We start from the raw sequence: 114719 nt of genomic DNA, 5'->3' as shown, positions 1-114719 counted from the left end.
CCCACAGCCAGCTCGCCTCCGGCGTCGACCTCGTCCTCCACCTGGCTCGCCGTGACGGCCGGCGCCGCCTCGCCGAGATCGGCGTTCCCCGCCGGGAGGCGTCCGGCCTGGTCAGCATCGTCCCGGCCGTGCGCGTCGGTCGTGATGGGCGGGTGGTCCACGGTGAGGCCGTCGCCGAGCTCGAGTCGCTGCTCGAGCGGTCGTCATGAGTCTGCTCGCGGCGGTGCTCGCCGGGCTCGGTCTCTGCCTGGTGCTCCCGCCCGTCCAGGGTCGGTCCGCCGGCGTCGTACGCCTGAGGTGGGTGGGCGCGCCCGCCGCACTGCTCGTACCGTTCGTCCTCTCGGGGGCGGCGCTGGTCGTCGCCGTGGTCGGTGGTCTCGCGGCGTACGGCGGCCTGCTGCTGTGGCGGCGTCGTCGGGAGCGACTCGCGGCGGTCGCGGGCTCGTCGCGCGTGGTCGAGACGTGCGAGCAGCTGGCGGCCGAGCTCGCGGCCGGTCGGCCGCCGGGGCCCGCGCTGGTCAGGCTGGCCGAGGAGTGGGAGGTCGTGCGCCCGGTCGCTGACGCGTTCCGGATGGGTGCTGACGTCCCGGCGGCATGGCGCCGCGCGGCCCGGGCGCCGGGCGCGTCCTCGCTCCGGCTGGTGGCCGCCGCCTGGCAGGTCGCGCACCGCACGGGCCAGGGGCTCGCCGAGGCGATCGACCGCGTCGCCGTCGATCTGCGGGCCGAGGCCGCCACTCGACGAGTGGTCGACGGTGAGCTGGCGTCGGCCCGGTCGACCGCCCGGCTGGTCGCCGCGCTTCCGGTCGCCGCGCTGGCGATGGGCACGGGCGTCGGTGGCAGTCCGTGGGCCTTCCTGCTGCGTACGCCCGTCGGGTTGGCGTGCCTGTCCCTCGGGCTCCTCCTCGGCTGGGTGGGACTGTGGTGGATCGAGGCGATCGCGCGCGGGGTGGAGCGGTCGTGAGCGAGGTCTGGCCCGCGGCGTTGGCGGTCGGGCTGGCGGTGGCGCTGCTGATGCCTCAGCAGACCCGGTCGCTGCCCGGTCCCGGGGCGGCAGCGGACACGAAGGACCACCGGGCGGGTGCCGGTTGGATGCTGCGCTGGCGGCCGCTGTGGTGCCTGCTCGCGGCCGGTGGCGCTCTTACCTTCCTCGGGGGCCCGATCGGCATGATGGCCGCGCCGGCGGCGGCGCTCGGGTGCTGGATCGCCATCGGCCGGGCCGAGCCGGCGTCCGTCCGCCGTGACCGGGAGCAGGCGCGCCGTGAGCTGCCGCATCTCGTGCGGCTGCTCAGCGCCGCGCTGGCGTCCGGGACGGCTCCGGGGGAGGCGCTCACCCTCGTGGCCGAGGCGCTCCCCGGGCCGGCCGCCGACCGGATCGCGCCGGTTGCGGCGCGGCTGGGTCTGGGCGCCGATCCGGCCGCGGCGTGGCGCGGGCTGGCCGAGGAGCCGGCCCTCGCGCCACTCGGCAGAGCGCTCGCCCGCGCTCATGCCACCGGCACGCCGGTCGCGTCGTCGGTGGCGCGTCTGGCCGACGAGCTGGCGCGCGCGGCCCGCGGCGAGGTCGAGGACCGTGCGCGGGCGGTCGGGGTCAAGGCGGCGGTGCCGCTGGGGCTCTGTCTTCTGCCGGCGTTCCTGCTCATCGGCGTCGTCCCGATCGTCGGCGGCCTCCTCTCGCAGCTGCGGCTCTGAGCGGCGCCTGCGCCCGTGCGAGGCACGCTGCGGCCCTCGTGACGGCGCGTGGCGAGAGGGGGGACGGTGAGACGTGACGGGGGCTCCCGCGCCCGTCCGCCCGTGGCGCGAGGTGTGTGTCGCGTTCCGGCCCGTTGTGCGTGGTCCACGGACTGCCTCGCCGATGGGTGCGTCGTCACCGCATCGCGACCTGCCGTGGCGTGCCCGTCGTGACGCCACCTCGCGTCCACCCACCTCGCGTGCACCCACCTCGTGTCCAGCCACCTCGTGTCCACCGAGCCCGCTCCACCTCCGCCGACCAGGCCCGTTTCCGTCCACAGTCGCCGTTCGTGCGGGCGTCGTCCCCAGCGCGGAACGAGTGGTGAGCGGAGTGCCCGTCGGAGCAGGGATGGTCGTTCTCGAGCGGCCGCAGCGCGCGGCCCCTGGAGAAGGAGATCGCATGTCCCACACCCTCATCTCGACCCGTCGACGCCTCTGCCGCAGCGAGCGGGGGATCACCACCGCGGAGTACGCCGTGGGCACGGCCGCCGGGGCCGGCCTGGCGGGGTTGCTCTACAAGCTCCTCACCGGTGGCTTCGGCAACAACCTGCTGCACACGCTCTTCAACCACGTCCTGAGCCTGCTGGGGATCTGACCGTGGGCGCGCGTCGCCGCCCGGGCCGGTCCCGGTGGGTCCGTCGTGAGCGTGGGGCCGCGACGGCGGAGCTTGCCATGGTGCTTCCGCTGCTGCTCGCGGTGACGGTCGGCCTGGTCTGGCTGCTCTCCCTCGGCGCCGCCCAGATCCGGACCGTCGACGCGGCGCGGGAGGCGGCCCGTGCGGCGGCGCGCGGTGACGACACCGGTGTCGCCGTCGGCCATGGGGAGGCGGTCGGCCCCGCCGGCACCCGCGTGACCGTGGCGGTCGACGGCGACACCGTCGTCGCCACGGCGACCGCGAGGGTGCGCGGCCCCGGCGGGCTCTTCCGCTGGCTGCCGGGTGTCGACCTCGAGGCCCGGGCCGTCGCGCTCACCGAGGAGCAGCCGTGATCGCCAGCGGTCGCCGACGCGCGGAGCGTGGATCGGCGACCCTCTTCGCCGTCGCGGCCCTCGGCGTGGTGCTGTTCGTCGGTGCGGCCCTCGGCGTCGTCGCGGCGCTCGTCGGTGCTCATCGCGCGGCTCAGGCGGCAGCCGACCTGGCCGCGCTCGGTGCGGCCTCGACGCTGCAGGAGCGTGGTGATGCGTGCGCCGCGGCCGCCCACGTCGCCGAGGTCAACAAAGCGCTGCTGGCCAGCTGCTCCGTGCAGGGAGAGGAGGTGGTGGTCGTCGTCACGGTGACCGGCCCGCGGTGGCTCGGCCAGACGGCCGACCTCGACGCACGAGCGCGGGCCGGACCGGCCGGGTGAGACCCGCGCGGCGCGGGGCCGGTCGGAGCGGCGGCCTGCCCGATGTCGGCGGTCAGCGCTCCCGCTCGTCGTGCTCGTCGTGTGTGTCGGTCCGCTCGGCCTCAGCGCGGTCCAGCTGCTGCGCGAGGCCCTGGAGCCGGCGGCGCTCGCGAGCCTGACGGAACTGACGCTTCCCGCCCCACTTCGTCAGCGAGAAGCCGAAGAGGAGGGCGAGCCCGGCGCAGAAGCCGACCAGGAACACGGCCGTCGCGCCGACGTGGATCCCGAGCAGGCTCGCGTCGCCGTGGTCGCCGGCGGCGAAGACGCCGGCGCAGAACGCCACGACGGCGAACGCCATCAGAACGAGGCCGAGGACGAGCATGCCCCGAGCCTAAGCCGTCCCGAGCAGGACGCCGAGCAACACGGCGGCGCCGTGCTTGTCGAGCGGGTTGTTCTGGTTGCCGCACTTCGGGGACTGGATGCACGACGGGCAGCCGCTCTCGCACTCGCAGGCGAGGATCGTCTCGCGGGTCGCGCCGAGCCAGGCGCGGGCCGCTCGGTAGCCGCGCTCGGCGAAGCCTGCGCCGCCGGGATGACCGTCGTAGACGAACACGGTGAGCACCCCGGTGTCGGGATGCACCGCCGTGCTCACGCCGCCGATGTCCCACCGGTCGCAGGTCGCCACGAGCGGGAGCAGGCCGATCGAGCAGTGCTCGGCCGCGTGGGCCGCCCCCGGCAGGTCGAGCGCGGCGAGGCCCGCGTCCGCGAGCGCGTGCGGAGGGACGGTCCACCACACGGCGGAGGTGCGCAGCGTCCGCTCGGGCAGGTCGAGCGGCTCCTCCCCGAGCACTTCGCCGCCCGGCTGCCGACGGCGCAGGAACGAGACGACCTGGTGGGTGACGTCGACGTCGCCGTACGAGAGGCGGCAGTCGCCCCACCGCTCGTGCTCGCGCTCCTCGACGATCGAGATGTCCGTGATCTCCCGGGCCGTGGTCGTGAAGCCGGGATCGGCGCGGCCGATGACGGCGACGTGCTCCTCGAGGTCGAGTTCGTGGACGACGTAGGTCTCGCCGCGATGGACGTAGACGGCGCCGGCGTGTGCGGTGCTGTGCGCGCTGCCCGCGTCGACGGTGCCGACGACACGCCCGGTCGCGGCTTCCACCAGCTGGACTGGCGAGCCGCCCGCGGAGCGGATGTCGGTGAGATCGGCGGCGCGCCGCCGGTCGGTCCAATACCACCCGCGCGGCCGCTTCCGGAGGAGACCGGACGCCCCCAGGGACTCCAGGACCGTTGGCGTCGTCGGCCCGAACAAGTCGACGTCCGCATCCGTGAGCGGGATCTCCTGGGCCGCCGCGCACAGGTGTGGTCCGAGGACGTAGGGATTGGCCGGGTCGAACACGGTGGCCTCGACCGGCTGGCCGAGGAGAGCGTCCGGATGCGTGACGAGGTAGGTATCGAGCGGGTCGTCGCGCGCCACCAGGATCGCGAGCGCGTCGCCGGCGCCGCGCCCGGCGCGCCCGACCTGCTGCCAGAACGCGGCGCGCCGGCCCGGATAGCCGGCCAGCAGGACCGCGTCGAGGCCGCTGACGTCGATCCCGAGCTCGAGGGCGTTCGTGGCGGCGAGCCCGAGGAGCTCGCCCGAGCGCAGCCGCTGCTCGATCGCGCGCCGCTCCTCGGGCAGATAGCCGCCGCGGTAGGCCGCGACGCGACCCGGCAGCGACGGATCGACCTCGGCAAGGAGGCCTGCCGCCGTCATCGCGACCTGCTCGGCGCCGTTCCTCGAGCGCACGAAGGCGAGGGTGCGGACGTCGGAGGCGACGAGGTCGGCGAGGAGGTCGGCGGTCTCCGAGGAGGCCGCCCGTCGCACCGGGGCGCCGTTCTCGCCGGCGTACGACGTCAGCGGAGGCTCCCAGAGGCCGATCGAGACGCGCCCTCGCGGAGAGGTGTCGGCGGTGACCGGCAGGACCCGAAGCCCGGTCAGGCGCTCACCCGCCTGCTCCGGGTCGGCGACGGTCGCGGACGCGAGCACGAAGGTCGGCGTTGCGCCGTACGACGCGCAGATCCGCCGCAACCGCCGCAGGACGTGCGACACGTGGGCGCCGAAGACACCGCGGTAGTGGTGGCACTCGTCGACCACGACATAGCGCAGCGAGCCGAGGAAGCGCGCCCAGCGGGCATGACCCGGCAGCAGGGACCGGTGGAGCATGTCGGGGTTGGTGAGGACGTACTCGGCGTGGTCCCGCGCCCAGTCGCGCTGCTCGCGGGTGCTGTCCCCGTCGTGCGTCGTCACGCGTACGTCGAGCCGCAGGTCGCGCAGCCGGGCCAGCTGGTCCTGAGCGAGGGCCTTCGTCGGTGCGAGGTAGAGCGCGGTGGCGCCGCGCTCGCCCCGATGGCCCCGCGACGACCGGATCGTGGTGAGCGCCGCCAGCTGGTAGGCGAGCGACTTCCCCGACGCCGTGCCGGTCGCGAGGACGACGTGGGTGCCGTCATGGGCCGCCTCCGCGGCGACGGCCTGGTGACGCCAGGGCCGCTCGATGCCCTGGGAACCGAACGCGGCGACGACGTCGTCGGCCGCCCAGACCGGCCAATCGACCGTCTCAGCCGTGCGCGGGGGGAGCGTCTCGACATGGGTGAGGCGGTCGTCGCGGCCCGGCACGCCGGCGAGCTGGTCGACGAGCGCGGTGAGGTCCCGGCCCCGGGGTCGAGGTGTGGGAGCCGTCGTCGTCATTCCTCGATTCTGACAAAGCACACCGACACCGACGGTGTCCATCCCTCCCGCTCTTTGACGAGTTCCTTGCGCGGACGGCCGTCAGCCGTGGTTTCATTACCCTCGTCTCCGAGTATTTGCCCATGGGGTGCGGCAGTACGGGAGTGGGGGATCCGATCCTGCTAGGAGTGCTCACGTGGATCTGACGCTTGCGACACGCGAGGTCGACGGCGCCACGGTCGTTGCCGTCGGCGGCGAGATCGACGTGTACACAGCGCCGAAGCTGCGCGACAAGATCACCGAGCTCGTCGGCGACGGTGCCTACCAGCTGGTCATCGACCTGCAGGGGGTCGAGTTCCTCGACTCGACCGGGCTCGGCGTCCTCGTCGGCGGACTGAAGAAGGTGCGCGCCCACGACGGCTGCCTGCGCCTGGTCTGCACCCAGGACCGGCTGCTCAAGATCTTCCGGATCACCGGGCTGGCCAAGGTCTTCGACATCCACGACTCGGCCGAGGCCGCTCTCACCGCCTGACGGGCCCGCGGCGGCCGCCCGGCGCGGCGCCAGGTGACACTAGGCTCGCCTCCGTGACCGACCTGCCGCACCGTCTCCGCGAGGCGCTTGAGCGCGCCGACTTCACCTACGACGCCGTCGCCGAGCTGCTGGGCCCGCTCGCGCACGCCGCTCTGGCGCGCAACGAGACGCTGCCCGGGCGCCTCCGCACACGTGGCGGGTCGCCCCTCGAGACGCTGGTCCGGCTCTTCCTCCTGCAGACCACCGTGCCGCTCGAGCAGGCGGAGGCGGCCCTCCCGGGCCTGGTCGAGCGGCTCTCCGTGGAGGGCCTCCTCGAGCACTCCGTCGGCGAGGTGGCCGCACGGCTCGACGTACGCCCCTACGCCGCTGACGACACGCACCTGTGGGTCGTCTCGGATCTCACCCCGGGGCTCGACGGGGCCCCGCAGCGGGTCGGGCCCGACCATGTCCTCGGCATCAGCCCCGCCTCGACGAGCCTCGCGCAGCTCACCATCCGGGACCGGGTCGGTGCGGCGCTCGACCTCGGCACGGGCTGTGGCGTCCAGGCGCTCCACCTCGCGACCCACACCGATCGCGTCGTCGCCACGGACGTGAACCCGCGGGCGCTGTGGATCACCCGCTTCAACGCCGCCCTCAACGGCGTTGACGACAAGGTCGACGTCCGCGAGGGTTCGTTCTTCGAGCCGGTCCGCGACGAGCGCTTCGACCTCATCGCCACCAACCCGCCGTTCGTCATCTCCCCGGCGACCGGCGAGCGGCTCGTCTACCGCGACTCCGGCCTCCCGGGCGACCGGGTCGTCGAGGACATCGTGCGCGCCGCGCCGGCCCTCCTCACCGAGGGTGGGTGGTGCCAGATCCTCGCCAACTGGATCATCAGCGCCGACCAGCCCTGGGACGACCGGCTCGAGAGCTGGCTCGCCGACGATGGCCTCGGCACCGATGCGTTCGTCGTCCAGCGCGAGGTCCTCGACCCGGCGGCCTACGTCGAGCTCTGGCTCAAGGACTCCGGCCACCACGGAGCGCCCGACTACCTCCTGCGCTACGACACCTGGCTGTCGTGGTTCGAGCACCACCGCATCGAGGCCGTCGGCTTCGGCTGGATCAACCTGCATCGCACCGGCGCCGCCGACCCCCGCCGCGAGTTCCTCGAGTGGCCGTACGACGTCGAGCAGCCGATCGCTCCCGCTCTGCGGTCGTGGGGCGAGGCGGCACACCTCGAGATCGGACCCGACACCCGGCTCGTGCTCGCATCTGACGTCTGGCAGGAGACGGTCGGCGTGCCGGGCGCCGAGGACCCCGAGACCGTGCTGCTGCGCCAGCAGCGCGGCCTGCGGCGGGCACGACGCACGGACACCGTCGAGGCGGCGCTCGCGGGGGCCTGCGACGGGGAGCTGACCGTCGGGCAGATCCTGGACGCGGTCGCCCAGCTGCTCGACCGAGACCCGGCGCAGACCCGGGAGGCCTACCTCCCGTTGGTGGGCGAGCTGGTCCGTGAGGGGTTCCTCCTCCCGGCCGGCTGACCCCCCGGCTGACCCCCGGCAGGCCGACGCTCTCAGCCGCGCGTGACGGCCGCGGGAGGGACTGCCGCCGGCCAGCGACCGTCCAGGACGGTCGGGCGCGATTAGCCGTCGCGCCGATGGGTAGCCTGCCGGGCATGTCGAGCCCCGGGTGGTACCCCGACCCCGCCGGAGACCCTGATCTGCTGCGCTACTGGGACGGGACGGGATGGAGCGGCCAGACGCGTCCCGCGGACAAGCGTCCGGAGGAGCCGTCCGCCTGGCCCGAGCTGGAGCAGCCGCCCACGCAGGCGTGGGCTCCGGTCGGCGAGCGGCGCGGGCGGCGTACGGGCCTCGTCGCCGCGCTCGCCGTCGCGGCCGTGCTCGTCGCCGGCGGTGGCGTGGGTGCGGCCGTGGCGCTCAGCCGGCACGACACGGCCGATCCGTCCCCGGCGGTCACCTCGCTCGCCCCGACGTCCCCCGCGACGGGTGGCTCGACGACCGTCCTGCCGATCGTCAACGATTGCCCGGACGGCGACACGTTCGAGAAGCAGAAGCATCCCAAGGACGGCCGCGTCCACGGTGGCGGGCTCTCCTTCCCCCGCCAGCCCGGCGCCGAGGCCCACGACGAAGGCTTCCCGTGGGCCGACGACACTCACGGTGAGACGATCGCCCTCAAGGGCACGTGGGTCCGTTTCTACGTCGTGGGCCGGCTGCCCGCCTGGAGCGGCTACTCGTCACTGCAGCGCACGGCCGAGAGCATGCTCTCGTGCATCGCCCGCGACAAGGACATGTATCCCCGCGCCACCCGCTTCACGCCGGCGTTCTCCCGGGCCACCACGGTCGACGGGCACGACGCCTGGGAGGCGCGCGGCAGCGTGTACGTCGACGGCGCGCCCTATCCCGGCGGGACGGTCCACGTCGTCGCGGTCGACACCGGCAAGCAGGGCTACTCGATCTTCATGGGGGACGCCCCCATCGGGGTGAAGTCCGACCTCGCCGCGCTCGATGCGGTGGTCAAGGAGCTGAAGGTGGACTAGACCCGGCGCGCTCTCTCGACAGGGCCGCCCGTCCCCACCCTTCAGGCGGTACACCGGGTCCACCGCTGGAAGGCACGCGCTACCGTGTCTCGCCGGAGCCCGTCCATCGCGGGCTCCATCCTGCGAGACGAAGGACCTCAGTGGCACACAAGTTGGTGATCGTCGAGTCCCCGGCGAAGGCCCGCACCATCGGCGGGTACCTCGGTAAGGGCTATGTCGTCGAGTCCTCCATCGGCCACATCCGCGACCTGCCCCAGAGCGCCGCCGACACCCCGGCGAAGATCAAGGACAAGCCGTGGGGCCGTCTGGGCGTCGACGTCGACAACGGCTTCGAGCCGTACTACGTCGTCCCGCGGGACAAGAAGAGCCACATCGCCAAGCTGAAGACGCTGCTCAAGGACGCCGACGAGCTCTACCTCGCCACCGATGAGGACCGCGAGGGCGAGGCCATCGCGTGGCACCTCCTCGACGAGCTGAAGCCCAAGAAGGGCATCCCGGTCAAGCGGATGGTCTTCCACGAGATCACCAAGCCGGCGATCCAGGCGGCCGCCGAGAACCCGCGTGAGCTCAACATGGAGCTCGTCGAGGCGCAGGAGGCGCGCCGCATCCTCGACCGGCTCTACGGCTACGAGGTCTCTCCGGTGCTGTGGAAGAAGGTCATGTCGGGCCTCTCCGCGGGCCGGGTGCAGTCGGTGGCGACGCGTCTGGTCGTCGACCGCGAGCGGGAGCGGATGGCGTTCCGCCAGGCGTCGTACTGGGACCTCGAGGGCACGCTCGACGCCGGCACCGATCACGACCCCCGGATGTTCCCCGCGCGGCTCCACTCCGTCGACGGCGCCCGGGTCGCCCGCGGCTCCGACTTCGGGCCGGACGGCCGGCTCAAGGCCAAGGGCGTCGTCCACCTGGACCGCCAGCGGGCCGAGTCGCTCGTCGGCGCGCTCGCCGACACGACGTACGACGTCCGCTCGGTGGAGTCGAAGCCCTACCGCCGCTCGCCGTATCCGCCGTTCCGCACCACCACCCTCCAGCAGGAGGCCAGCCGCAAGCTCGGGATGAGTGCGAGCGTGACCATGTCGGTCGCGCAGCGTCTCTACGAGAACGGCTTCATCACCTACATGCGTACGGACTCGACCACCCTCTCCAGCTCGGCGGTCAACGCGGCCCGGAGCCAGGTGGCGGAGCTGTACGGCGGCGAGTACCTCCCCGACGCGCCCCGGACCTACACCAGCAAGGTCAAGAACGCCCAGGAGGCGCACGAGGCGATCCGCCCGGCGGGCGACCAGTTCCGCACGCCGGCCCAGACGGGGCTGAGCGGCGACCAGTTCCGGCTCTATGAGCTGATCTGGATGCGCACCGTCGCCTCCCAGATGAAGGACGCCGTCGGCCAGACCGTCTCGATCCGGATGGGCGGTGCTGCACGGTATTCAGACGGCCGGGCCGGCGAGGACGTCGTCTTCGCCGCCAGCGGCCGCGTGATCACCTTCCATGGCTTCCTCAAGGCGTACGTCGAGGGCACCGACTCGGCCGAGCAGCGCAGCGACGACGACCAGGCCCGGCTGCCGCGGCTCGCCGAGGGCGACACCGTCACCGCCGCGAGCCTGTCCGCGGACGGCCACGAGACCAAGCCGCCGGCGCGCTACACCGAGGCGACGCTGATCAAGGAGCTGGAGGACCGCGAGATCGGTCGCCCGTCGACGTACGCGTCGATCATCGGGACGATCCTGAACCGCGGCTATGTCTACAAGAAGGGCACCGCGCTCGTGCCCGCCTGGATCGCGTTCAGCGTGATCCGCCTGCTCCAGGAGCACTTCGCCCGACTGGTCGACTACGACTTCACGGCCACGATGGAGGACGTCCTCGACGAGATCGCCGCGGGGCGCGCCGACCTCAAGACCGAGCTGGAGGAGTTCTACTTCGGCTCCGACAAGATCGAGGGGCTCAAGAAGCTCGTCGAGGGGCTCGGCGACATCGACGCGCGCGAGCTCGCCACCTTCCCCATCGGCGGCCCCGACAGCGGCGTGCACTTGCGGGTGGGGCGCTACGGGCCCTACATCGAGGGCCCGGGTGACGACGGGACGGCGTACGCCAAGCGGGCCAACGTCCCCGACGACCTGCCGCCCGACGAGCTCACCCTGGAGAAGGCGAAGGAGCTCTTCGCCAACCCGGCCGGGGAGGAGCTCCACCTCGGGAAGCATCCCGACACCGGGCTCGAGATCGTGGCGAAGAACGGCCGCTTCGGCCCCTACGTGACCGAGGTCCTCCCCGAGGAGGAGGCGGCGCCGAAGGGCCGGGGCAAGAAGGGCGCCAAGCCGCGGACGGCGTCGCTGTTCAAGTCGATGTCGCTCGACACGATCACGCTCGACGACGCGGTCAGGCTGCTGACGCTGCCGCGCGTGGTGGGGACGGCCGAGGACGGCCAGGAGATCACCGCGCAGAACGGCCGCTACGGCCCCTACCTCAAGAAGGGCACCGACTCCCGCTCGCTCACCTCCGAGGACCAGCTCTTCACGGTCACCCTCGAGGAGGCCGAGAAGATCTACGCCCAGCCGAAGACCCGAGGTCGCGCCGCGGCCCAGGCGCCCCTCAAGGAGCTCGGCGCCGACCCGGTGTCCGGCAACCCGGTGGTCATCAAGTCGGGACGCTTCGGGGAGTACGTCACCGACGGTGAATACAACGCCACCCTCCGCAAGGACGACTCGGTCGAGTCCATGACGCTCGAGCGGGCCGCCGAGCTGCTCGCCGAGAAGCGGGCCAAGGGACCGGCCAAGAAGACCGCGAAGCGGACGACGAAGAAGACGACCGCGAAGAAGACGACCGCGAAGAAGACCACGGCGACGAAGTCCGCGTCGCGGGCGACGAAGAAGTCCTGAGTACGCCGCCGGCCGGGTCGCCCCAGCCGGCCGTCCGCGTGGGCCGGCAGGGTCGGCGGCGCGGGTCGGCGACTGCGCTCGGTCGGCGCGAGCGGGGGGCGGCGCGGGCGGCGGCGGTCGGCGCGGGCGGACAGATCGGCGGAGGCTACGCTGGCGCCAAAGTGTCACCGTGACCCCTGTGGGCGTGGGTGACATTTCCGAAATGTCACCCACGGCGCAGGCTGTCACCGTGACAGCTTGCGAACTGTCACCGTGACACTCTTGCGCCGGCTTGGCGCGCCTCAGCCGACCGCGAGCGCCTCGCGCAGCGCCTGGGCGAGCCGGTCGCGCTCGGCCTCGGACACCCGCTCGCCCTCGGCGGCGCCGAGGTAGCCGAACACGGCGGGCCCCTTCAGCTCGTCGGGCTGGTCCGGCATGCGCGGGACGAGGTGGACGTGCAGGTGGGCGAAGCCGTCAGCCTCGGAGAACTGCATGACGTAGGTCTTCACGCACCCGACGACCTCGCGCAGCGCGGCCGACATCCGGCCCAGCAGCGTGCCCAGCTCCGCGTGCGCCTCCGGGGGTAGCTCGTCGAGCGCGGTCACGTGCGTGAGGGGTACGACGACCAGCCACCCCGGGAGCGAGCTGTCGAAGGCGTGGGCGACCCGCCAGTGCGTCGTACGCGTGATGTCCTCCCGCGCCGGCAGGGCGTCCAGGTCGGCGTTGCCGCGGCAGTTGAAGCAGTCCATGCGCGGATCCTGCCGCACCCGACGGCCGGCCGTTGTCGGTGCGCCGATCTAGCGTGTCGGCCATGACCTTCGCGAACGTCGCCACCCTCGGTGTCCTGCCCGGTCGGCGCGATGAGCTCGTCGCCCACCTCACCCGACCCAGCGAGGAGCTGGCCGCGGCCGGGTGCCTGCTCTACGAGGTGGGGGTGAGCGACGACGATCCCGACACCGTCTTCGTGGTCGAGCTCTGGACCTCCGCCGCCGCCCACCAGGCGTCGCTGCAGCTGCCCGCCGTGCGGGCAGCGATCGCCGAGGCGCGGCCGCTGCTCTCCGGCGTCGTCGGCGGCCACCGCTTCGACGTCGTCGGCTCGCCCCTGCGAGCGACGACGTAGGTTGTCTCCGTGAGGTTCCCAGGTGTCTACGCCGAGCGTGGTGTGTTCGTCTGCTTCGAGGGCGGCGAGGGGTCCGGCAAGTCGACCCAGTCGCGGCTGCTCCGCGACGCGCTGACGGCGGCGGGCTGCACGGTGCGGCTCACGTTCGAGCCCGGCGACACCGCGGTCGGCCGGGAGTTGCGCCGGATCGTGCTCAGCCCCGAGACCGGCGTGCTCGACGACCGCTGCGAGGCGCTGCTCTACGCCGCCGACAAGGCGGAGCATGTCGCGACTCTGGTGCGCCCCGCGCTGGAGCGGGGCGAGGTGGTGGTGACGGACCGCTACGTCGACTCCACCCTCGCCTACCAGGGCGCGGGCCGCAGCCTGGACCCCGCCGAGCTCGAGGAGGTCGCGCGCTGGGCGACCGGTGATCTGCGCCCTCACCTCACGGTCGTCCTCGACCTGGAGCCGGCGGCCGGCTTCACCCGCTTCGAGGAGCGGGACCGCATCGAGGGGGAGTCGCTCGAGTTCCACGAGCGGGTGCGGGAGGCGTTCCTCGCGATGGCGAAGCACGACCCCGACCACTATCTCGTGCTCGACGCGCGTCTGCCGGTCGAGGAGATCCACGACGCCGTGCGCGCCCGGCTCGAGCCGCTGCTCGCCCAGGCGGTGCGCGCATGACGGTCACCACCGAGACCGGTTCCGTCTGGGACACCCTCGTCGGACAGCGCCACGTCATCGACACCCTGCGTGCGGCGGCCGCCGGCCACGGGATGACCCAGTCCTGGCTGTTCACCGGCCCGCCTGGCTCGGGCCGCTCCAATGCCGCGATCGCCTTCGCCGGGGCGCTGCAGTGCCCACGCGGCGGCTGCGGGGTCTGCCACGAGTGCCACACCGTCCTGACCGGCAGTCACGCCGATGTCAACGTCGTCCGGACCCAGCTGCTCACCCTCGGCGTCAAGGAGATCCGCGACCTGGTCCGCCAGGCGGCCCTCGCGCCGTCCGGCGCCCGGTGGCAGATCGTCATCGTCGAGGACGCCGACCGGCTCACCGAGCAGGCCAACAACGCGCTCCTCAAGGCTGTCGAAGAGCCCAGCTCCCGCACGGTCTGGATGCTCTGCGCCCCGACGGTCGAGGACGTCCTGCCGACCATCCGCAGCCGCTGCCGGCTGGTGACGCTCTCGACGCCCACGACGGACGACGTCGCCGGCTTCCTGGAGCGGACGCTCGGCGTGGACCGGTCGCTGGCGTCGTACGCCGCCCGTGCGAGCCAGGGGCATATCGGGCGGGCCAAGGCGCTCGCCGCCGACGAGGACACCCGCAAGCGCCGCAGCGCGGTGGTCTCCTACCCCGCGCGGCTGACCACACTGGCCGCCTGCCTGCGCGCCGCGGAGGAGCTGGCGAAGGTCGCGAAGGAGGAGGCCGACGTGCAGACCGCGGCGCTCGACGCCAAGGAGAAGGCCGACCTCGACGCGGCGTACGGCGTGGTCGAGCGCGGGCGACGGCCGCGGGAGTATGCCCCCGCCCTGCGTGAGCTGGAGAAGCAGCAGAAGACCCGTGCCACCCGCCGCTACCGCGACGTCATCGACCGGGGGCTGACCGACCTGGTCTCGGTCTACCGCGACGCGATCGCGCTCGCCTCGGGGGCGCCCGGGCGGCTGGTCAACGAGGAGATCCGCCACGACGTGGAGCAGGTCGCCGCGACGTCCACGCCGGAGCTCAACCTGCAGCGCATCGGCTGGATCTTCGAGGCGCGCGAGCAGCTGATGGAGTTCAACGTGCCGCCGCAGCTGGCGCTGGAGTCGATGATGGTCGCGCTCAAGGCGCCGGGACGTGACCGGTGAGGCCGGCCCAGAAGGCGCTGCTCATCGCGCTCTGCATCGTGCTCGTCCTCGCGGCGGGCGTGACCGGCACGGTCCTTGGGCTGCGCCAGGGCGACTCGGGCCACGACACCGCCGGCTCCGGCTCGTCGAGCAGCCCGTCGGCGTCCGCCTCGGCCAGCGGGGCCACCACCCCGTCGGCGAGCCCCGACCCCGGCGCGACCGTCCCGCCAAACCCGGCGCTCGCGCGGTTCTACGCCCAGAAGCTGACCTGGACGTCGTGTCGTGACTCCTTCCAGTGCGCGACGCTGAAGGTGCCGCTCGACTACGGCAGCCCGAGCGGGCGCTCGATCGACATCGCCCTGCTGCGCGACCCCGCCGACGAGCCCGACGAGCGGGTCGGCTCCCTCGTGGTCAACCCCGGTGGTCCCGGCGCGCCGGGGACGGACTATGCCGCGTCCGGCGGTCTCGCGTTCGGCCAGGCTCTGCGCGAGCACTTCGACATCGTGGGCTTCGACCCGCGCGGCACGGGCGACAGCGCGCCGGTCGACTGCCTGAGCGACCACCAGCTCGACCGGTTCGTCGCGGCCGACCCGACGCCGGACACCCGCGCCGAGGTGACGGCGTACGTCGGGTGGGCGAAGCGGCTCGCCCGCGGCTGCGCCGAGAGGTCCGGTGCGCTCGCGGCCCACGTGACGACGGTCGAGACCGCCCGCGACATGGACATCCTGCGGGCGGCGCTGGGCGAGAGCACGCTCGACTACCTCGGGGCGTCCTACGGCACCAAGCTCGGGACGACCTACGCCGATCTCTTCCCGGCGAAGGTCGGGCGGTTCGTGCTCGACGGTGCGATGGATCCGAAGGTCGGGACCGTGGAGCTCAACCTGCAGCAGGCGGCCGGGTTCGAGACCGCGCTGCGCTCCTACGCCCAGCACTGCGTGGCCGAGGGGGACTGCTTCCTCGGCGCGACCGTCGACGCGGCGGTGGCGAAGGTGCAGGACATCATCGCCGACGTGGACCGCCATCCCCTGCCCGCGGGCGACCGGACGGTCACCCAGGGCAACGCGCTGCTCGGCATCATCACGCCGCTCTACAACCGGTCCTACTGGTCGCTGCTCGACTCGGCGCTCAAGGGCGCGCTGAAGGGCGACGGCTCGGCGCTCATGTTGCTCTCCGACGCCTACTCCTCCCGCGGCCCGAGCGGCTACACCGACAACACGATGGAGGCCAACGCCGCGATCAACTGTCTCGACGACCCGACGGCGCTCACCCCGGCGCAGATCCGGGCGAGGCTGCCCGAGTTCGAGAAGGCGTCGCCGACGTTCGGCGCGGCCCTCGCCTGGATGCTCGTCGGCTGCACCGGCCAGCAGGAGCGGGCCGACGAGCCGTCCCAGAAGACGCCACCGGTGGGCGCCCCGGGCGCCCAGCCGATCGTGGTCGTCGGGACGACGCGCGACCCCGCCACGCCGTACGCCTGGGCGAAGGCGCTCGCCCGCGACCTCGACTCCGGCGTGCTGGTGAGCCGGGACGGCGACGGCCACACCGGCTACCACTCCGGCAACACCTGCGTCGACGACGCGGTCGAGGGCTATCTCGTCGACGGCAAGGTCCCGCGGGACGGCCTCAGCTGCTGAGGCGCGTCACCGTCGGTTGACCGGTTCGGCGACCGCCTGGATCCGGGCGCTGGCGAGCTCGATCATCAGCCGTGCGGCCGGCGAGAGAGTCGCGTCCGCGCGGTGGACGATCGCGTAGGTGTCGTAGGTCCGTGGGCGCAGCGAGACCCAGCCGGCCTTCGGGGCGAGTCTCGGGAGGAGCTGCTCGGCCGCGCCCTTGGGGACCACCGAGTCGGCGTACCCCATCCCGACGAGCTCGACCGCCGTCTCGATGTCCTCGACCTCGATGCGGGTCGGCGGATTGCGCCCGGTCTCGTGGAGGAGCGCGCGGAGAGTGACGCGGGTCGAGTCGTCGGCGCGCCAGGTGGTGTCGGGCATGACGAGCGAGGCCAGGGAGAGCCGGTGGGCGGTCACCGGCGTCGCCAGGTGGGCCGGGTCGGCGCTGATGTAGACCAGCTCGTCGCGGGCGACCGGCGTGATCGTCATCCCCTCGCCGCTCAGCTTGGCGACCGAGAGGATCGCGGCCTCGAGCCGACCCCTGCGTAGGTCGTCCTGGACCTCGCTGGAGTTCTGCCCGATGAGCTCCACCCGGACGCCGGGGTAGCGGTCGAGCACGTCGGCGACCAACCCCGCCCCGCCGTACAGTCGGGCGATCCCGAACATGCCGAACCGGATCGTGCCCGTCTCGAGCTGCTTCACGCTCTGGACCGCTTTGCGCGCTGCCTCGGCATCGGCGAGCGTGCGCTCGGCGTGGGGACGCAGCTCGTCGGCCACGGTCGTGGGTACGACGCCGCGCCCGACGCGCCGGAAGAGCTGCACGCCGAGCGACTTCTCGAGCCCGCGGACCTGTTCGGAGATCGACGGCTGGGCGTAGCCGAGCGCCTCGGCGGCAGCGGTCAGCGAGTGATGCTCGTAGACCGCGAGGAAGACCCGAAGCTGATGGAGCGACAGCATAGGGACAACCTATGCCAGATCCAGGAAAGATCGCCTACCTCTATGGATGATGTGAGGGCATCCTGGGGAACGTGGCACGACGCGTGCCGCTCCCAGAACCAGGAAAGTCGAGGAAGGTCAGCGTGTTCCAGCACCACTGCACCGCCTGCGACCGCACTGAGCTGATCTTCCCCAGCCAGGTCCACTCGCTGGCTAACACCGAGCGCGGCATCGAGGTCCGCTTCGAGTGCTGGTGCGGGGCCGAGCAGGTCATGCTCACCGGCCGCCACGTCCCGAGCAGGCAGAGCGCCGCTGCCGACGCGGTCGCGGCGGCATGAGCGCGGGCATCCGCCGCCTCCGTCGCCTCTTGAGCCTGGAGAAGCCGACGCTCTCCACCGACGCGCAGACGGACCCTGACGCCCGGTTTCGCGCGGCGAGCGTTCCGTCTGTATGCTCTCCCGGGTTGTCCGGGACGGACGAAGCGACGAAGTCCTAGGCAGCGCGCCGCCTTAGCTCAGTCGGTAGAGCGGCTCACTCGTAATGAGCAGGTCGTCGGTTCGATTCCGACAGGCGGCTCCGTAGGAGCATCAACGAAGTGGCCTCTGGCCAGCGGAAACGCTGACCGGGGCCACTTTCGCATTCAGGAGGCTTTCCTGGCGTGATGCCCATGCGAGGGGGAACTCGTCGTTGACGTCTCACGCGCACGTCGGTCGGGCGCCCGCGGAACTCCCGATAGGGTCCGCGTCGTTCCCCTCTCACTGAAGGAGCTTCGGGTGCGCCTGCGCATGTTCGTCGCGACGGCCTTCGCCGTACCTCTGCTCGCTGCTTGTGGCGGCGGCAGCGATGCCGGCCACGCCCACTCGAGCCACGCGGCGACGCCCCTCGCCGCGTCGTCGGCTCCCGCGTCGAGCGCGCCGCCCACGTTCACCGGCCCGGTCATCAAGGGCGCCTCCTATGCGCTGGTCCTGCCCGCCTCGTCGAAGCCCTTCAACGGCATCACCGACTGGAGCAAGGGGTTCGAGCACGGCTGGAACCTGACCGGTTATCTCTCCGAGGCGCCGTGCGACTGCAAGGAGACCAACGACGCCCAGGGCCTGAACGACCTGGTCAAGGAGCGCACCCGTCACGACCAGCGCGACTACACCCGCATCCAGCGGGGCGAAGACGTCACCCTCGACGGCTATCGCTTCGCCCATGTCGCCGGCTCGGGTGGCCCCTCCGGCCAGGAGTACATCGACGACTACGTCACCTACTACGCCGGCCGGAGCCTCGACTTCCAGTTCGTGATCAGCGGCAACGCGGCGCGCTACGCCAAGATCGAGGCCCAGGTCGCCCAGATCCTGGCGACGCTTCAGCTGAAAGGTTGAGCCGTGAGCAAGGGCGTGCGACCGAAGCGCCGCGACCGGGCGGAACAGTACGGGCCCGCCGTCGTGCTCGTCTTCTGCCTCGTCATCGCCGGTGGGCTTGGCGTCTATCCGATCTGGCATTACGTCGAGAACCGGTGGCCCGGTGTTCGGGTCCAGCAGGCCCAGGTGAGGCCGTGCCCCGATCGTCCCACCGTGCGACTGGTCTGCGCGACGATCCAGGACGGCTCCGTGGTCGAGATCGAGTGGTCCGGCCACATCCTCAATCCGCGCACGGGCAGCCCCCTCGAGGTCTATGAGAAGGACGGGCACTGGCACGCACGCCGCGGGGTCGGTCTCCCGTGGTGGGCGCCGATCCCCCTCCTCATCTTCGGCGCCGGAGCGATCGCCTGCGCGGTCACGCTCCTACGCCGCCTGATCGCCGTATTCCGCCGAACACGACACCCCCGACTCCACGGCTGAGAGACAGCCGACCGAATCGGCCTGAGACCGCGTCACTTCCAGCCCGGTTCCCGGATCCGGGTCGAACGGGGCGGGTTGCCCGCGGACTCGTCTGCCGCTAACTTAACGAGCGTTCGACAAGTTCGCGGGCGAGCGCAGCACGTCATCTGCTGACGGGGCAACCCATCCCGTCTCGATCGCGCCGGCGCGTCCGTTCCTCATCTGAAGGCGGTGCGATGACCTCCACCCTCGGTCCCGACGCGGTGGCGACGTACGGCGGGATCGTCGCGCTCGAGCGCACCGGGGACACCTTCTCCGGGGTGTGTCACGGCGGCCGCGACGAGTCGCGGGGGTACGGCGGCTCCGTGCTCGCGCACGGCCTGGCCGCCGCGCACGCCACCGTCCCGGATGACCGCGCCGTGCACTCGCTCCACGCCTACTTCCTGCGTGCCGTGGACTCGACGGCGCCGATGGACTTCGGCGTCACCACGATCCGCGACGGGCGGAGCTACTCGGTGCGCCGGGTCGACGCCCAACAGCCGGACACCCAACAGCCGGACGCCCAGCAGCCGGACACCCAACAGCCGGATGCGCGGCCGCCTGCCGGCCAGCAGCGCGGCCGCCCGACCTTCACCATGACGACGTCGTTCAAGCGGCCGCAGCCAGGTGCTCACGAGCGGTCGGCCGTCCTCGACCTCGGGGCGGTTCCCGGTCCCGACGGCCTGCCCGACGGCTTCGGTGACCGGTCCCCGCACAGTCCGGTGAGGGAGCTTCTGGAGTGCCGCGAGGCGCCGGCCGTGGGCGGCGTCCCGCCCTCGGGCGAGCTGGTGCGCGACGCCTGGTTCCGCCTCCGGCATCCACTCGGCGACGAGGACGTCGCTCACGTCTGCGGCCTGGCCTACCTCAGCGACGTGACGCTCACGCCGACCGCGTTCCTGCGGCTGCCCGGCGGCGTCCGCTCCGAGCGCTCCCTGATCGCCTCGCTCGACCACGCCATGTGGTTCCACCGTCCGGCCCGGGCCGACCGGTGGCTGCTCTACCGGCAGCGCAGCCGGATCGAGGCGGACGGCCGCACCTTCGCCCGCGGCGAGCTCTGGCAGGACGGCGAGCTCGTGGCCTCGGTCGCCCAGGAGGCGCTCCTGCACATCCCCGACGACTCGGCCGACGCCTGACCCACCCGCCCTATCGAGGAGAGAGAGCCGTGAAGCGCACCGTCTACACCGAGGACCATGAAGCCTTCCGCGCCATGGTGCGTGCCTTCATCGACAAGGAGGTCGTGCCGGTCCACCACGAGTGGGAGGAGGCGGGCCACCCGCCGCGGGAGTTCTACCGACGCCTCGGCGAGGTCGGGCTGCTCGGCATGCAGGTGCCGGAGGAGTACGGCGGCGGGGGCGAGACGAGCTTCAAGTTCAACGCGGTCATCATCGAGGAGTGCGCTCGGGCCGGGGTCGGGTTCGGGAGCTCTTCGGTGCACGCCAACCTGATCCTGCCCTACCTCATGACCTACGGCTCGCAGGAGCAGAAGAAGCGCTGGCTGCCCGGCTTCGCGGCCGGCGAGATCATGACGGCCATCGCGATGACCGAGCCCGGGACCGGCTCCGACCTGGCCAACATCGCGACCAAGGCGGTGCTCTCCGACGACGGTGACCACTACATCCTCAACGGTGCCAAGACGTTCATCACCGGCGGTGCGCTGGCCGACCTCGTGCTCGTGGTCTGCCGGACGAGCCCCTACGACCCCGACGACCGGCGCGCCGGACTGTCGATCCTGTGCGTGGAGTCGGCCTCGGAGGGCTTCGAGGTGGGCAAGAAGCTGCCGAAGATCGGCTTGAAGTCGTCCGACACCGCCGAGCTCTCCTTCACCGACGTCAAGGTGCCGGTCGACAACCTTCTCGGGGAGGAGGGTCAGGGGTTCTCCTACCTCGGACACAACCTGCCGCAGGAGCGGCTCACCATCGCCCTCGGCGGTGCGGCCACCGCGGAGGCGGCGATCGCGCACGCGGTGCGCTACGTCCAGGAGCGCACCGTCTTCGGCCAGCCGGTGGCGTCCTTCCAGAACTCCAAGTTCGTGCTCGCCGAGTGCGCGACGGAGGCGGAGGCCGCCCGGCTGATGGCCGACCGGGCGCTCGACCTCCTCGACGCGGGCGAGCTCAGCGTCGCCGACGCGGCCAAGGCCAAGCTGTTCTGCACCGAGGTCGCCGGCCGGGTGATCGACAAGTGCCTGCAGCTCCACGGCGGCTACGGCTACATCACGGAGTACCCCATCGCTCGCTTGTACGCCGACACCCGGGTATCCCGGATCTACGGCGGCACCAGCGAGGTCATGAAGACCATCATCAGCAAGTCGCTCGGGCTCTGAGCGGCGGAAGGGAACATCACGATGCGTGACGCAGTCATCGTCGACGCCGTACGCACGCCGGTCGGGAAGGGGAAGCCCGGCGGTGCGCTCTCCGGCATCCACCCGGCCGACCTCTCGGCCCACGTCCTGAAGGCCCTCGCCGAGCGCAACGGCCTCGACCCTGCCACCGTCGACGACGTGGTCTGGGGCTGCGTGTCACAGGTGGGGGAGCAGACCGGCTCGATCGGTCGCTACTCCGTGCTCGCCGCCGGCTGGCCCGAGTCGGTCCCGGGTCTCACCATCGACCGGCAGTGCGGGTCCTCCCAGCAGGCGGTCCACCAGGTCGCCGCCGGTGTCATCGCCGGGCAGTACGACGTCGCGATCGCCGGCGGGGTGGAGTCGATGTCGCGGGTGCCGATGGGCTCGACCCGCGCCAACGGCGCCTTCGGCGAGCCGTACGGTCCGCTCGTCAAGGAGCGCTACGGCGTCAACGGGTTCAACCAGGGGCTCGGCGCCGAGATGATCGCCGAGGAGTTCGGGCTCACCCGCGAGCAGCTCGACCAGCACGCCCTGGACTCCCACGCCCGCGCCGCCGCCGCGATCGACGAGGGGCGGTTCAAGGACCAGATCGCGCCGGTCGAGGTGAGGGAGGCCGACGGCGGCACCCGCCTCTTCGACACCGACGAGGGCGTACGCCGCGGCGGCACCCTCGAGGCGATGGCCGGGCTGAGGACGGTGTTCAAGGAGGACGGCGTGATCCACGCCGGCAACTCCTCGCAGATCTCCGACGGCGCGGCCGCGCTGCTGGTCACCACCTCCGAGATCGCCGCCCGGAACGGCTGGACACCGATCGCCCGGTTCCACACCGGCACCGTCGTCGGCGTCGACCCGATCACGATGCTCAAGGGCCCGATCCCCGGCACGAGGAAGGTGCTTGAGCGCGCCGGGCTGACGCTCGACGACATCGGCGCCTTCGAGATCAACGAGGCGTTCGCGAGCGTCACGATGGCGTGGCTGAACGACACCGGGGCCGACGGTGCGAGGCTCAACCCGAACGGCGGCGCCATCGCGCTGGGGCACCCGCTCGGGGGCTCGGGCGCGCGGCTCATGACGACGCTCGTGCACCACATGAGGGACCAGGGGATCCGCTACGGTCTTCAGTCCATGTGCGAGGGCGGCGGCATGGCCAACGCCACGGTCCTCGAGCTGCTCTAGGCCGCGAGGAGGGCGAGTGCGACCCGGTCGCCAAGGCATCATCGACGCCGCTCGACGAGAGTTCGCCGAGCAGGGGTACGCCGGCGCGTCGGTGCGCGACATCGCGCACCGCGCCGGCGTCAGCATGTCGGCGCTCTACTACTGGTACCCGGGCAAGCAGGATCTCCTCGGCGCGATCCTCGAGGAGGATCTCGAGCACTACAACCAGGCCTGTCGCGACGCGGTCGCGGCGGCCGGTGACCGGGCCGCCGACCAGCTGCGGGCGCTGGTCGGGGCCACCGTCCGCTACCGGGTCGACCACCCGGTCCGCAGCTCGGTCGTCCTCTCCGAGGGCCGCAGCCTGCGGCCGGACCAGCAGGCGGCGTACGAGCGCCGGCTCGCGGAGGCCGGTGACCGCTTCCGCGACGTGATCCGGCGAGGGCTCGCCACCGGCGAGTTCACCACCGCCCAGCCCGACGACGCACGCCGCTTCATCCTCGCGGCCTGCAACGACATCGGGCAGTGGTACGACCCGGCCGGTGCCATCGGCGTGGGCGCGCTCGCCGACCGCTACGCCACCCTGGCGCTGACCCTGGTCGGTGCGGTCGCATAGGCCGCGCCTAACGGGCGGATCGCAGCAGGGTCTTTGTGTGCGCCGTCACTGCGGGACTTGAATGGAGAGGTGCCGGAGAACCCTGGTGCAGGCCCACTGCGAGGCCTGCGGATCATCGAGCTGTCCAGCTATGTCGCCACGCCGTTGAGCGGGCTCGTGCTCGGACAGCTGGGGGCCGAGGTGATCCGGGTCGAGCAGCTCGGCGGGGCCCCCGACCGCAGCCGCCTGCCGCGCGCGGCGGACGGCACCAGCCTCTATTGGAGCGGCCTCAACAAGGGGAAGAAGGCGATCGCGGTCGACCTGACCCGGCCCGAGGGCCGCGCCCTCGTCGCCGACCTCGTCGTCGGCGGAGGCGCCGAGCAGACGCCGGGCGGCGGGATCCTGGTGAGCAACACCGACCGCTACCCCGATCTCTCCTACGCCGGCCTGCGTGAGCGCCGGGCCGACGTGATCCACGTGCTGCTGACCGGGCGCCGTGACGGCGGCAACGCGGTCGACTACACCGTGCAGGCCGAGACCGGCTTCGGGTTCGTCACCGGTCCCGCGGACAGTGTGCGTCCGGTCAACTCCGTGGTGCCGGCCTGGGACCTGACCGCCGGCCTCTACCTCGCGACCGGGCTCCTCGCCGCGGAGCGGGAGCGTCGCCTGAGCGGTCGCGGGACCGGGGTCCGGCTCGCGCTGGAGGACGTCGCGCTGGCGGCCGTGGGGGCGCTGGGCTACCTCGCCGAGGCGCAGCTCCTCGGCGTCGACCGGGGCGCGTCCGGCAACGACGTGTACGGCACCTACGGCCGCGACTTCGTCTCCGCGGACGGCGTGCGGTTCATGCTCGTGGTGCTCACCGGGTCGCACTGGCGCCGGCTGCTGGAGGCGACCGGGCTGACCGACGCGATGCACGCCGTGGAGAAGGCGTTCGGCGCCGACTTCGACGACGAGGCCGAGCGCTACCGCTGCCGGGAGGTGATCAGCAGCCTCTTCGAGCGCGCCTTCGCGGACCTGTCGTGGCGCGAGCTCGAGCCGTTGCTGCAGGGCACGAGGGCGCTCTTCTCGGCGTACCGCACCTTCGACGAGCTCGCCGCCGGCCTCGAGCCGGGCGGTCTGCTCAACGAGCTCGACCAGCCGGGTCTTGGACGTCACCTCGCGCCCGGGTCCCCGCTGGTCATGGACGGCCGGCAGGCACCGGCGGTCCCGGCCCCGCGGGTCGGCGAGCACACCGACGAGGTGCTCGGACGCGCCCTCGGCCTCGGTGCCGAGCAGCTCGCCGCGCTGCACGCCGAAGGGCTCGTCGGATGAGCGCCGCGGAGTCGGCGCGGACGCTGCTGTTCGTGCCCGGCACGCGGCCGGAGCGGTTCGCGAAGGCGGTCGGCGCGGGGGCGGACCTGGTCGTGATCGACCTGGAGGACGCCGTGCCCGCCGGCGAGAAGGAGGCCGCCCGCGAGGCGGCCGCCGCCTGGCTCGCCCAGGGCAACCGGGCGGCCGTGCGGGTCAACGCGGCGGACACCGCGTGGCACGCCGCCGACGTCGCCGCGGTCGCCCAGCACGCGGCCGCGGTCGTCCTGCCGAAGGCGGAGGCGGGTGACGCCCTGGCGCTGCTCGGCCGCGCCGCGCCGACGATCGCGCTGCTGGAGACGTCGACCGGCATCCTGGACGCCCGTGCGGTCGCCGGGACGCCGGGCGTCGTACGCCTCGCCATCGGGACCTTCGACCTCGCCGCCGAGTTGGGCGTCGACCCGCTCGACCGGGAGGCGCTGCTCGCCAGCCGCTCCGCGCTCGTGCTGGCGTCGGCGTCCGCGGGACTGGCCGCACCGGTGGACGGCGTCCGCGCGGCCATCGACGACGAGGCCGGCCTCCGCGACGAGACGGCCGCGGCCCGACGGCTCGGGTTCGCCGGCAAGCTCTGCATCCATCCGCGCCAGGTGGCACCGGTCCGCGAGGTGCTCCGCCCGACCGAGGACGAGGTCGCCTGGGCCCGACGGATCCTCACCGTCGTCGACGCGGCCGATACCGGCGGGGTGGCCGACACCGGCGGGGTGGCCGCCATCGACGGCGCCATGGTCGACAAGCCGGTCGTCGACCGGGCCCGCCGGATCCTCGACACCCTCGAGCCGACTCCCGACACCGCCCCTGGGCCCACCCCCGAACAAAGCCCCGAACAGGAGACACGATGAGCCTCACCCCCGATGAGGAGGAGATGGTCGCCCTCGTCCGCGAGTTCGTGGACGAGCGGGTGAAGCCGCACGTCCGTGAGTTCGAGGAGACCGACACCTATCCCGAGGCGTTCATCGAGGAGATGAAGAAGCTCGGCTTCTTCGGCCTGCTGGCGCCGGCCGAGCACGGCGGTGTGGACGTGAGTACGGCGGCGTTCGCGCGGGTCACCGAGGAGCTGGCACGGGGCTGGATGAGCCTTGCGGGGGCGATCGGGGGCCACTCCGTGATCACCTACCTGGTCAAGACCTTCGGCACGCCGGAGCAGCAGGCGGCGTACCTTCCGCGGATGGCGACGGGAGAGGTCCGGGCGACGATGGCCCTGACCGAGCCCAGCGGCGGCTCGGACCTGCAGAGCATGCGGACCCAGGCCACCTACGACGCCGACACTGACGAGTGGGTGATCAACGGCTCGAAGACCTGGATCTCGAACGCCGCCCACTCGGGCCTGATCGGCCTGCTCTGCCGCACGGACCGGGAGGCGAGCCCGGCGCACGCGGGGATGTCGGTCATCCTGGTCGAGCCCGGTGCGGGGCTGGAGGTCAGCCCGAAGATCCCGAAGCTGGGCTACAAGGGTGTGGAGGCGTGCACGCTCAGCTTCGACGCCATGCGGGTGCCCGCCTCGGCCGTGCTCGGCGGGGTGCCGAACGTCGGCTGGGGGCAGATGATGCGCGGCCTCGAGGTCGGTCGCGTCCAGGTCGCGGCGCGTGCGCTCGGCGTGGGCCAGGCGGCGCTGGAAGCGGCGGTGGCCTATGCGCAGCAGCGCGAGAGCTTCGGCAAGCCGATCTGGAAGCACCAGAGCGTGGGGAACCTGATCGCCGACATGGCGACCAAGATGCGCGCCGCACGGCTGCTCACGATCGACGCGGCGCAGCGGCTCGACTCCGGCACGCGGGCCGACCTGGAGGCCGGGATGGCGAAGCTGTTCGCCTCCGAGACCGCGATGCAGGTCGCGCTGGACGCGATGCGGGTGCACGGCGGCTACGGGTTCTCGCGTGAGTTCGACGTGGAGCGCTACTTCCGTGACGCCCCGCTGATGATCCTCGGTGAGGGCACCAACGAGATCCAACGCAACGTGATTGCGGCGCAGGTCATCGCCCGCGACGCTGCTGGACACAACTTCTAGGCGAGAGGCACGCAGATGGTCGGACTGCTCGAGGGAAAGGTCGCGGTCGTCACCGGCGGCGCGCAGGGGATCGGCTTCGCGATCGCGAGACGCTACGTCGACGAGGGCGCCCGCGTGGTGATCGGCGACCTCGACGAGGAGGCGATGGCGAAGGCGGTCGCCGAGCTCGGCGGGGACACGGTTGCGGCGGCGGTGCGCTGCGACGTCACGTCGTACGACGACGTCGATGCGCTCCTGCGGGCCGCGGTCGACACGTTCGGCTCCCTGGACGTCCTCGTCAACAACGCGGGGATCACCCGCGACGCGACGATGCGGAACATGACCGAGGACCAGTTCGACCAGGTGATCTCGGTGCACCTCAAGGGCTGCTGGAACGGCACCAAGCTGGCCTCGCTGATCATGCGCGAACAGAAGAGCGGCGCGATCGTCAACATCTCCTCGATCTCGGGCAAGGTCGGCATGGTCGGCCAGACCAACTACTCCGCCGCCAAGGCCGGCATCGTGGGCCTGACGAAGGCCGCGGCCAAGGAGGTCGCCCACCACGGGGTCCGGATCAACGCGATCCAGCCGGGGCTGATCCGCTCGGCGATGACCGAGGCGATGCCGCAGAAGGCCTGGGACGCCAAGATGACCGAGATCCCGATGGGCCGCGCCGGTGAGCCCGAGGAGGTCGCGAAGGTCGCGCTGTTCTATGCCTGTGACCTCTCCTCCTACATGACCGGCACCGTCGCCGAGGTCACCGGCGGGCGGCTGATGTGAGCACGTCCCAACCGCTCCCAGAGGACTCCTGATGGACTGGGAGCCGCACACCGTCGTCGACGAGGCGCTCGTCGACCCGGCGCCCGTGGCGGCCCTCCAGGTGCTGCTCGACGACGGGCTGCCGCCGGTCGGCCCGGGCGACCCCCTGCCGCCGCTGTGGCACTGGGTCGCGCTGCCGCGCTGGTCGCCGTCGTCGCTCCTCGGCCTCGACGGCCACCCCGCCCGGGGCGGGTTCCTGCCGCCGGTCGAGCTGCCGAGACGGATGTTCGCCGGTGGCGAGGTGACGGTCCACGGCCCGGTGCGGGTCGGGGACGTCGTACGACGGGAGGCGGCTGTCACCTCCGTCGAGCACAAGCACGGCCGGTCGGGTGAGCTGGTCGTGGTCACGGTCGTGACGCGGCACTTCCGCGGTGACGTCCTGGCCGTCGAGGAGACCCAGGACCTGATCTACCGCGGCGCCGGAGGGCGCTCGGCGCCCGAGCCCGTCCGCGAGCTCGCACCGGCGCCGCCGTTGGCCCGGACGGGGGAGTGGACGTGGGCCCTCCGCACCGACCCGTCCCTGCTCATGCGGTTCAGCGCGGCGACGGCGAACGCCCACCGGATCCACTACGACCACCCCTATGCCACGCAGGTGGAGGGCTACCCGGGCCTCGTCGTCCACGGGCCGCTCATGACGATCCTGCTTGCCGAGGTCGCCCGGCTCGAAGGGGTCTCCGGCGTGACGAGGCTGACCCATCGCAACCTGGCGCCGCTGTTCTGCGGCGCACCGGCCACCCTCCGTCGTACCGCGGTCGACGGCGCGGCCACCACCTTCCAGCTCGTGTCCCCGGCTCAGGGCGAGGAGACGCCCCGGACCACCCTGACCCTGTGGGTCGACGAGACCCGCGTCGAGAAAGGAAACGACCGATGAGTGACCAGCGTGAGGTCGTCATCTGCGAGCCCGTGCGGACCGCGATCGGCGGGTACGGCGGCATGTTCAAGAACGTGACCGCGGTCGATCTCGGCGTCGCGGCGCTCACCGGGCTGCTCGAGCGCACCGGCGTCGCGCCGGACCAGATCGACGAGGTGATCGTCGGCCAGTGCAACGCCTCCTCGGAGGCGCCGGCGGCCGCCCGTGTGCTGGCGCTCGACGCCGGCCTGCCGATCACGACGACCGGCTACCACCTCGACCGGCGCTGCGGCTCGGGCCTGCAGGCGATCCTCAACGCGGTCATGACGGTCGCCTCCGGAGGTGCCGACGTGGTCGCCGCCGGCGGCATCGAGTCGATGAGCCAGGCGATCTTCTACTCCACCGACATGCGCTGGGGCGGTGCACGGACCGGCGTACGCGTCCACGACGCGCTGGCGCGGGCCCGTTCGACAGCGGGCGGGCGGGACTACCCGGTGCCGGGCGGGATGATCGAGACCGCGGAGAACCTTCGCAAGGAGTACGCCATCTCGCGCGAGGAGCAGGACCGGCTCGCCCTCCAGTCCCACCAGCGGGCCGTCGCCGCGCAGAAGAACGGCGTCCTGGCGGAGGAGATCGTCCCGGTGACGGTGCGGACGCGCGCCGGCGAGGAGGTCGTCGTGACCGACGAGCACCCCCGCGCGGACGCGAGCCTCGAGACGATGGCGAGGCTGAAGCCCATCATGCTCAAGGACGACCCGGACGCCACCGTGACCGCCGGCAACGCCAGCGGTCAGAACGACGCCGCCTCGCTCTGCCTGGTCACCACCCGCGCGAAGGCCGAGGAGCTCGGGCTGACGCCGATGGTGCGTCTGGTGTCGTGGGGCGTCGCCGGCGTCGAGCCCCGGATCATGGGGATCGGGCCGGTGCCGGCGACCGAGGCGGCGCTCGCCCGCGCCGGGCTCACCTTCGACCAGCTCGACGTGATCGAGCTCAACGAGGCGTTCGCCGCCCAGGCGCTCGCGGTCATGCGTGAGTGGAAGGTCGACCCGTTCACCGACGACCGGATCAACATCCACGGGTCCGGCATCTCACTCGGCCACCCGGTCGGCGCGACCGGCGGTCGGATGGTGGCCTCGCTGGCCCGCGAGCTGATGCGTCGCGAGGCGACGTACGGACTGACGACCATGTGCATCGGTGGCGGCCAGGGCCTGGCCGCCATCTGGGAGAGGACCGCGTCATGACCACGATTGGCAAGGACGGGGCCCCGGGCCTCGAGCAGGTCAGCGCCGAGGACTTCGCCGAGATCCTCACGGCGACCCGGGAGTTCGTGCGTGAGCGGGTCGTGCCGCGCGAGAACGAGATCATGGAGAAGGACGAGATCCCGGCCGACCTGCGTGACGCGGCCGCGGAGCTGGGACTCTTCGGCTACGCCATCCCGCAGGAGTGGGGCGGCCTCGGGCTCAACCTCACCCAGGACGTCGAGCTCGCGATGGAGCTCGGCTACACCTCGCTCGCGTTGCGCTCGATGTTCGGCACCAACAACGGCATCGCGGGCCAGGTGCTGGTCAACTACGGCACCGACGAGCAGCGCAAGGAGTGGCTGGAGCGGATCGCCTCCGGCGAGGTGGTCGCCTCCTTCGCGCTCACCGAGCCCGGCGCCGGCTCCAACCCGGCGGGGCTGAGGACCAAGGCCGTCCTCGACGGCGACGAGTGGGTCATCGACGGCTCCAAGCGGTTCATCACCAACGCGCCGATCGCGGGGCTGTTCGTGGTCTTCGCCCGCACGCGTGAGGCGGCCGGGAAGGACCCGGGCATCGCGGTGTTCCTCGTCCCGGCGGACACACCCGGCGTCGAGGTCGGTCCGCACGACCGCAAGATGGGTCAGGAGGGGGCCTGGACCGCCGACGTCACCTTCACCGGGGTGCGCATCCCGCAGGGCAGTCTCGTCGGCGGCTCCGAGGAGGTCGGCTACAAGGCGGCCATGTCGTCGCTCGCCCGGGGACGCGTGCACATCGCCGCGCTCGCCGTCGGCGCCGCCCGACGCGCCCTCGACGAGGCGGTGGCCTACGCCGCCTCGTCGACCCAGGGTGGGACCCCCATCGGTGACTTCCAGCTCGTCCAGGCCCACCTCGCGGACATGCAGACCGGCGTGCTGGCCGGTGAGGCGCTGGTGCGCGACTGCGCCCGGAAGTACCACACCGGCGAGGACCGGCGGATCGGGCCGTCGGTGGCGAAGCTGTTCTGCACCGAGATGGTCGGCCAGGTCGCCGACAAGGCCGTCCAGATCCACGGCGGCACCGGCTACATGCGTGAGGTGCCGGTCGAGCGGATCTACCGCGAGGTGCGGCTCCTGCGACTCTACGAGGGCACCAGCGAGATCCAGCGGCTCATCATCGGCGGCGGTCTCGTGCGCGAGGAGAAGCGGCGGCAACGTCCCTGACCGGGCGCTGCTCGCGCCCGTCCCGGACGCTCCGTGCGCGCGTCCGCGGTCCGCTCGGTAAGGTCAGGTCGTGAGCACATGGTTCGAACGCAACACCCACCATGTGTCGGAATGGTCGGTGGACGGGCTCCTCGCCCTCAAGGGGAGCCAGCGGGTGAGCCTCGTCGTGCCTGCCAAGAACGAGGCGCCGACCGTCGGAGGCCTGGTCACCAGACTCCGCGCCACCCTCATGGAGACGGCCTCCCTCGTCGACGAGCTGGTCGTCATCGACTCCGACTCGACGGACGCGACCGCGCAGGTCGCGGCCGCCGCCGGTGCCGCGGTCCATGCGTCGGCGGCGATCCGGCCCGAGCTCGGCACCTACCCGGGCAAGGGTGAGGCGATGTGGAAGTCGCTCTTCGTGACCACCGGGGACCTGATCGTCTTCATGGACGCCGACCTCGTCGAGTGGGACACCCACTTCGTCCCGGGCCTGCTGGGCCCGCTGCTGAGCCGTCCCGAGGTCTCGCTCGTCAAGGGGTTCTACCAGCGGCCCGGCGAGCACGGGCTCGACGGCGGGCGCGTCACCGAGCTGGTGGCGCGCCCTCTCATCGCGCTGCTCCACGCCGAGCTCGGCGGGCTCGTGCAGCCGCTCGCCGGGGAGTGGGCCGTACGCCGGAGCCTGTTCGAGTCGCTCTGTGTCCCCACCGGGTACGCCGTCGAGCTGGCCGCGCTGGTCGACACGGTGGCCGCCCACGGGATGGAGGCGATCGCGCAGGTCGACCTCGGCCGGCGCGGTCACCGGCACCAGGACCTGTTCGACCTCGGCGCGATGGCGACCCAGATCATGGCCGCGGCCGCGCGTCGCTGCGGTCGCCCGCAGTCCGACGTGCTCATCCTCGAACAGCACCTGCCCTCCGGTGACGGCATCCGCCGGGCGGCGCGGCCGGTGACGGTGGTCGAGCGCCCTCCGGCCCAGGAGGTGGCATGACGCTGCGCCTGCGCCGCCACACGTTCGCCGACGACCAGCCGTTGATGATGGCGATCGTCAACCGCACGCCGGACTCCTTCTTCGACAAGGGCGCGACGTGGGCCGAGGACGCCGCCTTCGAGCGCGTCGGCACCGTCGTCGAGCAGGGGGCGGAGATCGTCGACATCGGCGGCATCAAGGCCGCGCCGGGCGTCGAGATCCCCCCGGCGGAGGAGAAGGCGCGGGTCGTCGACTTCGTGGCGCGGGTCAGGGAGGCGTTCCCGGACGTGGTGATCTCGGTCGACACCTGGCGCGCCGAGGTCGGCGACGCCGTCTGCCGCGCCGGCGCGGACGTGCTCAACGACGCCTGGGGCGGCGCGGACCCCGAGCTGGTCGATGTCGCGGCCGCTCACGACGCCGCGATCATCTGCACCCACACGGGCGGCGTCACGCCGCGCACGCGGCCCTACCGCGTGGAGTACGACGACGTCGTACGCTCGGCCATCGAGGACACCGTGGCCTATGCCCAGCGGGCCCTCGACGCCGGCGTCGCCTCGGAGTCGATCGTGATCGACCCGGCCCACGACTTCGGCAAGAACACCTTCCACTCCCTCGAGATCACCCGCCGGCTCGGCGAGATGGTCGCCACCGGCTGGCCGGTGCTGGTGTCGCTCTCCAACAAGGACTTCGTCGGCGAGACCCTCGATCTCCCGGTCGGCGAGCGCCTGCTCGGGACCCTGGCAGCCACCTCCGTGTGCGCGCTGGCCGGTGCCCGGATCTACCGGGTCCACCAGGTTCCCGAGACCCGGCAGAGTGTCGACATGGTGTGGTCGATCGCGGGACGTCGGCGTCCCGCCCGGGCGATCCGGGGGTTGCAGTGACCCGGATCGCGCTCGTGCCCGGATGCCTGGCCCTGCTGCCGGCGTACGCCTCGCTCCTCGATCCGGTGCCCGAGCTGCGGGCGGCCTGCGCGACGGCGGTCGCCTGGCTGGGCGAGGACGTCCGGATCGTCGCCGCCGACCAGGGCCGGCGCGTGGCGGAGGCGCTCCTGGCCACCCGGACGGGGGTCGCTGGTGACGGCGGCTCGTCCTATCTGGTCGTCGCCAACGGCGCGGCCACGCGGAGCGAGCGCGCGCCGGGCTACCTCGACGAGCGGGCCTTCGACTTCGACCGCGCGCTCGCCAAGTCGCTCATCGCGCCCGACCCGGCGGCGCTGCGGGCGGTCGACACGGATCTCTCCCACGCGCTGTGGGCCGACGTCGCGACACTGGCCCCGCTCGCCGACCTGCTCGACGCCGCCCACCTGGAGTCGGTCGACTACGACGACGACCCCTACGGCGTGCAGTACTGGGTCCTGCGCTGGGCTTCCTGAGCGTCGGCCGCGCTCGTCAGGAGGGCGTCGTCCGTGCCAGGCTGGGCGGGTGCGCACGGGAGCGAGTGCCGGCATCGAGTTCGAGGTGACCGACGGCGACACGGCGAGAGCGCTGGGGTCCGGCGATCTCGAGGTGCTCGCGACGCCCAGACTCCTCGCCTGGCTGGAGGCCGCCACCTGCGCCGCGGTCGGCGGCCTGGAGCCGGAGCGGACGACGGTCGGCACGCGAGTGGACGTCCGCCACCGGGCCCCATCGCCGGTCGGCGCCGCCGTCGTCGCGACGGCGACGCTGGTCGGCATCGACGGCACGCTGCTCACGTTCGAGGTCGCCGCCAGCGACCCCGTCACCGGGCGCGTCCTCGGTGACGGCACGATCACCCGGGCCATGGTGGATCGCGGCCGGTTCCTCGCACGCCTCGCCGAGGGCTCCTGACACCGTCGGTAGCCGGAGGTAGCGTGCCGAGCATGCCGCGCCGACCGCACGAGAACGTCGCCACCGTCCTGGTGGATCCGTGCGTCCTGGGGGAGCTGGAGCTCGAGCTGATGGCGCTGGATCTCCGGCTCTGGCCCGTCCGGACCGCCCCGGCGTGCGTCGACGGCGCGCGGATGGCGTTCCAGGTGCGCCGCCGCCTCCTGGTGTCCCACCGCGGCGAGTGGGACCTCGCGGCCGAGTGGGTGCCGGTCTGGATCGGCTTCGGTGGCTCGTGGCGCCGCGGCGACGACCCGCTGCCGTGGCGCGCGCACGCAACGCTGTGGCAGGTCCTGGAGTCGTACGCCGACCACGTCCGCTTCCACAAGCGCCTGGGCGGCGTGCCGCGACTGCCCGTTCCCCGCGAGCCCTGAGCCCTGCCCCGAGTCCGGAGCCCGAGTCCGGTTGAGCCTGTGGCGACCCCGACGACCGGCTCCGGACATGGAGCGACCCCGCAGGCGTCTCGGGTCACCCACGGGGTCGGAGTCCGATGATGGAGCCTGGGAACGGTCGGTGTCTGCGGTTCGGGCAAACACGCCCTCCTCGTCTAGACCGGCCCCCGTCGATTTCACCCCTAGGGGTGAAAGGTGGGGGCGAACGCCTCACCCCTCGGGGCCATATCTGCCCCCAGTCGTTCCCAACAGCCGGTGGAGCGGGCAGGTTCGTGGTCATGAGCACCGCGACTTTCCAGGACACCTTCCGTCAGGATCTGCCGCGTGACATCCGCCGGCAGGAGACCACGCGACTCTTCGCCGAGGCTGCCCAGGCAACGGGCATTGAGCGTGACCGCCTCGTCGAGGAGATCATCCTCGTCAACACCTCAGTGGCACGCACCATCGCCAAGCGCTACGCGAACCGCGGCGTCGCTCTCGAAGATCTCGAGTCCGTCGCCTACCTCGCCCTCGTGCGCGCGGCCCAGAAGTTCGACGGCGACAAGGGCGAGGACTTCCTTGTCTACGCCGTCCCGACCATCAGGGGCGAGATCAAGCGTCACTTCCGCGACCACGGTTGGGTCGTCCGACCGCCGCGACGCGTGCAGGAGCTGCAGGCCGACGTCGTCCGGGTGCGCGAGTCCCGCGACGGTGAGGCCGACGCCGCCGAGATCGCCGACGAGCTCGGCGTCGGCGTCGCCGACGTCAACGAGGCGCTCGCCGCGAAGGGCTGCTTCACGCCGGCCTCCCTCGACGCCCCGGCGCGGGCGGGTGACACCGAGTCCGCCACCCTCGGGGAGCTGCTCCCCACGCTCGACGAGGACCTCGCCCGCGCCGAGACCCGCGCTGTGCTGGGATCTGCGCTGGCGCGCCTGACCGATCGCGAGCAGACGGTCGTGCAGATGCGGTTCGTCGACGACCTCACGCAGGCCGAGATCGGCGAGCACATCGGTGTGACCCAGATGCAGGTCTCCAGGATCCTCAAGCAGGTCCTCAACAAGCTCCGCACGGCGCTGGCGGAGGCGGACGTAGTGGCTGCCTGACCCCCCGAAGGCAGCGGCTCGGTCCGGGTGGTGGAAGGTCCGGCCCCTCGATGGCGAGGGGCCGGACCTTCGTCTTCGAGGGGCCGTTCATGAACCGTCCACTGCTCGTCCATGGGTCCTTCGCCCTCTGTTCACCGGCCTTCACGGGTCGTTCGGCCCGAGGGTCCCGGGACCTTGGTCCCGTTGCCGGAACCATGCGTTCCGCCGGTGTGGGAGACCGGCTCCGCCTCTGGCATTGTCTCCCCCATGGATGCACGCCATGGCTGACCAGCCGATCCGTCTCGCGATCGTCACGCGCCAGGAAGTCGTCGCCCGCGGGCTGACTGCCATGCTGTCCGACTACCCCGACCGCGTGATCGTCACGGTGATCCCCAGCGTCCGCAGCAAGGCTGCGGGCGTCGACGTCGTGCTCTACGACAGCATCGGGCTCCACAACGACGACGGCGGCGATCTCGAGCACCTCATCCGCAACACCGAGGCCAAGGTCCTCTTCTACAGTCGCGACATGCGGCCCGACCTGCGTGCCCGTGCGCTCGCCATGGGCGTGCACGCCTGGGTCTCGATGTCGTGTCACGCCGTCGACCTCGTGGAGGCGGTCGAGCTGACCGCGGCCGGCGAGTCGCTGCCGGACCAGGAGGAGCGTCTCGGTCAGGACGTCGGGCTCTCGCCGCGCGAGGTGGAGATCCTGGCCCTGATCACCCAGGGCCTGTCCAACCAGGAGATCGCCGACCGGCTCTTCCTCACCGTCAACACGCTCAAGAGCCACATCCGCAGCACCTACAAGAAGATCGGTGCCGTCTCGCGGCCGCAGGCGGTCGCCTGGGGGATGCAGCACGGATTCGCGCCCCCCGACAGCACGGACGCGGCGGGAAGCTGGCTCGTCGGCTCCTGAGTCCGCGGCCCGGGTCGGCAGAACTGGTCGTACCCCGGGCGAATGAGGAACGTCCGGCTCCGGGTACTACGCATCTGCGTCCAGTTCGGGTGACCTGTGCCACAGGTCGGGACACACCGCATCCTGGTCGCAGCCGCCGTCCGACACCTCGCGGTGCGGGCGGCGGTCTGCGTGGAGCGGCACGGCGCGCCGGACCAGCCAGACTCGCTAAATAAAATCGAATCACTAGACTTATGTGCGTGACCACCCTTCCACGCACTTCGCCCCCGGCCGCCGACCTCGGTGTCGACCGGTCCCGACGCGTCGCCGTGATCGGCGGTGGCGCCAGCGGGACGCTCACCGCCCTCAACGTGTTGCGCGCCGCGCCGGGCCACGTGGGCGTCACCGTCTTCGAGGCCTCCGGTCGGATCGGGTACGGCGTCGCGTACGCCACCACCGACCGTCGGCACCTCCTCAACGTGCCCGCCCGCAACATGTCGGCGTTCCCGGACGCTCCCGCGGATCTGGTCGAGTGGGCGCGCGCGAGCGGTCGCGACGTCGACCCGGCTGACTTCCTCCCGCGCGCCGACTACGCCGTCTACCTCCGGGACCGCCTCCGGGCGATCAGCCGCCGGCACCCGGGCCGCCTCGCCACCGTCGGCGAGCAGGTGGTCGATCTCGAGCCTCTCGACGGCGCCTTCGTGGTCCGCACCGCCCGCGGCACGCAGGAGGCGTACGACGCCGTTGTGCTCGCCTACGGCAACGCCGCCCCCTCGTGGCTGAGCGTCGGTGGCGAGCCTCTGCCTCAGGCGCCGTGGCACGTCGCGAACCCCTGGGACCTGTCGTGGATCACCGCGCTCCCACCCGACGCGACCGTGGTCATCGTCGGGACCGGCCTGACCGCGGTGGACACGGCGATCAGCGTGCTCGAGGACGCGCCCGGTCGGCGGGCGGTGATGGTGAGCCGCCACGGTCTGGTGCCCGAGGCGCACGCCGCGCCGTGCTCGCCCGCCATGTCGACCGGCTGGGTGACGCCCGTGCCACCCGGGCCGCTGACCGCCGACGGGATCGCCGCGCTCGTCGCCGAGCAGCTGCGTGCCGCGGCGGCACGGGACGTGGACTGGCGGGTCGTCGTCGACGGGCTGCGCGGTCCCACGCAGTCGATCTGGGGGCGGCTGGACCTCGCCGAGCGTCGTCGGTTCCTCGCCCGTTACGCCCGTCGTTGGGAGGTGCGGCGCCACCGGATGGCGCCCGGGGTGGCGGCGCTGCTCGACGGCTACCGCGCGGCGGGGCGGCTCGAGATCCTCGCCGGTGGGCTGAGCGCGGTCGCGTGCGGCGGGGCGGCCGGCGTGGACGGTGCGGACGGGGCGGCGGTGCAGGTCGAGGTCGGTGGACGTGTCGTCGGCGCCGATGCGGTGGTCAACTGCACGGGCCCTCTCATCGACGTCGAGCGCGCCGACAACCCTCTCCTGGCCGCGCTGCTGCGCCGCGGTCTCGTCGCCCCGGACCCGCTCCGTCTCGGGCTCTCGTGTACGCCGGCGGGCGAGGTCCTCGGCCGCGACGGCCGGGTCCCCGGCCTCTTCACCGTCGGCCCGCCGCGCAAGGGCGTGCTCTTCGAGACCACCGCGATCCCGGAGATCCGGGTCCAGGCCGCCGAGGTGGCCGGGCTCGTCGGTGCCCCGCACTCCTGATCGCGGCGCGCGACGTCGGCCCGCGCGCTCGGCTGCCGGAGACGACGAGGGCACGGTCGCCAGTGTTGGCGACCGTGCCCTCGTCGTACGACGGACGGCGACTCAGGCGCGGTGGGCGCCGCCGTTGGTCGAGGTGAGCTCGGTGGTCGGCGGCGCGACGATCTGGAGCGCCTTGGCCGTGCGGGTCATCGTGGCGAGCGCGAGCTGGGGGTCGTCGGAGAGCGGTGAGCCCGCGCTCGGGACCATGGCCGTCAACTGCGGCCGCCAGGCCTCCCAGCGGTCGGGGAAGCACCTCTTCATCAGGTCGATCATGATCGGCGCCGCGGTCGACGCGCCCGGCGAAGCGCCGAGGAGGCCGGCGATCGAGCCGTCGGCAGCCGCGATGACCTCGGTGCCGAACTGGAGCGTGCCGTCGGGTCGGATCACCTGGACGCGCTGCCCGGCGGTGATCTTCTCCCAGTCGGCGCTCTTCGCGCCCGGGTAGAAGTCGAGGAGGTCCTTGAACTTCTTCGAGGCGCTCGCGAGCAACTGCTGGATGAGGTAGACCGTCAGCGGCACGTTGTGGATCGCGGTCTTCAGCATCGGGACCAGGTTGTGGGCCTTGATCGAGCGGAAGAGGTCGAGGAGCGAGCCCTTCTTGAGGAACTTCGGGCTCCAGCCGGCGTACGGACCGAACATGAGGTAGGTCTTGTCGCCGACGACACGGGTGTCGAGGTGGGGCACCGACATCGGTGGGGCGCCGACCGCGGCCTTGCCGTAGACCTTGGCCTGGTGCTGCTGCACCAGGGCCGGGCTGGAGGTGCGCAGGAACTCGCCCGAGACCGGGAAGCCGCCGAAGCCCTTGATCTCCTTGATGCCGGCCTTCTGCAGCAGTGGCAGGGCGTAGCCGCCGGCGCCGACGAAGACGAAGTCGGCGGTGTAGTGGAACCGCTCGCCGGTCACGCGCCGGCCGGTGACGTGCCAGCTCCCGTCCATCGTCTTGTGGACGTCCTTGACCTCGGTGCCGAGCTCGAGCTGCGCGCCCTTCTCGACGAGGGCGTCGGTCAGGATCTGGGTCAGGGCGCCGAAGTTCACGTCGGTGCCCTGGGCGGAGTACGTCGCGGCGATCGGCTCCGTGCCGGTGCGGCCCTCGAGCAGCAGCGGCGCCCAGCCCCGGATGACCTCCGGGTCGTCGCTGAACTCCATGCCGGCGAAGAGGGGATGGTCCTTGAGCGCCTCCCAGCGGCGGCGCAGGTAGTCGACGTTGTCGGCGCCCCAGACGAAGCTCATGTGGGGCGTGGTGTGGATGAATGCCGTCGGGTCGGGGATGCGGCCGTTCTCGACGAGGAAGGTCCAGAGCTGTCGCGAGATCTGGAACTGCTCGTTGACCGTCACCGCCTTGGCGATGTCGACGGTCCCGTCCGGACGCTCGGCCGTGTAGTTGAGCTCGCAGAGCGCGGAGTGGCCGGTGCCGGCGTTGTTCCACGGTCCGGAGGACTCCTCGGCGAGCTTGTCGAGGCGCTCGAGCACGCGGATGGTCCAGGTCGGCTCCATCTCTTGGAGCAGAACGCCCAGCGTGGCGCTCATGATGCCGCCACCGATCAGCACTACGTCGCGAGGTTCGTCCACGGTTCCTTTGTCTCGCTTTTGCGTCCGCAAGGGAAATCGGAGCCTGCCCGGCGGGCAGGTTTGTGTGGAAGATCACGATCCCACATCCCCGGTTCCCGCGGTATGGTGGGGCGACTCTGTGATCTGGGGCACACTTCTGGTAGAGAATGCGCATGGAGTCGTACGCCGCCGGAGACACCACCCTGCCGCTGCTCGAGGAGACCATCGGCGCCGCGTTCGAGCGGATCGTCGCGGCCCATCGTGATCGCGAGGCCATGGTCGAGGTGGCGACCGGCAAGCGGTGGACCTGGAGCGAGCTCGACGGGGACGTCGACGCGGTGGCCCGGGGCCTGTTGGCGATGGGGGTCGACCAGGGCGACCGGGTCGGGATCTGGGCGCCGAACTGCGCGGAGTGGACCATCGCGCAGCTCGCCACCGCGAAGATCGGGGCGATCCTGGTCAACGTCAACCCCGCCTACCGCACCCACGAGCTGGCCTATGCCGTCAACCAGTCGGGCATGCGGTTCCTGCTCGCGGCGACCCGCTTCAAGACCAGCGACTACGCGGCGATGGTCGAGCAGGTCCGGCCGCAGTGCCCCACGCTCGAGCGCGTCGTCTACATCGACGGTCCGGACTGGAACCGGCTGCTCGCCGAGGGGGAGGAGGTGCCGCTCTCCGCCGTACGCGAGCGGATGGCGGGGCTCGATCCCTACGACCCCATCAACATCCAGTACACCTCCGGCACGACCGGATACCCCAAGGGCGCGACGCTCAGCCATCGCAACATCCTCAACAACGGCTTCTTCGTCACCGAGACGATCGGGCTGACCGCCGAGGACCGGCTCTGCATCCCGGTGCCGTTCTACCACTGCTTCGGCATGGTGATGGCCAACCTCGGCTGCGTGACCCACGGCGCGACGATGGTCATCCCGGGCCAGGCCTTCGACCCGGCCACGACGCTCCGGGCGGTCCAGGACGAGCGCTGCACGGTGGTGTACGGCGTCCCCACGATGTTCATCGCGATGCAGAGCCATCCGGACTTCGCCTCCTTTGACCTCGCCTCGCTGCGGTCGGGGATCATGGCCGGGTCGATCTGCCCGGTCGAGGTGATGAAGCGCTGCATCAACGAGATGAACATGGCCGGTGCCTCGATCGCCTACGGCATGACGGAGACGTCGCCGGTCTCCTGCCAGACCCGCGCCGACGACGACCTCGACCGTCGTACGGCGACGATCGGGCGCGCCGCGCCCCACGTCGAGATCAAGATCGTCGACCCGGTGACCGGTGAGACCGTCCCGCGAGGCGAGCCGGGGGAGTTCTGCACCCGGGGCTACTCGGTCATGCTCGGCTATTGGGACGACCCGGAGAAGACCGCCGAGGCGATCGACGACGAGGGCTGGATGCACACCGGCGACCTCGCGACGATGCGTGAGGACGGCTACTGCGTCATCGTGGGCCGCATCAAGGACATCGTCATTCGGGGTGGTGAAAACATCTATCCACGGGAAGTCGAAGAGTTCATGTACTCCCATCCCGACATCGAGGACGTCCAGGTCGTCGGGGTCCCCGACGAGAAGTACGGCGAGGAGCTGTGTGCCTGGGTGCGGATGCGCGCCGGCGCCGAGCCACTCGACGCCGAGAAGGTGCGTGCCTTCGCCACCGGCAAGCTCGCGCACTACAAGATCCCGCGCTACGTCCTGGTCGTCGAGGACTTCCCGATGACCGTCACGGGCAAGATCCGCAAGGCGGAGATGCGAGAGCGCTCCGCAGAGGTCCTCGGGCTCTAGCTCCGGCCGGGATGCCGCGGGGCTGACTGACGCGCCAGTCACTGCGCTGGGCCGCAGGCCGTGAAGGGCGGCACGCCGACGGTGGTCGCTGCCGGTGGTTGCTGGCGGTCGGTTGCTGGCGGTCGGTTGCTGGCGGTGGATTGCCGGGACGGACGCCGTTTCCGTTCGGACCTGCCGCCGTCTGACTGACGCGTCAGTCAGACGGCGGCAGGTGCAGCCAACCCACCACCATCGCAACGATCTCGTCGGCGAGGTGCAACGGCAGCGGGTCGACCGGCCGGACGAGCGCGGCGCGCAGGCCGGCGACGAGGCAAGACACGGCGCCAAGCTCGATCTCGGTCAGGGGGCGGCCGGCTTGCGAGAACGCGCGACCCATGGAGTCGCGCTCGCGCTGCTCAGCCTCCCTGACGAGCTCCGCGAGTCCCGGCCGCCCCGCGCGTGCTTCGCCGTACGCGATCTCGCGGAGCACGGCCCACACCCGGACGCCGTGGACCTCGTCGTCCTCCGCGGGGAGGCGGAGCGGCACCGCGGCGCGGTAGGGCACGAACGTCGCCCACCGCAGCCACCGCCGCGCGAACCGCCCGACGACCATCCGGAGGAACCCCTCGCGCCCGCCGGCTCGCTGTTTCACGGCCGACGGCACCTGCTCCAGCCAGCGAGCGACGGGACCCATGGCGACCTGCTCGAAGCCTCCGTCGGCCAACAGCGTGACGACCGCATCGGCGTACATGGCCGCGTGGTCGACCGAGGTGGGCTCGGCGAAGTCGGAAGGGTGATCGGGGTTCGCGAGCTTGCTCAGGTCCATGCGTCGAGCGTGCCCCGTCCGCGCGGATCGCGCTCACCTCTCTCCACAGGCACCGGCCGCACGTGCTCCGCGCGAGGGTGAGAGCTGAGGGCGTTCTCGCGCGGTGGTGCCGCGGCCGAGGCCGCCGGCCGGTGACTGACCCGTCAGTCAGACCCGGGACCTCGCCCGTCCTGACCGGTACGGGCCGGCCTCAGCGCTCGAGCGGCGGGAGCTGGGCGGCGCTGACCTGCTCGCCGAGGACCTCGGCGAGGAAGGAGACGAGCCAGCGCTGGGCGGGGCTGCGGGACGTCTCGTGGCGCGCATAGGCGGCGACCTCGATCGGCTCGATCTCGAACGGTAGCCGGAGCAGGCGGACCGCGTGCGAGGAGGTGAAGGTCTCGCCGACGTACTCCGGCACGATCGCGACCAGGTCGGTCGCCTCGAGGAGATAGGGCAGCAGGGAGAACCGGGTCACCTCCAGGGCGACCCGGTCCAGCAGTCCGTGCGTGGCCAGGCTCGTGCGCGGCCCGATGTGACCGCTGGGCCCGAAGACGGTGGCGTGGTGCTCGGCGGCGAGCTCGTCGAAGCCGACGGCATCGCCGTGGATGCGGGGATGGTCGGCGGCGACCATGCCGACGTACCGCTCCCGGAAGAGCGGGATGCGCACCGTCCGGTGTGACGTGAGCACCGGCGTGGCGACGAAGGCGTCGATCTCGCCGCGGCCCAGCTGGCGCTCCGCGTCGTCGACGTCGAGCGCGGCGACCGTGAACGAGACCCGCGGGGCCCGCGCCCGCGCGGCCGCGACGAGCCGCGGCAGCAGCGTCACCTCGCCGAGGTCCGAGAGGGCGAGCGTGAAGCGCGCCGCGTCGATCGTCGGGTCGAACTCCTCCGACTGCCGCAGGGCTCCGTCGATCTCGGCGACCGCCCGGTGCAGCGGCTCGTAGATCCGCTGCGCGACCGACGTGGGGGCCAGCCCCCGGCCCGTCCGCCGGAAGAGCTCGTCCCCGAAGTGGCGGCGCAGCTTCCCGAGGCTGTAGCTCACCGTCGGCTGGGTGACGTGCAGGGTCTCGGCGGTCACCGTGACGCTCCCCGTCTCGTAGAGCAGCACGAAGACCCGCGCCAGGTTGAGGTCGAAGTCCGCCATAGATCGACTCTATGTCGCAGACGGCCAACATCTATTGGATTTCGGTTCGGCCCAGGACCTAGCGTGATCGCGGTCACGCCGGGACACCGGGTGACGAGACCTCCGCGCCGAGGCCGGGCTCGGCCGGCCGAGACGCTGCGGTGCGACGCCCGCGCCGCCCGCCCCGTCCGTGACGCGCCACGTCGTGCCGCGCCACGTCGGGACGCCATGCAGACCACGTTGAGAGGAAGGGCCCGTGCCCACCGTCCGCCGCCTCGCCCACGAGCTCCTGGAGCGCCAGGGCCTCACCACCATCTTCGGCAACCCCGGCTCCAACGAGCTGCCGTTCCTCGCCGAGCTCCCCGAGAGCTTCCGCTACGTCCTCGGCCTGCACGAGGGCGCCGTCGTCGGCATGGCCGACGGTTATGCCCAGGCCACCGGTCGCCCGGTGCTGGTCAACCTGCACGCCGCCTCCGGGACCGGCAACGGGATGGGGGCGCTCACCAACGCGGTGTCGTCGCGGACCCCGCTCGTGGTGGTCGCGGGCCAGCAGGTGCGCCCGGCGATCGGCGTCGAGGCCAACCTCGCGATCCCGGACCCGTCCGCACTGCTCCGGCCGCTCGTCGGCTGGGCCGGTGAGCCGGCGTGCGCCGAGGACGTCCCCCGGGCGCTCGCCCAGGCGATCTTCGAGGCCGACCTGCAGCGCAAGCCGACCTACCTCTCCGTGCCGTACGACGACTGGGCGGCCGAGGCAGGCGACAACGCGGCTGCGGTGCTGGGCCGCGGGGTCCGGCGCGCCGGCGTCCCGGACGAGGACCAGGCCCGCTGGCTCGCCGAGCAGGTGGGCGCCGCCCGCAACCCGGCGCTCGTCCTCGGCGGCGACATCGACAGCATCGGCCGCTTCGACGACGCCGTCCGGCTGGCCGAGGCGCTCGACGCCCCGGTCTGGGCCGCCCCGTCGCTCTTCCGGCTGCCGTTCCCGAACCGCCACCCGCTCTTCCGCGGTGTCCTGCCGGCCGGCATCGCGCCGATCTCGGCCGCGTTCGAGGGCCACGACCTGGTGCTCGTGCTGGGCGCGCCGGTCTTCCGCTACCACGAGTACGTCCCCGGCTCCTACCTGCCCGAGGGCACCCGCCTGCTGCAGGTCACCGAGGACGCCTCCGCGGCCGCGCGGGCGCCGATGGGCGAGGCGGTCGTCGCCGACCCGGGCGCGGTCATCGACCTGCTGCTGAAGGTCGTCGACGCGCCGGCGGCCCGCCCGACGTCGTACACCACCCCGCCGGAGGCGCGCTCCGGCGAGCACGGCCGGCTCCACCCGGAGCAGGTCTTCGCGGCGCTGCGCGACGTCCAGCCCGAAGACACGTCGTACGTCGTCGAGTCCACCTCCACCAACAGCTCCTGGTGGCGGCAGATGGACCTGCGTCGGCAGGGCTCGTACTACTTCCCGGCGGGCGGCGGCCTCGGCTTCGGGCTGCCCGCCTCGGTCGGTGTGGCGCTCGGCCGGCCGGATCGACCGGTGGTCGGCGTCATCGGTGACGGCTCGGCCAACTACGGCATCACCGCGCTGTGGACCGCGGCCCAGGAGCGGGTCCCCGTGACGATCGTCCTGCTGCGCAACGGCACGTACGGCGCTCTGCGTTGGTTCTCGGGCGTGCTCGGCGTCCCGGACGCACCGGGCCTCGACATCCCGGGCCTCGACTTCACCCGCATCGCCGAGGGGTACGGCGTTGCGGCGCGCCAGGTCGGCGGCGTCGACGAGCTGCGGGCCGCGCTGGCCGAGGACCACGACGGCCCCCGGCTGCTCCAGGTCGACACCGTCCCCACGGCGCCCAACGCCTGACCCGGCGGCCCGCGGCGAAGGCGCCGCGACCCACGTCCCACCCAGCACGAAAGGCACGACCCATGACCCTCCTGGACAGCACCGTCTGGAGCAAGCGCTTCCTCAGCGACGGGTGGCAGGAATCCGCCACCGAGTACGCCGTCACCGAGCCCGCCACCGGCGAGCAGCTGGGCCTCGTCGGCCTGGCGACCCCCGACGACGTGGCGCGGGCCGCCACCCGCGCCCAGGAGGCCCAGCGCGCGTGGGCGGCGACGTCGCCGCAGCAGCGCGCGGCGGTGCTGCGCCGCGCCGGCGAGCTCTTCGAGCGGCACGCCGCCGAGATCGAGGAGTGGCTGGTCCGCGAGGCCGGCTCGGTGCGGGCGAAGGCGGCGTTCGAGGCCGGGCTCGCGGTGGGGGAGTGCTATGAGTGCGCCGGGCTGCCGAGCCACCCGCAGGGTGAGGTCCTCACCTCGGAGGAGGCGCGCTGGTCGCTCGCCCGGCGCCGGCCGGCGGGCGTCGTCAGCGTCATCGCGCCGTTCAACTTCCCGCTCATCCTCGGTCTCCGCTCGGTCGCGCCGGCCCTCGCCCTCGGCAACGCGGTGCTCCTCAAGCCGGACCCGCGGACCGCGGTGAGCGGCGGCGTGGTCATCGCCCGGATCTTCGAGGAGGCCGGGCTGCCCGCGGGCGTGCTCCACCTGCTGCCGGGCGACGGTGCCGTCGGCCAGGCCGTCGTCGAGGCCCCCGAGGTGCGGGTCGTCTCGTTCACCGGCTCCACGCCGGTCGGCCGGGCGATCGGGGAGCAGGCCGGCCGCCTGCTCAAGCGCGCCCACCTCGAGCTGGGCGGCAACAACGCGCTCGTCGTCCTGCCCGGTGCCGACGTGCCGAAGGCCGCCTCGGCCGGCGCGTTCGGCTCCTACCTCCACCAGGGCCAGATCTGCATGACGACCGGCCGCCACATCGTGCACGAGTCCCTCGTCGAGGAGTACGCCGCCGCGCTGGCCGCGAAGGCCGACGCCCTGCCCGTCGGCGACCCGGCGCGCGAGGACGTCGCCCTCGGCCCGATCATCGACGGCCGGCAGCTCGCCCGGGTGCACCGGATCGTCACCGACACCGTCGCGGCCGGCGCCACCGTGGCGGCCGGCGGCGAGGCGGTCGGGCCGGCGTACCGTCCCACCGTGCTGACCGGTGTCACGACCGACATGCCGGCGTGGCGCGAGGAGGTCTTCGGTCCGGTCGCGCCCATCCTCTCCTTCTCCACCCTCGAGGAGGCCGCGGCGATCGTCGACGACTGCGAGTACGGTCTCTCGGTCGGGATCCTCGGCGACGTCGGCACCGCGATGAGGCTCGCCGACCGGATCGAGTCCGGCAAGGTGCACATCAACGAGCAGACCGTGAGCGACGAGCCGAACGCACCGTTCGGCGGCGTCAAGGCCTCCGGCACCGGCTCCCGCTTCGGCGGCCCCGCCGCCAACGTCGAGGCGTTCACCGAGACCCAGTGGGTCACCGTGCGCCCGGACATCGCCGACTACCCGTTCTGATCCTCAGCACCACCCTGGAAGGACCCACCATGGCTTCCGCCGTCTCCCACGCGCCTGACGAGGTGGCCGCCCACACCGGCCACCGCGGCGCCTGGACCGTGATCCTGTGCTGGATCACCGTCCTGCTCGAGGGCTACGACCTCGTCGTCCTCGGCGCGATCATCCCCACGCTGATCGACACCCACCACCTCGGCTTCACGCCGGGGGCGGCGACCACGGTCGCGACCCTCTCGCTCGTCGGCGTCGCGATCGGCGCCGTCTGCGTCGGTCCGCTCAGCGACCTCTTCGGACGCCGCCGGCTGCTGATCGGCTCGGTGCTGCTCTTCTCGGTGTTCACGCTGCTCGTGCCGCTGGCCGGCTCGGTCGCGATGTTCGCGACGCTGCGGCTCGTCGCAGGCCTCGGGCTGGGTGCCTGCATGCCCGTCTCGCTCACGATGATGTCGGAGCAGCTGCCCGAGCGTCAGCGGGCGCGCGCCAGCACCCTGACGATGACCGGCTACCACACCGGTGCGGTCATCACCTCACTCCTCGCGCTCGAGGTGACCCACAACTGGAAGGTCCTCTTCTACGTCCTCGGTGTGGCCGGGCTCGTGGTCGCCGCGATCCAGTGGTTCAAGCTGCCCGAGTCGGAGGCCTACCTGCAGGGCCAGCGCAGCGGTGACCGCCAGCGCGCGCCGTTCAAGGACCTGCTCCAGCCGACACTGCTGCGGGCCGGCATCGGCGTCTGGGTCGCCTCCTTCATGGGGCTGCTCCTGGTCTACGGCCTCAACACGTGGCTTCCCCAGCTGATGCACTCGGCGGGATACGCCGTGCCCGCCGCCGTCACCCAGCTGCTGATCCTCAACGTCGGGGGCGTCGTCGGCCTGGTGGTCGGCGGGTTCGTGGCGGACCACCGCGGCATCAACCGCACGGCCCTGCTGTGGTTCGTCGTCTCGGCCGTCATGCTCGCGCTGCTGTCGATCCGGATGCAGAGCGACCTGCTGCTCGACGTGGTCGTCTTCCTCACCGGCGTCTTCGTCTTCTCCGCCCAGGTCCTGGTCTACGCCTACGTCACCCACTTCTACCCGGCCGCGGTCCGCGGGACAGCGCTCGGCTCCGCCTCCGGCATCGGCCGGATCGGCTCGATCGTCGGCCCGACGATCACCGGTGCGCTGGTCTCGGCCGGGTGGGGACACCCGTGGGGGTTCTACTTCTTCGCGGTGGTCGCCGTGCTGGGCGTCGTGGCTGTCGCCACGCTGCCCCGGCGGGCGGCGGTCTCGGGCGCGCACGTCTGACTCGCCCCCGCCGGACGTACGACGGCCGGGTATCCGCTCCGGGGCGGGTACCCGGCCGTCGTACGCCGGTGGTTCGTGCCGCAGCGGTGGTCAGCGCTCGGCGCCGTCCACGGCGGCCGTGACGCCCGCCGACGACACGGCCCCGGCGCCCGGCTGCGGCGGCGCGGCGACCGGAGCAGGGCCGCGGCCGTAGAGGTAGTAGTAGGCGCACGCGACGAAGACGCCGGCGCCGACGATGTTGCCGAGATAGGCGAACACCAGGTTGAGCACCGTGTCGCCCATCGAGAGCCCTCCCGTGCCGACCATCATCGCGGCCGGCAGGAAGAACATGTTGGCCACGACGTGGTCGAAGCCCAGGGCGACGAACGCGGTGATCGGGAAGATGATCGCGAGGATCTTGCCGTCGACCGTGGTGGCGGCGAGTGCGATGAAGACCGCCAGGCAGACCAGCCAGTTGCAACCGATCGCACGGACGAACTGCTCCCAGTGGGTCTCGGTGATGCCCTTCCCCGCGGCGATGGCGCCCAAGCGGTCGTGGTTGATCGTGCCCTTGGCGAAGAGACCCGTCTGGTCAGCGAGCAGCCACGCCACGAAGAGGGAGCCCGCGAGGTTGCCGATCGTCACCCAGAGCCAGTTGAGCAGGAGCTGGACGGGGGTGACGCGGCGGGCGAAGGCGGCGAGCGGGACCAGCATCATGTTGCCGGTCAGCAGGTCGGCGCCGGCGACGACCACGAGGATGAGGCCGAGGCTGAAGGTCAGTCCCGTGACGAGGGTGATGATGCCGCCCCAGGTCTTCGGGTCGAGCCCGGCGGACGTGACGGTGGCGATCAGCGCGCCGAAGGCGATGTAGGCGCCGGCGAGGAATCCCGCGACGAGCGCCTTCGGCGGGCTCGTCGTCGCCTTGGTCTCCCCGGCGGCGATCGCCAGGGCGGTGACTTGCTGGGGAGTGTTGAATGCCATGGGAGGACCTCCGCTGACCCGAGGATGACGCGACCAGGTTTCCGTTGGGTTTCCTCTGCATTCTCAACCCGCCGGGCGGCGTTGCGACTCTCATCCGGCGCGTGTCCCGGCCCGGACCGGCCGTTACCCTGCTGCCGTGCCGACGCTCACCGCTGATCACCGGGCCTGGATCGACGAGGCCGTACGCCGTGTCGAGGCCGACGCGCAGCGCTCGGCCGACACCCACCTGCATGTCGTCCCGCTGCCGGGCGTCGCCGGCCGGAGCGTGGACCTCTATCTCAAGGACGAGTCCGTCCACCCGACCGGCTCGCTCAAGCACCGCCTCGCCCGCTCGCTGTTCCTCTACGCGCTCTGCAACGGCTGGCTCCACGCCGGGTCGACGGTCGTCGAAGCCTCGTCGGGGTCGACGGCGGTCTCCGAGGCCTACTTCGCCCGCCTGGTCGGACTCCCGTTCGTGGCGGTCATGACGAGGTCGACCAGTCGCGAGAAGGTCGAGCTCATCGAGTGGTACGGCGGCCAGTGCCACTTCGTCGACACCCCCGGTGAGGTGTACGACGAGGCCCGGCGCCTCGCCGAGGCGTGCGGCGGCCACTACATGGACCAGTTCACCTACGCCGAGCGCGCCACGGACTGGCGTGGCAACAACAACATCGCCGAGTCGATCTTCGAGCAGATGGCGAAGGAGCGGCACCCGGTGCCGTCGTGGGTCGTCGTCTCGGCCGGCACGGGCGGCACCTCTGCGACGATCGGCCGCTTCCTCCACTACAAGCGTCACGCCACTCGGCTCCTGGTCGCCGACCCCGAGGGGTCGGCGTTCCTCGAGGGCTGGGAGAAGGACGTCTCCACCGCCACGGGGCCGGGGTCGCGGATCGAGGGGATCGGCCGTCCGCGGGTGGAGCCGTCCTTCGTCGGCGGGGTCATCGACGACATGGTCCGCGTCCCCGACGCCGCGTCGATCGCGACGATGCGCTGGCTGTCCGCCCGGATGGGACGCTCGGTCGGGCCGTCGACGGGGACCAACGTCTGGGCGGCGCTCGGCATCATCGGCCGGATGGTCGACGCCGGCGAGCGCGGCAGCGTCGTGACGCTGCTGTGCGACTCGGGCGACCGCTACGGCTCCACCTACTACGACGACGACTGGGTCGCCTCGCTCGGCATCGACCTGACGCCGTACGCCGCCGCCCTGGCCGACTACGAGCGGACCGGCGTGCTGGTCGACCCGGACGCGGGCCGCGGGGAGGCCTGACCGAGCCACGCCAGCCGGCGCAGGACGACGGTCAGCAGCGCCCACACCACCACCACGAGGACGATCTCGACGGCGACGTACCACGGCCACGGGCCGAGGACCCTGAGGATCGAGCCGGTGTCCGGCTTGCGCATGAGATAGCCGTAGTTGGTCCCGGCGGCGACGTTGAAGCAGACCGCGAACACCGCCCAGCCCACGGTCGTCACGATCGTCGTCCGGTAGTCGCGCCACCGCGGCACCCGCCCCAGCCCGACCGCGAGATAGAACGCGCCCCACACCGTCAGGATGTGGTGGGCCCAGTAGGCGAAGTAGCGCACCTGCGGGAAGTCCTCGACCGAGGGCGTGACGATCGCCTGCGTGTTGAGCACGATGCCCCAGTAGCAGGTGAGGCCGACCCAGTACGGCCGCTGCGACCACAGCGCGACCGCCGTCGCCACCCAGGCGAGGTCGCAGAGGTGGAACGGCAGTGTCGTGTCGATGTCGAAGCGGGTCACGAAGTCGACGATCTGGAACGGCACGACCACCGCCGTGAGCAGCACGGCGAACCCGCGGCTGAACCGGGTCGGTCCCGGGGCCGCGCGGTGGCGTCGGCCGAGCCAGATCGCGACGCCGAGGCCGACCACGAAGATCGCGAGAGGGACGAGATGGGCCGTGCTGTAGGGCCTCATCCGACCAGCATGAGGGCTCCCGGCCGCTCGTGACGAGGCGCGCAAAAAATCTCGGCGATCCGCGTCATGGATCTCGGGGTACCTCGTTTCACCCGTGCGAAGGTCGTCCACCGGTGGGGGGTGGACGACCTTCGTCCTTGTCGGCTCGGAGGCATCCGGCCACCGCCGTACCGTCGATGTCGTCGTCCTCGTGGACCGTCGGCACGAGCCCGGCCGCGCGCATCAGCGCCGCCGTACCCGAGGCCTGCGCACGTGAGGTCTCCAGCAGAAGTACGCCGCCGGGCCGGAGCCACGACGAGGCGTCGGCGACCACCCGGCGCTGCACGTCGAGGCCGTCCGGCCCGCCGTCGAGCGCGACGAGGTGCTCATGGTCGCGCGCCTCGGGCGGCATGAGGGCGACCGCGTCGCTCGGCACGTAGGGGGCGTTGACGAGGAGCACGTCGACCTGTCCACGCAGGTGGGTCGGCAGGGGCGTGTAGAGGTCGCCGAGCAGCACGCGCTCGGGCGCGAGGTTCCGCCGGGCGCACGCGACGGCGGCGGGGTCGACGTCGACCGCCCACACCTGCGCCCCAGGTGCGTGCGCCGCGACGACCGCCCCGAGCGCACCGGTGCCGCAGCCCAGGTCGACGACGAGCCGGGGTGTCTCCGCCACGGCCAGCCGGGCCAGCAGCGCGGAGCGCCGACGCGGCACGAACACTCCGGGGGTGACCCGGACCCGGACCCCGCACAGCTCGGCCCAGCCGAGGACCAGCTCCAGTGGCTCGCCGGCGGTGCGGCGCCGGACCATCGCCTCGAGCGCGCCGGCGTCGCCACCGGCCTCGGCCTCGAGCAGCGCGGCCTCCTCCTCGGCGAACACGCAGCCGGCGGCCCGCAGCCGCGCGACGAGCGTCCCACCGGCCACGAGGGGTCGGCCCGGTGCGGGCTCCCTGCTGGTCATCGGCTTAGATGCTGCCATGTCCGCCCTCACCCCGATCGCCTGGATCGTGGCGGGGTACGCCGTGCTGGTGGCGCTGGCCGCGGGCGTCGGTGTCGCGTTCAAGGCGCCCCGGCCGGGCTGGCTCGACCAGCTCGCGTGGATGCTGGAGCTGCTCGCGGCGGTGCTGGTCGTCGGCTCCCTCGGCTCGCTCGCCCAGGGACACCGCCCGGAGTCGCTCTCGACCCACCTCGGCTACCTCGCCGCCGCGGTGGTGATCATGCCGGTCGCGTTGATGACGGTGCGCGACGACCGCGGCTCGTGGTCGTCCGGTGTCGTCGGGGTCGCGTCGCTGGCGACGGGCGTGATCGCGGTCCGGATCCTGATGACGAGATGATGACCGGGATGATGACCAGGTGACCGAGGTGTCCGAGCCCATGACCAGCAGCCGACCGCGTCCGGCGCCGCCCGGACGGGGCCGCTCCGGGCCGCACTTGGTGCTGCTCGCCCTCTACGCCCTCTTCATCCTCGCGTCGGGCAGCCGGGCGGCCGTGCAGATCGCGACGAAGTTCGACGAGGCGCCCGTGCCCTACGTGCTCTCGGCGCTCGCGGCCTGTACCTACATCGCCGGGTGGTTCGCGATCCGCCGGGCGGCCGCGGGCCGGCCCGGGTTGGCGCGGGTGATGCTCTGGGTCGAGCTCGGCGGCGTGATCGTCGTCGGGACGCTCTCGCTCACCGTCCACGCGTGGTTCCCGGGCGGGGCCGAGCACGACTCCGTCTGGTCCGACTACGGCAAGGGCTACGGCTGGGTGCCGGCGGCGCTGCCGATCCTCGGACTGCTCTGGCTGCACCGCTCGTCCAAGGAGCCCCGCACATGAGTGCGCGCACGCGAGCGATCGTGGAATCTCTCGTGCGGCCACGTCCGTATGCTCGTGCCGTCCTGACGGAGATGGCCGCATGACCGACCCCGGAACCTCGACCGCCCGTGCCGTCTCGCCGGACTCCGGCGAGCACTGGAGCGCCCCCGGCGCCTGGCGGGTCGCCGAGGGCGTCCACCGGATCCCGCTGCCGCTGCCCATGGACGGCCTCAGGGCGGTCAACGTCTACGTCCTGGAAGGACCGGACGGCCTCACGCTCGTCGACGGCGGCTGGGCGATCACGGAGGGGCGCGCGGCGCTGAAGGCGGGCCTGCGCAGGATCGGCGCCGGCTTCGGCGACATCCGCCGCTTCCTGGTCACCCACGTCCACCGCGACCACTACACGCTCGCCTCCGTCCTGGGTGCGGAGTACGGCGCCGAGCTCGCCCTCGGGGTCGGTGACAAGCCGACCCTGGACCTCGTCAACGGTGGCGACCCGTCGTCGTACGCCACCGGCCGGATGCTCCGGGAGGCCGGCGCTCACGAGATCGCGGAGCAGTGGGCGGCGACCACGCCTCCTCCGCCGGACCCGGCGCTGTGGCGCTATCCCGACCTGTGGCTGGAGGAGGACCGGACCCTCTCGGTCGCCGGGCGCACCCTCGACGCGGTGCATACCCCCGGACACACGCAGGGCCACTTCGTGTTCGCCGACCGGCCCGCCGAGCTGCTCTTCGCCGGCGACCACGTGCTGCCCACCATCACCCCCTCGATCGGGTTCGAGCCGGTCCCTGTGCTCTCGCCGCTCGGCGACTTCATGGCCTCGCTGACCAAGGTCCGTGGCCTGCCCGACCTCCGGTTGCTGCCCGCTCACGGCCCGGTCGCGCCCTCGTCCCACGCCCGCGTCGACGAGCTGCTGGCCCACCACGAGGACCGTCTGCGGCTCTGTCTCGACGCGCTCGCGTCCGGACCGAAGACCTCCCGCGGCGTCGCCGAGCGGCTGCCGTGGACCCGTCACGAGCACACCTTCGCCAGCCTCGACCTCTTCAACGGTGGCCTCGCCGTCCTGGAGACGAAGGCCCACCTCGAGCTGCTCGTCGCCCGCGGCGACGCCGCGCGGACCGAGACCGAGGCCGGCGTCGTCTTCCGCGTGCGCTGATCTGGACCGAGCCCGGCCTCAGGGCAGGCGTGCGGCGAGGCGGAGGAACCGCGTGGTCTGGGTGGCGCCGAAGTTGTCGTCGCTGACGAGGGTCACGTCGAAGGCGCCGCGTCGTGCCGGCGTCGCGATCATGCCCTCGTAGTTGTCCATCAGCGGGTTGAGCTGGGTCTCCTTGGCGCTCGCGCCGAGGTCGGGGCAGGAGGTGACGTCGGAGACCAGCCTCTTCGGCACGACCGTCTCCGGCGCGTCGGCGAGGTCGGTGATCCGGCTGACGTCGACGGTATGCCGGGTGTCGATGGCGTAGAGCCGGATCTCGTTGCCGACCTCGGCGCTCCACGAGGCCTCCATGACCAGGAACCGGTGGGGTGCGTACTCCTGGATCTCAGGGATCCGCATGCCCGGCTCGACGCGGTAGCCGATCTGCCTGCTGAGCCGGTAGCCGTGGCCGGCCTTCGTGTAGACCAGGATCCGGCGGAAGGTGCCGTCGCCGGTGTCACCGGAGAGCGTGCCCTCCATCGACGCGACGATCTCGCGGCCGTGGTCGGCGAGGGTGAGGCCCTCGAGGGTGGCATTGTCGGTCGCCTCGCCCGCCGGCGTCACGGCGAACCGGGGCGGCACCGGCAGCGTCGTCCTCTCGCGACCGTCGCGGGAGAAGATCCGGATCGCCGGTTCCACCTCGTCGCTCACCACGAAGTCGCCGCTCGGCAGCACGGCCAGCCCCTCGAAGTCGGCGGTCCGGCCGGTGTACGGCGTGCCGTCCGGCTGCGTCAGGACGAGCGGGTCGCCCACCGGCGTCGGGTCGGCGAGATCGCGGTAGAACCAGAGCCGGGAGGGGTCGTCGGCGTGGTTGTCGACCGAGGAGACGTAGCGATGGGTGCGGGCGTCGTAGGCGATGTCGGAGAGTCCGCCGATCTCGACGCCGTCCACGACGCGCTTGTCGAGCGCGTCGCTGTAGCCGAGTGCGGCGGCCGAGGGAGGACAGGTGGCCGGCGCCGCCGAGGCGTGGCCCGATGGATGGCCGTGGGCATGGCCGGGGTGGGCGTCAGCGGCGACCGGCACCGCGAGGGATGCGGCCGCGAGCAGCGCTGCCGCGCCGGCGTACGACCTGGTCCGACGAACTCCGAGCATGATCCGTCCTCTCCGGTGCTGGCCTGTGGTGGCCTGTCCGACGTTAGCCCTCGGCGCCCCACCCCCAGTGACGCAGAGGTGAGCGGTCGGGGCTACTTGAGGAACGTCGCGGTGGCGAGGACGGACTCCTCGATGCGCTTCCGTTCGGCGGCGGGGAAGGTCGCGGGATAGGTGAAGCGGAAGTAGACCGTGTAGGGCATCGTGCCGAACTCGTCGCGGCCGTAGAGGTCGATGCGCTGGTGGAACTCGTTGAAGCCGGTGAGCTCGTACCAGTCGCGTCCGTTGAAGCGGGGATAGCCGACGATCTTCCGGACGTAGTCGCGGTTGACCTGCAGCGCCCACTTCGCCTGGGCCTGGATCGAGGTGCGCTCGAGGCCCTTCTCGCTGGCGCCGAGCATCGACACGATTCCACCAGCGGGCTGCGTGGCTCCTTGGTTCAAGGCGTTGACCGCGTTGGTGAAGCTCGACTCGCCGATCACCCAGCCCTTCGGGGCCCGCGCGGTGAGATAGCCGTTGTCCATCACGACACCGGTGGCGGGCTTGATGCTCGGCGTCGGGCTGCTGGTCGGGCTCGTGGACGTCGTCGTGGCTGTCGATCCCGCCGAGATCGCTGTCGTGTCGCCGCCGCAGCCCCCGACGGCCAGCGCCGCGGCGAGCATCAGCGGAATGAGGACTGCGCGAGAAGCGGACACCCGAGACTCCGTTCCGGTCCGGACAGGACACATCGGTCGCGAGATTAACCGATCACGGTGATGCATCATGCTGGGAGTGGGCGTCATGCCGGGCCGGCGAGCCCGTCTCGTCAGCGGCGAACCTGCCGATGTTTGGCACCGCCGATCCGGGGTATGGCGCCGATGTCACAGTTCCGTACGACGAGCAATGAGTGAGCCCATGGTTTCTGAGCGCCCGACGACACCTCCGTCGACGACGAACACCACGTCCGGCAGCACGTCCTCCCCGAGCACCTCCACCGGCGGCTCCGGGTCCGGCACCACGGTCGTCGACGTCGATCTCCTCGACGACCTGATGAAACTGCTCGGCCACCAGGCCGACCACCTGCACAGCAATGTCGTGACCGCGCTCAGTCACCGCCCCGACCCCGGCCGCTTCGGCAACGCACCGCTGGCGCGCCGGCTCAGCGCGAAGGTCGATGGCACGTACGCCGATCTCTACTTCGCGCTCGACGAGGCCGTCACCGGGCTGCGCAACTATCGCGACGGCTTCAAGGCCTACCGCGACGGCATGACCGACCACGACACAGGTGTGGCGGCGACGGCGCGGAAGACGGCGAACGCCACGCCCGTGCTGACGGCGGGCGACAACTGCTTCGACGACACGACGGCGACCGTCTGCACGCCGACCGACCAGGGGAGCGAGGACTGATGAAGGGCGAGCAGCGTCTCCGTACCTATCTCCAGGGCACCCAGCCCGGTCAACTCCTGGTCGGTCCGAGCGTCGAGGGCTTCCTCAGCTCCGGAGGTGCGCTCGACCAGGCTGCGGCCGACTGCGCCAACGCGATCGTCTTCCTGAACGACGTGATCACCCAGATCGCCAAGAAGCGGCCCTCGAAAGAGGCGCTCGGCACGTCCGGGACCGGCGAGGCGTCGTACGACGCCATCGACCGTGCGCTGAAGAGCCTGCGGGAGCGCAAGCGTGACCTTCACCGGGTCGCCGAGGCGCTCGGGATCGCGGCGGGCGGGATCAGCTACGGCCACCAGTCGCTCACGAACCTGCCCGTCGCCGTCGACCCCGGTCCGAAGCCGCCGAACCCGGTCAACACCAACGGCTGGGACCAGGCGCTGAACATGCGGATCGCGCGGTGGGCCGGCCAGAAGGCGGCCTACGACCACAACCCGGAAGTCCGCGACAAGCAGGCCGACGCCGCGGCCGACGTCATGGACACCCAGTTCCAGGCGGCGCTCGACAAGATCGACCAGGTCACGGTGCCGAAGGCGCCGACCTCGCCCGCCAACGGCGGTGACGGCGGGTCGACCGGCAGCGGCCCCGGCGCTGACGCCGGCGGCCCGACGCCGACGTCGACGAGGATCCGCCGGGATCCCACGCACACCGACCTCGTCGAGGTGAGCGGTCCGGCGACGGCGGCGACGTCGATCCACCACACGACGGACCAGACGACCCATCACCCCACGACGCACACGACCCATCAGACGGCGACGACCCATCAGACGGCGACGGCCCCGGCGGGCGGTGGCGGCTATGCCGACGGCGACGGCACGCGCGGAGTGCTCGACACCGGTGCGGGCTACACCCCGAGCGTGGCGGGGACCGCGGACCTGTCCACAGCCTCGATGTCGCCCGGCGGCGGTGTTGCGGGCGGCGGCCTCGGCAAGGTCGGCGGCTCGATGGCCGCCGGCGGCCTGGGGGCGGCCGGGCTCGGCCTCGGTCTGCGGACCGGCGGCCTCGGCGGGATCGAGCCGTCGCTCTCGACCAGCGCGGTCTCCCGCGGCGTCGGCAACGCCAACGCGCTCGGGGCCTCGTCGCGGACCGGCGGCTCGGCCGTCACCGGTCGCGGTGGCGCGGGCCGCGGCGCGGGCGGCACGCACACCGGGCGTGGCCGCAAGGACAAGAAGAGGAACGGCGCCTTCAACTCCTACGACGACGGCAGCGACTGGGTGGAGGACGAGGACGCCGGTCCCGGCGTGCTCCGCTGAGCCCAGCAGTCGGGACGCATGGGGGAGCGACTAGAGTTGCCCATCTCAGACAGGGGAGCCCCGTCAGGGCTGAGAGTGTGACCGAGCGGCGGTCGCAGACCCTCCGAACCTGCTCCGGTTAGCACCGGCGAAGGGAGTCATCATGCGCCTGCGTGCGCCCGTCACCGTCCTGGCCGCGGCGGCCCTGCTCACGACCGGGTTGTCCGGCTGCGGCGGGAGCGACAGCGGCCAGGGAGCCGGCGAGAGGCCGACGAAGGTCGTGCTCCTCACCCACGACTCGTTCGCCCTGCCCAAGAAGTTGACCCAGCAGTTCGAGAAGGAGAGCGGCTACCAGCTGGTGGTCCGTTCCAACGGCGACGCCGGCCTGCTCACCAACAAGCTGGTCCTCTCCGCCGACAACCCCGACGGTGATGTCGCGTTCGGGGTCGACAACACCTTCGCGAGCCGCGCGCTCGACGCCGGTGTCTTCGACTCCTACACGCCCCAGGACCTTCCTGCCGGGGTCTCCGCCTACGACCTGCCCGGCGACGACGGGAGCCACCTCACGCCCGTCGACCAGGGCAACGTCTGCGTCAACATCGACACCACCTGGTTCGCGGAACACCACCTGACACCGCCGGCCTCGCTCGATGACCTCACCAAGCCGGCGTACAAGAACCTCTTCGTCACCCCGGGCGCGACGACGAGCTCGCCAGGTCTCGCCTTCCTGCTGGCCACGATCAGCAAGTACGGCGACGGCTGGCAGACCTACTGGAAGAAGCTGGTCGCCAACGGCGCCAAGGTCGTCGACGGCTGGGACCAGGCCTACGAGGTCGACTTCACCCAGGGCGGCGGCAAGGGCAAGCGTCCGATCGTGCTCTCCTACGACTCCTCGCCCGCCTACACCGTGAGCGGCGGCAAGACCACCACGAAGGCGCTGCTCGACACCTGCTTCCGCCAGGTGGAGTACGCCGGCGTGCTCCAGGGCGCGGACAACCCCGACGGGGCGAAGGAGCTGGTCGACTTCCTGCTGAGCCCGGCGGTGCAGAAGGCGTTGCCGACGAGCATGTACGTCTACCCGGTCGCGAAGGGCACGGCGCTGCCGAAGCAGTGGGCGACGTTCGCCGTGCAGCCGACGAAGACCTGGGACGTCGCCCCCGACGACATCACGAAGAACCGGGAAGAGTGGCTGCAGCAGTGGAGCGACGTCATCTCGGGCTGATCGCCCTCGCGGCGCTGCCCGTCCTCGTCCTCGGCGTCTTCTTCGTGCTTCCGGTGACGGGTATGGTGCGCCGCGGTTTCGTGGTCGACGGCAGTTGGGACGCCGGGACGGTCGTCCGGGTGCTCGGCCGCAGCGAGATCCACCGCGCGATCTGGTTCACCGTCTGGACCTCCCTCACCGCGACGGCGGCCAGCGTGCTGCTCGGGCTGCCGGCGGCCTACGTCCTGCATCGGCTCGCCTTCCCGCTGCGGCGGCTGGTCCGGGCGGCCCTGCTCGTGCCGTTCGTCCTGCCGACCGTCGTGGTGGGGGTGGCCTTCCGCGAGCTGCTCGGTGAGGCCGGACCGCTCGCCGGGCTCCACCTCGACGGCACCCCGGTCGCCATCCTGGCCGGTCTCGTCTTCTTCAACGTCGCGGTCGTCATCCGCAGCGTCGGCGCGGCCTGGGAGGGCCTCGACGCCCGGCCTGCGGAGGCCGCCGCCGCGCTGGGGGCACGGCCGTGGACCGTCTTCCGGACGGTGACGCTGCCCGCGCTGCGGCCCAGCATCGTCAGCGCGGCCAGCGTGGTCTTCCTCTTCTGCGCGACCGCGTTCGGGGTCGTGCTCACCCTCGGCGGCCTGCGCTACAACAGCGTCGAGACCGAGATCTACAAGCTCACCACCGTCCTCCTCGACCTGCCAGGCGCCGCCGCGCTCTCGATCCTGCAGCTGCTCGTCGTCGTCGCGCTGCTCACGCTCGCCGGCCGGCTGCGGGCGGTGCCCGACCCGACGCAGCACCGCGCCGTCGTACGCCCCCGGCGGCCGCGCCGCGCCGACCTGCCGCAGATCGTGGCCACCCTCGTCCTGCTCGCCCTCGTGGCGGCGCCGATCGCGACGCTGCTCGTGGGGTCGCTCCGGGTCGACGGACGCTGGAGCCTCGGCAACTACCGTGCGCTGCAGACGCCGGGCAGCCAGCAGACCCTGGTCGCCCCCGCGACCGACGCGCTGGCGACCTCGCTCGAGATCGCCGTCGTCGCCACGGCACTGGCGCTCGTCCTCGGACTGCTCGTCGCGGCCGTCGTCACCGGCCGCTCCCGCTCGCGGCCCGAGCGGCGCACCCGTGCGGTCCTCGACGGGCTCTTCATGCTGCCGCTCGGGGTGAGCGCGGTGACCCTCGGCTTCGGGCTCTTCATCACCCTGGACCGGCCGCCGCTGGACTTCCGGGACTCGCCGTGGCTGGTGCCGGTCGCCCAGGCGCTGGTGGCCCTGCCGCTGGTGGTCCGCACCCTCGTCCCCGTGCTCGCCGGGATCGACGACCGCCAGCGTCAGGCGGCCGCCTCGCTCGGCGCCGGGGCGCTGCGCACGGTCCTCACTGTCGACGTGCCCGTCGTCTGGAAGCCGCTGCTCGCGGCCGCCGGGTTCGCCTTCGCGGCATCGCTGGGCGAGTTCGGCGCGACCTCGTTCCTCTACCGCAGCGACCACCCGACGCTCCCGGTCGTGATCTACCGCCTGATCGGGCACCCGGGGGCGATGAACTACGGCATGGCCCTCGCCGGGTCCTGCGTCCTCGCCCTCGCCACGGCGGTGGTCATGCTGCTCGTCGAGCGGCTCCGCGTCCCCTCCCTCGGAGCGTTCTGATGCTCTCCTTGAAGGACGTGAGCGTCGCGTACGACGGCGTGCCGGCCGTCACCGACGTCACCCTCGACCTCGCCGACGGCCAGGTGCTCGCCCTGCTCGGGCCGTCGGGCTCGGGGAAGTCGACCCTGCTGCGTGCCGTCGCGGGGCTGGAGCCGGCGGAGGGCGCGATCAGTTGGGACGGGCGATCGCTCGCCCATGTGCCGACCCACAAGCGCGGCTTCGCGCTGATGTTCCAGGACGGCCAGCTCTTCGCCCACCTGAGCGTGGCCGCCAACGTCGCCTACCCGCTGAAGCTGCGCCGGGCGGGACGGCGCAGCCGCGCCGCCCGGGCGAGCCGGGTCGCGGAGCTGCTCGACCTGGTCGGCCTCGGCGGCTACGGGTCGCGCCTGCCCGGCACCCTCTCGGGCGGCGAACGGCAACGGGTCGCGCTCGCCCGCGCGCTCGCGGTCGATCCCCGTCTGCTGCTTCTCGACGAACCGCTCTCGGCCCTCGACGCCGGGCTGCGCGAGCGGCTCGGCGCCGACCTGCGCCGGATCCTCACCGAGGCCGGCACCACCGCCCTCATGGTCACCCACGATCAGGAGGAGGCGTTCACCGTCGCCGACCGGCTCGCGGTCATGCGAGCGGGCCGGGTGGTGCAGGAGGGCGACCTCGCCCAGGTCTGGCAGCATCCCGCGGACCCGTGGACGGCGCTCTTCCTCGGCTACGCCCGCGTCCTCGAGGGACCGGCGGCCGCCGTCGTACTCCAGGCGGCCGGGCTCCGTGTGAGCGACCGGCCCGTCGTCGCCGTACGCCGCTCGGCGCTCGTCGTGGACCCGAGCGGGCCGCTGCGCGGCTCCGTCGTGTCCGCCCGGGCGACGCCCGACCAGGTGCGGCTCGTCGTCGCGGTCGAGGGCGTGGGTGAGGTCGACGCGGTCTCGCCGTCCGGCGTGCCCGGTCCCGGCGAGAGCGTCCGGCTGCGGGTCGAGCCGGCCCGGGCCGCCGTGCCGGGCGCCGCGGAGCCCGCCTCGAACGCCACGGCGGGCCCGCGCGGCGCGGAACGCGGGGACTGACGGTCGCCGGACTACACTCGGCGCGCGGGTGCCCACCCGCGCGGGGGCAACGGATCCGGGCAACGTCTCGACCTTTGTCGACGTCTTGGACGGTGAACGACGTTTTCGGAGCGTGGATGTGACGAAGCACCAGACGTGGGTCGTGCGCGCCCTGCCGGTCGTGATCGCGGTGGTGGTCTGTGCGGTGCTCGTCGTCCTGCTCGACCCGGTCTCCAAGCCGGGAGGGCCGGCGCGCCCGGCAGTGCCGGGCCCCGTCGTGCCGACGTCCGTCTCGTCGGGACCCAACATCGTCGAGTTCCTCGTCGACGACATGCGCAGCGACGACCTGGCCTACATGCCCAACGTCCGTCGCCTCATCGGGGACAAGGGCATCTCGATGCAGAACATGTTCTCGTCCTACCCGCTCTGCTGCCCCGCTCGCGCGTCGTTCTTCTCCGGCCAGCTCCCGCACAACCACCATGTGTGGACCGTCAAGGCGCCGTACGCCTACAGCGCGTTCGACGACTCCTCGACCATCGCGACGTCGCTGCGCAAGGTCGGCTACCGGACCGGCCTCACCGGGAAGTACCTCAACGGCTACGGCGACATGAAGTCCAGCGGTGGCTGGCGGCTGCGCGCGAAGACCGTCGACGGTCGCACCAAGCTCGTCCGCACCTGGGTCACGACTCGGGCGAAATACTCCTCGGCCTACAAGATCCCGGACGGCTGGGACATCTGGAACGGCTTCTTGGACGCCACGAAGAGCACCCGCAACCTCCGCACCGGCGCCGCGGTCCACGGCGGCACCTACCACTTCTTCGACGTGGCCGAGTCGGACAACGGCAACCCGGTCAGCCGCCGGGGCGTCTACTCCTCCAAGGTCGTGGGCGACGACGCGGTCCGCATGATCAACACCTTCCACAAGTCGTCGCACCCGTTCTTCATCTCCGCGAACTTCCCGGCCCCCCACCACGGCAGCGGCAACGCGGCCGAGAAGCGGCGGGACGCGCGCGCCCACCTACAGGGGCTCGTGTCGACCGCCTCGCCGAAATGGACCTGGGGCCGCTTCGACAAGGTGATCACGAGAGCGCCCGGCGTCCTGCCCGGCGGCAAGACCGAGGCGGACGCGAACGGCGACGGACGCGACACCGCGGCCGACGTCCGGGACAAGCCGCGCAGATGGGGCAAGCTCCCGGCGCTCAGCAGGCCGATGCTCAAGGCCGTGCGCGCGACCGCGCGCCAGCGCGCGGAGTCGCTCCTCGCCACCGATGCGCAGATCGGCCGCGTGATCGCCCGGCTCAAGGCGACGGGGGAGTATGCCAACACCGTCATCGTCTTCTGGTCCGACAACGGCTACTTCCAGGGCGAGCACCACCGACCGGCCGGGAAGATCCTCGAGTACAACCCCGTCATCCGGGTTCCGCTCCTCATCACCGGTCCCGGGATGCGCCAGCGGGCGAACCGCTTCGACCCGGTCAACGTCGTCGACCTCACCGCCACGTTGCTCGACTTCGCCGGCGCGTCCCCGCCGCGGAAGGCCGACGGCGTCTCCTTCCGCCACGTGCTCCTGCACGGTGACCGCGGCTGGCGCAAGGGGGTCGCCTACGAGGAGGGCTGGTCGATGCCGGGCCCGGGCTCGGCGGCGCACCACGATGCCGACTTCCCGCTCATCAAGCACCCGGCCTCCTACATGAAGCACCGGCATGCGGGCGGCGCGGGCGTCATGGGGCAGGGCGTCAAGACCTCGCGCTACACCTACGTCCGCTTCGCGGACGGCAGCGAGGAGCTGTACGACGAGGCCCGGGACCCCCTTGAGATGGACAACGTGGCCGACAAGGCGTCGTACGCTCGGGTGAAGGCCACCCTGCGGGAGGTCGCCGAGCAGTTGATGCATTGCCGGGGCCGAGGCTGCCAGGTCGTCCTGCCGCGGAGCCTCCAGGCCTCCCCGGCGGCCAACCGGAAGGCCTCGAAGACGTGGTGGAGCACGGTCTACCGCACCTACGGCAACGCCGTACAGAAGGCCTACTGGCGCGGGCAGAAGGGCTACTGACCTCAAGCCCCGGACCACCCCATTTCGCTGGACCAGACCAGCGCCGGGCATCATGTGCGGATGCTTCGCGCGCTTCCTGCTCTCATCTGTGCCGTGGGGCTGGCGGCTCCGATGGTTCCCTCGGGCCCCGCCGAGGCGATGGTCGCGCCGGGGCCGGGCGGCGTCACGATCGCCGCGCCCGACCCGACGCTGCTGCCGAAGCCGCGCCCCAAGCCGAAGGTCGACCGGCCGCCCGCGCTGCCCAACCCGAGCAACCCGCTGGTGGGCGGCCCGTGGGGCGTCTACACCGGCAGCTCGGACGGCGTCTGGCCGGCGTACGCCCGGGCGCGCGGCGCTGACAAGGCGCTGCTCGCGAAGGTCGCGTTGCAGCCGCGGGTGCGCTGGCTCCACTCCGGGATCGGTGTCGGCGAGCTCGGCGCCAAGATCCGCAGCGAGATCGCGCAGGAGCAGGCCGGTGATCCCGACACGCTGGTCCAGTTCGCCTGGTTCCGGCTCTGGCCCCGCGGCGAGGGGCGCCGCAACCGCCCGCTGACCGGTGCGGAGCAGGCGGACTACCGGAACGCCGTCGACGCCGCCGCCGACGCGATCGGCGATGCGCGGGTGGCGATCGTCCTCGAGCCCGACCTGGCCCTCACCGCCCCGCCGATGCAGCGCGGCGCCATGGCCACGGCCGATCCCGGCGTACGCCAGGCGCTCGTCGCCTACGCCGCGAAGCGGTTCTCGGCGCTGCCCCGGACGGCGGTCTACCTCGACGCCGGCGACGCGGACTGGCTCTCGCCCGACAAGGCCCTCGCGGTGCTGGAGGCCAGTGGGGTCGAGTACGCCCGCGGCTTCGCCCTGGGCGCCACCCACTACTCCTCGGTCCCGATGAACGTGTCGTACGGCGCCGACCTGGTCGCGGCGCTCGACCGGGCCGGATACGCCGGCAAGCACTTCGTGATCGACACCGCGGACAACGGGCGGGCGTTCACCTATCCGGAGTACTACGCCAAGCACCCGCGCGGCGACTTCGACAACGCGGAGACCTGTGGGAGCAGCGGCGAGGAGCGGTGCGACACCCTCGGCCACGCCCCGACCTGGGACACCGACGTCGACGGGCTCGGGCTCAGCGACGAGCAGCGCCGGCAGGCGGCGGCGTACGTCGACGGCTATCTCTGGTTCGGCCGACCCTGGCTCATCGACCAGGCCGCGCCGTTCTCGCTGCAGCGCACGCTGCAGGTGGCGCGCTCGACGCCGTACGACCAGACCAATGTGACCGGCCGGTGAACGTCTCCCTAAGATGACCGCCATGTATCGCCGCGCCCAGATCCTCGTGATCGGGACCGCGGTGCTGGTCGGGGGGATGGCGATCATCCTGTCGCTGGTCTCCGGTCACCACCTCATCGATCCCGACGGCAGCTTCCTCGGCCCCTCCTGGCTGCGCCTTCCCCTGCTCCTCGGCCTGGCGATCCTGGTCGATCTCGTGCCTCGCACGCTGTGGCTCTCGAAGGGGAACCCGCGGCTGATGCCGGCGCTCTTCATGGGCCGGGTGCGCAGCCACTGGTCCAAGGAGCGGCTGACGCTCGTGGCGCTCGGTGTGATCTGCTTCTACATCGTCTACGTCGGCTACCGGAACCTGAAGTCGTTCCTGCCGTTCCTCATCCACACCAAGTACGACCACGAGCTCGACCTCATCGACAGCGCCGTGCTCTTCGGCCACCACCCGGTGATGCTGCTCGAGCACATCTTCGGCACCGGCGTCGGGGCCTACTTCCTCTCCTACGTCTACATGTGGTTCCTGCCGCTCGTGCCGATCGCGGTGACGATCTGGATCGTCTGGTCGCGCAACCTCGCCTACGGCTACTGGTTCGTGGGCGCGCAGTGCATCGCCTGGACGCTCGGCACGATCTCCTACTACTGCCTGCCCACCCTCGGCCCGGGGCTCGCCTACTCCTACCGCTACGCCGACCAGCCGGACACCCCGGCGCGCCAGTTGATGGATGCCCTGGTCAACGGTCGGCAGAAGGTGCTGTGGGGCCACGTCTTCGACTCGGTGCAGTCGGTGGGCGGCTTCGCCAGCCTGCATGTCGGCATCACGATGCTGACGGCGCTGATGGTGCAGTACACCGTGAAGAGTCGCTTCGCCCGGATCTTCTTCTGGGTGAACTGCGGGTTCACGGCGGTCGCGACGCTCTACTTCGGCTGGCACAACATCGCCGACGACGTCGGCGGCATGATGATCGCGCTGGTCTCCTTCTATGTCGCCGGGCTCGCGGCGGGGCAGCGCTTCGAACGCAAGGGCGTGCGCGACCTCACCGCGGAGTCCCAGCAGATCCAGGCACGCGAGGCGGAGGCCGTGCGCGAGCACGCCTGAACCGACGTGCCCGACCAAAATTACATCGATGTGATTGTCAACGCGACACGCCGGTGACAGATGTGAAATCTGCGCTTTTTGTTGCTTTCTGTGACTGATGCGCTCTAGCGTCGGGTCCCGTGCGCTCCTCTGTCCCGGCCGTCCTGCTCGCCGTCAGCCTGCTCTCCGGGCTCACCGCCACCGACCTCGCGCACGCTGAGGACCCGGGCGACCACGGCACGGTCCCGTCGAAGAAGGACGTCGACAATGCCCGGAGGGCCGTGGCCGACAAGGCCACCGATGTCGCCGGCGTACGTCGCGCGATGGCCGCCGCCCAGGCGCGACTCGAAACCGCGAGCATCGCCGCGGAGCAGGCGGCCGAGGCCTACAACGGGGCGCGCTGGCGGGCCGAGCGCGCCCGGGCCGAGGCCCGCGCCGCTCGACGCGTCCAGCGCTCTGCGACCGCCGACCTCGAGAAGCAGCGCCAGGCGTACGCCGGCAGCCTGGTCTCGGGCTACTCCTCCGGGCAGGGGCTCTCGGCGGTCGCCGGCCTCGTCCAGCCGGGCGGGATCGACGAGGTGCAGCGGCGCAGCTCGACCGTCGCGTCGGCGCAGAGCGCCCTCGACGCGAAGTTCCAGCGCTACCAGGCCTCGAAGACACTCGCCGACGTCGCCGAGGACCAGGCGAGCGCCGCGGAGAAGAAGGCCGTCGCCGCGGAGAGGACCGCGCGGTCGAAACGGGAGGCCGCTCGGCAGGCGGCGAACGCCGCCGCGGCCCAGGCCCGGTCGGTGGCGGCCGAGAGGACCCGGTTGCTCCGCCAGCTCGCCCACCTCCAGCACATCAGCGTCGCGCTCGCCACCCGGCGCCAGGACGCGCTCGAGGAGCAGCGCCAGGAGAAGGCCGAGGCAGCGGCGGCCGCGGCGGCGCAGGCCGCCGCGCAGAAGGCGGCCCATGAGGCTGCCCAGAAGTCGGGCCAGAAATCGGGCCAGAAGTCGGCTCAGCAGTCGGGCCAGCAGGCGGGGCAGCAGCATCACACGACCGCGCCGGACCACGACGCCGGCGACGCCGCATCGTCGTCGGGTCAGGCTCCTGCGGCCCCGCCTGCTGACGACGCCGGTGCCCCGGCGCCGACACCGCCGGCGTCGGCCCCGGCCCCCTCGGGCGGCGTGGGCGCGGCGATCGCCTTCGCACGACAGCAGATCGGTGAGCCCTACGTCTGGGGCGCCGCAGGCCCGGACTCGTGGGACTGCTCCGGTCTGACGATGCGGGCGTGGGAGGCCGGCGGCATCGCGCTGCCCCACTACTCGGTGGCGCAGTACGAGGAGTCGACGCCGATCTCGCCCGCCGACCTTCGCCCGGGCGACCTGCTCTTCTGGGGGACCTCGAACAGCCCGAGCTCCATCCACCACGTGGCGCTCTACGTCGGCGACGGGCAGATGATCGAGGCGCCGCGGACCGGCGTACCCGTGCGGGAGATCTCGATGTACGCCTGGGAGGCGCCGAACTTCTACGCCCGTCCGTGACCGGCGAGGCCGCTGATGGCACCCGCTCGACGGCCGGGAAACCCTAGGCTGGCGCCGTGACCGACATCGACGTGGCACGGCTGACGGCTCTTCTCGACGGTGACTACGCGGAGGTGAGGGCCAAGGTCCGCGCCGCGGTCGCCGACCACGCGCCACTCCTCGACGAGGTCGAGGAGCTGCCCAGGGAGGGCTACCGCGAGCGCGTGCGCGAGACGCTTCTCGAGATGGCCCGGACGGGCCTCACCGGGCTCGGCTTCCCGACGGAGTACGGCGGCGCCGGCGACGTGGGTGCGTCGATCGCGGCCTTCGAGGCGCTGGCGTACGGCGACCTGTCGGTCCTCGTGAAGAGCGGCGTGCAGTTCGGTCTCTTCGGCGGGGCGATCCTGCAGCTCGGCACGGCGCCCCACCATGAGACCTATCTCGCCGACGTGGTCGCGGGCCGGCTGCTCGGCTGCTTCGCGATGACCGAGCACGGCCACGGCTCCAACGTCGCCGCGCTCGGTACGGTGGCGACCTACGACGCCGCGACGCAGGAGTTCGTGATCCGCACCGGCGCCGCGGACGCCTTCAAGGACTACATCGGGAACGCCGCCGCCCACGGGGAGCTCGCGGTCGTGTTCGCCCAGCTGGTCGTCGGCGGCGAGGAGCGGGGCGTGCACGCCTTCCTCGTGCCGATCCGGGTCGAGGGGCTGCCGGCCGCCGGCGTACGCATCGCTGACGACGGGCCCAAGATGGGCCTCAACGGCGTCGACAACGGTCGGCTGTGGTTCGACGACGTGCGGGTGCCGAGGACCGCGTTGCTCAACCGGTTCGCCGACGTGACGCCCGAGGGCGAGTACGTCAGCGACATCGAGAATCCCAGCCGGCGCTTCTTCACCATGCTCGGGACGCTCGTGCAGGGCCGGGTCAGCGTGGGCGGCGCCGCGATCGCCGCATCCGAGGTCGCGCTCACCATCGCGATCCGCTACGCGCTCCGGCGGCGGCAGTTCGAGGCCACCAGCGACACCGAGGAGGAGCTGCTCCTCGACTACGGCCAGCACCAGCGTCGTCTGCTGCCGCTGCTCGCCCGAACCTATGCGCTCCATCTCGCGCAACAGGTCGTGCGCCATGACCTGCACCAGGTGTTCAGCGGTGCGGTGACCGACGAGAAGAGCCGGCGCCAGCTGGAGTCGCGAGCCGCCGGCACCAAGGCGCTCGGGACCTGGCACGCGACCCGCGCGATCCAGGAGTGCCGTGAGGCCTGCGGTGGCGCCGGGTTCATGGCCGCCAACCGGTTCGCCGCGCTCAAGGCGGACACCGACGTGTTCACGACCTTCGAGGGCGACAACACGGTGCTCCTCCAGCTGGTGGCCAAGGGCCTCCTCACCGACTACGCCGGCGAGTTCGAGGAGATGGACCAGCTCGACATCATTCGTTTCATCGGGGAGACCGCCGTCGAGACGATCCTCGAGAAGACCTCCGTGCACACGCTGCTCGAGCGGGTCCGCGACGCGATCCCGACCGCCGGCGAGGACGAGCCGGACATCCGGGAGGCGGACTACCACCTGGCGATGCTCCGCTTCCGCGAGGAGCACATGCTCGCCGGCGCCGCCCGCCGGCTCAAGAGAGGCGTCGACAAGGGTCTCAACCCGGGCAGTGTCTTCTCCCGCGTCCAGGACCACGTCATCGCCACCGCCCGCGCGCACGTCGAGCGGCTCGTCCTCGAAGCGTTCGTCGAGAAGGTCCGGTCGCTGCCGGACGGGGCCGAGCGCGACGTCCTCGAGCTGCTCTGTGACCTGCATGCGCTGTCCACCATCGAGGCGGACCGGGCGTGGTTCATCGAGCACGGCCGGCTCTCGGTCCAGCGATCCAAGGCCATCACCGCGGAGGTCAACCGGCTCTGCCGGCGGGTCCGGCCGCACGCCCGCGCGCTCGTCGACGCCTTCGCCATCCCCGAGGAGCTGCTCCGGGCGCGGGACCTGCTGGGCGCGGGCTGACCGCCGCGCCCGGGCGCGGGCAATCTCCCGCCATGGCGCCGCGAGGCGGCCCAGGGGAGGTTCAGCGCTCCGGGCCCCGCACCGCGGCGGCCTGGTGGGGAAATGGCACAGGGGCCGCCCCACGACGTGGGACGGCCCCTGGCGAGAGACTCAGTGCTCGGAGGCCTTCCAGCGCTCGATGGAGGCCTCGATCTCGGCGATGGCGGCGGACTTGTCGGCCCAGTCGGAGCCCTGGACCTCCTTGCCGGGCTCGAGGTCCTTGTAGCGCTCGAAGAAGTGCTTGATCTCGTCGAGGTCCCAGTTGGAGACGTCCTCGATGTCCTGGAAGGCGTCGAAGCGCGGGTCGACGGGGACGCAGAGGACCTTGTCGTCGCCGCCCTTCTCGTCGACCATGCGGTACATCCCGATCGGCCGGCACTTGATCAGGCAGCCGGGGAAGACGGGGTAGGGCAGGATCACGAGCGCGTCGAGCGGGTCGCCGTCCTGGCCGAGGGTGTCCTCGATGTAGCCGTAGTCCGCCGGGTAGGCCATCGAGGTGAAGAGCGTGCGGTCGAGACGGAGCTTGCCGGTCTCGTGGTCGACCTCGTACTTGTTGCGCGACCCCTTCGGGATCTCCACCAGGACGTCGAACTCCAGCACCACTTCAAGCCTCCGCGGGAAACATCGGGAGGGCGGCACCGCACCGCCCGTCAGTGTGATCTGCGGGCCAGTGTCCACCACAATGGCGGCTGCCCACGTATCGAGGAGGATAACGGTGACCCGACGCAAGCCCCGCCGACGGTGGCCGTTCGTGCTGCTCACGATCTTCGTGGTCCTGGTGGTGGCGGCGGGCGGTGCGGCGTACGCGCTCGGGTGGGCGGGCCGCTGGCTCGGCACCGACAAGCCTGCGACACCGCCGATGCCGGCGCTGTCCATGCGCCCGGTCACCGCGGCGACCGGGCAGGTCGCGGCGCCGGCGACGACGGGGAGGCTGAAGCCGGCCGCCGTACGCCGGGCCCTGGCGGGCCTGCTGGGCGACGCCGCCCTCGGGCGTCATGTGCTGGCCGAGGTCTCGCCGCTCTCCGGCGCGCCGGTGCTGGCGAAGGGGAGCGGGGCTGCGACCCCGGCGTCGGTCACGAAGCTGCTCACCACGACGGCTGCGCTGTCGAGTCTCGGTGCTCAGCACCGCTTCACCACGACCGTCACCCGGGCCGGGGGGCGGATCACCCTCGTCGGCGGTGGGGACCCGCTGCTCTCCAGCGACGACCTCGACGAGCTCGCCGCGCACACCGCGACCGCGCTGCGGAAGGCCGGGGTCTCGCGCGTCCGGCTGGCGTACGACGCCGGCCTCTTCGTCGGTCCCTCGATCGACCCGCACTGGCCGCAGACCTACATCCCGGAGGAGGTCGTCGCGCCCATCAGCGCGCTGACCGTGGACGAGGCCCACACCCCCGGTCCGGACGGCCAGCTCGGCACCGCCGACGACGGTCGTGAGCTGCGCCCGGCGGACGAGGCGGCGCGTGCGTTCGCGGCCGATCTCCGCAAGGCCGGCGTCACCGTGGCCGGCACGCCGGCCAAGGGGGCGACGCGGGGTGACGAGATCGCGAGCGTCGAGGGCCGTACGGTCGCCGAGATCGTCGAGCACACCCTTCAGCTCAGCGACAACGAGGCCGCGGAGATCCTGCTGCGCCACGTCGGCGAGAAGGCCGGGGACGCCTCGTTCGCCGGGGGCGTCCGCGCGGTGGAGCGGACGCTGACCGGCCTCGGCGTCGACGCCTCCGGCCTCACCATGTACGACGGCAGCGGGCTCTCCCGTGAGGACCGGCTGACCCCCGCCGCGCTCACCGGCGTCCTCCAGCTCGCCGCCTCGTCGCACCACCCGGAGCTGAGCGCGGTGCTGTCCGGGCTGCCCGTCGCAGGGTTCAGCGGCTCGCTCGCCGACCGGTTCGAGGGCGACGCGACACATGGGCGCGGCCTCGTCCGGGCGAAGACCGGGACGCTCACCGGCGTCAGTGCCCTCGCTGGTCTGGTGACCGACCAGCGCGGCACCCCGATGGTCGTGGTCGTCATGGCCGACCGGATCGCGCCCACCGACACGCTCGACGCGCGGGCCGCGCTCGACGACGCGCTCGCGGCGCTCGCCACCTGCGCCTGCTCCTGACCCGGCGGGTGGCGCTCCCGTCAGGCCGGGTCGGCTAACGTCGCGGCATGAGCGAGCGCCAGCGAGCGACCATCGAGCATCTCATGCGGCCGCGTCCGTATTCTGTCGTTCTCCTGACGGAGGGGGCCGCATGAGTCCTGAGAGCAAGCACCGCGGTGACGGCCTGGCGGCGTCGATGGTGGACTGGGACCTCGCCGTACGCCTCGGGGCGAAGATCGCCGGTGACGGCCCGCAGACCGGCCGCGACGAGGCGGCCGCCGTGGTGGCGGAGCTGCGGACGGATGCCGCGACCGCGACCGGCTACGTCAAGGAGTTCACCGGCCTGGACGCGCCGGCCGACACCGCCCCGGTGCTCGTCGTCGACCGGCGCGGCTGGATCCAGGCCAACGCCGACGCCTTCGCCGCCGTCCTCTCGCCGGTCGTCGAGCGGCTGACGAAGAAGCGCGAGCCCGGCACCTTCGCCAAGGCGATCGGGTCGCGGGTGACCGGTGTCGAGGTGGGCGGCCTGCTCGGCTTCCTCTCGACGAAGGTGCTCGGCCAGTTCGACCCGTTCTTCGACCCGAGCGGCCGCCTGCTGCTGGTCGCCCCCAACGTCGTGCACGTGGAGCGCGAGCTCGACGTGGACCCGACCGACTTCCGGCTCTGGGTCTGCCTCCACGAGGAGACCCACCGTGTGCAGTTCACCGCCAGCCCGTGGATGCGCGACCACCTGCTCGCCCAGATGACCGATCTCGCCGCCACGATGGATCTCACCAGTCTGCTCGAGGACGGGGTCCAGCGCCTCGTCGACGCGGTCAAGGGCGAGGGTGACCTGCTCAGCGCGGTGACGAGCCCGGAGCAGCGCGAGATCCTCGATCGCGTCACCGGGGTCATGTCGCTCCTCGAGGGCCACGCCGACGTCGTGATGGACGGTGTCGGGCCGGCGGTCATCCCGTCGGTCGCGACGATCCGGGCGAAGTTCAACGAGCGCCGCAAGGGTGTCGGCGCGCTCGACCGGATCCTGCGCCGGCTCATGGGCCTCGACGCCAAGATGGCGCAGTACCGCGACGGCGCCACCTTCGTCCGCGCGGTCGTCGACAAGGTCGGGATGGCCGAGTTCAACGCCGTCTTCGCCGGGGCCGACAACCTGCCCTCCAAGGCGGAGATCGGCGACCCGCACGCCTGGGTCAAGCGCGTCCTCTGACGTGGGTCTCCATCCCGCCGTCGCCGCCGTACGCCGCCCCGTGCGGGCCGCCCTCGGCGAGCTCCCCGAACGGCCAGCGCCCGGTCCGCGGCCGGGGACGAACGTCGTGGTGGCCTGCAGCGGGGGAGCGGACAGCCTCGCGTTGCTCTCGGCGGCGGTCTTCGAGGGGCACAAGCTCGGGCTGCGGATCGTCGGTGCGACGGTCGACCATGGACTGCAGGAGGGCAGCGACGTCCACGCCCAGCATGTCGTGCAGCAGATGGCCGCCCTCGGCGTCGACGAGACCGTCGGGGTCCGGGTGAAGGTCGAGGGTGGCGGGCTCGGGCCCGAGGCGGCGGCGCGGCAGGCGCGGTACGCGGTGCTCGACCAGGTCGCCGAGCGCGTCGACGCCCCGGTGGTCCTGCTCGGCCACACCCGGGACGACCAGGCCGAGACCGTGCTCCTCGGCCTCACCCGTGGCTCGGGCGGGAGGAGCCTGGCCGGCATGAGGCGCGGCTTCGACCGCTACCGCCGGCCGCTCCTCGACGTCTCTCGCACCGACACCGAGACCGCCTGCCGGGTCGAGGGCATCGAGTTCTGGACCGACCCCCACAACAGCGACTTCTCCTACACCCGCGCCCGCATCCGCCACCGGGTCATGCCGCTGCTGGAGGAGGACCTCGGGCCGGGGGTCGCCGCCACCCTCGCCCGCACCGCCGACCAGCTCCGGGAGGACATGGAGTTCCTCGACGACGTCGCGTCGTCGACGTACCACCGCCTGACCGGCGCGTACGGCGCCGCCACGCTGCCGGTCGCCGAGCTGGCGTCCCTGCCGTCCGCCGTACGCCGCCGGGTGCTGCGCCTGGCCGCGTTGGCCGCCGGTTGCCCGGCCGCCGAGCTGTTCCGGGAGCACGTGCTGGCGCTCGACGCCCTCGTCACGGCGTGGCGCGGCCAGCGCTGGATCGACCTGCCGGGCCACCGGCGCGCGCGCCGCCGGGACCAGATGATCCACCTCGAGGCGGCGCCGACCGGCCCGCACGGTTAGGGTGACGGCATGGATTCGGCGCACGTCCAGGACGACTTGGTCAAGGTCCTCTTCACCGAGGAACAGATCCACGAGAAGGTGCGCGAGCTCGCCCAGCGCATCGAGCAGGACTATGAGGGCAAGAACCTGCTGATCGTCGGCATCCTCAAGGGCGCCGTCATGGTCATGGCCGACCTCGCCCGGGCGTTCAACCGCCACGTCGAGATGGACTGGATGGCGGTGACCTCCTACGGCTCCGGCACCAAGTCCAGCGGTGTCGTGCGGATCCTCAAGGACCTCGACACCGATGTCAGCGGCAAGCACGTCCTCGTGGTCGACGAGATCATCGACACCGGTCTCACGCTGTCGTGGCTGACCTCCAACCTCTGCTCGCGGGGACCGGCGAGCGTCGAGATCGCGACGCTGCTGCGCAAGCCCGACGCGCAGCAGATGCCGGTCGAGGTGAAGTACGTCGGCTGGGACATCCCCGATGAGTTCGTGGTGGGCTACGGGCTGGACTACAACGAGTCCTACCGCAACCTGCGCGACATCGGCACCCTCGCGCCGCACGTCTACTCCTGAGGGTCCGGACCGTCCGGGGAGTGCGCCTGTTCTCGTGAGATTGGGTACGTCCTGGGACAATAGGCGTTGCTGAGACGTTGTACCGTCGTCAGTCCCCTTCAGTAGATGGTCGGAAGAAGCCTGTGAAGCGCATTGTCAAGGGTCCATGGCTGTGGATCGTCCTCGCGGTCATCGCCGTGCTCCTCGGTCTGCAGTACCTCGCCCCGCATGGGGGTGGAGAAGAGATCTCCACCGGCCAGCTGGTGCAGTACCTGCAGAAGAACGAGGTCAAGGAGATCACGTTCGTCGACGGTGACCAGCAGATCAAGGCGACCGTCGAGGTCAAGGGCGCCGAGAAGAAGGTCAACACCCACTGGGTGGACGGTGATCAGGAGACCCTGATCAAGATGGCGCGCCAGCACGTCGCCGACCCGACCAAGATCAACTCCGACAAGGCGCAGCCCTCCGTGCTGGGCTCGATCATCAGCTTCCTGCTGCCGTTCGTGCTGATCATCGTGCTCTTCCTCTTCCTGATGAACTCCGTCCAGGGCGGCGGCGGACGCGGCGTGATGCAGTTCGCCAAGTCGAAGGCGAAGCTGATCTCGAAGGACATGCCGAAGACGACGTTCGCCGACGTCGCGGGCGTCGACGAGGCGGTCGAGGAGCTCCAGGAGATCAAGGAGTTCCTCCAGGAGCCGGCGAAGTTCCAGGCCGTCGGTGCGAAGATCCCCAAGGGCGTGCTGCTCTACGGCCAGCCGGGCACCGGCAAGACCCTCCTCGCGCGCGCCGTCGCCGGTGAGGCGGGTGTGCCGTTCTACTCCATCTCCGGCTCCGACTTCGTCGAGATGTTCGTCGGCGTGGGTGCCTCCCGCGTTCGTGACCTGTTCGAGCAGGCCAAGGAGAACGCGCCCGCGATCGTCTTCATCGACGAGATCGACGCCGTCGGCCGCCACCGCGGCGCCGGCATGGGCGGCGGCCACGACGAGCGTGAGCAGACGCTGAACCAGCTGCTCGTGGAGATGGACGGCTTCGACGTCCGCGGTGGCGTCATCCTCATCGCCGCGACCAACCGACCCGACGTCCTCGACCCGGCGCTGCTTCGCCCCGGCCGCTTCGACCGCCAGATCCAGGTGGACGCGCCCGACCTCACCGGGCGGCTCCACATCCTGCAGGTCCACTCACGGGGCAAGCCGCTGGCCGCCGACATCGATCTGATGAACGTCGCCCGGCGTACGCCCGGCTTCTCCGGCGCCGACCTGGCGAACGTGCTCAACGAGGCCGCGCTGCTCACCGCGCGCAGCAACGAGAAGCTGATCACCAACCGGAACCTCGACGAGGCCATCGACCGCGTGATCGCCGGTCCGCAGAAGCGCACCCGCCTGATGAGCGAGAAGGAGAAGCTCATCACGGCCTACCACGAGGGTGGCCACGCCCTCGTCGCCGCCGCGCTGCCGCACAACGACCCGGTCCACAAGATCACGATCCTCCCGCGCGGGCGCGCCCTGGGTTACACCATGGTGATGCCCGACGAGGACAAGTACTCCCAGGCTCGCTCCGAGCTGCTCGACAAGCTCGCCTACATGCTCGGCGGCCGGGCCGCGGAGGAGATGGTCTTCCACGACCCGACGACGGGCGCCGGCAACGACATCGAGAAGGCGACCAACCTGGCCCGGGCGATGGTCACGCAGTTCGGCATGACCGAGAAGCTCGGTGCCATCAAGCTGGGCGAGTCCAACTCCGAGCCCTTCCTGGGCCGCGACCTCGGCCACTCCCGCAACTACTCCGAGGACGTCGCCGCGATCGTCGACGAGGAGACCAAGAAGCTCCTCGCCAACGCCCACCAGGAGGCGTTCGACATCCTCGAGGAGAACCGCGACGTGCTCGACTCGCTGGTTCTCGCGCTGGTGGAGAAGGAGACGCTCAGCAAGGAGGAGATCGCCAAGATCTTCGAGCCGCTGCACCGTCGTCCGCAGCGGCCCGCATGGACCGGCTCCGAGACCCGCCGGCCCTCCGACCGCCCGGCGGTCGAGATCCCGCAGTGGATCATCGACCGCGACAAGGCGGCCTCGAAGGCACCCACCAACGGCCAGAACGGCCAGAACGGTGGCGGCATCCTGACGCCGCCGGGCTCGGGTGGCGACGTCCACGACCCCGGGGTCGCCGGTGCTCCGGGCTCGCCCGGTCCGTCCGCACCTCCCACCCCGCCGCACCCGGGTGCGTGAGCGCGCCGTGACCTCCCGCACGAGCGACGACACGACCCAGACCCCGCAGACACGTCCGGAGACCGAGATCGACACCGACATCGCGCAGACCGCCGACGAGGTCGGGCCCGTCCACGTGCCCGAGCGCGCGCCGGCCGACGTGCCGGCCTTCGACCAGGAGCGCGCCGAGGCGGCCGTCCGAGAGCTGCTCTATGCGATCGGTGAGGATCCCGACCGCGAAGGACTCCTGGACACCCCGGCGCGCGTCGCGCGTGCCTATGCCGAGCTGACCATCGGCCTGCGTCAGCAGCCCGAGGACGTCCTCACGACGACCTTCGACCTCGGCCACGACGAGATGGTGCTCGTCCGCGACATCGAGCTGTGGTCGATGTGCGAGCACCACCTGGTGCCGTTCACCGGGGTGGCCCACGTCGGCTACATCCCGGCAGCGACCGGCAAGATCACCGGTCTGTCCAAGCTCGCCCGGCTGGTCGACGTCTATGCCAAGCGACCGCAGGTCCAGGAGCGGTTGACGACCCAGGTCGCAGATGCGCTCATGGAGATCCTCGAGGCCCGCGGGGTGATCGTCGTGATCGAGGCCGAACACCTCTGCATGACCATGCGCGGCGTTCGCAAGGCCGGCGCGCGCACCATCACCTCGGCCGTGCGCGGCACCATGCGCTCCAACGCCACGACCCGCGCCGAGGCGATGGCGCTCATCCGCGGCGGCACGCGGTAGGCGCGGGTCGGGTTCGTGTCATCCATCGGCCCAAAGTGTCACCGTGACACTTTGGGCCGTCGGTGATAGTTCCGAACTGTCTCCCGAACCGCCAACTATCACGGTGACACTTGGGCGGGCGCGCTGCCCCGACGGGCGGGCCTGGCCCTGGCCCCGGCCCCCGGGGCTCCGGCTCGTGCTCGGGGCGGGCCGCCGTGGGCATCGTGCCGCCGGCGTACGTCTGCGTTCAGCTCTCCCGTCTGACGGTCCGGCCCACGCGGACGGCGTCGTCCGACCGATAGGTTCGAGATCATGACCACGGTGTCGCTGTTTGCTGAGATCGGGCGACCGCGCGTGATGGGAATCGTCAACGTCACGCCCGACTCGTTCTCCGACGGCGGTCGCTTCCTCGCGACCGACGACGCGGTTGCCCACGGGCGCGCGCTGCTGGCCGATGGCGCCGACATCCTCGACATCGGCGGCGAGTCCACGCGTCCGGGCGCGACGCGGCCGCTGGTCGCCGACGAGCTCGCCCGGGTGGTGCCCGTGATCGAGGAACTCGCCGCGGAGGGCGCCGTGGTCTCGGTCGACACGATGCGGTCGGAGGTGGCCGAGGCCGCCGTGAAGGCCGGTGCTGCGATCGTCAACGACGTCTCCGGCGGCCTCGCCGATCCACGCATCCTCGACGTCACCGCTGAGAGCGGGGCGGTCTTCGTCGCGATGCACTGGCGTGCCCATGGCTCCGAGATGCAGGGTCGCGATTTCCTGACGTACGCCGGCGGCGTGGTGCCCACGGTCCGCGACGAGCTCCAGCGCCGGATCGACGCGGCTCTGGCCGCGGGCATCGCCCCCGACCGGTTGGTGCTCGACCCCGGGCTGGGGTTCTCCAAGACGGCCGACGACAACTGGGCGCTCCTGGCTGGGCTGGACGAGATCATGGCGATGGGCCACCCGGTGCTGGTCGGGGCGAGCCGCAAGGCGTTCCTCGGCCGTCTCCTCGCCGACGCGGACGGCACCCCACGGTCGGTCGGCGAGCGGGAGTACGCCCACGCGGCCCTCAACGTCCTTCTCGCCCAGCATCGCGTATGGTGCACACGCGTCCACGATGTCTGTGCCACCCGCGACGCGCTCGCCGTCGTCGAGCGGTTCGCGAGCGGACGGACGCGCCAGGAGACGGGTGGAGGGACGAACCCGACGAGCGACGAGAAAGGGCCTCAGTGACCGACGAGCTCGCCATCACCGGGATCGAGTGCTACGCATATCACGGTGTCTTCGAGTTCGAGCGTCGCGAGGGGCAGATCTTCGTGATCGACCTGGTGCTGGCGGTCGACACCGCCCCTGCCGCGGCGTCCGACGACTTGCGCGACACGGTCGACTACGGAAGTCTCGTCGCGAAGGTCAAGGCCAGCGTGGAGCGTGATCCGGTCGACCTGATCGAGACGCTTGCCCAGCGGATCGCCGATGTCTGTCTCTTGGAGCGGCGTGTTGAATGGGTGCGCGTCACGGTCCACAAGCCGGACGCGCCCATCGACGCGACGTTCTCGGACGTCGCGCTGACGATCCGGAGGCAGAACTCGTGACTGAGGTCCCGAACCCGAACATCATCGACGCCGACACGCTCACCGGCGAGATGCGGCCGATCCGTCGGGCGGTCCTCTCCCTGGGCTCCAACCTCGGTGAGCGCTTCGCGACGCTCCAGGGCGCGATCAACGCGATCGCCGACACTCCCGACGTGTGGGTCACCGGCGTCTCACCGGTCTACGAGACGCGGCCGGTCGACTCGCCGGAGGATGCCGGCCCGTTCCTCAACGCCGTCGTGCTGCTCGACACCACCCTCACCGCTCAGCGGCTGCTGGAGCGCGCGCTCGCGGTCGAGGACGCGTTCGAGCGGGAGCGGACCGACATCGTCAACGCGCCGCGCACCCTCGACGTCGACGTGATCGTCGTCGGTGACCGCGTGAACGACGACGAGACGCTCACCCTGCCCCACCCGCGGGCGGCCCAGCGGGCCTTCGTGCTCAAGCCCTGGTTCGACCTCGAGCCGGAGGCGGAGATCCCGGGCGCCGGGCGGATCGCGGACCTGCTCGAGAAGACCGGCCAGGACGGCGTCGTACGCCGCGATGACCTCGTCCTCGAGCTGGCCTGACCGCTCGGGACCGTGCCTGTGAACCACCCGCTGTGAACCGCGGTCTCCGGCCGATCTCGGCCGCCGCGATCACCGTGTGGGGCATCGTCGGGCTCGTCGGCGGCTGGCTCCTCCACCCGATCGCCGAGCACTGGCGCGGCGTGGCGCCGGTGGTGACGTGGGCCCAGCCGCTGGTGCTCGTCCTCATCGCCGCCATCCTCGGTGGCACGGCGTGGATCACCTGGCGTCAGCTCCACGTCCGCCGTGAGCGCCTGGAGGCGCACCGGGCGGTCAACCGGCTCGTGCTGGCGCGCACCTGCACGCTGGTCGGCGCGCTCCTGGCCGGTGGCTATCTCGGGTACGCCGTCAGCTGGCTGGGCTACTCGAACGACCCGCTCGCCCAGGAGCGGTTGGTACGCTCCGTCGTCGCCGGGGTGGCTGGTCTCGTGATCCTCGTCGCGGCACGCCTTCTCGAACACGCGTGTCGGGTCCACGAGGAGAAGGACGACCGGGACTAACGTGGGGGTATGACTTCCCCATCAGCCACATCTGTCACACGGCGGCGCCAGCGCAGCACGCGCCTGACCGTCGCGGTGACGCTGCTCGTGGTGGCCGCCCTCGCGGTGATGGGCGCGGCCGCCACCGGCTCGTGGCTGCTGGTGACCCTCGCTGCCGTGCTCGCCGTCGTCCTGGGCGCCGCGGCGACCAAGATCACGCACGCCGAGCTGCTGGCCTCGCGCCGCGACGCTGCCCGCGACCGGGCTGAGCAGGCCCAGGCCTACCGCCGGATGACCGAGGAGCGCGCGGCCGAGAACAAGGCCTTCGCCGACCATATGAAGGGCGAGCTCGAGCGCCGGGAGAAGACCGTCGGCGAGCTCGAGGCCGCGCTCGCGGCCGCCCACCAGCGCGCCGCGGCAGCCATTCGTGCCCGAGGTGACGAGGCGCGTCGCGCCGCCCAGGCCGAGCGCAACGGCGACGTCGTGCGCGCCAAGCTGGAGGAGGCCGAGGCTCGCGCGGCCGAGGCGATCCTCCGGGTCGCCGAGCTGGAGCAGGAGCTCGACGTCGTGCGCGCCGAGCTCGAGGCCGAGCGCTCCGCGGGCTACCGCACCAGGTCGGCCTGATCCCGATCTCGCCCCGCTGCCCCGGATCCGCACGTCGGACCGGGGCAGCGCCCGTTTCCGCCCCGGCGTTGCCAGCGACGTGGCCCTAGGTAAAGTGCCGGGGCGAGCGCAAAGCCGAGCGGTCCCGGGCAGCGGCACGGCGAAGAGCGAGCGAGAAGGAGGCCGATGAAACGAGACGCCATCGTCTCGAACGTGCGCGGCGTCGCGCGACGGCTGCGAGCCGCCGCAACCGCGCGAACCGGGATCGGACCGAGCGCGACCCTCCCGCCCGGCACGGGCCGGACCGTGATCGTCGTGGGTGCCCGCTCCGCCGGGGGTCTCCCGGATCGCTGGCGCGCGCGTCTCGCCTCCGACACCGTGACGGTCGTCGACGAGGTCGCGACCCTGCCCGACGTCGTACGACGCCTGCCGGCCCTCGATGCGGTGGTCTGTCTCGACGGCGCGGCCGACGCGGCGTCAGACGTCATCCAGGCGACCTACCGCGCGGTGCGTGGGGGCGGCCGGATCGTCATCGACCTCGCCGGGGTCGCCGACGGCCCGACCCGGGCTGCGGAGGTCGCCGACGAGCTGCACCGGCTCGCCGACCACGGCACGGTCCGGCAGCGAGACCTCGCCGCCTCGGTCTCGCTGACCGAGGCCACCGACACGCACGTCGTCGTCACCAAGCGCGGCCGTCACCTGCTGGCGCCGCGCGAGGCGGCGGTCGTCGACGTCCTCCCGGTGCGCGAGCCCGACGTCCGCGTCTCGGTTGTCGAGGAGCACCCCGGCGGGGAGCTCGTCTCGAGCTCGGTGGTGTTCAGTCACGGCGAGCACGAGACCGATTTCCCCACCCACTACGACTATCCGCCGCTCACCCTGCGTCACTACGAAGGCCCCGTGGTCGCGCGCGGGCGCACGCTGATGTACGCCGGCCACACCGTCCTGCCCGACTCGTTCCGCTTCCATCTGGCGCAGTGGCAGAAGCATCCGTTCCTCGACCCCGCTGGCGACGGCTGGCACCGGCTCCGACGGGGACGGCCGGCGAGGAATCTCGAGGGCAGCTACTACCAGCTGGAGAGCACCTTCGCCCACCACTACGGCCACGTCATGGCCGAGGTCGTCTCCCGGCTGTGGGGCTGGGATGCGGCGAAGCGGGCGGACCCCGACGTGAAGGTCTTCTTCCACCGGGCGCTCGAGAACCCGCCGGCGAGACCGCTGGAGCGGCGCGTGTTCGAGGCCTACGGCATCGCGCCGGACGACATCGTCGAGCTCGACGAGCCGGTCCGGGTCGACTCGGTCTTCTCGGCGACGCCGATGTGGCACCAGCATCCGCCGTTCTACGTCCACCCCGGCATGCTCGACACCTACGAGCGGCTCGCCCACGGCTTCACCGGCGGCGACCCGGACGGTGGTCCCGCCCATGAGCGGATCTTCGTCTCGCGTGGCGAGGGCGCCGTCAACCGGACCTGCCTCAACCAGGCGGAGGTGGAGGCGTGGTTCGCGGAGCGGGGGTTCGAGGTTGTCTACCCCGAGCACCACACGCTTGCCGAGCAGGTCCACCTGTTCCGCAAGGCCCGCGAGGTCGCCGGCTTCGGCGGTTCCGGCATGTTCAACATCGTCTACGCGCGCGGCCTGGAGAAGCTGGTGGTGCTCAACCAGGAGGCCTACATCGCCCGCAACGAGCACATGTTCTGCTCGCTGATCGGCGCGGAGGAGCACTACCTCTGGTCCGCCCCGGAGGTGGCCCGTCCTGACGGGCGGTTCAGCCTCGAGAGCTTCCAGGGGGACTGGCGCTTCGACTTCGAGCGCAACGAGGCCGATCTCCGGAAGGCGCTCGGGGTGAGCCGCTAGCGTGACCTGACCGACACCGACCAACGGGGAGTGTGCAGTGACCATTCAGCGGTACGACGAGGCCGTCGCCTACGAACCGGACTACTCCGGGCTGGAGCTGTCGGCGGAGGAGATCGAGGCCGGCGCCCATCGCACCTACGTCGGTGGCGTGTGGGACACCCACGGCCAGCGCCAGGTCGAGTTCCTCCGGTCGCATGGCCTGGAGCCGCAGCACACGCTGCTCGACGTCGGCTGCGGCGCCTTCCGGGCCGGGCGCCACTTCATCGACTACCTCGACGCCGGCAACTACTACGGCATCGAGGCCAACCAGTCGGTGATCCAGGCGGGCTACGACCACGAGCTCGACGACGAGCAGCGCGCGAAGACCCCGGTCGGCCACCTGCGGGTCAGCGACCGCTTCTACGCCGAGTTCGACGGCACGAGGTTCGACTACGCGCTCGCGCAGTCGGTCTTCACCCACGTCTCGCTCAACCACATGCGGCTCTGCCTCTTCCGGCTCGCGATGGTGATGAAGCCCGGCGGGAAGTTCTACGCCACCTTCTTCGAGAAGCCCGACGACACCCGCATCGGGATGGTCTTCAACGCCAAGCGTCAGAAGCCGATGTTCACCGAGAAGAACGTGTTCTGGTATTTCCGCAGCGACCTCGAGTGGGTCGCCTCCTTCTCGCCGTGGAAGGTCCGCTACCTCGGCGACTGGGGACACCCGGCCGGCCAGGTGATGATGGAGTACACCCGGATGACGCCCGCGGAGACGAAGGCCTGGCGTGCCGCGCGTGCCACCGGCGCTGCTTCCACACAGCCCCGGCCGATCACCGAGGACGTCCTCGACCTCGGCAAGCGCGTGAAGGCGGGAGTCGCACGCCGCATCTCGCAGCGCCGGGGCTGAGGCAGCCAGCCAAAGTGTCACCGTGACACGTAGCGCTGTGGGCGAAAGTTCGGGACTGTCACCCACAGCGCAAACTGTCACCGTGACAGTTTGCGAGACGTCACGGTGACGCCCGACGCGCGAGGGGGTCCACGTCGGACAGGTCGACGCCCGGCACCTCGACGTACGCGCCGTCCGTGCTGCGGGGCAGCGGCCGGCGGTGCTCGGCGACCCAGGTCATGACCGCCGTGGCCTGGTCGCGCCGGTCGTGCTCGACGAGCCAGCCGGTCAGCCGCTGGACGGGCGTCATCGTGGTGTCGGCGAGGGAGCGGCCCGACCACAGGTCGCGGACCATTGCGACGAGCAGCGTCCACCACGCGTCGGTGCAGCCGGGAATCTCGACGAAGTAGCGGTGCAGGTCCCCGGGCAGGACCTCGCGCAGGAAGGTCTCGCGCACGTGCGCAGGGCCGCCACCGGCGACGTACGCCTCGACGCTGTCGAGCGACATCCGTTTGGTGAGGTGGCGGTCGCGGAGGTCGGCCAGCGACGACCGCTGCTGCGTGATCGAGGTCCCGTCGGCCCGGATCCGCCAGTGGTAGACGAGGTCGGGGACCACGTCGAACGCGGTCGCGCCGAGGTAGGCGCGGGTCAGCGTCGGCTGGTCCTCATAGCGCACCCCCTCAGGCCAGGAGAGGCCGGCGGCCTCCCAGAACGTACGCCGGTAGAGCTTGTTCCAGGCGAACACGTCGCCCAGGATCCGCGGGTGGTCGGCGGCCGTGGTCGCGAGCCGCGCGGGGTTGTGGAAGCGCTGCATCCACCCCGGCTCGGTCAGCTCCTCGCCTTGCCACCAGACGATCGACCCGGTGACGAAGTCGGATCCGGTCCGCGCCAGGGTCGCCAGCATCGTCGCGTAGGCGGTCGGCGGAACGACGTCGTCAGAATCGGCGAAGGCCAGGTAGTCGCCGGTGACGTGGCGCAGGCCCTCGTTGCGGGCCGCCCCGAGTCCCTGGTTGGCGGTGTGGACGACGGTCAGACGGGAGTCCCGGGCGGCGTACGCCTCGGCGATCTCGCCGGACGCGTCGGGGGAGCCGTCGTCGACGACGACCACGTGGAGGTCGCGGTGGGTCTGGGCCAGGATGCTGTCGAGGCAGGCGGGCAGGAGCGCTGCGACGTCGTACGCCGGCACCACGACGCCGATCATGGCCGCGGACCGTGGCGTACGCCGCCGCCAGGGCCTCATGGGCGGCTGTCGGAGTCGGCCGCGCCGAAGACGCGGTCGACGACGCGGGCGGTGGCGTGGCCGTCGTCCCACGGGGCGAACCGCTCGCGGAAGCTGGCGCGGGCCTCGCGGTAGGGCTCGTCGGCCGCCGGGCCCTGCCGGAGGTGGGCGATGAGGGCGTCGTCGTCCGGCAACAGCGGCCCGGGCGCGATCTCCTCGAGGTCGACGTAGAAGCCGCGCACCTCGCCGCGGTACTCCTCCAGGTCGGGGACGAGGAAGAGCTGCGGCCGGTCGAGGAGGGCGAAGTCGAACATCACCGACGAGTAGTCGGTGACGAGCACGTCGCTGGCCAGGAAGAGGTCGTTGATGTCCGGGTAGAGGGTCACGTCGCGGAGCCGGCCGCGCGCCGCCGGCCCGATCGCGTCGTTGTCGGCCGTGTTGACGTGGCCGCGGACGAGAAGCGTCACATCGGGCACCTCGTCGACGATCCGAGCGGGGTCGAGATGGAGGATCTTGGCGTCGATGTCGCGCCAGGTGGGGGCGTAGAGGACCACCCGAGCGTCGTCCGCGATGCCGAGGCGGGCGCGCACCTCCTGCCGGACCCGGTCACGGTCGGCCACCAGCAGCGCGTCGTTGCGCGGATAGCCCAACTCGAGCAGCGGACCGTCGTACCCGAACGCGCGCGGCAGGATCTTGCTGGCGTAGGGGCTCGGGGAGAGCAGGTAGTCCCAGGCGGCCGCCTCCTCGTCCATGGTTCTCATGTAGGCGACCGGGATCAGCTGCGGGTCGTCGATGTCCTTCGCGATGCGCTTCAGCGGGGTGCCGTGCCAGGTCTGGAGGTAGACCTGGTCGTCGGCCTTGTGGAAGAAGCCCGGGAAGTTGTCGTTGTTGACGAGGTAGGCGGCCCTGGCGAGCAGCTCGAACCACTCCGGGCCGAACCGGACGACGGTGCGGACGCCCGGCGGCACGGCCACGGAGAGGTCGTCGACGCTGAACACCGGCTCGGGCGCGCCGTCGCGGGACTGCAGCTCGCGCGCGATCGCGGCCGGGGAGTCGCCCGCCATCTTCCCCTTGAACGTCTCGATGAGGGCGACCGGGAGCCGCGGCTCGGTCCGCGCGACGGCGTACCGCTCCCGCAGGCGCTGCTGCTCGCGCGCGCTGCCCGACCCAGGCGGCAGCGCGGAGCTCACCACCAGGAGGTTCCAGGAGCCGGAGACGCCGAGGCGGAGCGGCTGCTCGCCGAGCGTGACATCGAGCGGCGCGGTCTCCCGCAGGCTGGTCGCGACCTTCACGTCGGCGTCGGCGAGCGGACCGTCCGGCCCCAGCAGGCGCAGCGTGTAGCGGCCCGCCGGAAGTCCCGTCGGCCCGAGGCTCCAGACCTCCCGCACGACCGGGAGCCGGACGGTGAGCTCGCCGTCCGGCAGCTGCGTCGTGGGTACGCCGGCGGCCCGGTGGCTCGCCAGCGCGAGCCGCAGGCCGGCGGCTCCCAGGCTCCGGCCCCGCAGTAGGAGGGCGCTCGGGTCGTCGGGGTCGACGTCGACCCCCGTCACGAGCACCGCCGGTCGACGGTCGGCCACGCGCACGCGCTGACCGGGCCCACGTCCGACGTAGGCACCGAGCCCCGCATCGTCCGCGCTGTGGCCGAGGAGGTTCGGCTCCTCGAGCCAGAGCACCTCGGGGGCGTCGCCGGAGCGGAGCCGGGCGCGCAGGATGTCGGAGCGACCCGGCTCGAGCCGCACGGTGAGGGTCCCGGCGTTCGGGTCCCGACCGACCGGCGTGCCGGCGTCGAGGTCGACCACCGGATCTGTGAGCGGGCCCGCCACGGTGAGCTCGACGTGTCCGTCAGCGGTCTCGCGGTGACCGGCGGTGACGGCCCACCGGTCGTGCACGCAGAGCCGGTGGCCGATCTCGGTGTTGCCGGTCAGCCGGACGAGCCGGTCGGCGACCACGCGACCGTCGCGGTTGCCTCCTGGCCCCATGCCGACGACGGCGGTGATGTCGGACTCCTGCCGGAACGTGCCCTGGCTCTGGACGAACGACAGGTGGAGGTCGTGCTGGCCGGGCGGCACGATCTCGGCCAGCTTCTGCGCGTCGATGCGCGCCTCGAAGCCCGACGTCGAGCGGTCCTCGAAGGCGCGCTGCGCGACCTCGTCGATCCGGCGGTCGACAGAGCGCGTGACGGGAAGGTCGATGTCCACCCCGCCGTCGTCGCTGCGGACGTGCACGGCCAGCTGGTGGGGCGCGTAGTCGTCGGTGACGTGGAGGAGGTAGGCCGCACCGCGCAGGACCAGTTCGCTGCCCTCCCACGCGACCGAGAGGAGATGGACCTGGGGGTGGGCGTCGACCTGCTCGACGCGATGGGCCCAGCCCGGCAGGGAGCCGGACTCGAGCTCGGGTGGGAGGACGAAGACCGGATGGCCCTCCTCGACGGCCACCGGCAGGCCCCACCACTGCCGCTGGAACCAGGTCTTGAGCTCGAGCGCCAGGTCGAGGTCCCCGTGGCTGAGCGCCCACGAGACCACGCGGTTGCGGAACTGGATGCGTCGCCACACGTCCTCCGGGACCTCGGTCCGCAGCGTGGCGAGCCGCGTGCGGACCGCGTCGGCGTAGTCGGCGGTGCCCGACAGGGCCGCCTCGACATAGCTCGGGAGGTCGTAGTCGAGCAGCTTGACGTACCAGGTCTCGCGGATCTGGGCAGACGCGTCACGCACGAGCCGGGCGCAGCCCTCCTGGCTGCGGAGACGGTCCGACAGGTCGGCCAGGGTGGCCTTCTGCTGGGTGATCGAGGTGCCGTCGTGGCGGGTGCGCCACAGGTAGACGGTCCGGTCGAGGATGTCGAACCTCGCCGACAGGTAGGCGCGGGTGATCGGGACCTGGTCCTCGTAGCGCACGCCCTCGTCGAAGCGGAGCCCGTGACTCTCGACGAACGAGCGTCGGAAGACCTTGTTCCACGACGTGATGTCGAGCAGCGCCCACGGCTCGTCGGCGATCGTGAGGCCGGTGCGCGTCGACCGGGTCAGCCGCTTGACCCAGCGCGGCCGCGTCGCCGAGCCCTCCACGCCCCGCTCGAACGCGGCGGTCGCGAAGTCGGAGCCGCTGCGCTCCAAGACGTCCACCATGGCGGCGTACGAGCCCGGGTAGACGAGGTCGTCGGAGTCCACGAACGCGACGTACCTGCCGCGGACGTGCTCGAGGCCGGTGTTGCGCGCCGCGCCCAGCCCCGCGTTCTCCTTGCGTACGACGCGCACCCGGTCGTCGCGCGCGGCGTAGTCACGGAGCACGTCGGCGGAGCCGTCGGTCGAGCCGTCGTCGACGACCACGACCTCCAGGTCGCGCAGCGACTGGCCGAGGACGCTGTCGAGCGCCGCGCCGACCCAGTGCTTCACGTTGTAGACCGGCATGACCACGCTCAGGACGGGCCGCGGCCGGTAGCCGACCGCGCGAGCCACGCGCCGGGGACCGCTGCGGGCCGCCCGCTTGACTCGGGAGCCGAGGCGTCGAGCGGTCTGCGAGCGAGTCAAGGCCAGGAACCCTCCGGGGAAGACGGTGCGAACCAGAAGTGTAATGTGACGGCGGCCGTGGACTGGACCGGACGGGGGCGCATGAGGAGCGTGGCAGGGCGGATCGCCCGACGTACGCCGGGGGTCGCGCGGGTCGTGCAGCAGCGCGACGAGCTCGCCGCCCGGGTCGAGCGGCTGGAGCGCCGCGTCGCAAACCTGACCCGGCCCGCGCGCGAGGACCTCTCCTTCGTCTTCATCGTCACCTACGGTCGCAGCGGCTCGACCCTCCTCCAGGGCCTGCTCGACTCCATCCCCGGCTGGCTGATCCGCGGCGAGAACGCCGGGTCGGTCTACCCGCTCTTCCAGCACCACAAGCTCATCACCGAGCGGCCCCAGTCGCGCCCCCGGCCGACGCCGACCACGGCGAGAGACCCCTGGTTCGGCCTCGACGGCTATCCCCGCCAGCAGGCCCTGCGCGAGCTGCGCGCGCTGGTGCTCGACACCCTCCTCCGCCCCGAGCCCGACACCCGCGTCACCGGCTTCAAGGAGATCCGGTGGCAGAGCCCCGATCTCGTCGACTACCTCGAGTTCCTGCGCCTGCTCTTCCCGGGCGCCAGGTTCGTGTTCAACACACGCGACCACGAGAAGGTCGTGGCGAGCTGGCAGAAGAAGGGCGGCGGCTGGGCCGACCGGGACCGTGACGCCCAGCTCGTCGAGGTCGCGCGGATCGAGAAGCTCCAGCTCGCGGCCGCCGACGCGCTCGGCGACGCCGCCTATCGCGTCCACTTCGACGACTATGTCGCGGACGTCGGGGCGCTGCGCGGGCTCTTCGACTGGCTCGGCGAGGAGTACGACGAGCCGCGGCTGCGCGCCGTCATGGAGACGCAGCACAGCTACTGACCGCGTGCGATCCGCGACCTCGGGTCGTCGACCTCGGGTCGTCAGACGCACCAGACACGTCTGACGACCCGAGGATCGGCAGTCAGTCCAGCCGGTGCAGCGTGTGGGGCGGGACGTCCGCCGGCGGCACCGGGCCGGCGTCGTACCCGAAGACGGCGAAGTCGGTGGCGTAGACCTCCCGCAGCCGGGCCTCCAGGGCCACGTCGACCTCGACCGCGCTGCTGGCGAGGGTGTCCTCGGTCCCGCTGTGCTTGAACCGCCGGATGGATCGCTCGATGCCGAGGTCGAACTCGGCGTTGAGGTGGTCGGCGATGGCCTCCAGACCGTCCTCGAGCCGGTAGACGTGTGCGCCGGGCACGAGGAACTCGTGCTGCGGGCGGAGGTGGTTGTCGCGCAGGTAGGGGCTCACCGGGAGCCGGTCGAAGGAGTCGGTCGCCCACCGGTTGACCGCCTCGGCGGTGCCCGCGTCCGGCTCGTTGCGTCGGAAGGCGTACTCCGAGCGGAAGCGTGCGATCGGGTCGCGCACCACGAGGAAGCAGAGGTCGAAGCGGCGGACGTGGAGCAGTTCGCGCAGGATGGCGCCGTGGTAGTGCTGGGGCGAGCAGCGCCGCATCCGGAAGTGCTCCCGCGGCTCGGTCGTCGGCGTCGCGTGCAGGCCCATCGACCATCCGGCCCGGATCATCAGCCGCTCGAGGCTCGTCCCGCCGGTCTTCGGCACGTGCACGAAGAGCACCGACCGGTCGTCCTTGGTGAAGATGGGCACGGCGCAACCCTAAGGGCGTGCGCCGGGCACGAGGCGACGTGGCGGGACGCGGCGGGCGCGTGTGACCCACGCCACCGCCGACGATGTTTCGCCCGTGTGACGCCGGAAGTACCGTTGACGGCGGTGCGATCCCCCGCACCGCAGGCACAACGTCCGGTACCCACCCCGGCCCGGCCCCCGCCGGGTGGTCGGAGGGACTGGAACGAAAGGTCAGCACATGGTTCACCCCCTCCCGGCGCGCCGTCGCGTCGGTGTCATCGGCGCCGGGCGCGTCGGTGCCGTCCTCGCCTCCGCCCTGCGCACGGCGGGCCACGAGATCGTGTCGGTCGCCGGCGAGTCGCAGGCCTCGCGCGGCCGGATCGCGGCGCTCCTGCCGGGTGTCACCGTCGCGAAGCCGACCGCCGTCGCGCGCTCCTGCGAGGTTCTCCTCCTCACCGTCCCCGACGACATGCTGGCCAACGTCGTGACGACGCTGGCCGACGCCGGGGCGCTCCACGAGGGGCAGTACGTCGTCCACACCTCCGGCCGTCACGGCCTCGCGGTGCTGGCGCCGGCGACCGCCGCCGGCGCTCACGCGGTCGCCCTCCACCCGGCGATGACCTTCACCGGCACCGCCGTCGACCTCGACCGGCTCGGCGCGGCCGCAGGGGAGGGCTGCGTGTTCGGTCTGACCGCCGCGACTCCCGCCGACCGCGTGTTCGCGGAGGCGCTCGTCGCCGACCTCGGCGGCCGCCCGATGTGGGTGCCGGAGGAGATGCGGACGCTCTACCACGCCGGTCTGGCACACGGCGCCAACCACCTGGTCACGCTGGTGACCGAGGCCATGGAGATCCTGGCGGCGGCCGGTGCGAGCGACCCGGCCGGCACCCTGCGACCGCTGCTGAACGCCGCGTTGGAGAACGCCCTGACCCAGAGCGACGCTGCCCTCACCGGCCCGATCGTGCGCGGCGACGCCGGCACCGTCGCGGCCCACCTCGAGGACATCGTCGCCAACGCGCCGCAGACGCTGCCGTCGTACGTCGCCATGGCGCGCGCCACCCTCGACCGGGTGCTCGCGGACGGTCGCCTGCTGCCGATCAGGGCCCAGAAGATCAGCCGGCTGCTCGACGCCGCGGAGGCGTCGCAGCCCGTCCCCGTCCGCGAGTATCGATGACCGGTCCCCACCTGGCGAGCACCCGGGAGGAGCTCGCCGCGCTGCTGCAGGACGCCCGGGCGCAGGGTCACGAGGTGGCCCTGGTGCCGACGATGGGTGCCCTCCACGAGGGCCATGCCAGCCTGATGCGCGTCGCCCGCGAGAAGGTCGGCACCGGTCCGGTCGTCGTCTCGATCTTCGTCAACCCGCTCCAGTTCGGGGAGGGCGAGGACCTCGACCGCTACCCGCGGACGCTCGACGCCGACCTCGCGGTCTGCGCCGACGAGGGCGTCGACATCGTCTTCGCGCCGAGCGTCGACGAGGTCTACCCCGGCGGCCTCCCGCAGGTCGCCGTCGACCCCGGCCCCGTGGCCGAGACCCTCGAGGGCCGCACCCGTCCCGGACACTTCCGCGGCGTGCTGACCGTCGTCGCGAAGCTCTTCGGGCTGGTCCGTCCCGACGTCGCCGTCTTCGGGGAGAAGGACTACCAACAGCTCACCCTGGTCCGGCGGATGTCGGCCGACCTGTGCCAGGGCGTCGACGTCGTCGGCGCGCCCACCCAGCGCGAGCACGACGGACTCGCGCTCTCGAGCCGCAACCGCTACCTCGACCCCGAGGAGCGGCTGGCGGCGACCACGCTCAGCCGGGCCCTCTTCGCGGCCCGCAACGAGGCGTCGTACGGCGTCGACGCCGCGCTCGACGCCGCCCGGGCCGAGCTCCGGGCCTCCCAGGGCGTCGACCTCGACTACCTCGTCCTCACCGACCCCGGCCTCGGCGACCTGCCCGAGGAGGTCCCGCCGGGGACCGAGGCGCGCATCCTGATCGCGGCGCGCGTCGGCACCACCCGCCTGATCGACAACATGGCGCTCACGATCGGCGCCGCCCAGGAGACGAACCACTGATGGCGCTGCGCACCATGATGACCGGCAAGATCCACCGCGCGACGGTGACCCAGGCTGACCTCCACTACGTCGGCTCGGTGACCGTCGACGCCGACCTGCTCGACGCCGCGGACATCCTTCCCGGCGAGCTGGTGTCGATCGTCGACATCACCAACGGTGCCCGGCTGGAGACCTACACGATCGCGGGCGAGCGCGGCTCCGGCGTCCTGGGGATCAACGGCGCCGCCGCCCACCTCGTCCACCCCGGCGACCTCGTCATCCTCATCGCCTACCAGCAGATGACGACCGAGGAGGCGCGCGAGCTGAAGCCCCACGTCGTGCACGTCGACGGTCTCAACCGGATCGTCCACCTCGGCTCCGACGCGGCCGAGCCCGTTCCGGGCAGCGACCAGCTGCGCGGGGACGCGCTGGTCCGGGCGTAGCCTGCCGCCCGTGAGTTCTCTTCCGGGCCTGCTCGCCGCCCGCGACCCGGGCTGGACCGAGTGGGTCGACGTGATCGTCGTCGGCTCCGGCATCGCGGGCCTGACCGCGGCGTTGCGCCTGCGCGACCAGGTCGAGCGCATCGCAGTCGTCACCAAGGACGTCCTCGCCGCCGGCTCCACCCAGTGGGCACAGGGCGGCATCGCCGCTGCGCTCGGTCCCGAGGACACCCCCGAGCAGCACGAGGTCGACACCCTGGTCGCCGGTGCGGGCGCGTGCGACGCCGAGGCCGTGCGCGTGCTGGTCACCGAGGGGCCCGACGCGGTCCAGGAGCTGATCGACTGGGGCGCGAACTTCGACAAGGACCCGGAGGGCAACCTCTCGCTCACCCGGGAGGGCGGCCACCACCGCGACCGCATCGCCCACGCGAACGGCGATGCGACCGGTGCCGAGATCCAGCGCGCGCTCATCGGAGCGGTCAAACGGGCGCCGGAGATCCTCGTCTTCGAGCACGCCATGGTCGTCGACCTCGTCACCGCCGAGGACGGTGGCGTGGCCGGTCTGACGATCCACGTGATGGGGGAGGGCGACGCCGACGGCGTCGGCCTGGTCCGGGCGCGTGCCGTGGTCCTCGCCAGCGGCGGCCTCGGCCAGGTGTTCTCGCAGACCACCAACCCGGCCGTCTCGACCGCCGACGGCATGGCGATCGCCTTGCGCGCCGGTGCGCGTCTGCGCGACCTCGAGTTCGTGCAGTTCCACCCGACCGTGATGTACCTCGGGCCTGACTCGCGGGGGCAGCAGCCCCTCATCTCGGAGGCGGTCCGCGGCGAGGGCGCCGTCCTCGTCGACTGGGAGGGTCGGCGCTTCATGCAGGGCGTCCACGAGCTCGCCGACCTCGCCCCGCGCGACATCGTGTCCAAGGCGATCATGAAGCGGATGCTCGAGACCGGTCGGCCCCACATGTGGCTCGACGCCCGCCACCTCGGCCGGGACTTCTGGGAGCGGCGGTTCCCCACGATCCTCGCCTCCTGTGAGTCGCACGGCATCGACCCGGCCATCGACCTCATCCCGGTCGCGCCGGCCTGCCACTACGCCTCCGGCGGGGTCGCGACCGACCTGTGGGGCCGCTCGTCGGTCCCCGGGCTCTACGCGACCGGCGAGGTGGCCTGCTCCGGTGTCCACGGCGCCAACCGGCTCGCCTCCAACTCGCTGCTCGAGGGGCTCGTGTTCTCCCGCCGGATCGCGCAGGTCCTCCCCACGGAGCTGCGCCCGCTCAGCCAGCCGGTCGCGCAGTCGGGCTCGGTGGGGCTGGTCGCCGGCGACGTACGCAAGGAGATCCAGGAGATCATGACGGCGAGCGCCGGCGTGCTGCGCAGCGCCGAGGGCCTCTCACGCGCGATCGAGGCGCTCGCGAAGATCGCCGACACCCCGGCCGCCGCGATCGACCCGGACGCCTGGGAGACGACCAACCTGCTCACCATCTCCGCGGCGCTCGCCGAAGCCGCCCGCCGCCGCGAGGAGACCCGCGGCTCCCACTGGCGTGAGGACTTCCCCGACCGCGACGACGCCAGGTTCGCCGGCCACATCGACGTGGTCTTGACCGGGGCCGACGGCGACCGGTCCGCCGCCAGGTCCGACACCGTGTCCGTGACGTTCACCGCCGCACCCGCCACCGATGGAGGAGCCTCGTGACCATCCAGCGTGTCTCGTTCGACCGGCTGCCGGAGGAGCTCGTCGCCGAGTTGACCGCCGCGGGGCTCGACGCCGGGGCGGTGTACGACGCCGTCGAGCTCGCCCTCGACGAGGACCTCCCGCCGGCGTCCGCCGGCGAGATGCCGGCCGAGGACGTCACCTCCGCCGCGACGATCCCCGCGGAGGCGACCGGCGTCGGTGTCTTCGCGGCCCGTGAGGAGGGCGTCGTCGCCGGCCTCGGCGTCGCCGCCCTGGTCTTCTGCTACGTCATGGGCGACACCGTGACGATCACCGACCGCGTGCCCGACGGGACCCGCGTCCGTCCGGGAGACGTCGTCATGCGCGTCGCGGGTCCCACCCGCGGGCTTCTCACCGCCGAGCGCACGGCCCTCAACTACGCTTCCCACCTCTCCGGTGTCGCGACCGCGACGGCCCGCTGGGTGGCGGCCCTCGAGGGCACCGGCGCGAAGGTCCTCGACACGCGCAAGACCCTGCCGGGCTTCCGCGCGCTGGAGAAGTACGCCGTCCGCTGCGGTGGCGGCGTCAACCACCGCTCCTCGCTCGCCGACATGGCGCTGGTCAAGGACAACCACGTGGTGGCCGCCGGCGGCGTCGTCGCCGCCTACACAGCGGTCCGTGAGGCCTACCCCGATCTGCCGGTCGAGGTCGAGATCGACGACCTCGAGGGGCTCGAGGAGCTGCTCGACGCCGGCTGCGACCGCATCCTGCTCGACAACATGACGACCGCCCAGATGCGCGAGGCCGTCGCGGTGACGGCCGGCCGTGCCCTCCTCGAGGCGTCGGGTGGTCTCACCCTCGAGCGCGCCCGCGAGGTCGCCGAGACGGGCGTCGACTACATCTCGGTCGGTGCGCTCACACACTCGGTCAGGGTCTTCGACCTGGGTCTGGATCTCAGCGAGGGCTGAGGGATGCCCCTGCTCGCCGTCGACATCGGCAATAGCCACACCATCCTGGGCCTCGTCCAGGACGGTGCGGTGCTGGCCGACTGGCGGGTGATGACCGACGAGCGCCGCACCTCCGACGAGTGGCCGGTGCTGTTGCGTGGGCTCCTGGCCGACCGCTGGGACGAGGTCGACGGGATCGTCGTCTGTGCGACCGTGCCGGCGGTCCTGCACGAGTGGCGCGACATGCTCACCCGCCGGGCCGGCCAGATGCCGACCGTGCCCCAGGTGCCACACGTCATCGTCGAGCCTGGCGTGCGGACCGGGATGCCGATCCTGATGGACAACCCGCGTGAGGTCGGCACGGACCGGATCGCCAACGCCCTGGCTGCGGCGCGGCTGCATGGCGGGCCGGCCATCGTCGTCGACTTCGGCGGGACGGCGACGACCTTCGACGTCGTCTCCGCGGCCGGCCAGTTCGTCGGCGGTGCGATCGCGCCGGGGATCGAGGTGTCCCTCGAGGCGTTGGGTCGACGCGGGGCGCAGCTGCGCAAGGTGGAGCTCGCGCGTCCCCGGTCGGTGATCGCGAAGAACACCGTGGAGGCGTTGCAGTCCGGCATGGTCTTCGGCGTCGCGGCGCAGGTCGAGGGGATCGTCGCGCGGATGATCGCCGATCTCGACGTTTCCACCGAGTCGGTGAATGTGATCGCGACGGGATATCTGGCTCCGCTCGTGGTCGGCGAATGCACGTGTTTCACCGTGCATTCGCCGTGGTTGACGCTCCAGGGTCTCGAACTCGTCTTCCGGCGAAACAGCTGAGGCTTTTCCCAAAGAATTGGCCCATTATCTTGGTGGGCGTTTCCCGGCCGAGTCGTGGTGTGTCATGCTGGCGACGCTATTCCACGGAATTCGTCGGCCATTGGGTCGACCTTGGGACACGGAGGAAAGCCCGATGGCGCAGAAGGTGCAGATCATTCTCGAGGACGATCTCGACGGTTCGGAGGCGAGCGAGACCGTCTCGTTCTCGCTCGACGGGGTCAGCTACGAGATCGATCTCAACGACGCCAATGCCGCGAAGCTTCGTGACGCCCTCGGTGTCTACATCGGCCACGCGCGCAAGGTGACCGCGGCGCGGCGGAGCGCTGGGCGGCGTACGCCGTCTGCCGGCGGCCCCAGCGCGAAGGACGTCCGCGAGTGGGCGCGCGACAACGGTCACACCGTGCCCGACCGCGGTCGGATCCCGGCCGAGGTGCGCTCGGCGTACGACGCCGCTCACTGACCCACGCATCGACAGGCCCGGCGACCGGCTGCCCGGGCCTGTCGAGGCATGTCCGGGCCCTTGCCGCGCCGAGCGTGTTCGCTCTCAGCGCACGAGTGCGGGGTGGCTGGGCGGAACGCGTAGGCTGTCAGAGGGGTTGTACCCCTCGAGACCGTCGACCGGGTCACTGAGGATCCGTGCGGCGGTCGCCCCGCTAGTTTGAGGAGCGATGCGCATGTTCGAGCGGTTCACAGACCGAGCTCGCCGGGTGGTCGTGCTGGCCCAGGAAGAGGCCCGCATGCTCTCCCACAACTACATCGGCACGGAGCACATCCTGCTCGGGCTCATCCACGAGGGGGAGGGCGTGGCCGCCAAGGCGCTGGAGTCGCTCGACATCTCTCTCGAGGCGGTCCGCGCCCAGGTCGAGGAGATCATCGGCCAGGGTCAGCAGGCCCCGTCCGGTCACATCCCCTTCACACCCCGCGCCAAGAAGGTGCTCGAGCTGTCCCTGCGCGAGGCGCTGCAGCTCGGCCACTCCTACATCGGCACCGAGCACATCCTGCTCGGCCTGATCCGGGAGGGCGAGGGTGTCGCGGCCCAGGTGCTGCAGAAGCTGGGCGCCGACCTCAACCGGGTTCGCCAGCAGGTCATCCAGCTGCTCTCGGGCTTCCAGGGCAAGGAAGGTACGTCGCAGTCCGGCTCCGCCGCGACGTCGGGCAGCTCCTCGGAGACGCCGTCCAGCTCGCTGGTGCTCGACCAGTTCGGCCGCAACCTCACGCAGGACGCGCGGGAGGGCAAGCTGGACCCGATCATCGGTCGTGCTCAACAGATCGAGCGCGTGATGCAGGTGCTATCGCGGCGCACCAAGAACAACCCGGTCCTCATCGGAGAGCCGGGCGTCGGCAAGACGTCGATCGTCGAGGGCCTGGCGCAGGACATCGTCCGCGGCAACGTCCCCGAGACGCTCAAGGACAAGCAGATCTACACGCTCGACCTGGGCGCCCTGGTCGCGGGCTCGCGCTACCGCGGTGACTTCGAGGAGCGCCTCAAGAAGGTGCTCAAGGAGATCCGCACCCGCGGCGACATCGTGCTGTTCATCGACGAGATCCACACCCTCGTCGGCGCCGGCGCGGCCGAGGGCGCGATCGACGCGGCCTCGATCCTGAAGCCGATGCTGGCCCGCGGTGAGCTGCAGACCATCGGCGCGACCACCCTCGACGAATACCGCAAATACCTCGAGAAGGACGCCGCGCTCGAGCGCCGCTTCCAGCCGATCCAGGTGCCCGAGCCGTCGATCGCCGACACGATCGAGATGCTCAAGGGCATCCGCGACCGCTACGAGGCCCACCACCGCGTGACGATCACCGACGAGGCGCTCGTCTCGGCGGCGACCCTCGCGGACCGCTACATCTCCGACCGGTTCCTGCCCGACAAGGCCATCGACCTGATCGACGAGGCCGGTTCGAGGCTCCGGATCCGGCGGATGACGGCCCCGGCCGACCTGCGGGAGTACGACGAGCAGATCGCCGACGTGCGTCAGCGCAAGGAGGCCGCCATCGACGGCCAGGACTTCGAGGCGGCGGCCAAGCTTCGCGACGAGGAGAAGCAGCTCATCGCGAAGAAGGCCGAGCGCGAGAAGTCGTGGCGTGCCGGTGACATGGACGAGATCGCCGAGGTCGACGAGGAACTCATCGCCGAGGTGCTCGCCGTCGCGACCGGCATCCCGATCGTGAAGCTCTCCGAGGAGGAGTCGACCCGGCTGCTCAAGATGGAGGACGAGCTCCACAAGCGGGTCATCGGCCAGGACGAGGCGGTCAAGGCCCTCTCGCGCGCCATCCGGCGCACGCGTGCCGGTCTCAAGGACCCGAAGCGTCCGGGCGGTTCGTTCATCTTCGCCGGCCCCTCCGGTGTGGGGAAGACGTGGCTGTCCAAGACGCTCGCCGAGTTCCTCTTCGGTGACGAGGACGCGCTGATCCAGCTCGACATGTCGGAGTTCGGCGAGAAGCACACCGTTTCCCGTCTCTTCGGCTCGCCTCCGGGCTATGTCGGCTATGAGGAGGGCGGCCAGCTCACCGAGAAGGTGCGCCGCAAGCCGTTCTCGGTCGTGCTTTTCGACGAGGTCGAGAAGGCCCACCCCGATATCTTCAACAGCCTGCTGCAGATCCTTGAAGAGGGCCGGCTCACCGACTCTCAGGGCCGGGTCGTGGACTTCAAGAACACCGTCATCATCATGACGACCAACCTCGGCACCCGCGATATCGCCAAGTCGGTCAATCTGGGATTCCAGCAGGCCAGCGACGCGGCCGGTTCCTACGAGCGGATGAAGAACAAGGTGCAGGAGGAGCTCAAGCAGCACTTCCGGCCCGAGTTCCTCAACCGTGTCGACGAGGTCATCGTCTTCCCGCCGCTCTCGCAGGAGCAGATCATCTCGATGGTCGACAACATGATCTCGGGCGTGGAGTCGCGCCTCAAGGACCGCGACATGGGCATCGAGCTCACGCCGGCGGCGAAGAAGCTGCTCGCCGAGCGCGGCTTCGACCCGGTGCTGGGCGCCCGCCCGCTGCGTCGTACGGTCCAGCGCGAGATCGAGGACACCCTCGCCGAGAAGATGCTCTACGGCGAGGTCGGCCCCGGCGAGATCGTGCTCGTCGACGTGGACAGCGAGGGACCGTCGGCGTCCTTCACCTTCACCGGTCAGAAGCGCTCGACCATCCCCGACCTGCCGCCGTTCGAGACGGCCAACGTCGGTGAGGGCGAGGGCGACACCGGCTCGGGTGAGGGCCCCGTCGACCTCGGCAAGTCCGGCGACAACGACTGATCCGTCCCCTGGTCAGCCCCAGAGCGCCCCGGTCCGCAAGGGCCGGGGCGCTCGTCGTCTCCGGCGGCAGCTGGTCCGGGACCGTTCGGTCGGTTACTGACGAGTAGACCGACGCGTGTGTCCCGGACTACCCCGGCAGGGTGAACGTGTCCGGCCCGACCTGGACGGCCAGCCGGTCCTCGAGGAGGCCCGCCAGGGCCCGCTCGCGCTGGACGGGGTCCGGCCAGACGGCGTCGAGGGCGCTGCGGTGCACGGGGCCGGTGCTCTCGCGCAGGACGGCCAGGAGCCTGCCGCGACACTGCCGGTCCGTGCCGGCCCAGGCCTGCGGCCTCCGCACGGGTCCGTCGTACGCCGGCCGGCCGGCCGCCTGCCAGGCGCAGCGGTCGCCCACGGGGCAACGGGCGCAGCCCGGCTTGGCGGCGGTGCAGACCAGGGCGCCGAGCTCCATGACGGCGACCGACCAGGTGGCGGCCGTCTCGGGGTCCTCGGGGAGCACGGAGGCGCCGAGCTCACGCTCCGCCTTCGTGACCGACGGCGTGGGCAGCTCGGTCCCGCCGAGGACGCGGGCGAAGACCCGGCGGACGTTGGTGTCGAGCACGACGTGGCGCGCTCGGAACGCGAAGGCCGCGATGGCGGCCGCGGTGTAGTCCCCGACGCCGGGGAGCGCCCGGAGAGCGTCGTACGCGCTGGGGACCTCGCCGCCGTGGCGCTCGACGATCGCCTGGGCGGCGGCATGGAGGCGGAGCGCCCGGCGGGGATAGCCGAGCCGTCCCCACGCCCGGACCGCCTCGCCGCTCGGCTCGGCCGCGAGGGCTGCCGGCGTCGGCCAGCGCTCGAGCCACGCCTCGTGGACGGGCAGGACCCGCGCCACGGGTGTCTGCTGCAGCATGAACTCGCTCACCATCACCGACCAGGCGGACGCCGACGGCTCCCGCCAGGGCAGGTCGCGGGCGTGGTCGTCGTACCAGTCCAGGATGCGCTCGTGCAGGGTCGCCGGAGCCGTCATCGGACGGTCTGCTTCGCCCAGGGCAATGGGGTCTCTCCTTGACGGCGCGTTGACGAGGGCCGGTTGGGGTTACCAGTCAATCTAGTCGAGGGCCCTGCGGTCACAGCCGTCGCCTGGGTGCGGTCCACGCGGCACGAGAAGGTAACCTGCGCGTCGCCAGCAGTTTCGCTCGGGAGGGTAGATGAACGTCATCGAACGGTTCGCGTTCGACATGGAGGGCCACGACCTCCGGGTCCGCTACTCCATGACGAGAGCCGTCGAGATGACCGGGGTGCTGGCCTCGCCGTGGGGCCGCGACTTCCGGTTGCGCTTCCCGGTCGAGAAGTGCCCGGACCCGGAGTTCATGTACCAGTCGGTGGTGGACCTGCGTCAGGTCGTCGACCATCGTGAACCCGGCGACGGCAAGATCAACCTCCTGATCGAGAACATCAGCCCGACCGGCGAGACGATCGTGCGGAAGCTCGGTCGCGCTGCGGTGACCGAGCGGCCGATGCGGACGCTGGCGACCACGGTGAACGGTGCGTCGGTCCGGGTCGAGATCAGCCACCTCGGGAACATCCTGCTGGCAGTGGCGGACGAGTTGCCGCCGGCCCGGCTGGCGGTGCGGACGGTCGCCTTCCGCCCGCGCGGGACCGCCATCGAGGTCGGCCTGCGCGCCGAGGGCGACCGGGCGCTGTCGGAGGCGGCACTGGTGCTGACCGACCGGCGTACGGGCGTCAACGTGAGCGTGCCGATGACGATCACGGCGGACCACGTGGCGCTCCAAGGGGAGCAGGGCCGTCTCGTCTACCAGCTGTCCGCCACGGTCGACATGGCGACGGTGACCGAGCAGCTGCCCGCCGACAGCGAGTACATCCCGATCCACGCCTCGCTGGTCGACGACCAGGGCGAGGAACGGCGCCTCAACCTCCGGCTGCCGAGCGACGACCCGACGAGCTCGCTGCGGCCGATGACGGTGTTCACCCCCGAGCGAACCAGCCACTACGTCCCCTACCTCACCTTCAAGGGATCCCGGATCAGCCTGAAGGTCGACCACTTCGAGCCGGGCGCGTTCCAGGCGCTCCGGCGCGGGCTGCGGTGGGCGTGGCTGATGCCGGTCGCGCGGCGCTTCGCCGGCGTCTGGCTCGTCGGGGAGCTGCCCGACCGTGCTCAGGACAACGGTTATCACTTCTTCCGCTGGGTGCGGGAGAACCACCCGGACCGGCGCGCCTACTACGTCATCACCGCCGACTCGCCCGACCGGGAGCGGCTCGAGGCCTTGGGCAACGTAGTGGTCCGCGGCTCCCGAGAGCACGTGCGCTACTCGCTGCTGGCGACGCGTCTGGTCTCCACGCACCTGCCGCAGTATCTCCTGCCCAGCCCCGACCCGCAGTTGGTCCGTCACGCCAGCGGCATCCGCGTCTTCCTGCAGCACGGCATCATGGGGATGAAGAACATGGTGGCCAACTACGGCCGCCGCAGCTCCGACTTCCGCTGCGACGTGTTCCACGTGAGCTCCGCGCGCGAGCGGGAGATGATCATCAACGACTTCGGCTACCAGCCCAGCCAGGTCCGCGTGACGGGCCTGCCGCGCTTCGACCGCCTGCTGTCCCCGGGTGGTGACCCACACGGCATCCTCATCATCCCGACCTGGCGCGAGTGGCTGCTGCGGCCGGAGTTCTTCGTCGAGAGCGAGTTCCTGGAGCGCTGGCGCGACCTGCTGCACGACGAGCGGATCAAGCGGCTGCTGAACGCCGGCGAGCGGATCACGTTCATGCTGCACCCGAACCTCGCCCACCACACCGCCCTCTTCGAGGCCCCCGACGGCGTGACCGTGCTCCGGCAGGGTGAGCGGGGCGTCCAGGACCTGATGCGGGAGCATCGGGCGCTGATCACCGACTACTCCTCGGTCGGGTTCGACTTCGCGCTGCAGGGACGGCCGGTCTACTACTTCCAGTTCGACCGCGACCGGTTCCTCGGCAAGCACCCGTCCCACCTCGACCCGGTCTCGGACCTTCCCGGCTACGTGACCGCGTTCGCGGACGATCTGCTCGCCGAGGTGGAGCGCGGCTGGCAGGCCGGCTTCCCGATGCCCGAGGAGAACGCGCGTGGGATCCAGCGCTGGGTCGATCATCAGGACCGGGAGAACTGCGCCCGGGTCTATGACTCGGTGAAGGACTCCGGGGGCCTGCGCGCGCTCGCGGCGCGCGTGCGTGCCTCCGAGGCGTCCGGCCGGCTCTACACGCGGTTCCGCAAGAGTGCGGCCTACCAGCCGGCCATGCGCGCGCTGATGGCGGTCGCGCGCGCGACGCCGCGCTCTCGGACGGTCGTCTTCGAGAGCGGGAACGGACACCAGTACGCCGGCAACCCGCGCGCCATCTATGAGGAGCTCGTCCGGCGCGGGACTCGGCTGCGCACGGTCTGGTCGTCGACCAGCACCTTCCGGCCAGCCGACCTCTCCACCCGCAAGGTGGAGCCGCGCACCCCGCGGTACTACTGGGAGCTCGGTCGGGCGCGCTACTGGGTCTCCGACCAGAATCTCGGCGTCGACGTCCGCCCGAGCAAGCGCACGTTCTATCTGCAGAGCTGGCACGGAACGCCGCTCAAGCGGATGCAGCACGATGCGCTCAGCCAGGAGGGCCGCCTGCCCGGCTATCTGGAGCGGATGACGCGGCAGTCCGGCTACTGGAGTGCGCTGCTCTCGCCGAGCCCGTACGCCAGCGAGCGCTTCCGCTCCGCGTTCCGGTTCACCGGCGAGGTGCTGGAGCTCGGCTACCCGCGCAACGACGTCCTGGTCGGTGCCGATCTCGCAGAGCGGCGTACGGCGACGCGGGCGCGTCTCGGCGTGGCCGAGGACGCGCGGGTGGTGTTGTTCGCCCCGACGTTCCGCGACAATGCCCGGCAGGGCAACAGGTACGTCTTCCGACCGGGTCTGGACTACCACCAGCTCGCGGCGCAGCTGCCCGACGACATGGTCTTCCTGGTCCGCGCCCACCATGTCTCAGGACGGAGCGCGCTCGTCCCGGAAGAGCTACGCCACCGCATCGTGGATGTCACCGGCTACGAGGACGCGCAGGACCTGATGGCGGCCGCGGACGCGCTGATCACCGACTACTCCTCGACGATGTTCGACTTCGCGCTGACCAAGCGTCCGCTGCTCTTCTACTGCCCGGACCTGGAGGAGTACGGCACCCAGGTGCGCGGCTTCTACTTCGACTTCGAGAAGGAGGCGCCCGGCCCCATCCTGCGCTCGCAGGAGGAGCTGGTGGGCGCGCTGCACGACCTCGAGGGCCTGCGGCAGACGTACGCCGCCAAGACGGATGCCTTCGTCGAGCGGTTCGGGCCGCTGGACGACGGCGGCTCCGCCGCGCGGGTGGTCGACGATCTGCTCGGCCGTTGACCGCACGGGCGCTCCGCGGTCGCCAGATTGCGCTCGACGAGATCTGGCCGTCTCGGCGTAGCCGTCCGGGCGTCCCCATAAGATCCCTGCCTGTGTCGCGCATATGAGGCGCGATCTCCCGCCAACGAGGATTGCTCCTGATGAACCCATCCCAGACCCCGGCGGTGCTCGTGGGCGCGCTCACCCGTCATCTCGCCGACCGGCCGCGCATCGCCGCCACGCCCCGATCCCACGGCGCCGCCGTCACCGGCGGCGCGCGAGGCCATCGGTGGGAGATCGACATCGTTGTGGGTCTCGGGGAACTCGTCATCTCAGTGACGGGCGAAAGTCCCGAGTGCCGGCGCGCGCTGCGCAACGCGTTGATCGGCAAGGCCACGCTCCTGGCGGATCTGTCCGAACGTCACGTCCTGGCGCGCATGGAGATACGTAGGAACCCGCGGCGCCGCGAGGTCCTGGAGGGTGCCGCTCTCGCCGCCCGCTGGGCGCGGTGGCTCAACCGCGCCGTCCGATCCACGCCCATCGGCGACGAGAAGGCGCCGGCACTCACGAGGGATGAGACCGCGGTCTACTGGTGGGATGAGCGCGCGAACTTCGGCGATGCGATCGGCCCGTGGCTCGTGCAGCGGATCTCGGGGGCGCAACCCGTCAACGCGCGCCGTCGGCGCCGCGTGAAGCCGGCGCTGTATGCCGTGGGCTCCATCATCGGCTACGTCGACCGGAACAATGTCGATGTCTGGGGTGCAGGTCTGATGGCACCGCTGGAGGGGGAGACACTCGAGAGGCTGCGCAAGCGCAGCGATGTGCGTGTGCATGCGGTGCGGGGAGAGTGCACCCGCCTGGAACTCATGAGAGAACTCGGCTGGGATGTTCCCGAGGTCTATGGCGACCCGGGGCTCCTGCTGCCTCGCTTCTACACGCCGACGCCCGCCTCGGTGCCGGCGGGCGTCGCCGTAGTCCCGCACTACGTCCACAAGAGGTACTTTCCCGACGAGGGCCCACCATGTGTCGACATCGTCGACGTCGCGGAGAACCTGGAGCGCGTGATCGACCGGATCGCGGGCGCGCAAGCGTGCGTGGCGACGTCGCTCCACGGGGCGATCATCGCTCAGGCCTACGGGGTGCCGTGGCTGTGGCTGCGGGTCGAGGATCATCCGCTCGCCGGTGACACGTTCAAGTTCGCGGACTTCTTCTCGACTCTCGACTCGCGGGTCGCGTCACGCGACGTCGCCTCCGCCGATATCGCCGCGCTCGACCTCGCGGCCATGGGCGCCGCGGCCACGCTGCCGGAGCTTCAGATCTCCCTCGACGCGCTCCACGAGGCGTTTCCGGTGCCGGTCGGCCCGCAAGCGGGTCAGCCGTTCGAGCCGCCGCTCCTGCCGCGCCGTCGCCCACGTCTGGTCACTGCTGCCCGGAGCCTCGGGACTCGGACTCCCGCAGTGCCGGCGAAGTCCTCGGCCGCCGATCCTGCACCTGCGGGCGCAAGAGTCTCGAGCGCCGATATTGACACGTTGGTGTCGGCGGTCCGGGAGACCACCGCGTCGGTCAAGGCGATGCACGCCGAGCTCAAGAAGCAGCGCAAGATGATCGACTCACTCAGGCTGTCGGCCTCGGCCGAGACGATGACCGAGGTGCAGGAGTTCGTCAACACGCGTCAGCTCACGATGCTCGAAACGCTCCGTCGGCTAGCCACCACCGACTGCTCGCTGGCAAGGTTCGGCGACGGCGAGTTTCGGCTCATGCTCCGACCGGACTTCGATCTGGCGTTCCAGCGCAACAGCCCGGAACTCCAGCGCGAGCTGCTCGATGTCTTCCGGAGCGCTGATGAGCCGGGCCTTGAGATCGGTTTCCCACAGGTTTTCCGTGACCCGCACTGGACCGGCGTGTGGTCCGAGCTATGGCCGCAACTTCGCTTGCGCACGCCTGAGCGCGGCACCTTCCTCAACAGTCACGTGACCCGCCCAGCGGCCTTCATCTTCCTGCGTGACGACGCCGTCACGCTGTGGCAGAAGGTGTGGGCGGGCAAGCGTGTCGCCCTGATCGCCGGCTCGGGCTCCCGGGCCGACGTCGACTCCACGTTGTACTCCTCGGCGGCTTCCGTCACGCTCATCGAATCGAAGGCGACTCACGCCTACTCCGACATCGACCGCGTGGTGGATGTGGTGACGTCTGGCGACGCCTATGACGTCGCGCTCATCGCGCTCGGGCCCGCCGCAACGGTGCTCGCCCGGAGGTTGCACCGCGCCGGGATTCGAGCGCTGGACGTAGGCCACCTCAGCGCCAGCTACGACCACGTGTACGCCGGTAGGCAGCGCCCTGAGGACAATCCGATCTCCCGCACTTCGTGACGACCGGTCGCGGGAGCGCCCCATCATGAAGGGTAGGAGATCACGCACCGTGGGGGCTGGCGTGCCCCGGATGTCTGGATCAGGAACCAGTGAGAGCGATGACTGAAGACGCGAGTGCAGACAAGGCGTCGGCGACGTGGGACCAGTTCGGTCCCGAGTACGACCAGCCCAGCTACTACGGCCCGGTGAAGACGTACGCCATCGCGTCGATGCCCCGATCTGGCAGCCACATGCTCGGACACATGCTCTGGTCGACAGGGTCGTTGGGGTCGCCACTGGAGTACATCCACCCGAAGCATCTGGCGACGTGGCAACGACTGCTCGGCACGGCCTCGCCCGCAGACACGATTCGCGAGGTCAAGTCCAAGCGCACGTCTGCCAATGGATGGTTCGGGTTCAAGGCTCATTGGCCACACTTCGACCGAACGCGCCACGACGATGAGCTGATGTCCGAGCTCGATGTCCAGTCGTGGATCCGCATCACGAGAAGAGACGTCGTTTCGCAAGCGGTGTCGCTCGTGATCGCTCGGCAGACGAAGGCGTGGATCAGCTTCCATGAGGCTTCCGGCGAGCCGGTTTACGACTTCGAGTCGATTCAGGGAGCCGTCGATGACCTGACGAAGCAGGAAGAGGCCTGGGACGCCTATTTCCGGGAATCGGGGATCGACCCGCTGGTGGTCGTCTACGAAGACATGCTTGCCGATCAGCCAGGTGTTGTCGCGGCGGTTGCGCGCGCTCTCGGCGTGCGCGTGCCGGATTCGATTCCACCATCTCGCACGGAGCGGCAGGCCACTTCCCTCAATCGTGAATGGCGGGAACGCTACCTGTCGGAGCAAGAAGGATGACGCGCCGCGCCGCGGATCAGATCACGCGCCGGCGACAGAGGCCGCTGATCAGTGGGTGCGCGAGGGGCGTCGGAGCATGTCGCGGAGCCAGACCGGCTCCACGAGCGGCCTGGTGACCAGCCTTACGGGAGCGGAGGGAAGCATCAGCGCGAGGGCCGTCGCGCCGAGCACCAGCGCGATCAGCTCTGGTGCGTTCGCCGCATGCGGCAACAGGTTCAGCGCGAGCAGAACCCGCCGGATCACTACGTGCAACAGGCAGACATAGAGCGTGAATGCCCCCAGGTGGGTGATCGGCAGCCGCCGGCGCGGCACGATCGCGATACACGCCAGTGCTAGCACGATGCCCACGGCGATGGTGAGGAACCGGGCCCAGACACCCTCGAGCCCGCCCATGCCGAGCGCATGGTAGTCGTCGCGCCCCAGCTGGAGCTTGCGGTTCATCGTGTCGGCGAACAGCGCGCAGTAGACCAGGGCGGTGACCAGGAGAGCCGCGCCGAAGATCCGGATGCTGCGACGGTCCAGCCAGTCGCGGAGGTGGTCGCCGTACGTCGCTCCGACCATGAAGGCCGGGAAGAAGCACAGCGGGACAACGACAGCGGTTCACCGATCGCGGGCACGAAGCCGGCGAGCAGGGTGACCAGCACAGCGGCGGCGACGCCGTACGCGTTGCTGCGGAACCACGGGGCGAGCAGGCGCCACAGGAACAGCGAGACCAGGAACCAGAGGGCGAACGCGGGCGTGGCGTACTGCCACGGAGTGCCGTTGCCGTCCCAGCGGCCGAGCACGATGGCGATCGACTGGAACACCACGTAGGGCACCAGCACTTGCCAGGTCATCTTGGCGAGCCCGGTGAAGGACGCCGTCAGTCGTTGCGCGGTCCAGCCCGCAGCCAACGCGAACATCGGGATATGGAACAGGTAGACGAAGGTGGAGATGGTGTCGGCTGTCGGGTTGATGCCCTTGCTCGACCCGATCGCATGCCCGACCACGACGAGGACGATCGCCAGCAGCCTGATGTTGTCCAGCCACGGATCGCGGCTACGACGGCCGAGGGCAGGGCGGGCGGGATGAGCGTTCGCCGGTCGTCGAGATGGCGCTTTAGAACTCGAGCCCGCGACAGCTGACCAGAGGCTTGGAAGTCGACGCGGCCATGCCGTCGCAGATCTCCGGGGCGAGCGACCGCGAGAAGCTCGCCGTCAGGTGACCGTCGTCGGCGTACGCGATCGTCCGGCCCACGACGGGGTTGCACAGGGAGTCGTCACAGAACACGTTCGTCATGTTGACGACCTGGACCCCCTGCACACTGGCTGCTGCCTGCGCCGCGGGATCGGGCTCGACGGCACGTGTTCGCGGGACGCGGCACTGCTCCCAGTCCAGGTTGTGCGCCGCGATGCAATCCGGCACCGAGTTCACCATGAACGGCGTGTCGCGTACGACGACCACGCCGGCGCCCGAAGCCTGGAACTTCCGGAGGGCGTCGCGATAGCCGTTGCGGGCGGCGGCGACCTTCTGCGCGGGTGGCACGCCCCTGATGTCCGCCTCGGTGCGGTTCGACATCACGACCATGTCGTAGTGGCCCTGAGCGACAGCCTTGATCTGCCACCGTGCGACGCGTTGGCAGTCTCCGGCGACGCTCACCCGATAGACCGGCAGGTCCACCGTGTAGCACACGGTGGTGAGGTACGTGGTGACCTGCGCGTCCGGGTTCTTCCGAAGGATGCGCTGCAGCGCCGGCACCCAGTGCGAGGCATGCGAGTTGCCGACCAGGGCGATGCGGACCTTGGGATCCTTCGCCCCGAACTGACAGGTGATCTGGGTGTCGTACGGCGGCGTGTTCCGGCACCTCTTGCGATAGACGAACGGCAGGTCGTTCTTCGCGGCGACCGGGTCGGTGAGGACGCTCTGGCCGATGTCGCCGCACTGCGCAGGGTGCCGGGCCGTGCCCGCGCCGTAGCAGATGCCGAGCTCCTTCTGCGCCTGTGCGGACTGCCGGTTGATGTCGGAGAGGCTGGTTCCCGACGAGGCGATGGTGGGCACGGCCACGGCTGCGACAAGGCCGACGCAGACGGCGAGCACGGCGAAGTTGGCCGGCAGCCGACGTAGGAGCGCAGGGCTGAACCGGACCGGATCCTCCAGGAGCCGCTTGGTGATCGCGGCGAGCAGCAGGGTCAGGCAGCCGAGCAGGATCTTCTCGGGCCAGGCGAGCGCATGACCCAGCACGAACGGCGTGATGACCAGCATCGGCCAGTGCCACAGATAGATCAGGTAGGAGACGTCGCCGAGCCATTGCACCGGACGGAGCGCCAGCAACCGCCCCGGGCCCCAGGAGACATCGTCGGCGTCGGCGGCGATCACGACGGCCGCGCCCAGCACCGGCAACAGGGCCGCCCAGCCCGGGAACTCGGTCGCTGGGGTGAAGACCACGCAGGCCCAGCCGATCATGCCGAGCCCGACCCACGCGGTGGCGGCCCGCAGCGCAGGAGGAGGGGACCAGGGGACGCCGCGCACGACGAGGGAGGCGAGCATCCCGCCGACGGCCAGCTCCCAGAAGCGGGCGGTGGAGACGAAGTACGCAGGCGCAGGGTCGGTCGCTGTCAGGTGGACGCAGTAGGCCAGCGAGCAGACGGTCACCGCCAGAGTGACGGCCAGCGGCAGCCACCTCGCCAGGGCACGCTTGCGGCTGCTCACGAAGGCGATCGCTCCGAAGAGCAGCGGCCAGACCAGGTAGAACTGCTCCTCGACCGACAGCGACCAGTAGTGCTGCACCGGCGTGTGGGCCTCGGCCGCGGCCAGGTAGTCGGTCGAGGCCCAGGCGAGGTACCAGTTCTCGACGTACAGGGCGGCCGACAGGACCTCCTCGGCGATGCGCCGGAGCATGGTGTCGGGTGCCCAGGCGATCGAGGCGACCAGCGTGACCGCCAACACCAGACAGGCCGACGGCAGCAGGCGCCGGATCCGGCGCGCCCAGAAGCCCAACAGATCACGCCCCGTGGCGATCGGTCGGCGCAGCAGGTGGGTGGTGATCAGGAATCCCGAGATCACCAGGAAGACGTCAACGCCGACGTAACCGCCGGTCAGCCGGCGCGGCCAGAAGTGGTAGAGCACGACCGCGCTGACCGCGATTGCGCGCAGCCCCTGGATGTCGGTACGGGTCGGGGACGACGGACGGGCGGTGCGCGCCGGCCGTTCGGAGGCAACTCCCGTTGCGGTCATCGGGTTCCGCGCAGGCGCTTCCGCCATGCCTCCGGAACCGCGCGTCGCAGCGACGTGGGCACCTTCTGCGTCCAGTGGGGGCGAGCGCTCGGCGTCTCGACCGCTGCCGCGGTCACCTGCGGCGTCGACGTGCGTGCGGGTGGGTTCGTGGCGGCGCCGGCCGACGCAGCGTTCGTCTGATTGCGACCCGCCATCCGGTGGGGAAGCGGGCGAGCCCTGGTCTGTGGGCCGGCGAAGAGGTCCTGCTCCGCGAATGACTCGATGGTGCCGGCCGCGTAGCCCTGAGCGGTCAGCGTCTCGAGGAACGTGGCGAAGTCCTGGAGCGAGCCCTCGACCCAACGGTTCGGGTGGACCTGGAGCACGAAGCTGCGGCCCACGTCGCGGAAGTGCTGGCTCCTCGCGAGCGCCTGCTCCAGCGCGAACCGCCGCGGAGCACCCGGCTTGGACTCACCCGCGAATGGCTCGCACGTCACGAACAGCTCGTGGTGGAGGTTCACCTTCCCGGGGACGTACGGCGTATAGAACGAGTATGTGATCTCGGGGAACTGCTGCAACGCGACGACGGTGTTGTGGTCGGTCCAGTTGAACGGCGCCCCGAAGGCGTTCATGCGCGCTCCGCACAGCGCCTCGACGCGGTCCTGGGTCTTGCGGATCGCCAGCGCCTGCGCCTCGGCGGAGGCGCCCTTGAACTCCGACGTGCCGGCGTCGCGGTCCCCGAGATGGGTGAAGCCGTGGTTCCAGATGTGCAGGGTCGGCTGGGCCAGCAGCCAGGAGAGCATCTCCTTGGCCTCCGCGGGTTTGGGGTGGTCGTCGTCGCCGCCCTTCTGCGTCCATCCGCCCATGATCCCGACGTTCGCGTGGATCCCCTTTTCCGCGCAGAACTCCAGAAAGGCACGCCAGCGCGGCGACAGCGCGCCGACACGGAGGTCGTCCGCCTTGATCAACACCTGAGGCATGCCTCGATCGGCCCTCTCTTCACTGACCATCGACCCAGAACCGCTTCCAGACGCTCGTATCGATACCGAACGCCGTCGTGAGGCTTTGAGCCTCGTCGTGCAGCGAGTCTCGGATCATGTCCTCTTCCTCAGCCGTCAGCGCGAACCTGTCCGCGCCGTGGTCGGCGCGCCGGACGTTCTGGGGAGGCAGCGCCTCCACGCCGTCCGGCACCTTCACGCCGAGGAAGCCGAAGATCTCCTCGACCACGCTGACCTGGTTGCGGACGAAGTGCTCGAACGTCTGCAGGTACATCTGCTCGGGGCCGAAGATGCTGGCGAACGCGCCCGCCTGGGTGAAGTACTGGCTGAAAGAGATCGCCTTCTGGAGCTCGCGCCGCCGCGCCTGGTCGGTGAGGTCGATCTCCTCGCGGGCGATGCGGTGGGCCAGCTGCGACTCGATCCTGGCCACCGGGTCACGCATGAGGTAGATGAAGCGCGCGCTCGGGTCGAACCGGCTGATCTTGTAGGCCGAGTCCTTCGTGTCGGGGTGACGGGAGTACTGCACCGTTCCCTCGAGGAGGACCTTCGTCCGCGGCTTGATGTCGAAGTTCGCGTGGTAGTCATCCCATTCGCCGAAGGCCGAGTTCGTGAAGTACTTGAGCTCCTTGGGCTTCGACGCAGCGATCGCTGGGTGCTTGCGCAGCAGCTTGAACATGGTCCACGTGCCGCACTTCATCCCCCCGATCAGGAAGGCGTGGGTGAGGACGCGGTCCTCCTCGCTGGGCGCGGCGATGCTCTGCACGGCCTGGCTCCTCCCGGCGGTCGGTGGTGGGCTGACCGCGGCAAGAGTACCGGCGGTCCGCCGCCTCGTGAAAAGGTGGGCTGCACGGCTCGTCGTCGGCTGCTCGGTGTGGCGCCTCGGATCGATGCCTGGGCGGTTGGCGTTCTGAGAGTGCGTGTATCGCGAGGTGGCTGAGCGCCGGACTACCGGACGTGGTTCTTGACCAGCGCCGCCAGGTCGGGGCCGAGATACGGAGCCAGGGTCTGGTTGAACGTCGCGGTCATGTGAGAGCCGTCGAAGTACGCGATGACCCCGCCCACGAGCCCGTGGCAGACGTCGCCGTCACAGATGCGGTCGGTGAAGTCGAGCGCGTGCAGCCAGGGACTGTGCAGTCGCCTGACCACTGGGATCGACGGGTCCGGCGGGAGCCACTCGGCGACCGGCGCCGAGCAGGCGTCGAGGTCGTCGGAGTGCTCGGCGACGCAGTCCGGCACGTTGATCCCCGTACCGACCGGGGCCGGGGTATCGCGCAACACCACGGTAGGCACCTTCGCCTCGGTGAACTGCCGGAGCGTGCGCTGGTAGCCCTTTCGGTAGGCCGGGAGACTGTCGTGGAGCGACGATGCACCCCACGTGGTCACGGATATCCGGTTGGAGATGACGAGAAGATCAGGGTGCGTCTTGACGATCGTCCGGGTGGTGTTCTGCACCCAACGCTGACAGCTCTGCGCGTCCGCGTGGGTGTCGAAGGTCTGCTCGACGTCGGAGAGCGCGCACCGCGAGGCGAGGTAGGTCGTGACCCGCCAGTGGCGCTGCTTCGCGACCTTCTCCAACGCGGGCAGCCAGTGGCCGGCGTGCGAATTCCCCGTGAGGGCGACGTGCACCGACCCATGGGGGTCGCCGAACTCGCAGGTGATCGACGGGAAGTCGGGAACGTAGGACCAGCAGTCCTTGCCGTGGGATACCTCGGGATAGGCGTTCGACTTGTCCTTAGCTGCGAGGGCCGGGGTCGGGATCGGGGCTCCCTTCGGCGTCGTGCAATGGTGCGCAGGGTCGTTGAATCCCGCGCCCAGGCAAGGGTCGTCGGAGAGGAGGGCTGCCGCCAGCTGGTGCTTGTTGATCGCTTCGAGGTGGTGGACCTGGCTGATCACGCTGGTGCTGAGCCCCACGACGACGGCCATGCCCAGCGCGCCGATGGCGTACGTCGGGATCAGGCGCCTGTTCCACGCGGCCGTTCGGAAGGTGTCCTCGACCCATCGCTTGGTCACCGCGGCGAGAAGCAGGGACACCACCAGGATGACGACCGCGTCCGCCCGTGTCCGACCGTGGTGCAGCATCGCCGGGATGAGGACAATCAGCGGCCAGTGCCACAGATAGACGGAGTACGAGACGTCTCCGAGCCACTGCACCGGCCGGACGCCGAGGCCGATCAATGGTGAGAACCCGCCTGTCGGAGCGTCGGCGAGGATGACCAGCGCTGCCGCCGCCACCGGTACGCCGGCCTCCCACCCGGGGAAGGGGGTGTTGCCGGTGTAGATCAGGCTTACGGCGAGAATCCCGAGGAGGCCGCACCAGGCGAGGACGATCCGGACCCGAGCGGCGAGTCCGGACAGGATGCCGGTGCTGCTCGCCAGCGCCAACAGGCCGCCGGCGCCCAGCTCCCACACGCGGGTCGGCGTGACGAAGTACGCCGCCGGGGGATTCGTGGCGGTCTCGTGGATCGACCAGGCGAAGGAGGCCATGACAACCGCGCCGAGGCCGATCGCGAACCAGGTCTTCGTGCCCTGCCGGGTGAGCACTGCCAGCAGGCCGAGCAGCAGGATGAGAACGGGCCAAACCAGGTAGAACTGCTCCTCGACGGAGAGCGACCAGAAGTGCTGGACCGGGGTCGGCGCGGACTCGGCGGCGAGATAGTCGACCGCGTCGTGGGCGAGCCGCCAGTTCACGAAGTAGAGAGCCGCCGCCTTCGACTGCTGTGCCGTCGACTCCCACTGGGTATCGGGAAGGATCGCCCGGGAGGCGATCAGCGTCGCCGTCAGGACCGTCAGCGAGGCGGGCAGCAGGCGTCGGATCCGGCGCCCCCAGAAGGCGAGGAGATCCCGCGGTGCCCGAGGCGGCCTCGCGATCAGGTGCGAGGTGATCAGAAAGCCCGAGATGACGAAGAAGACGTCGACGCCGACGAAGCCGCCGCTCAGTCGCGCTGGCGCGAGGTGGTAGATCACGACGAGCGACACCGCGACCGCACGGAGTCCCTGGATGTCGACACGAGTTCCTTTGGTGCTCAAGGGCACGTGGGACATGCGGAGAGACTCCTGGAGGTTGCTTTTTGGCCTGGACGGTACAGAGCGCTCCGGGACGCGGCCAAGTTGCTCGTGAGTCGCGCGTGGGCGGCCCGGCCAGAGCCCAACGAAGGGGCCCGGAGGGTTACCCGGTGAGCGAGATGCCCAGCTCCTGGCACTCCTTGACGTAGCGAGCATGCAGCTCGCGCTTGAGGTCAGCATCCATCAGCAGGGGCGGTTCGGGGTCGAGCTCGGCCGTGAAGGTGTCGTTGATGAAGCCGACCAGACGCTTGTTCACATAGCGTCGGTCCTCCAGGGTCATCACCTCGGCGCGCCGGAGCGCCGCGTGCACCAGTCGGGCGAACTCGAGTGCTTTGGCGTTCGGGGATCGGTTGTGCTCGACGTTGTCGAGGTTGTTGAACTGGCTGAGATCGACGTCGGAGCCGAAGAAGTGACGGAGGATCTGGTGGTTGCCGGCCGGGCTGTCGGCGCGGTACGCCTCGTACGACGTCACCAGGACGTTGTCGTCGCCGAAGGTGTTCCGCAGCGCCTCGACGGCGGGCCTCCAGGTGAGGCGGTCGAGATCGATGCTGTCGAGGTAGCGCTCGAACCTGATGCTCCGGTTGTTGCGGATCACCCACTTGTAGCTCGACTCGATGTAGTCGGGGAAGCTCCGGACGGTGAAGGCGATCTTGGTGGGAGTGCCGTCGAGGAGCTCACCGAGCGAACGCACGATCCCGGGCGCGCGTCCGTAGAGGGCGGGGGTGACCGACAGGTTCATCTCGCCGAGGAAGCCCTCGTAGGTCCACAGCGCCGACTTCGTCGGAAGACCCTTCAGGTGGTCCAAGAACCGCGCCAGCGACTCAGGCGCCGGGACATCGAGTGGATTGCGGCGCCACTGGACGATGTCATCGATGACCTCCGGCGGAGGGGTGCCGTCGGGGAAATCCGGGTGCGTGACGAGTGTGCAGTCCTGGGCGGCGAAGAATGCCGGACTGTTGTAGAGACAGTGCTGGAGATAGGTGCTGCCCGTCTTGTGTGCCCCGACGTGCAGATAGATGTCAGTCATGCGTCCTTCAGCGAGGAGTTGAGCGGTGCTGGCGGGAGCCTAGTCGTCCCGGTCGCGGATGCTCGCGCCGCCAAGGCCCCTCGACGGTCGGATCCCCCCGTGCACGACCCACGGAGTGGCACCTCCGATCAGCGTCGCCGGATCGTTAAAGTCGCCGCCATGGCGCTGACACGTGGACCCCTGCCGTCCTCGGTCTATTGGCGCCGCCGCCTCGTGATCGTCACGCTCGGGCTGCTGCTCGTCGTGGTGATCGCGAAGGTCCTCGGGGGTGGCAGCGACGGACGGACCGACCGCGCGGCCGAGCAGGTCGCGGCCGGCTCGAGCCCGGCCGTGACGGTGACGGTCACGCCCTCCGAGGAGACGTCCGGGGCCGGCGTACCCGCTGATGGGTCCGGGAAGCACGGCAAGACGGCGCCGACCGCACCCACGACCACGGCCCTGCCCACGCCGACGGGCGACTGCGCACCGTCCGACGTCGTCGTCACCCCGAGCGTGACCGACGCGTACGTCGGCAGCCCGGTCACCGTCACGCTGCAGCTGAAGACGCAGACGACCCCGGCGTGCACGTGGAGCGTCTCGTCCGACGCGCTGCAGGTCCGGATCAGCAAGGGTGGGCGCACCGTCTGGTCCACGCTCGACTGTCCCAAGGCGGTGCCGTCCTCGGACGTGACGGTCTACCGCGACGCGGTGACCGACGTGTCGCTCAGCTGGCTGGGTCACCGCTCCGACCAGACCTGCTCCGTCCACACCCCGTGGGCGGTGCGGGGGAACTACCACATCTCGGCGACCGCGCTCGGCGGCGAGCCGGCCTCCGGCACGTTCGTGCTCGGGGTGCCGGGCGAGACGCCGAGCGGATCCGCCAGCGACAGCGCGGGTCCCTCCGGCACCCCGAGCGGCACACCCAGCCAGAGCGTGACGTCGACGCTCACGCCGTACGGTTCGCCGACCGGATCCCCGCTCAAGCGCTGAGCCGGGCTGAGTCAGACGTAGCGCTCGAGGATCGTCGACTCCGCGAGCCGTGAGAGCCCCTCACGCACCGACCGGGCCC

105 protein-coding genes, 1 tRNA gene and 1 riboswitch (2 of these 107 only partly in view) are annotated in these 114719 nt (G+C 71.4%); of the genes, 81 read left to right on the top strand and 25 right to left on the bottom strand.

What is annotated here, in order from left to right:
• From AB3X52_RS01905 to AB3X52_RS01880, 6 genes are all read left to right on the top strand, one after another.
• Positions 1-209 carry the end of a TadA family conjugal transfer-associated ATPase gene (locus AB3X52_RS01905; protein ID WP_367991006.1) on the top strand. Its footprint begins 973 nt before the window's first position, so 209 of the gene's 1182 nt are visible here — the last part of the coding sequence; its start codon lies off the left edge, out of view; it ends in the stop codon at positions 207-209.
• Entirely contained in the window at positions 206-961 is a 756-nt protein-coding gene (locus AB3X52_RS01900; protein WP_367991005.1) for a type II secretion system F family protein, read from the top strand. Before AB3X52_RS01905 ends, AB3X52_RS01900 begins: the two co-directional genes overlap by 4 nt.
• Positions 958-1686, top strand: coding sequence for a type II secretion system F family protein (locus AB3X52_RS01895; RefSeq protein WP_367991004.1), 729 nt, complete (start codon positions 958-960; stop codon positions 1684-1686). Before AB3X52_RS01900 ends, AB3X52_RS01895 begins: the two co-directional genes overlap by 4 nt.
• Positions 1687-2125: 439 nt before the next feature.
• Complete coding sequence (locus AB3X52_RS01890; protein ID WP_367991003.1) at positions 2126-2320, top strand: DUF4244 domain-containing protein; 195 nt, start codon at positions 2126-2128, stop codon at positions 2318-2320.
• A gap of 2 nt (positions 2321-2322) precedes the next feature.
• Positions 2323-2712 (top strand): TadE family type IV pilus minor pilin, encoded by a 390-nt coding sequence (locus tag AB3X52_RS01885; RefSeq protein WP_367991002.1) that lies wholly within the window; start codon positions 2323-2325, stop codon positions 2710-2712.
• A complete protein-coding gene (locus AB3X52_RS01880) occupies positions 2709-3068 on the top strand; it encodes an Rv3654c family TadE-like protein (protein WP_367991001.1) in 360 nt (119 codons plus the stop codon). The genes AB3X52_RS01885 and AB3X52_RS01880 overlap by 4 nt, the downstream gene beginning before the upstream one ends.
• Before the next feature lie 52 nt (positions 3069-3120).
• Here AB3X52_RS01880 and AB3X52_RS01875 read toward each other — a convergent pair whose 3' ends face one another.
• A complete protein-coding gene (locus AB3X52_RS01875; protein WP_367991000.1) occupies positions 3121-3429 on the bottom strand; it encodes a hypothetical protein in 309 nt (102 codons plus the stop codon).
• 9 nt (positions 3430-3438) lie between these two features.
• Positions 3439-5775, bottom strand: a complete 2337-nt coding sequence (locus tag AB3X52_RS01870) for a DEAD/DEAH box helicase (protein WP_367990999.1) — start codon at positions 5773-5775, stop codon at positions 3439-3441.
• A gap of 175 nt (positions 5776-5950) precedes the next feature.
• Here AB3X52_RS01870 and AB3X52_RS01865 point away from each other — a divergent pair, with 175 nt between their 5' ends.
• The 4 genes from AB3X52_RS01865 to topA all read left to right on the top strand — a co-directional run bounded on the left by AB3X52_RS01865 (position 5951) and on the right by topA (position 11692).
• Complete coding sequence (locus AB3X52_RS01865; protein ID WP_367990998.1) at positions 5951-6286, top strand: anti-sigma factor antagonist; 336 nt, start codon at positions 5951-5953, stop codon at positions 6284-6286.
• Positions 6287-6339: 53 nt separating this feature from the next.
• Positions 6340-7806, top strand: coding sequence for a DUF7059 domain-containing protein (locus AB3X52_RS01860; protein WP_367990997.1), 1467 nt, complete (start codon positions 6340-6342; stop codon positions 7804-7806).
• Between the two features lie 134 nt (positions 7807-7940).
• Entirely contained in the window at positions 7941-8822 is an 882-nt protein-coding gene (locus AB3X52_RS01855) for a DUF2510 domain-containing protein (RefSeq protein ID WP_367990996.1), read from the top strand.
• A 140-nt stretch (positions 8823-8962) separates the two neighbouring features.
• A complete protein-coding gene (gene topA / locus AB3X52_RS01850) occupies positions 8963-11692 on the top strand; it encodes a type I DNA topoisomerase (protein WP_367990995.1) in 2730 nt (909 codons plus the stop codon).
• 281 nt (positions 11693-11973) lie between these two features.
• On the opposite strand, the gene AB3X52_RS01845 is transcribed toward topA, so the two are convergent.
• Positions 11974-12420 carry an HIT family protein gene (locus tag AB3X52_RS01845; RefSeq protein WP_367990994.1) on the bottom strand — a complete coding sequence of 149 codons (447 nt, stop codon included), beginning with the start codon at positions 12418-12420 and terminating at the stop codon, positions 11974-11976.
• A 62-nt stretch (positions 12421-12482) separates the two neighbouring features.
• Between AB3X52_RS01845 and AB3X52_RS01840 the strand changes: the two genes are divergently transcribed.
• Genes AB3X52_RS01840 through AB3X52_RS01825 form a run of 4 tightly spaced genes read left to right on the top strand, consistent with a single transcriptional unit; the run spans position 12483 to position 16224 of the window.
• Entirely contained in the window at positions 12483-12791 is a 309-nt protein-coding gene (locus tag AB3X52_RS01840) for a putative quinol monooxygenase (RefSeq protein ID WP_367990993.1), read from the top strand.
• Between the two features lie 9 nt (positions 12792-12800).
• Positions 12801-13451: a dTMP kinase gene (tmk, locus tag AB3X52_RS01835; RefSeq protein ID WP_367990992.1), complete on the top strand. Its 651-nt coding sequence runs from the start codon at positions 12801-12803 to the stop codon at positions 13449-13451.
• The gene (locus AB3X52_RS01830) at positions 13448-14614 is read left to right on the top strand and encodes a DNA polymerase III subunit delta' (RefSeq protein ID WP_367990991.1); all 1167 of its coding nucleotides are present in this window, start codon (positions 13448-13450) and stop codon (positions 14612-14614) included. Before tmk ends, AB3X52_RS01830 begins: the two co-directional genes overlap by 4 nt.
• Positions 14611-16224, top strand: a complete 1614-nt coding sequence (locus AB3X52_RS01825; RefSeq protein WP_367990990.1) for an alpha/beta hydrolase — start codon at positions 14611-14613, stop codon at positions 16222-16224. Before AB3X52_RS01830 ends, AB3X52_RS01825 begins: the two co-directional genes overlap by 4 nt.
• Before the next feature lie 6 nt (positions 16225-16230).
• On the opposite strand, the gene AB3X52_RS01820 is transcribed toward AB3X52_RS01825, so the two are convergent.
• The gene (locus AB3X52_RS01820) at positions 16231-17157 is read right to left on the bottom strand and encodes a LysR family transcriptional regulator (protein ID WP_367990989.1); all 927 of its coding nucleotides are present in this window, start codon (positions 17155-17157) and stop codon (positions 16231-16233) included.
• A gap of 122 nt (positions 17158-17279) precedes the next feature.
• Between AB3X52_RS01820 and AB3X52_RS01815 the strand changes: the two genes are divergently transcribed.
• The 23 genes from AB3X52_RS01815 to AB3X52_RS01705 all read left to right on the top strand — a co-directional run bounded on the left by AB3X52_RS01815 (position 17280) and on the right by AB3X52_RS01705 (position 37328).
• Positions 17280-17474 carry a hypothetical protein gene (locus AB3X52_RS01815; RefSeq protein ID WP_367990988.1) on the top strand — a complete coding sequence of 65 codons (195 nt, stop codon included), beginning with the start codon at positions 17280-17282 and terminating at the stop codon, positions 17472-17474.
• 165 nt (positions 17475-17639) lie between these two features.
• A tRNA-Thr gene (locus AB3X52_RS01810) sits at positions 17640-17712 on the top strand.
• Positions 17713-17909: 197 nt separating this feature from the next.
• Entirely contained in the window at positions 17910-18503 is a 594-nt protein-coding gene (locus tag AB3X52_RS01805) for a hypothetical protein (protein WP_367990987.1), read from the top strand.
• Positions 18504-18506: 3 nt separating this feature from the next.
• A complete protein-coding gene (locus AB3X52_RS01800) occupies positions 18507-18962 on the top strand; it encodes a hypothetical protein (protein ID WP_367990986.1) in 456 nt (151 codons plus the stop codon).
• Positions 18963-19177: 215 nt separating this feature from the next.
• Positions 19178-20113 (top strand): acyl-CoA thioesterase, encoded by a 936-nt coding sequence (locus AB3X52_RS01795; RefSeq protein ID WP_367990985.1) that lies wholly within the window; start codon positions 19178-19180, stop codon positions 20111-20113.
• A 29-nt stretch (positions 20114-20142) separates the two neighbouring features.
• Entirely contained in the window at positions 20143-21300 is a 1158-nt protein-coding gene (locus AB3X52_RS01790) for an acyl-CoA dehydrogenase family protein (RefSeq protein WP_367990984.1), read from the top strand.
• Between the two features lie 21 nt (positions 21301-21321).
• Positions 21322-22494, top strand: a complete 1173-nt coding sequence (locus AB3X52_RS01785; protein ID WP_367990983.1) for a thiolase family protein — start codon at positions 21322-21324, stop codon at positions 22492-22494.
• A gap of 16 nt (positions 22495-22510) precedes the next feature.
• Positions 22511-23086 carry a TetR/AcrR family transcriptional regulator gene (locus AB3X52_RS01780; RefSeq protein ID WP_367990982.1) on the top strand — a complete coding sequence of 192 codons (576 nt, stop codon included), beginning with the start codon at positions 22511-22513 and terminating at the stop codon, positions 23084-23086.
• A 69-nt stretch (positions 23087-23155) separates the two neighbouring features.
• Positions 23156-24376 carry a CoA transferase gene (locus tag AB3X52_RS01775; protein ID WP_367990981.1) on the top strand — a complete coding sequence of 407 codons (1221 nt, stop codon included), beginning with the start codon at positions 23156-23158 and terminating at the stop codon, positions 24374-24376.
• On the top strand, positions 24373-25251 hold the full coding sequence (locus tag AB3X52_RS01770; protein ID WP_367990980.1) for an HpcH/HpaI aldolase/citrate lyase family protein: 879 nt from the start codon (positions 24373-24375) through the stop codon (positions 25249-25251). The genes AB3X52_RS01775 and AB3X52_RS01770 overlap by 4 nt, the downstream gene beginning before the upstream one ends.
• On the top strand, positions 25248-26414 hold the full coding sequence (locus AB3X52_RS01765) for an acyl-CoA dehydrogenase family protein (RefSeq protein WP_367990979.1): 1167 nt from the start codon (positions 25248-25250) through the stop codon (positions 26412-26414). The genes AB3X52_RS01770 and AB3X52_RS01765 overlap by 4 nt, the downstream gene beginning before the upstream one ends.
• Before the next feature lie 15 nt (positions 26415-26429).
• Entirely contained in the window at positions 26430-27173 is a 744-nt protein-coding gene (fabG, locus tag AB3X52_RS01760) for a 3-oxoacyl-ACP reductase FabG (protein WP_367990978.1), read from the top strand.
• Positions 27174-27204: 31 nt separating this feature from the next.
• On the top strand, positions 27205-28083 hold the full coding sequence (locus AB3X52_RS01755; RefSeq protein WP_367990977.1) for an HTD2 family dehydratase: 879 nt from the start codon (positions 27205-27207) through the stop codon (positions 28081-28083).
• Positions 28080-29303, top strand: a complete 1224-nt coding sequence (locus AB3X52_RS01750) for an acetyl-CoA C-acetyltransferase (protein ID WP_367990976.1) — start codon at positions 28080-28082, stop codon at positions 29301-29303. Before AB3X52_RS01755 ends, AB3X52_RS01750 begins: the two co-directional genes overlap by 4 nt.
• Entirely contained in the window at positions 29300-30502 is a 1203-nt protein-coding gene (locus AB3X52_RS01745; RefSeq protein WP_367990975.1) for an acyl-CoA dehydrogenase family protein, read from the top strand. Before AB3X52_RS01750 ends, AB3X52_RS01745 begins: the two co-directional genes overlap by 4 nt.
• A gap of 70 nt (positions 30503-30572) precedes the next feature.
• On the top strand, positions 30573-31472 hold the full coding sequence (locus AB3X52_RS01740) for a glucosyl-3-phosphoglycerate synthase (protein ID WP_367990974.1): 900 nt from the start codon (positions 30573-30575) through the stop codon (positions 31470-31472).
• A complete protein-coding gene (gene folP / locus AB3X52_RS01735; protein ID WP_367990973.1) occupies positions 31469-32332 on the top strand; it encodes a dihydropteroate synthase in 864 nt (287 codons plus the stop codon). The genes AB3X52_RS01740 and folP (AB3X52_RS01735) overlap by 4 nt, the downstream gene beginning before the upstream one ends.
• On the top strand, positions 32329-32823 hold the full coding sequence (locus tag AB3X52_RS01730) for a class III extradiol ring-cleavage dioxygenase family protein (protein WP_367990972.1): 495 nt from the start codon (positions 32329-32331) through the stop codon (positions 32821-32823). The genes folP (AB3X52_RS01735) and AB3X52_RS01730 overlap by 4 nt, the downstream gene beginning before the upstream one ends.
• A gap of 49 nt (positions 32824-32872) precedes the next feature.
• On the top strand, positions 32873-33256 hold the full coding sequence (locus AB3X52_RS01725) for a thioesterase family protein (RefSeq protein WP_367990971.1): 384 nt from the start codon (positions 32873-32875) through the stop codon (positions 33254-33256).
• Between the two features lie 32 nt (positions 33257-33288).
• Positions 33289-33666 carry a hypothetical protein gene (locus AB3X52_RS01720; protein WP_367990970.1) on the top strand — a complete coding sequence of 126 codons (378 nt, stop codon included), beginning with the start codon at positions 33289-33291 and terminating at the stop codon, positions 33664-33666.
• Positions 33667-33962: 296 nt separating this feature from the next.
• On the top strand, positions 33963-34766 hold the full coding sequence (locus tag AB3X52_RS01715; protein WP_367990969.1) for a sigma-70 family RNA polymerase sigma factor: 804 nt from the start codon (positions 33963-33965) through the stop codon (positions 34764-34766).
• Positions 34767-35025: 259 nt separating this feature from the next.
• The gene (locus AB3X52_RS01710) at positions 35026-35658 is read left to right on the top strand and encodes a LuxR C-terminal-related transcriptional regulator (protein WP_367990968.1); all 633 of its coding nucleotides are present in this window, start codon (positions 35026-35028) and stop codon (positions 35656-35658) included.
• Positions 35659-35897: 239 nt separating this feature from the next.
• Positions 35898-37328, top strand: a complete 1431-nt coding sequence (locus tag AB3X52_RS01705; protein ID WP_367990967.1) for an FAD/NAD(P)-binding protein — start codon at positions 35898-35900, stop codon at positions 37326-37328.
• A 102-nt stretch (positions 37329-37430) separates the two neighbouring features.
• Here the strand turns inward: AB3X52_RS01705 and AB3X52_RS01700 are convergent, their stop codons facing one another.
• Complete coding sequence (locus tag AB3X52_RS01700) at positions 37431-38966, bottom strand: malate:quinone oxidoreductase (protein ID WP_367990966.1); 1536 nt, start codon at positions 38964-38966, stop codon at positions 37431-37433.
• 122 nt (positions 38967-39088) lie between these two features.
• Between AB3X52_RS01700 and AB3X52_RS01695 the strand changes: the two genes are divergently transcribed.
• Complete coding sequence (locus tag AB3X52_RS01695; protein ID WP_437440524.1) at positions 39089-40702, top strand: AMP-binding protein; 1614 nt, start codon at positions 39089-39091, stop codon at positions 40700-40702.
• Positions 40703-40895: 193 nt separating this feature from the next.
• On the opposite strand, the gene AB3X52_RS01690 is transcribed toward AB3X52_RS01695, so the two are convergent.
• Both AB3X52_RS01690 and AB3X52_RS01685 read right to left on the bottom strand, forming a co-directional pair.
• Positions 40896-41507 (bottom strand): hypothetical protein, encoded by a 612-nt coding sequence (locus AB3X52_RS01690; RefSeq protein WP_367990964.1) that lies wholly within the window; start codon positions 41505-41507, stop codon positions 40896-40898.
• Positions 41508-41697: 190 nt separating this feature from the next.
• Positions 41698-42630 (bottom strand): LysR family transcriptional regulator, encoded by a 933-nt coding sequence (locus AB3X52_RS01685; protein ID WP_367990963.1) that lies wholly within the window; start codon positions 42628-42630, stop codon positions 41698-41700.
• Between the two features lie 235 nt (positions 42631-42865).
• On the opposite strand from AB3X52_RS01685, the gene mdlC reads away from it, so the two are divergent.
• The 3 genes from mdlC (at position 42866) to AB3X52_RS01670 (ending at position 47240) form a co-directional block, all read left to right on the top strand.
• Entirely contained in the window at positions 42866-44449 is a 1584-nt protein-coding gene (gene mdlC / locus AB3X52_RS01680) for a benzoylformate decarboxylase (RefSeq protein WP_367990962.1), read from the top strand.
• 62 nt (positions 44450-44511) lie between these two features.
• The gene (locus tag AB3X52_RS01675; protein WP_367990961.1) at positions 44512-45966 is read left to right on the top strand and encodes a benzaldehyde dehydrogenase; all 1455 of its coding nucleotides are present in this window, start codon (positions 44512-44514) and stop codon (positions 45964-45966) included.
• 29 nt (positions 45967-45995) lie between these two features.
• Positions 45996-47240: an MFS transporter gene (locus tag AB3X52_RS01670; protein ID WP_367990960.1), complete on the top strand. Its 1245-nt coding sequence runs from the start codon at positions 45996-45998 to the stop codon at positions 47238-47240.
• Positions 47241-47330: 90 nt separating this feature from the next.
• Here AB3X52_RS01670 and AB3X52_RS01665 read toward each other — a convergent pair whose 3' ends face one another.
• The gene (locus AB3X52_RS01665; protein ID WP_367990959.1) at positions 47331-48200 is read right to left on the bottom strand and encodes a formate/nitrite transporter family protein; all 870 of its coding nucleotides are present in this window, start codon (positions 48198-48200) and stop codon (positions 47331-47333) included.
• A 136-nt stretch (positions 48201-48336) separates the two neighbouring features.
• Between AB3X52_RS01665 and cds1 the strand changes: the two genes are divergently transcribed.
• Complete coding sequence (gene cds1, locus AB3X52_RS01660; protein WP_367990958.1) at positions 48337-49446, top strand: L-cysteine desulfhydrase Cds1; 1110 nt, start codon at positions 48337-48339, stop codon at positions 49444-49446.
• Here the strand turns inward: cds1 and AB3X52_RS01655 are convergent.
• Positions 49392-50114 (bottom strand): YwaF family protein, encoded by a 723-nt coding sequence (locus AB3X52_RS01655; RefSeq protein ID WP_367990957.1) that lies wholly within the window; start codon positions 50112-50114, stop codon positions 49392-49394. The two genes, cds1 and AB3X52_RS01655, sit on opposite strands and share 55 nt — an antisense overlap.
• Before the next feature lie 88 nt (positions 50115-50202).
• On the bottom strand, positions 50203-51051 hold the full coding sequence (locus AB3X52_RS01650; protein ID WP_367990956.1) for a putative protein N(5)-glutamine methyltransferase: 849 nt from the start codon (positions 51049-51051) through the stop codon (positions 50203-50205).
• 16 nt (positions 51052-51067) lie between these two features.
• On the opposite strand from AB3X52_RS01650, the gene AB3X52_RS01645 reads away from it, so the two are divergent.
• The 3 genes from AB3X52_RS01645 (at position 51068) to AB3X52_RS01635 (ending at position 53040) form a co-directional block, all read left to right on the top strand.
• Entirely contained in the window at positions 51068-51424 is a 357-nt protein-coding gene (locus tag AB3X52_RS01645; protein ID WP_367990955.1) for a hypothetical protein, read from the top strand.
• 19 nt (positions 51425-51443) lie between these two features.
• Positions 51444-51905, top strand: coding sequence for a hypothetical protein (locus tag AB3X52_RS01640; protein WP_367990954.1), 462 nt, complete (start codon positions 51444-51446; stop codon positions 51903-51905).
• Positions 51906-51984: 79 nt separating this feature from the next.
• Positions 51985-53040, top strand: coding sequence for an MBL fold metallo-hydrolase (locus AB3X52_RS01635; protein WP_367990953.1), 1056 nt, complete (start codon positions 51985-51987; stop codon positions 53038-53040).
• Between the two features lie 18 nt (positions 53041-53058).
• Here AB3X52_RS01635 and AB3X52_RS01630 read toward each other — a convergent pair whose 3' ends face one another.
• Both AB3X52_RS01630 and AB3X52_RS01625 read right to left on the bottom strand, forming a co-directional pair.
• Positions 53059-54168 carry an esterase-like activity of phytase family protein gene (locus AB3X52_RS01630; protein ID WP_367990952.1) on the bottom strand — a complete coding sequence of 370 codons (1110 nt, stop codon included), beginning with the start codon at positions 54166-54168 and terminating at the stop codon, positions 53059-53061.
• Positions 54169-54260: 92 nt separating this feature from the next.
• A complete protein-coding gene (locus AB3X52_RS01625; protein ID WP_367990951.1) occupies positions 54261-54860 on the bottom strand; it encodes a hypothetical protein in 600 nt (199 codons plus the stop codon).
• 199 nt (positions 54861-55059) lie between these two features.
• Between AB3X52_RS01625 and AB3X52_RS01620 the strand changes: the two genes are divergently transcribed.
• The 10 genes from AB3X52_RS01620 (at position 55060) to AB3X52_RS01575 (ending at position 68566) form a co-directional block, all read left to right on the top strand.
• Complete coding sequence (locus tag AB3X52_RS01620) at positions 55060-55551, top strand: hypothetical protein (RefSeq protein WP_367990950.1); 492 nt, start codon at positions 55060-55062, stop codon at positions 55549-55551.
• Positions 55551-56840 (top strand): hypothetical protein, encoded by a 1290-nt coding sequence (locus AB3X52_RS01615; protein ID WP_367990949.1) that lies wholly within the window; start codon positions 55551-55553, stop codon positions 56838-56840. Before AB3X52_RS01620 ends, AB3X52_RS01615 begins: the two co-directional genes overlap by 1 nt.
• A gap of 41 nt (positions 56841-56881) precedes the next feature.
• Positions 56882-56993: riboswitch (TPP riboswitch) on the top strand.
• Positions 56983-58041 (top strand): thiamine ABC transporter substrate-binding protein, encoded by a 1059-nt coding sequence (locus AB3X52_RS01610; RefSeq protein ID WP_367990948.1) that lies wholly within the window; start codon positions 56983-56985, stop codon positions 58039-58041. It overlaps the preceding riboswitch by 11 nt.
• On the top strand, positions 58005-59654 hold the full coding sequence (locus tag AB3X52_RS01605) for an ABC transporter permease (RefSeq protein ID WP_367990947.1): 1650 nt from the start codon (positions 58005-58007) through the stop codon (positions 59652-59654). The genes AB3X52_RS01610 and AB3X52_RS01605 overlap by 37 nt, the downstream gene beginning before the upstream one ends.
• Complete coding sequence (locus AB3X52_RS01600; RefSeq protein ID WP_367990946.1) at positions 59654-60706, top strand: ABC transporter ATP-binding protein; 1053 nt, start codon at positions 59654-59656, stop codon at positions 60704-60706. Before AB3X52_RS01605 ends, AB3X52_RS01600 begins: the two co-directional genes overlap by 1 nt.
• 118 nt (positions 60707-60824) lie before the next feature.
• A complete protein-coding gene (locus AB3X52_RS01595) occupies positions 60825-62735 on the top strand; it encodes a sulfatase-like hydrolase/transferase (RefSeq protein WP_367990945.1) in 1911 nt (636 codons plus the stop codon).
• A 60-nt stretch (positions 62736-62795) separates the two neighbouring features.
• Positions 62796-64001 carry a glycoside hydrolase family 6 protein gene (locus AB3X52_RS01590; RefSeq protein WP_367990944.1) on the top strand — a complete coding sequence of 402 codons (1206 nt, stop codon included), beginning with the start codon at positions 62796-62798 and terminating at the stop codon, positions 63999-64001.
• 22 nt (positions 64002-64023) lie between these two features.
• The gene (locus AB3X52_RS01585; RefSeq protein ID WP_367990943.1) at positions 64024-65088 is read left to right on the top strand and encodes a phosphatase PAP2 family protein; all 1065 of its coding nucleotides are present in this window, start codon (positions 64024-64026) and stop codon (positions 65086-65088) included.
• 119 nt (positions 65089-65207) lie between these two features.
• On the top strand, positions 65208-66590 hold the full coding sequence (locus AB3X52_RS01580; RefSeq protein ID WP_367990942.1) for a C40 family peptidase: 1383 nt from the start codon (positions 65208-65210) through the stop codon (positions 66588-66590).
• 56 nt (positions 66591-66646) lie between these two features.
• Positions 66647-68566 (top strand): acyl-CoA dehydrogenase family protein, encoded by a 1920-nt coding sequence (locus tag AB3X52_RS01575; RefSeq protein WP_367990941.1) that lies wholly within the window; start codon positions 66647-66649, stop codon positions 68564-68566.
• A 150-nt stretch (positions 68567-68716) separates the two neighbouring features.
• Here AB3X52_RS01575 and AB3X52_RS01570 read toward each other — a convergent pair whose 3' ends face one another.
• Entirely contained in the window at positions 68717-69202 is a 486-nt protein-coding gene (locus AB3X52_RS01570) for an inorganic diphosphatase (protein WP_367991030.1), read from the bottom strand.
• 118 nt (positions 69203-69320) lie between these two features.
• On the opposite strand from AB3X52_RS01570, the gene dacB reads away from it, so the two are divergent.
• From dacB to AB3X52_RS01505, 13 genes are all read left to right on the top strand, one after another.
• The gene (gene dacB, locus AB3X52_RS01565) at positions 69321-70706 is read left to right on the top strand and encodes a D-alanyl-D-alanine carboxypeptidase/D-alanyl-D-alanine endopeptidase (protein WP_367990940.1); all 1386 of its coding nucleotides are present in this window, start codon (positions 69321-69323) and stop codon (positions 70704-70706) included.
• 130 nt (positions 70707-70836) lie between these two features.
• Positions 70837-71889: a zinc-dependent metalloprotease gene (locus tag AB3X52_RS01560; RefSeq protein WP_367990939.1), complete on the top strand. Its 1053-nt coding sequence runs from the start codon at positions 70837-70839 to the stop codon at positions 71887-71889.
• Position 71890: 1 nt separating this feature from the next.
• Entirely contained in the window at positions 71891-72913 is a 1023-nt protein-coding gene (tilS, locus tag AB3X52_RS01555; protein WP_367990938.1) for a tRNA lysidine(34) synthetase TilS, read from the top strand.
• Positions 72914-72922: 9 nt separating this feature from the next.
• Positions 72923-73474 carry a hypoxanthine phosphoribosyltransferase gene (gene hpt, locus AB3X52_RS01550; RefSeq protein ID WP_367990937.1) on the top strand — a complete coding sequence of 184 codons (552 nt, stop codon included), beginning with the start codon at positions 72923-72925 and terminating at the stop codon, positions 73472-73474.
• A gap of 122 nt (positions 73475-73596) precedes the next feature.
• Complete coding sequence (gene ftsH / locus AB3X52_RS01545) at positions 73597-75675, top strand: ATP-dependent zinc metalloprotease FtsH (protein ID WP_367990936.1); 2079 nt, start codon at positions 73597-73599, stop codon at positions 75673-75675.
• A gap of 139 nt (positions 75676-75814) precedes the next feature.
• Positions 75815-76393: a GTP cyclohydrolase I FolE gene (gene folE, locus AB3X52_RS01540; protein ID WP_437440525.1), complete on the top strand. Its 579-nt coding sequence runs from the start codon at positions 75815-75817 to the stop codon at positions 76391-76393.
• A gap of 291 nt (positions 76394-76684) precedes the next feature.
• Positions 76685-77593, top strand: a complete 909-nt coding sequence (gene folP, locus AB3X52_RS01535; protein WP_367990935.1) for a dihydropteroate synthase — start codon at positions 76685-76687, stop codon at positions 77591-77593.
• Positions 77590-77952 carry a dihydroneopterin aldolase gene (gene folB / locus AB3X52_RS01530; RefSeq protein ID WP_367990934.1) on the top strand — a complete coding sequence of 121 codons (363 nt, stop codon included), beginning with the start codon at positions 77590-77592 and terminating at the stop codon, positions 77950-77952. The genes folP (AB3X52_RS01535) and folB overlap by 4 nt, the downstream gene beginning before the upstream one ends.
• A complete protein-coding gene (folK, locus tag AB3X52_RS01525; RefSeq protein WP_367990933.1) occupies positions 77949-78518 on the top strand; it encodes a 2-amino-4-hydroxy-6-hydroxymethyldihydropteridine diphosphokinase in 570 nt (189 codons plus the stop codon). Before folB ends, folK begins: the two co-directional genes overlap by 4 nt.
• Before the next feature lie 32 nt (positions 78519-78550).
• On the top strand, positions 78551-79015 hold the full coding sequence (locus tag AB3X52_RS01520; protein ID WP_367990932.1) for a DUF3180 domain-containing protein: 465 nt from the start codon (positions 78551-78553) through the stop codon (positions 79013-79015).
• A 9-nt stretch (positions 79016-79024) separates the two neighbouring features.
• Positions 79025-79618 (top strand): hypothetical protein, encoded by a 594-nt coding sequence (locus AB3X52_RS01515; protein WP_367990931.1) that lies wholly within the window; start codon positions 79025-79027, stop codon positions 79616-79618.
• A 165-nt stretch (positions 79619-79783) separates the two neighbouring features.
• Positions 79784-81448 carry a glycosyltransferase family 61 protein gene (locus tag AB3X52_RS01510; RefSeq protein ID WP_367990930.1) on the top strand — a complete coding sequence of 555 codons (1665 nt, stop codon included), beginning with the start codon at positions 79784-79786 and terminating at the stop codon, positions 81446-81448.
• A gap of 37 nt (positions 81449-81485) precedes the next feature.
• Positions 81486-82334: a class I SAM-dependent methyltransferase gene (locus AB3X52_RS01505; protein WP_367990929.1), complete on the top strand. Its 849-nt coding sequence runs from the start codon at positions 81486-81488 to the stop codon at positions 82332-82334.
• Between the two features lie 100 nt (positions 82335-82434).
• Here AB3X52_RS01505 and AB3X52_RS01500 read toward each other — a convergent pair whose 3' ends face one another.
• Complete coding sequence (locus tag AB3X52_RS01500) at positions 82435-83514, bottom strand: glycosyltransferase family 2 protein (RefSeq protein ID WP_367990928.1); 1080 nt, start codon at positions 83512-83514, stop codon at positions 82435-82437.
• Between the two features lie 35 nt (positions 83515-83549).
• Entirely contained in the window at positions 83550-87053 is a 3504-nt protein-coding gene (locus AB3X52_RS01495) for a bifunctional glycosyltransferase/CDP-glycerol:glycerophosphate glycerophosphotransferase (protein ID WP_367990927.1), read from the bottom strand.
• Positions 87054-87134: 81 nt separating this feature from the next.
• Here AB3X52_RS01495 and AB3X52_RS01490 point away from each other — a divergent pair, with 81 nt between their 5' ends.
• A complete protein-coding gene (locus AB3X52_RS01490; RefSeq protein WP_367990926.1) occupies positions 87135-87932 on the top strand; it encodes a sulfotransferase family protein in 798 nt (265 codons plus the stop codon).
• A gap of 82 nt (positions 87933-88014) precedes the next feature.
• Here AB3X52_RS01490 and AB3X52_RS01485 read toward each other — a convergent pair whose 3' ends face one another.
• The gene (locus tag AB3X52_RS01485) at positions 88015-88695 is read right to left on the bottom strand and encodes a sulfotransferase family 2 domain-containing protein (RefSeq protein ID WP_367990925.1); all 681 of its coding nucleotides are present in this window, start codon (positions 88693-88695) and stop codon (positions 88015-88017) included.
• Between the two features lie 217 nt (positions 88696-88912).
• On the opposite strand from AB3X52_RS01485, the gene AB3X52_RS01480 reads away from it, so the two are divergent.
• The 8 genes from AB3X52_RS01480 to AB3X52_RS01445 all read left to right on the top strand — a co-directional run bounded on the left by AB3X52_RS01480 (position 88913) and on the right by AB3X52_RS01445 (position 97819).
• A complete protein-coding gene (locus AB3X52_RS01480; protein WP_367990924.1) occupies positions 88913-89848 on the top strand; it encodes a Rossmann-like and DUF2520 domain-containing protein in 936 nt (311 codons plus the stop codon).
• The gene (gene panC, locus AB3X52_RS01475) at positions 89845-90729 is read left to right on the top strand and encodes a pantoate--beta-alanine ligase (protein WP_367990923.1); all 885 of its coding nucleotides are present in this window, start codon (positions 89845-89847) and stop codon (positions 90727-90729) included. The genes AB3X52_RS01480 and panC overlap by 4 nt, the downstream gene beginning before the upstream one ends.
• Positions 90729-91151, top strand: a complete 423-nt coding sequence (gene panD, locus AB3X52_RS01470; RefSeq protein ID WP_367990922.1) for an aspartate 1-decarboxylase — start codon at positions 90729-90731, stop codon at positions 91149-91151. Before panC ends, panD begins: the two co-directional genes overlap by 1 nt.
• A gap of 10 nt (positions 91152-91161) precedes the next feature.
• The gene (locus AB3X52_RS01465) at positions 91162-92841 is read left to right on the top strand and encodes an L-aspartate oxidase (RefSeq protein ID WP_367990921.1); all 1680 of its coding nucleotides are present in this window, start codon (positions 91162-91164) and stop codon (positions 92839-92841) included.
• Positions 92838-93767, top strand: a complete 930-nt coding sequence (gene nadC, locus AB3X52_RS01460; protein WP_367990920.1) for a carboxylating nicotinate-nucleotide diphosphorylase — start codon at positions 92838-92840, stop codon at positions 93765-93767. The genes AB3X52_RS01465 and nadC overlap by 4 nt, the downstream gene beginning before the upstream one ends.
• A 3-nt stretch (positions 93768-93770) precedes the next feature.
• Positions 93771-94562, top strand: a complete 792-nt coding sequence (locus tag AB3X52_RS01455; RefSeq protein ID WP_367990919.1) for a type III pantothenate kinase — start codon at positions 93771-93773, stop codon at positions 94560-94562.
• Positions 94563-94695: 133 nt separating this feature from the next.
• Entirely contained in the window at positions 94696-95022 is a 327-nt protein-coding gene (locus AB3X52_RS01450; RefSeq protein ID WP_367990918.1) for a histone-like nucleoid-structuring protein Lsr2, read from the top strand.
• Between the two features lie 214 nt (positions 95023-95236).
• Positions 95237-97819, top strand: a complete 2583-nt coding sequence (locus AB3X52_RS01445) for an ATP-dependent Clp protease ATP-binding subunit (protein ID WP_367990917.1) — start codon at positions 95237-95239, stop codon at positions 97817-97819.
• Positions 97820-97946: 127 nt separating this feature from the next.
• Here the strand turns inward: AB3X52_RS01445 and AB3X52_RS01440 are convergent, their stop codons facing one another.
• A complete protein-coding gene (locus tag AB3X52_RS01440) occupies positions 97947-98825 on the bottom strand; it encodes an HhH-GPD family protein (RefSeq protein WP_367990916.1) in 879 nt (292 codons plus the stop codon).
• Positions 98826-99006: 181 nt separating this feature from the next.
• Between AB3X52_RS01440 and AB3X52_RS01435 the strand changes: the two genes are divergently transcribed.
• The 3 genes from AB3X52_RS01435 (at position 99007) to AB3X52_RS01425 (ending at position 105394) form a co-directional block, all read left to right on the top strand.
• Complete coding sequence (locus AB3X52_RS01435; protein ID WP_367990915.1) at positions 99007-102204, top strand: CDP-glycerol glycerophosphotransferase family protein; 3198 nt, start codon at positions 99007-99009, stop codon at positions 102202-102204.
• Positions 102205-102344: 140 nt separating this feature from the next.
• Entirely contained in the window at positions 102345-104549 is a 2205-nt protein-coding gene (locus AB3X52_RS01430) for a GT-D fold domain-containing glycosyltransferase (protein WP_367990914.1), read from the top strand.
• A 98-nt stretch (positions 104550-104647) separates the two neighbouring features.
• On the top strand, positions 104648-105394 hold the full coding sequence (locus AB3X52_RS01425) for a Stf0 family sulfotransferase (RefSeq protein WP_367990913.1): 747 nt from the start codon (positions 104648-104650) through the stop codon (positions 105392-105394).
• Positions 105395-105442: 48 nt separating this feature from the next.
• Here AB3X52_RS01425 and AB3X52_RS01420 read toward each other — a convergent pair whose 3' ends face one another.
• The 7 genes from AB3X52_RS01420 to AB3X52_RS01390 all read right to left on the bottom strand — a co-directional run bounded on the left by AB3X52_RS01420 (position 105443) and on the right by AB3X52_RS01390 (position 113671).
• On the bottom strand, positions 105443-105835 hold the full coding sequence (locus AB3X52_RS01420; protein WP_367990912.1) for a hypothetical protein: 393 nt from the start codon (positions 105833-105835) through the stop codon (positions 105443-105445).
• Positions 105832-106419 carry an acyltransferase family protein gene (locus tag AB3X52_RS01415; RefSeq protein WP_367991028.1) on the bottom strand — a complete coding sequence of 196 codons (588 nt, stop codon included), beginning with the start codon at positions 106417-106419 and terminating at the stop codon, positions 105832-105834. Before AB3X52_RS01415 ends, AB3X52_RS01420 begins: the two co-directional genes overlap by 4 nt.
• Before the next feature lie 73 nt (positions 106420-106492).
• Entirely contained in the window at positions 106493-108607 is a 2115-nt protein-coding gene (locus AB3X52_RS01410) for an acyltransferase family protein (RefSeq protein ID WP_367990911.1), read from the bottom strand.
• Positions 108604-109563 (bottom strand): DUF2334 domain-containing protein, encoded by a 960-nt coding sequence (locus tag AB3X52_RS01405; protein ID WP_367990910.1) that lies wholly within the window; start codon positions 109561-109563, stop codon positions 108604-108606. Before AB3X52_RS01405 ends, AB3X52_RS01410 begins: the two co-directional genes overlap by 4 nt.
• Positions 109564-109582: 19 nt before the next feature.
• Positions 109583-110344, bottom strand: a complete 762-nt coding sequence (locus AB3X52_RS01400; protein ID WP_367990909.1) for a sulfotransferase domain-containing protein — start codon at positions 110342-110344, stop codon at positions 109583-109585.
• A 182-nt stretch (positions 110345-110526) separates the two neighbouring features.
• A complete protein-coding gene (locus AB3X52_RS01395; RefSeq protein ID WP_367990908.1) occupies positions 110527-112623 on the bottom strand; it encodes an acyltransferase family protein in 2097 nt (698 codons plus the stop codon).
• Positions 112624-112747: 124 nt separating this feature from the next.
• The gene (locus tag AB3X52_RS01390; RefSeq protein ID WP_367990907.1) at positions 112748-113671 is read right to left on the bottom strand and encodes a hypothetical protein; all 924 of its coding nucleotides are present in this window, start codon (positions 113669-113671) and stop codon (positions 112748-112750) included.
• Positions 113672-113830: 159 nt separating this feature from the next.
• Between AB3X52_RS01390 and AB3X52_RS01385 the strand changes: the two genes are divergently transcribed.
• Positions 113831-114640, top strand: a complete 810-nt coding sequence (locus tag AB3X52_RS01385; RefSeq protein ID WP_367990906.1) for a hypothetical protein — start codon at positions 113831-113833, stop codon at positions 114638-114640.
• A gap of 11 nt (positions 114641-114651) precedes the next feature.
• Here AB3X52_RS01385 and disA read toward each other — a convergent pair whose 3' ends face one another.
• On the bottom strand, positions 114652-114719 hold the 3' portion of the coding sequence (gene disA, locus AB3X52_RS01380; protein WP_367990905.1) for a DNA integrity scanning diadenylate cyclase DisA. It continues 1015 nt past the right edge of the window; 68 of the gene's 1083 nt are visible here — the last part of the coding sequence; its start codon lies beyond the right edge, outside the window — the gene reads right to left on this strand; it ends in the stop codon at positions 114652-114654.

This window comes from Nocardioides eburneus, assembly GCF_040838215.1.
GTDB classification, from domain to species: domain Bacteria; phylum Actinomycetota; class Actinomycetes; order Propionibacteriales; family Nocardioidaceae; genus Nocardioides; species Nocardioides eburneus.
This window is presented reverse-complemented; position numbering and strand designations above follow the sequence as displayed.

What these genes read in the sequence shown, in the direction of transcription:
- AB3X52_RS01390 (WP_367990907.1), bottom strand. Translation starts at nt 113,671, where the DNA reads ATGACTGACATCTATCTGCACGTCGGGGCACACAAGACGGGCAGCACC.
- AB3X52_RS01500 (WP_367990928.1), bottom strand. Translation starts at nt 83,514, where the DNA reads ATGATCGGCGTCGTGGTGCCGGCGTACGACGTCGCAGCGCTCCTGCCC.
- AB3X52_RS01845 (WP_367990994.1), bottom strand. Translation starts at nt 12,420, where the DNA reads ATGGACTGCTTCAACTGCCGCGGCAACGCCGACCTGGACGCCCTGCCG.
- folP (WP_367990973.1), top strand. Translation starts at nt 31,469, where the DNA reads ATGACGCTGCGCCTGCGCCGCCACACGTTCGCCGACGACCAGCCGTTG.
- AB3X52_RS01645 (WP_367990955.1), top strand. Translation starts at nt 51,068, where the DNA reads ATGTCCGCCCTCACCCCGATCGCCTGGATCGTGGCGGGGTACGCCGTG.
- panC (WP_367990923.1), top strand. Translation starts at nt 89,845, where the DNA reads ATGACCGGTCCCCACCTGGCGAGCACCCGGGAGGAGCTCGCCGCGCTG.
- AB3X52_RS01695 (WP_437440524.1), top strand. Translation starts at nt 39,089, where the DNA reads ATGGAGTCGTACGCCGCCGGAGACACCACCCTGCCGCTGCTCGAGGAG.
- AB3X52_RS01585 (WP_367990943.1), top strand. Translation starts at nt 64,024, where the DNA reads ATGTATCGCCGCGCCCAGATCCTCGTGATCGGGACCGCGGTGCTGGTC.
- AB3X52_RS01630 (WP_367990952.1), bottom strand. Translation starts at nt 54,168, where the DNA reads ATGCTCGGAGTTCGTCGGACCAGGTCGTACGCCGGCGCGGCAGCGCTG.
- AB3X52_RS01615 (WP_367990949.1), top strand. Translation starts at nt 55,551, where the DNA reads ATGAAGGGCGAGCAGCGTCTCCGTACCTATCTCCAGGGCACCCAGCCC.
- AB3X52_RS01510 (WP_367990930.1), top strand. Translation starts at nt 79,784, where the DNA reads ATGAAACGAGACGCCATCGTCTCGAACGTGCGCGGCGTCGCGCGACGG.
- AB3X52_RS01385 (WP_367990906.1), top strand. Translation starts at nt 113,831, where the DNA reads ATGGCGCTGACACGTGGACCCCTGCCGTCCTCGGTCTATTGGCGCCGC.
- AB3X52_RS01455 (WP_367990919.1), top strand. Translation starts at nt 93,771, where the DNA reads ATGCCCCTGCTCGCCGTCGACATCGGCAATAGCCACACCATCCTGGGC.
- AB3X52_RS01855 (WP_367990996.1), top strand. Translation starts at nt 7,941, where the DNA reads ATGTCGAGCCCCGGGTGGTACCCCGACCCCGCCGGAGACCCTGATCTG.
- AB3X52_RS01765 (WP_367990979.1), top strand. Translation starts at nt 25,248, where the DNA reads ATGAGCCTCACCCCCGATGAGGAGGAGATGGTCGCCCTCGTCCGCGAG.
- AB3X52_RS01600 (WP_367990946.1), top strand. Translation starts at nt 59,654, where the DNA reads ATGCTCTCCTTGAAGGACGTGAGCGTCGCGTACGACGGCGTGCCGGCC.
- AB3X52_RS01710 (WP_367990968.1), top strand. Translation starts at nt 35,026, where the DNA reads ATGGCTGACCAGCCGATCCGTCTCGCGATCGTCACGCGCCAGGAAGTC.
- AB3X52_RS01745 (WP_367990975.1), top strand. Translation starts at nt 29,300, where the DNA reads ATGACCACGATTGGCAAGGACGGGGCCCCGGGCCTCGAGCAGGTCAGC.
- AB3X52_RS01875 (WP_367991000.1), bottom strand. Translation starts at nt 3,429, where the DNA reads ATGCTCGTCCTCGGCCTCGTTCTGATGGCGTTCGCCGTCGTGGCGTTC.
- AB3X52_RS01420 (WP_367990912.1), bottom strand. Translation starts at nt 105,835, where the DNA reads ATGAACCGCAAGCTCCAGCTGGGGCGCGACGACTACCATGCGCTCGGC.
- AB3X52_RS01670 (WP_367990960.1), top strand. Translation starts at nt 45,996, where the DNA reads ATGGCTTCCGCCGTCTCCCACGCGCCTGACGAGGTGGCCGCCCACACC.
- AB3X52_RS01490 (WP_367990926.1), top strand. Translation starts at nt 87,135, where the DNA reads ATGAGGAGCGTGGCAGGGCGGATCGCCCGACGTACGCCGGGGGTCGCG.
- AB3X52_RS01450 (WP_367990918.1), top strand. Translation starts at nt 94,696, where the DNA reads ATGGCGCAGAAGGTGCAGATCATTCTCGAGGACGATCTCGACGGTTCG.
- folP (WP_367990935.1), top strand. Translation starts at nt 76,685, where the DNA reads ATGACCACGGTGTCGCTGTTTGCTGAGATCGGGCGACCGCGCGTGATG.
- AB3X52_RS01560 (WP_367990939.1), top strand. Translation starts at nt 70,837, where the DNA reads ATGAGTCCTGAGAGCAAGCACCGCGGTGACGGCCTGGCGGCGTCGATG.
- AB3X52_RS01650 (WP_367990956.1), bottom strand. Translation starts at nt 51,051, where the DNA reads ATGACCAGCAGGGAGCCCGCACCGGGCCGACCCCTCGTGGCCGGTGGG.
- AB3X52_RS01820 (WP_367990989.1), bottom strand. Translation starts at nt 17,157, where the DNA reads ATGCTGTCGCTCCATCAGCTTCGGGTCTTCCTCGCGGTCTACGAGCAT.
- AB3X52_RS01430 (WP_367990914.1), top strand. Translation starts at nt 102,345, where the DNA reads ATGAACCCATCCCAGACCCCGGCGGTGCTCGTGGGCGCGCTCACCCGT.
- AB3X52_RS01750 (WP_367990976.1), top strand. Translation starts at nt 28,080, where the DNA reads ATGAGTGACCAGCGTGAGGTCGTCATCTGCGAGCCCGTGCGGACCGCG.
- AB3X52_RS01635 (WP_367990953.1), top strand. Translation starts at nt 51,985, where the DNA reads ATGACCGACCCCGGAACCTCGACCGCCCGTGCCGTCTCGCCGGACTCC.
- AB3X52_RS01770 (WP_367990980.1), top strand. Translation starts at nt 24,373, where the DNA reads ATGAGCGCCGCGGAGTCGGCGCGGACGCTGCTGTTCGTGCCCGGCACG.
- AB3X52_RS01515 (WP_367990931.1), top strand. Translation starts at nt 79,025, where the DNA reads ATGACTTCCCCATCAGCCACATCTGTCACACGGCGGCGCCAGCGCAGC.
- AB3X52_RS01675 (WP_367990961.1), top strand. Translation starts at nt 44,512, where the DNA reads ATGACCCTCCTGGACAGCACCGTCTGGAGCAAGCGCTTCCTCAGCGAC.
- AB3X52_RS01435 (WP_367990915.1), top strand. Translation starts at nt 99,007, where the DNA reads ATGAACGTCATCGAACGGTTCGCGTTCGACATGGAGGGCCACGACCTC.
- AB3X52_RS01690 (WP_367990964.1), bottom strand. Translation starts at nt 41,507, where the DNA reads ATGGACCTGAGCAAGCTCGCGAACCCCGATCACCCTTCCGACTTCGCC.
- AB3X52_RS01830 (WP_367990991.1), top strand. Translation starts at nt 13,448, where the DNA reads ATGACGGTCACCACCGAGACCGGTTCCGTCTGGGACACCCTCGTCGGA.
- fabG (WP_367990978.1), top strand. Translation starts at nt 26,430, where the DNA reads ATGGTCGGACTGCTCGAGGGAAAGGTCGCGGTCGTCACCGGCGGCGCG.
- AB3X52_RS01685 (WP_367990963.1), bottom strand. Translation starts at nt 42,630, where the DNA reads ATGGCGGACTTCGACCTCAACCTGGCGCGGGTCTTCGTGCTGCTCTAC.
- AB3X52_RS01440 (WP_367990916.1), bottom strand. Translation starts at nt 98,825, where the DNA reads ATGACGGCTCCGGCGACCCTGCACGAGCGCATCCTGGACTGGTACGAC.
- AB3X52_RS01870 (WP_367990999.1), bottom strand. Translation starts at nt 5,775, where the DNA reads ATGACGACGACGGCTCCCACACCTCGACCCCGGGGCCGGGACCTCACC.
- AB3X52_RS01890 (WP_367991003.1), top strand. Translation starts at nt 2,126, where the DNA reads ATGTCCCACACCCTCATCTCGACCCGTCGACGCCTCTGCCGCAGCGAG.
- AB3X52_RS01610 (WP_367990948.1), top strand. Translation starts at nt 56,983, where the DNA reads ATGCGCCTGCGTGCGCCCGTCACCGTCCTGGCCGCGGCGGCCCTGCTC.
- AB3X52_RS01395 (WP_367990908.1), bottom strand. Translation starts at nt 112,623, where the DNA reads ATGTCCCACGTGCCCTTGAGCACCAAAGGAACTCGTGTCGACATCCAG.
- AB3X52_RS01785 (WP_367990983.1), top strand. Translation starts at nt 21,322, where the DNA reads ATGCGTGACGCAGTCATCGTCGACGCCGTACGCACGCCGGTCGGGAAG.
- AB3X52_RS01425 (WP_367990913.1), top strand. Translation starts at nt 104,648, where the DNA reads ATGACTGAAGACGCGAGTGCAGACAAGGCGTCGGCGACGTGGGACCAG.
- AB3X52_RS01840 (WP_367990993.1), top strand. Translation starts at nt 12,483, where the DNA reads ATGACCTTCGCGAACGTCGCCACCCTCGGTGTCCTGCCCGGTCGGCGC.
- AB3X52_RS01715 (WP_367990969.1), top strand. Translation starts at nt 33,963, where the DNA reads ATGAGCACCGCGACTTTCCAGGACACCTTCCGTCAGGATCTGCCGCGT.
- AB3X52_RS01620 (WP_367990950.1), top strand. Translation starts at nt 55,060, where the DNA reads ATGGTTTCTGAGCGCCCGACGACACCTCCGTCGACGACGAACACCACG.
- AB3X52_RS01590 (WP_367990944.1), top strand. Translation starts at nt 62,796, where the DNA reads ATGCTTCGCGCGCTTCCTGCTCTCATCTGTGCCGTGGGGCTGGCGGCT.
- AB3X52_RS01900 (WP_367991005.1), top strand. Translation starts at nt 206, where the DNA reads ATGAGTCTGCTCGCGGCGGTGCTCGCCGGGCTCGGTCTCTGCCTGGTG.
- panD (WP_367990922.1), top strand. Translation starts at nt 90,729, where the DNA reads ATGGCGCTGCGCACCATGATGACCGGCAAGATCCACCGCGCGACGGTG.
- AB3X52_RS01720 (WP_367990970.1), top strand. Translation starts at nt 33,289, where the DNA reads ATGCCGCGCCGACCGCACGAGAACGTCGCCACCGTCCTGGTGGATCCG.
- AB3X52_RS01795 (WP_367990985.1), top strand. Translation starts at nt 19,178, where the DNA reads ATGACCTCCACCCTCGGTCCCGACGCGGTGGCGACGTACGGCGGGATC.
- AB3X52_RS01655 (WP_367990957.1), bottom strand. Translation starts at nt 50,114, where the DNA reads ATGAGGCCCTACAGCACGGCCCATCTCGTCCCTCTCGCGATCTTCGTG.
- AB3X52_RS01410 (WP_367990911.1), bottom strand. Translation starts at nt 108,607, where the DNA reads ATGACCGCAACGGGAGTTGCCTCCGAACGGCCGGCGCGCACCGCCCGT.
- AB3X52_RS01755 (WP_367990977.1), top strand. Translation starts at nt 27,205, where the DNA reads ATGGACTGGGAGCCGCACACCGTCGTCGACGAGGCGCTCGTCGACCCG.
- AB3X52_RS01405 (WP_367990910.1), bottom strand. Translation starts at nt 109,563, where the DNA reads ATGCCTCAGGTGTTGATCAAGGCGGACGACCTCCGTGTCGGCGCGCTG.
- AB3X52_RS01665 (WP_367990959.1), bottom strand. Translation starts at nt 48,200, where the DNA reads ATGGCATTCAACACTCCCCAGCAAGTCACCGCCCTGGCGATCGCCGCC.
- hpt (WP_367990937.1), top strand. Translation starts at nt 72,923, where the DNA reads ATGGATTCGGCGCACGTCCAGGACGACTTGGTCAAGGTCCTCTTCACC.
- AB3X52_RS01445 (WP_367990917.1), top strand. Translation starts at nt 95,237, where the DNA reads ATGTTCGAGCGGTTCACAGACCGAGCTCGCCGGGTGGTCGTGCTGGCC.
- AB3X52_RS01480 (WP_367990924.1), top strand. Translation starts at nt 88,913, where the DNA reads ATGGTTCACCCCCTCCCGGCGCGCCGTCGCGTCGGTGTCATCGGCGCC.